The organism is Ignavibacteriales bacterium, assembly GCA_016700155.1.
In the GTDB taxonomy this organism is placed as follows: Bacteria; Bacteroidota; Ignavibacteria; order Ignavibacteriales; family Ignavibacteriaceae.
Map to the genome: position 1 here is coordinate 4,440,280 of CP065001.1, position 115,343 is coordinate 4,555,622.

A 115,343-nucleotide genomic window follows, 5' to 3' on the forward strand; every position below is an offset into this window, starting at 1 on the left:
AAGTAATGTAAATCCAATTATCGCTGAGTAATAACTTAGTTTCTCCAGTACATCAAGGCTCGGCAGCCTGTCGAATATCAAACCAAATTTATTAAGCTTTATATCTTTGTAGAGAGTAAGATATAGAAAGCCATAAACCGCTGAGATTGTTATTCCGGAATAACCCAATAACGCGCTGAAAACATGAGTTCCTAACAGATTACTTCTCAATACTTCCCTGACTTCCGTAAGGTCTTTTATAAAAACTGTTGAAATAAACTGGAAGAGCAGAGAAATTACCAGTATAAAAGGACCGGTTCCGCGAATGTCAGTGACAAGTTCAAGAACGAAATACGATATCGCAATTGAACAGGCAAGTACCGTAAATATTTCGAACACATTGGTTATTGGCGGATGATTAAATGCTATGGTCCTTAACAATAGATAAACAGAGTGCATCAAGAGGGTGAGAAAAAGGAAAAGTCTTTTTGAATGCGCAAAACTTTTTCCGCCTTTCATAAAATCGTAGGAGTATATTCCAAACGTCAATATATATAGTATAAGAATTACAATATTCAGGGTATCAACAGTTGCATTCATAACAATACTTTAAACAATGATGAGCAAAATTAAATATATATTTGACGGTTAGCAACTAACAAATGACCGAGTAGTCACACAATCCAAAGTTATTTGGAATTAGATAAAGAATAAGATTAAGCAAAATTCTATTTAAGTTTAAAAGCTAATTACCGCCAAGTATTAAGGGTAAACCATCTTTGCCGGAACCAATCACAACAATTTTTGAGTTGGGAGAATTAGCCAGTTTTTCTGTTGCCTCAATTCCCTTCCATTTAAGTAACTGGTCGCTGATACCTTTAGATACTATTTCCTGGAAATCGGCAATACCTTTTGCTTCAATTCTTTTTCTTTCAGCTTCTTGTGTTTCTCTTTGAAGTACAAATTGCATTCTCTGGCTTTCCTGTTCTGCTTTCAGCTTTTCTTCAATCGATGCGGTCAACCCGGGGGGTAAAATAATTTGCCGCATTGGTGTGCTTTCAATCGTTATGCCTCTTGGCTGAATAAGTTTGTTGAGGTCAGTTTCAATTTTTTTAGCTAGCTGTTCTCTTTCTGCCGTATACAAAGCACGTGCTTCATATTGTGCTGTTACACCTCTCACCACGGAACGAAACTGAGGAACGATAATTCTTTGTACATAATCTTCGCCGACGGTTTTATAAATTTTGTTTGCATTTTCAAAACTAAGGCTGAACAACAAACTAATTTCAAGTTCTATCGGCAAACCTTCTTTTGATGGTACGTTCATGGTTTCTTTTAGTTCCTGTGTTCTTGCATCAAACTTAACAACAGTAGCCATTGGATTGACAAAGTTAACGCCGGGATAAAGAGTATTATCACTTACATTTCCAAAAAAATCTATAACGCCAACATGACCGGCGGGAATAACCGTCCAGCATTGCATAAGTGCGATTAACACAGCAACAATAAATCCCATTAATGCAAAGGTTGATTCAGGTTTGCTGAATCTTTTCTTTGCGTTAACATAAACAAAAGCAGCCACGACAGCTGCCAATAAAGCAACTACAAATAACATGATAATTCCTTTGGATGACTTTATTAATTATTTTTTAGTTGAAATAAATATAGTGAAAAGATAGGTGGGATATGATGTAAATGGGACGGACAAACTCCGTCCCACTAAATACCGTAGGGAATTATTTTTTATACTCTTTCAAATAACCCTGAAATTCTATCATATGTGATTCTTCCATTCCAAGCAGCCTTATGCAAAGATCCTGGGTTACATAATCGGTTCCATCACACATCTTGATGATTTTGTTGTACTGTGCGCAGGCGCCTTTTTCAGCTTCAATAACACCTTCAATAACTGATGCGACATCAGTTGTATCTTTCAATGTCTGTAATTTTTTTTGATGTGCTTTAAAATTCATAGAACCGGGAACTGTTCCGCCGAGTTCTTTTATTCTTTTGGCGAGTGATTGTGCGTGACCTATCTCTTCAGTTATATCAACAGCGAGAGATTTTTTTATTTCTTCTGCACGGACTCCGTCAAGGTTTACAGAGTTGGAGATGTAATTCATTACAGTTTCCATTTCCATCCAGTAACTTGTCGTAAGCTCATTTATGATTTCCTTCTTTGTTGCCATAGTGCCTCCTAAGTAATTATTCTTTTAATAAGTTTTGGTTTATTCACTTTTGATTTTGAATACGTTACAGATTCAACAATTTTTTTCGCTGCAAGTTCCGCCTTTGATTTTGAGTTGGAGTGTATCACAGCAATCGCTTCACCACTTTTTATTTTATCTCCGATCTTAACATTAAAAATAATTCCCGCAACTGGATCAATAACGTCTTCTTTCTTGAATCGTCCTGCACCAAGTTCAAGTGCTGCCATACCTATTGAATACGTGTTTATCTCTTTTATATAACCCTCTTTTGGTAAACTGACATCAATCACAAATTTTGGTTTGGGATATTTTTCAGGATGAAGTATGTAGCTAACATCTCCGCCCTGCAGTTTTACAATCTCAACAAATTTATCAAATGCTTTTCCGTTTTTGACAAATGATTCAGAAAGTTTTACGCCTTCTTTAATTGAGGAAACTTTTCCGCCGAGATAAATCATTGTTCCGGATAATTGAATACATAAATCATAAAGGTCGCCCTCAGTAATTTCACCTTTAAGAATTTTTATAGATTCATAAACTTCAAGCCAGTTGCCAATATAATTGCCAAGCGGCTGATTCATATCAGTTATAAAAGCAACCACTTTTTTATTAAATGATTTTGCTGTGTTAATTAAGGAGTCAGCAAGTTCAACTGATGCTTTTGTAGTACGCATAAACGCGCCGCTTCCGGTTTTTACGTCAAGTACAAGTCCGTCAATTCCTTCTGCAAGTTTTTTACTCATTATACTTGCTGTAATTAGCGGAATTGATTCAACTGTTCCCGTTACATCACGTAAAGCGTAGATAAGTTTATCGGCGGGAGCGATATCTTTTGTCTGCCCGATTAACACTGCGCCGCATTTTTTAATAACATTTTTATATTGATTTAAGTTAAGATCGGTTTTAAATCCTGGTATTGATTCAAGTTTATCGAGTGTACCACCAGTGTGTCCTAATCCTCTACCGGAAATCATAGGAACATTAACATCTGCAGCAGCAACTATCGGTGCAATAATTAGTGATGTTTTATCTCCAACTCCGCCCGTTGAGTGTTTATCAATTTTCTTTCCTTTTATTTCATTTAGGTTGATAACAATTCCGCTGTTAAGCATAGCATTTGTTAACGCTGAGGTTTCATCAGCATTCATTCCTATTAAATAAGCCGCCATAAGGAATGAAGAAAATTGATAGTCAGGTATTGTTCCTTTTGTATAAGATGAAATTAAAAATTCAATTTCACTTTTTGTTAAGGAATTACCGTCTCTTTTTTTGCGTATCAGTTCGATGACATTCATAATGCAAACTTAATAAATCCGGTAATGATTATAACGGTAATTTTATATCTGGATGGAAGAAAAAAGTTACACGGAGAACCACAGAGAAGGCACGGAGTACCACAGAGAAAATCCAATAATGTCTTAATCTTTATCTTAGTCTTTATCTGTTAACCCGTTTGTTTGACCTTCCTTTATTGATTATTTTATCCGCCTGAATTTCAAAAAGGAGAACCGGAACTAAATGTTATTTAAAGATAGAACGCATACCTGTGGTGATTTAAGAGAATCAAACATCGGAGAAAATGTTGTACTTAATGGTTGGGTTGATACAAGACGCGATCTTGGTGGATTAATTTTTATTGAACTAAGAGATCGTTATGGAATTACCCAGGTTGTTTTTGAACCGGGATTTAATGAATCTGCTCACACAAAAGCAAAGGATCTGCGTAACGAATTTGTTATATCTATAGAAGGTACGGTAAGAAAAAGACCTGCTGATACCGAAAATCCCAACTTGCCTACAGGTTTGGTTGATGTGATGGTTAATAATCTTATAATATTGAATGAAGCGAAAACAACTCCTTTTCAAATAAGAGATAATATAGATGTAAGTGAAGATAACAGGCTTAAATACAGGTACCTTGATTTAAGAAGACCTATAGTTCAGAAGAACATGATACTTCGTCATAAAATGTATCAGCTTGTAAGAAAATATTTTGATGAAAATAATTTTATTGAAATTGAAACTCCCGTTTTAATGAAAAGCACTCCTGAAGGTGCAAGAGATTATCTCGTTCCGAGCAGGGTTCATAAAGGTAAATTTTATGCTCTGCCGCAATCACCGCAGCAGTACAAACAGTTACTAATGGTATCCGGTTTTGATCGTTATTTTCAAATCGTCAAATGTTTCCGCGATGAAGATTTGCGTGCTGACCGTCAGCCAGAGTTCACACAGATAGATGTTGAAATGTCATTCGTTGACCAGGAAAATATCTTTTCGATAGTTGAAGGACTAATGAAAATCTTATTTAAGGAGGTTTGGGGAAAAGAACTTCAAATACCGCTACCGAGATTATCCTTTGAAAATGCAATGGAGAAGTATGGCAGTGATAAACCTGACCTGAGATTTGACCTTGAAATGACTACTCTGAATAAAGTTTTTGAGCAAACTACATTTAAAGTTTTTTCAGACCCTATTCAAAATAATGGAATAATTACCGGTATTATAGCTCCCGGCTGTGGTAATTACACCCGAAACCAACTGGATGTACTAACTGATTTTGTGAAAAAACTCGGGGCTTCCGGTCTGATATGGATGCGCGTTAAAGAAGAAGAATTAGAAGCTCCCATTCTTAAATTCCTTACAAAAAAGGAACAGGATGATTTGATTTTAAGTTTAAATGCAAAGCCAGGTGATTTGATTTTTATTCTTTCCGGACAAAAATTGAAAACGCTTTCAATCATGGGGCAGTTAAGATTAGAAATGGCTAAAAGGCTGAATTTAATAGATGAAAACACTCCGCCAAAATTACTCTGGGTTACAGAATTTCCACTTTTAGAGTGGGATGAACAAACTAAAAGATTCTATGCTATGCATCATCCATTCACCTCCCCGAGAGTTGAAGATATTGAACTATTAGATAAAAACCCTGTAGAAGTAAAAGCAAGAGCTTATGATTTAGTGCTTAACGGAAGTGAAATTGCGGGCGGCAGTATTAGAATTCATAACTCTGAACTTCAATCCAAAATGTTTTCTGTACTGGGTATCTCCAAAGAGGATGCAGAGTATAAATTTGGATTTTTGATGAATGCATTCAAATATGGAGCTCCGCCGCATGGCGGTATAGCTTTTGGTTTTGATAGACTCGTTATGATTTTTGCAGGGGAAGATTCAATTCGCGAAGTAATTGCTTTTCCCAAAACAGCAAGCGCAGTTTCTTTAATGGATGATTCACCATCAACAGTAAGTGAAGAACAATTGAAAGAACTGCATTTAAAGATTCGTTGAGTCTTTACTATTAGTTGTGAGTTATAATAAAAACCAATTGTAGAATATTGGATGATTTTAAAGATCATCGGGAATCTATACAGGAAAAAATGTAAGGTTCCCGGTAAAGACTACCAAATTTAAAAAATTCAACAGTAAAACTTTCTACCGATCACCGGTAATTTCCTGTCTCTCCAATTCTTCATCACGTAATATCTCATCAAAATTTCACCAAATCGGATGGCACGTTTTTTTATAATGTCTATGCAGTTGTTCTTTTTGGAAATGCTTGAGTTACAAATGATTTTACCAGGTCGGTGAAAGGGTAATAATTACAAAACAGGAATTTATTACTGAAAGTTGATTTCAAAATTACCGATGCAAGTAGAAAAGTTTAATAAATGAATTCAATCGTAAATAAAAATTTTGAATTAGAAAATAGAAAGGTTAACAAGTCGTGGGACAACAACAATTATTATTAGTAGTGTTAGGAGTAATAGTTGTGGGGCTTGCTGTAACTATTGGAATTTTTGTTTTCAGACAAAACGCAGTTGATCAAAAACGTGATTTAGTAATGAATGAATGCAACAACCTCGGCAATCTTGCACTAAAGTATTATAAGAAACCTGCTGTGTATGGCGGCGGTGGAAGTACCAGCTTTGCAGGATTTACCGTTCCGAGTGAACTTGCGGTAACTCCTACCGGTACTTATACTGCAAGCGCTGTAGGAGATAGCCTCATAATCATTGGCACAGGAAATGACGTAGTAAATGGTAGTGACTCCGTGAAAATAATGACGGTAGTAAATTCAAGAGAACATTACTCAAGAGTTATTAATTAAAAAGTAAGCAGATAACTAATTAAAAATAATCAAACACAAATAACTTCAACAACCAAATAAAGGAGATCTAAAATGGGTCAACAACAGCTTCTCTTAATCGTTCTCGGCGTTATCGTAGTTGGTATCGCAGTAGTCGTTGGTATAAACTTATTCAATGCAAATGCAGAAGAATCAGCTAAAGACGGCGTAGTTTCTGATTGTACAAATCTTGGTGCAATGGCACAGCAGTTCTATAAGAAACCTCTTTCAATGGGTGGTGGCGGAAATACATTCAACACCGGTGGACCTAGTGGTGCTGGTTTCGAAATTCCTGCTAGCTTAGTTAATACAGCTAACGGTACATATGCAGCTACACCTTCAGGTACAAACTGTGTTATAGTTGGTACCCCAATTGAAACAAGTTATGCATGGACTGTTACTACTACAGTTACCCCTGACTCAATTCAGTCAGTTGTTAACTAATTAGAACTTAGAATATTTTTCTTAAAGGCTGTATGTATTACAGCCTTTTTTATTTTTAAAAGTCATCACCTCTTCTTCGATCAAACCAAAATTCTTTTCTTAACAAACATCCAGCATAAAACCACTGAGTATCTTTTAACTTTTCTTTTTAAACCTCACTCCAGGAAACAATAACAAGTTAAATTGGTGATCCAATAATTGGATAATATTTTTTTATTAATCATTAGTGAAAGTTGGAAGATATTAATAAAGTTGCTTCTCATTTTTTCATCCTAAAACAAAATAAAAATTTGACTTCATTCAATAGCTTTAACCCAACACGTAAATTTTTATTACTTCTTACCTGATTAGATTTTACAACCTGTAAATTTTGACAATCCAACTTTTGATAAAATGAATAATTCATCATTACTTAGTTTTATCAAAGTTAAATTCAGAGGCACAGTTTTTGACTAAACAGGCAAAAGCGGAAAAATGCTCAAAAATATTTTTGTTCATTTTTCAAATTTAATTGTTAAATTGTAACCAGTATTGAGTCACAAACATGACAGAATTAAAATTCACTGCTGAAAAGCTTAATGGGCAAACCATAAGTGGTGCCCTGTCGGCGAATACCTACGGCGAAGGTAAAAGAAAAATTCACCGTCTTGCCGAAAAAAACCAGCTCAAGATTAAAAAAATTGAGCAGAAGGTAACCTTTCTCTATCGCGTCAGAAGAGGAAAAGATAAACCCATCAGAGGCGAACAAAAAGCATTCACTAAAAAAGAAGTAGTTGATGCTTTAACCAGGCTGGGCTTTGAAGTTCTGTCTGTCAATAAAAAACTTCTCGATTTCCAGCGCAAACCACCCCAGACTGACATCGTTACATTTGTAAAAATCAGTGCTGAACTACTCGACCAGAAACTGCAGTACAGTGAAATACTCACTTTGTTGATTAACGATACACCAAATAAAACACTTAAAGACACCCTTAAAGAAATTAATAATGATCTTAAAAAAGGTGCCGATAGTGAAGCTACATTTTTAAAATATCAATCCGTATTTGGAAAGTTTACTGCATACATGCTTGGACTGGCTTCCAAAAGCGGTAACATGACTGAGATCTATAAAGCAACAGCAAAGTTCCTTGAAAGAAGAATGGAATTTAAAAAGAACTTAAGGAGTGCATTAATAACACCAGCAGTTACTCTTTTCGTTCTGTTCCTTGCTGTACTTTTTTATGTGGGTTATATATTTCCCGAAACCGCAAAGTTGTTTGTGCGTTTCAAAATTGAATTACCACCGATGACAGCTTTCACTTTAAAGATGAGTGATTTTTTACTTGAGAACACTTTACTGGTTGCAGCAGTAGTTTTCATTCCACCCATTGCGTTATGGCAATTTGCCAAATCAAAAAAAGGCGGAATGTTATTCGACCAGTACATATTAAAGCTTCCTGTAATTGGTCCGTTAATGCATAAAACAGTTATCGAAGTTTACTGCCGTGTATTTTATACTTTGTACAGCGGCTCTGCTGAAAGTATAGAACCGATAAGAATTGCAAGTGAAGCGGCGGGTAATAAATATTTTGAAGATAAAATAAAAAACATTGCAATACCTTTAATGATAAAGAAAGGTATTGGCATGACTGATGCCTTTACCGCAAGCGGAGTTTTTACTGAAACAGCATTATCACGATTACATTCCGGCGAAGAGTCAGGAACGATAAAAAATACAGCACTTCAGCTTGCTAACTATTATGAGAGTGAAACTGTCTATAAGCTTAAAAATCTTATCGAAATAATTCAGGTATTCATTGCTATGGTTATTATGGTTGTAATGATTGCTCTAACACTTGTATCTGCTGAAACAGCAACCGTTAGACCTAAAACACCCGGAACAGTAAGTAATCATCAAGTTGAGAGAAATATTGCATGATTGATACTAATCTGGAGATGACCGACAAAATCGGTTACCTGCTCTTTAAAAAAGGAATTATCGATACGTCAATGCTTGAAAAAGCATTGAATGCGAAGGCAAACGATAAGAGTAAAATCAAACGCAATCTTGCTCAGATTCTCGTTCAGGATTTTAATTATGATCATGATCAGATATTCAGAGAAGTTGCAATACTTTACGCCTTTAGAGAGCTTGATACTCGTCCGGATGAAATACCGCCGCAGCGTTTAGAAAATATTAAACAGACTATACTGAACGCGGGTGATGCATTAAAGAGTCAGATGTTAGGGCATTGCGTAATTCCGTTTATGTATGATGAAAGGATTAAAGACAAATTAATTCTTGCAGCCATTGATCCAACAGACAGAAACATACCTAAGATAGCTTTCGGACTTAATGCAAAAAAATATGAAGTAATCTTCATAAGAAAAAAAGATTATGATAAACTGATTCAGACAATCCTTCCCCCGGAAAATGTTTACCTCAAAATGATGGAGGAAGCTGACTCTGAAATGGCAGTTGAGAACGAAGAAGGTTCACTTGATGAAGACGTTCTTAACGCAGAAATAAATAAAAGTGCATTAATAAATCTTGTTGAAGGCGCACTTGTAGAAGGAGTTAGAAAAGGTGCGAGCGACATTCACTTCGTACCCAAAACAGGAAACAAAACAGAAATAGTTTTACGTGTTGACGGCAATCTTCAATTGTGGCATATGCAGGAAAGCACATTACCTGAAGCGGTTGTTGCAGTTGTTAAAGACCGTTCAAAAGGCATGGACAGGTTTGAACGTGAAATGGCGCAGGATGGATTTATACAAAGAGAAATTGACGGACACGTTATCAGATTCAGAGTCTCCGTACTTCCAATGGTTGGTACCGAACTAAAAAATAAATTTGAAAGTGTTGTAATAAGAATTCTTGATGACAGAAAAGTAATTAAAGATCTTAGCAAACTTGGGTTGATGGGTTACACCAAAGAAGCTTTTGAAAAAGCAATACGTCAGCCGCAGGGAATGGTTATCCTTACCGGCCCGACGGGAAGCGGTAAAAGCACAACACTTGTCGCAGCTTTACACCAGGTGATTGATCCCACCGTTAATGTTCTTACAGTTGAAGATCCTGTTGAGTATGTAATATCCGGTGCAAGACAGTTAAAGATCGGATATAAAATGAATTTTGAACAAGCGATAAGATCTATACTTCGTCACGACCCTGATATTGTACTGGTTGGTGAGATGCGCGATAAAGAAACTGCCGAAGTTGCAATCAAACTTGCAAACACAGGTCACTTAACATTTTCAACATTACATACTAATGATGCGCCGAGTGCTGTTGCGCGTTTATATAAAATGGGCATAGAACCATTTCTAATTGCATATGCAATTAACATTATAGTGGCACAGAGATTGTTGAGAAGGCTTTGCAATGACTGTAAAAAGAAAGTTACAAATTTTGATGAAGCATTAATGTCAGCAGCAGGTTTAAATAGTGAAGATTGGGCTAACGAAACTGTATATGAAGCCGTGGGTTGCGACAAATGCGGTAACACCGGCTACAAAGGCAGAATGGCAATTCACGAAGCATTATACTTTACAAAAGAAATTAGACAAATAATAGTTAGATCAGGCGTCGAAGTAGATGAAGAAAAGATAAGAATACAAGCTAAAAAAGATGGCTCTCTCACGCTTCGCGATTCAGGTCTTGAAAAAGTTAAACATGGTTTAACATCAATTGAAGAGGTATTAGCATCAACATCGGATGAGTAAATTTTCCCGTAATTCAAGTAAAATTTACTCTGATTTTTTTGTACAACGAATAAACATATAGGCAACAGGTAGTAATTGTGAGTTTCACCGAAGAAAAAAATATTGTAAGCAATTTTGCAAAAACAATTCCCCAATCATTGTTTGGACCAGACAGGGTTCATTATCTGCTTGAGAACATTGAAACAATGCAGGCAGAATCAAAACTTGTATTGAGAAATCTTTTTAATAAACTTCTTACAAGTATGATCGAACGCGATGCATCCGATATTGAAATTGGCGGTGCAGGATGCGGTGATTTTATATGGATGAGAATTTTTGGTAAGAAAGAAAGAGTTAAAGACCTTCCTCAGTTTACTGCAGATGAAGCTGCAGTCCTGATTATTAATCTTTTAAATGGTAATCAAAGAAAGTTTTTGTGGGAAAATAAAAATCTCGATTTCAGTTATACTTATTTTTATGAGCGTAAAAAAGCTTTCGTAAGGTTCAGAGCTGATGCATATTTTGATCTCGACACATTAGCATTGAATATGAGAGCCATCAATGCAGTGATAAGACCTATGGACTCACTGGGCTTTCATCCTAACGCTGTAAAAGTAATGAGTCATGCTTATATAAAATTCGGTTTGTCATTAGTTACGGGAATCACAGGTTCCGGTAAATCCACAACACTTGATACATTCATTGATCACCATAACAAATTTGATCCCGCGCATATAATCATCATTGCCTCTCCTGTTGAGTACGTTCATACTTCTAACGTATCGATCATTAAACACAGGGAGATAGGTCGTGATGTAATGTCTTTTAAAGAAGGTGTTATTCAGTCATTGCGTCAGGATCCTGATATTATAGTCGTAGGAGAAATGAGAGATCCGGAAACCATAATGGCAACACTTGAAGTAACTGATACCGGACATAAAGTTTTCTCAACTCTTCACACATCATCAGCATCAGAATCACTTGATCGTATAATAGCTGAAGTGCATCCTAATGAACAGGAACGTGTTCGTAACAGGCTTGCTGATGTATTAACATCTGTGGTATCGCAAAAATTGGTTCCAAGCCTGGATGGTAAACGAGTGATGGCAAAAGAAGTCCTTATAGTAAATCCGAATGTTAAGGCTGCTATAAAGAATAATAATATCAGTGAAATTTATATGATGATTAATCAGGGCGGTCCCAGCGGTATGATAACTATGGAACAGGATTTAAAACGCCTTTATATGGAAAAGAAAATTTCACTTGAGAACTGCATTGCTTATGCAAATAATAAAACAAGAATTCAACAACTATTAACGGCTGCTTAAATGAAACCTCTTGTATGTGTATACTGCGAAGGAAACGACACTAAAATAGCTGTCATCAATAAGGAGAATGAGAAGATGAAAGTTCTCCGGACAGTTACGGTCGACGGACTCAATCCCAACATCGAAGTTGATGAAGGATTGTCTACCTTAAACATTGAAGGCGACGAATTTAAGCTTGATGGTATTAACAAACCCGGAACAGATACAAAGGTTGCTGCAACAAGTTTCAGTACTTTGAATGATTCACTTCGCGGGTTTAATCTTAGTAAAAGCATGTTTATTCCTGCTCTTACTGAACCGGCTATATACTATCATGTCTTTGAAGGTTCGAAACAACCCAAGTCTGCCAAGATAACCCAGGAGATCATTAATGACATTCAGGAAACAAAGAATGTAACCGTTGATAAAGAAAACCTTGGGTATATTGAACTTGCGGACAAATCGCTTCTCTCGGTATTTCTTGGCGGTGAAGTTGGCTGCATTCAGCTTATCAATTCGTTGGCAAGACATAACGGACAAAGACATTATAAAATTCCTACTGTCAAAAGTGCTGAGCTATCCCTGGCATATTACGTTGCAAAAAGGAAAAAGTTTTTCCCTGATGACTATTCATTAATCGTTTACATCGGGAAAGAATACAGCAAACTTATCTTCTTACATGGAAGAAAATTAAGACATATTGGAACCACGCTTGATATAGGTACGCTTAATCTTCACACCTATGATGTTTACTTTTCAAAAATATTACTTGAAATGGAAAACGGCGGTATCTCTTCACTCGATAATATTATTGTGTGCGGTGAAGATGATTCTGAAAATCTTATTCTTTCATTCTACGGAACATTTCCTGAAGCGAACGTATCAAGACTTGAGTTTGATGATCTGGATATTTCTGCACTTGACGCGGATACAAAAGAAAAATTTTCTGCATTCAGTATTCCAATAGCAGTAGCTGTAGATTACTTTGATGAGTTGAAGGAAGAGCATAAAGGAATCAACCTTCTGCCGAAGTATGTTAAAGAAGAACAGAAGTTTTTCCAGTTTGCATGGCACGGTTATGCAATGCTGCCGTTGTTGTTTGCGGCAACATTTTTTATTACTACCCAGGTATTAAAAAACACACAGGAACTTTCCGATCTGGATGGCCAGATTGCGGAACAGAGAATTTTAGTGCAGCAGAACAAGGAAATACTTAATAAGATACAGGAACTTGAAACAAAGATAAGCGGTTTCGACCAGACGCAGGCTATACTTGATTCAGTATCAGTCGGCACCGGTGTCTGGAAGGATGTTATGAATAATATCTCGCAGTTCTTTGGTGTAAAGCAAAACATATGGTTAACAAAATTAACTAAAGGTGAAGGCGATCAGGTAGTACTCGAAGGTTATGCACTTTCAAAAAATGTAATGACAGATTTTGCATACTCTATTGAGTCAGCGGTTCTTAACAAAGTTGTTTACGAAGCTTTGCGTGAGAGCAATGCATACAAATTCACACTAACTTTTAATTTATCAAGCTATCATAAAAATGAATAGAAAATTAAAAAGTACGCTTGGTCTCGTCGGCTTACTGATATTTATTCTCCTTCTTGGCGGTATATATCTTTTCATTATTCAGGGCGGTGAACTAACCGAGAAAAGAAATCAACTGGAGGAGCTGAAAGCCAACGATTATAATACAGAACAGTTGACAATGCAGTACCAGGATCTGGTAAGACGTGCTGCAGTGCTTGATTCAGTTCTGGCGGCAAGAAAGTTCAATATCCCGATGAATCTTTCTTCCATAAAATTCTTCACCTTCGTAAATGATGTGAGTACGGCGTATTCGCCATTCACTCATATAGATATAGAGTTTACGGAACGAAAGCAGGAGAAAGAATTTTTCTACTATCAGTATAAATTGAGCGGAGCCGGAAGTTACAGTGATGTGTACCGTTTTATTTATGCAATAGAACAAAGCAAAGAGTTAAAAAAGATAAGCCAGGTTTCGTTGGCTAATCTTGTTACAACTGATCTGGATGATATTCCGCATTTTCTTGTAAGTTTTAGTTTTACAGTTAATGTGTACTTTGCTAACAATAACCGCTTTGCTACAGCCGACCTGGTAGAAAATAATCTGAGCACAGGAGGAATTTACGATTCATTCTTCCCGCTTATACGTAATGAAATTCCGCCTAATATTGATGGATTACTCGATGTACAAGGAGCAAAACTGCTTGCATTAATTCCTGAAGGGGCATTCCTTGCAGACAGTAAAGGCAATACCTACTTAGTTTGGGAAGGAGAACAGGTTTACCTCGGTTACTTAACTAAGATCGATTACGCAAATAACCGGGTTAGCTTTATCCTTAACAAAGGTGGTATAATAGAAAAAGTTGATCTCGAATTACAAAAAGAAGTAGTTTCAAAAAAAACTAAATAGAGAGTATTCAAATGAAAACAATAACTAAAGCACTTTTAATATCTCTGTTCCTGGCTGCACTGGTATTTCCACAGCAATACCTTGAAAAACAATTTAAAGGCTACACCAGCCCGGAAGAGATTGTTACACTTTCGGAAAACCTGACTTTTAACCAGGCTATTCAGCTTCTGAGTAAAGTCAGTGAAAATTCCAGAGGTAAAAAAATAGTCTCTACGGTAAGCATGGATACTCCTATCGGAATTGAAATTAAGAACATACCTTACGACAAAGCACTTGTTGTTCTCGTTCAATACGTGGGACTTGTCTTTGAAGAAAAAGAAGACGTTATAATTGTTAAGAAAAAGATTGAAACAGTTGATAACCGAACCCCGGAAACATATGCTTCAGTAGATTCGCGTGAAGTTAAAATATCAGCAGTATTTTTTGAACTGGATGTTGCCGAATCACGACAGAGAGGAATTGACTGGAAAGTGCTGCTCTCTAAAAAAGGATTGGATCTTGGCGGACAATTGGGAATGAATCAAACTGAAGAAACCGCGGAACAAAGAAGCTTTGAGCTTAGCGCTTCCAGTGATTTTGAAGTTGGAGATTTTCTCGGCGAAGCAACAGCGATATTTAAATTCTTTGAAGAAGAAAATCTTGGTGAAATTATAGCCAGCCCTAACATCGTAGTTAGAGATAGGAACGTCGGAAGAATACAGGTTGGTTCTGATTTCTCTGTTAAGCAGCGTGACTTTGCTGGTAACGTTGTTGAAAGTTTCTTCCCTACAGGTACAATCATCGAAGTAACACCTTATGTATATAAAGAAGATGAAATTAATTATATGCTTCTGGACCTGAAAGTTGAAAGAAGCTCATTCAACCAGACCGAAACAACAACTGAGATTAGAAAAACACAGGCAACTACTGAAATAGTATTACTTAATAATGAAGAAACTGTTTTAGGAGGTTTGTTTGTAACTGATCAGCAGAAAGTAAGAAATGGTATTCCATTCTTTAAGGATCTACCATGGTGGGTATTCGGTATAAGATATCTGACAGGAAGTGATGAAACAGTTGATACAAAAAAAGAGCTCGTAATTCTTATAAAAGCTGAACTGGTTCCAACACTAAAAGAAAGACTTGCAAGCCCGAATAATGATACTCTTCTTAAAGATGAGATTAAAAAGAACACAGAAAAAATAAAATATCTTCAGCTTAACGGTACGGAAAGTCGTATAAACTAAAAGTAACATGGAATCAATTCTTATTGTTGATGATGATTTAAGCCTTTGTTCGGTATTAAAAGAAGAATTGGCTGAGGTCGGCTACGAAGCTGAGTTTGTAAATTCAGGTGATGCAGCATTTAATTACCTGAATCAGAATAAAGTCGATCTCCTTCTTCTTGATCTTAAAATGCCGGAGAAGGATGGCTTTGACGTTCTGAAAGAACTATCACAAAAACACTTGAACACAAAAATAATTGTACTTACAGCTTATGCTGATGTTAAAAGTGCAATTGATTCGGCAAAAATGGGGGCGAGTGATTTTATCAGTAAGCCGTATGATTTTGATGAATTGTTAATTACGATAAGAAAAGTTTTGCAAAGAGATACATGAGTAATGAAATTAAGTTACCGGATTATCTTTATAAACTTCGCAATTGTGGTATTGGTAATTGCCAGCTCTGCTGTTGGCTTTTACTCAATAATGTATAATGCTTTAACCTCTCAGCAATCCCGCCATTTATTAAACGCCGCAAATAATTTTATCTATACTTACCGTGAATTTCTTGAAGATGTTCAGGGTGAATACTATCTGATAAAGAAAGATCTTATCTCTGATTATACTTTTACTGAGGACAGACTCGGCAAGAACCTTGACTTTGTTTTACAGGTTCATAATGATGAGAGTAATCTGCTTTATGACAGAGTGCACAAAGATTTTATTATTATACCTTCAGGCAAGTTTAGTATAGAAGATTTTATACTCAATAATCCTTATGCAATAGTACAGATAGACACTCTCGAAAAAGGAAATACTTTTTACTACGGAAAATTATTCTCATCGGAAATAATTCATTTGTTTGCAAGAAGAATAAATGTTGAACTGGCATTAGTATGGAACGGAATCCCTTCGGAAATTTCCAACCCGGCAGTTAATCAGCGGTATTTTTATGCTTTGAATGAAGCATCAATAGCTCTTCAGAACAAAAAAAATTATGATCTGTTTGCCAGTGAAACTGAATCAACAGATATACTCGCAACCATTTATAAACCTTCTTACGAATTTGTGAATGAAAACAATTTTAAGTTTCTGTTGTTTTCAACACTTAATGAAGCGGCTGATCTTCGGTCAAACCTGAAGGATATTCTTATCATAATTGGTCTCGCTTCAGTTACTATTTCACTGATCCTTACATATATATTCACCAGCCGTATTCGTAAACAGGTAGGACTGTTAAGCAAGGCAACCGAAATTACCAGCGAAGGACATTTCAAAAGTAAGATAACATTAAAGAGTAATGATGAGATAGGTCAGCTTGCCGATGCATTCAATACAATGATTGATGAGATCGAAAAAAATCAGAAAGCCAAAAAAGAATATGCGGAGTTCATTGCTTTAATAAATCAAAACCCGACTTTAAAAGAAATAGGCGAAGCGACTCTGAGTAAGATCATAAAAATTTGCGGGTTCACAGTCGGTGCTCTGTATCTTGTTGAAAGCGAATCAGTATCACTCATAAGCTCTTTCGGTTTAAATGAAAATATTTCTTTGGGTGAGAAGAGTGAGTTTTACCAATCAGTTATAAAAAAGAAAGAAACGCTGGAAATAATTTCAGGAGGTAACCTTCCGGTTATTTCTACAGGACTCGTAGCAATAGAAATAAAATATCTTCTGCTCGTTCCGGTTCTTTATAACAACAGGGTCATAGCATTGCTTGAGCTTGCATCAATTGACAAACCGACACCGGAAGCCAGGGAGTATCTTGTAAAAATACAGGACCAACTTGCAGTTGGATTAATGAACGCGACAACGCTTAGACAGTTGGAAGATCTCGTTAAGGAATTAAAGCAACTGAATGAAGATTATCAGAAACAAAACCTGCAGGTTAAAAAACAGAATGACGCTCTGCTTGAACTGCATACACAGTTAAAAGAAAAAGCCGATGAACTTGAAATACAGAAGGAACGTGCTGAAGAATCGACAAGAGTTAAATCGCAATTCCTCGCAAGTATGTCTCACGAGTTAAGAACCCCGATGAATTCAATTCTTGGGCTTACTGAATTAATACTTCAAAAAGGTATACTTAGAGATAATGATAAAGAACGCCTTGAAGTTGTTTTTAAAAACGGCAAAAGGCTGATGAATCTCATCAACGATATTCTTGATCTGTCAAAGATTGAAGCAGGCAAAATGGAACTTCACTTTGAAGATGTAGTTCTTGATGATATGATAAATGATATTGAAGTGTATATAAAACCTTTGCTGCTGAATAAATCAATTGAGTTTAAAACAGTTAAAGAAATAAACACAAGCATTCTAATTAAAACAGACAGATCTAAAGTTACCCAGGTGATGGTTAATCTTTTAAGTAATGCTATAAAGTTTACCGAGAGAGGATTTGTTGAATTCAAAATTTCAACTGATGAAAAACAGCAACTTGAATTTATGGTTTCCGATTCAGGAATAGGTATATCGGAAGAAGATCAGAAAATTATTTTTGAGGAATTCAGACAGATTGATGGCACTACAACACGCAAATACAGCGGCACAGGATTAGGACTTAATATCTCAAGGAAAATTGCAGCACTGCTTTCAGGCTCAATATCTGTCAAAAGCCAGCCATCAATTGGTTCATCATTTATATTTTCTATCCCGTTTACATTGATTAAAGAACTGCCAAGAGTTGAAGTCGCGAAAGTAAATCCGGCAGTTCTAAAGCAGAATCGTCTCAACCCTGTGCTTGTAATTGATGATGATGCTGAAGTTCGTTATACAATTGGTCAATATCTTTCAACAAGAGGTTACGAAGTAATTTACGCGGAAGATGGACAAAGAGGTATTGAAAAGGCTGTAAGGTTTCAGCCATTTGCCATTACATTGGATATTATGCTTCCCGGGAAAGACGGTTGGAATATTCTGAAAGCACTTAAAGAAAACTCTCAAACAAAGGATATCCCTGTGATCATGGTATCAATTCTTGCTGACCAGAATCTTGGTTACGGGCTTGGTGCTTTTGATTACTTTGTCAAGCCTGTATCCGCAAACCAGCTTCTCTCAGCTTTCGATAAGCTTGAAGGAATGACCGACAGGAGAATAGAAAAAATAGTTTTAGTCGATGATGAAGAGTTTGAGTTTGATTTGATCAAGAATGCGTTCAAAGATCAGAACATCAGGATACATTATATAAAAGATAGTGAGATTGCATTCAGCAAAATCAGAGAGATTCAACCCGACCTTGCAATCATTGATTTGTTTATGCCTAAAATAGATGGGATAAATCTTTCACAAAAACTGAAGTCTCACAAGGAAACAAAACACATCCCTATCATTATCAATACAGAGCGCGACTTAACTGAGGATGAAGAAATAAAATTACAGGCGATAGTAGAAGATATTACCATCAAAACACGAAGTCATCCTCTTGATGTGCTGAAAATCGTAAGAGATAGAATCAATCAGCAGGAAGAATACTATCATCACATCGGCATTGATATTGATAGTAATTCAAATGAAGTTGTTAAGTCACCTGATACGGAAATAAATGAAGAATATTTAGGTGATGTTTTTATTATTGATGATGATCCGGACACTCTGTTCACGTTGAATGAAATTGTTCAGGAATGCGGATGTAAAACTATCCTCGGGAAAAGTGGTAAAGATTGTTTATCACTGCTTCAGCAAAAAATACCTGATCTTATTTTACTCGATATTATGATGCCAGAGATGGATGGATTTCAAACTATAACCAAAATTCGTGAAAACCCGGAATGGAAGGACATACCGGTTTTCGCAGTGACGGCAAAAGCAATGGCTGGTGATAAAGAGATCATCCTTAAACATGGATTTGATGACTATATAAATAAGCCGGTCGACGCTAATGCAATGGCATTTAAAATTGAAAGAACTATTAAGCAAAAAAACAGCTAAGAGCATGGAAAAAATTTTAGTAATAGATGACCTTCCGGAAAATGTTTTTCTGTTACAGGACAGATTAGAACATGAAGGTTATGAAGTATTAACTGCATACGACGGTAAAACAGGAATCAACAAAGCAATAACAGATCTGCCTGACCTTGTTTTACTCGACGTTATTATGCCCGATATGTCAGGCTTTGAAGTATGCAGAACACTTACAAACTATCCGGCAACATCCAAAATTCCGGTTATACTTGTAACGGCAAAAGCAGGTGCCGATGATACAAAAGAAGGGCTGGAGGCTGGTGCATTTGATTACATAAAAAAACCATTCGATAAGGTGGAGCTCCTGGCGCGTGTCCGTTCAGCACTAAAACTATCAGAGGCACATAAAATGGTACTTGAAGCCGAACAGAGAAATACATTCGCGGCAACTGTTGTAACCGCAAATCATAAAATCAAACAACCGCTCACGTTAATGAGCCTTTCTCTTGCTGCTATAAAACGTGAATTGAATAAGGAAGAAATTTCAAAAGAAGCACTTCTTAAACGACTTGAATATATTGATACCGCAATCAGTGAAATAACAAGTGTGTTAAATCAGCTGAACGCGATGAAAAGTCCTATCTTTTCTGACTATGTTAAAAATATAAAGATGATTGAATTCGATAAGGGAAGTGCTGCCGCGGAATAATCAGATCAGTTTTTTTATTGTGGTTAACATCGTATCAAATTCATAAGGCTTGGGAAGCATATTACTAATTCCCATCTTGTTCACATCAAAATCTTCATCGAATAAAAGACTGCCTGTTGACAGAATAATCGGCATATCAAGATTCAGCTCTCTTATTCTTGCAACACAGTCAAGTCCGTTCATTCCGCCCGGCATGTTATAGTCAATAATAACCATATCAACTTTTATTTCTTCCGTAAGTACTTTTAACACTTCAGCACTTGATGAAACACGTATTACATTATATCCGTTCGATTCAAGTAGTTCTGCTAAAAGGTCACGAAGCATAATCTCATCATCTGCTAGAAGTATAATCTTATCTGACGGATAACCACTTTCAATTGCAGCTGGTTCGTAAGCAGGAATATAAACATTGAAAGTAGTCCCATTTTCTTTTGAACTTTCAACATCAATGTATCCTTTATGCGCTTTAATTATTCCATAAGTAACATATAGTCCAAGCCCTGACCCGGTTTCCTTTTCCTTAGTTGAAAAATACGGATCAAAAATCTTCTGTACATTTTCTTCACTTATACCTGAACCAGTATCATTGACCGAGAAACAAACATAGTTCCCTTTCTCAAACAAGGGGAATCTGATAATGTTTTTTTCATTGATGGTGATATTCCTGGAAGTTAAAGTGATTACTCCGCTGCCTTCAATTGCTTCTTTAGCATTTACACAAAGATTTAAAAGCACCTGGTATATTTCTGTCCCGTTACCAAGGATATCATAAAGTGATTCATCAATCGAGGATTTAAACACAATATTCTTTGGGAAAGTTTGTGTTATTACTTTTTCAATTTCACTTAAAAGAGTTAAAGGTTTTACAAGCTCTTTTCTTTTAGGAGTCGGTTTGCCGTATGATAATAATCCTTTCGTCAAGTCTTTAGCACGGATAGAACAGTTCTCTATATTATCAAGCAGTCGTAATATATTATCATTCTCCGGTACTCTTTTTTTAAGAAGGTTTAAACTTCCGAAGATACTTGATAACAGGTTACTGAAGTCATGTGCCATTCCACTTGAGAGTTTACCTATAGTTTCAAGTTTTTGAGATTGAAGAAGTCTGCTCTCAAGCGCTGTATTAAGTTCGCGTGATCTTATACTGCCCGTTCCAAATGCCAGTAATGAAGCATATTGTTCAAGGATATTTATTTCAAGTGCAGAGTAACTTGTGTTTTTTTTACCGACTATAATTACCGCAAGCAACGATCCATCAAAAAAACAAGGGGAAATAATCAGCGACTCACATTGTAATACTCGTGCAAGGTTAAAACCTATATTGTTTCTCTGGTTTAGTGCTGAAAGTGAACGATGATTTATCGACAACCATTTGTTAATAAATGAAAGACTGGATAAAACTTCTTTTTCCGCATCCGGGGATAATCCTGTTTTTTCTACAGGAGATGGATAAACGAAATCATATTTTTTTGATTCATTATAAAAAACCATTAAACCGATATTACTATTACTGATTTTAATACTTCGTTGTAAAATTTCTTCGGCGATGGTATTCAGTGATTTTTCTTTTGCAAGCATATTAAGAATATCATGCAATTCCTTCTGGAACTGAAGGTTCAATTGCAGTAATTCATTCTGCTCATTTTGTGTCGCTGCTGAATCACCAACAGAAATGAACTTAATAAAATAACCATCAATTGATTTTGTCGATTTAAGAACAGTCAGGTTTAGCGTCTGACTATTTGCAGGATTCTGTATTATAAGTGATTTTGATTTGGTAAGTTCTTTCAGAGTTTCCTGCGGAATAAAACCAAACACAGATGTGATTGATTTCCCTTTTAACCTGTCAGCAGATACTCTTTCCTTAAAACTTTTATTGAACCAGATAAACTTCTGATTTTTATCAGCCAAAGCTATAGGAAGAGAATCAATTTCTAAAAGCTCTTTGAGAGCATATTTAGAAATCAGTTTATCAAGCATGTGATCTTAGTCCTGTCTGATTGCGTACTTCTTAATTTTTGTATAAAGTGTTTTGGGGCTTATACCTAACTGGCTGGCGGTTTGGGTTCTGTCCCAACGGTTAACTTTTAGTACCCGTTCAATATGCCATCGCTCCAGGTCATCCATACTTAAGATGTTTTCAGGAGGAGATGAATAATCTGGTTGTGACTTGAACTTACCCTGTACGGTAAAATTTGGAAGATTTAAATCTTCTGGTCTGATATATTCCCCCTCAGAAAAAATTATTGCTCTCTCAATTATATGATCAAGCTCTCTGATATTTCCTGTAAAATTATAATTCTGTAATAAATCTTCCGCCTGCTGTGAAAGTTTCTTTGGGGCACGTACAGGAGATTTACTTTCAAGAAAATGAGTTGCAAGCAGAATAATATCTTCCTTACGGTCACGCAAAGGAGGTATAGTAAGTGTGATAACATTTAACCTGAACAATAGATCTTTTCTAAAATTTTTATTGTCCGCTTCTTCAAGCAGATTACGGTTTGTAGCACCGATCACTCTTACATTAGATGTTAGATTTGTTACTCCGCCAATTCGACGGTATTCACCATTCTCCAAAAATCTTAAAAGTTTAGGTTGTAAGGCAAGACTCAATTCTCCAATTTCATCAAGAAACAAAGTGCCGCCATGTGCTATTTCAACTAATCCCTGTTTGGTTGATTTTGCATCCGTAAATGCTCCTTTTTCATGCCCGAATAATTCACTCTCTATTAATTGATCAGGTAAAGAAGCACAGTTAATTACGACGAATGGATTCTCCGCGCGCGATGAATGTTTATGAATATATTCAGCCAGTAATTCTTTTCCTGTACCGGTTTCACCTTCAATCAGGATGTTAGAGTCAGAAGTAGCAGATTTGTTTGCAAGATTAATTACTCTTTGTAATTCAATACTTTTTCCAATTATGCTATTTGATTGTTTCTTATTTACCTGGTTTGCAAGGATGGTTGTTTTTACGACTAACTCTTTATGTTCCAAAGCTCTTTGAATTGTAAGTAACAGTTCATCAAAAATGTAAGGTTTGGTAATGAAATCATAAGCCCCTAGTTTAATGCACTCAATAGCTTTTTTAATTTCTGATTGTGCTGATAAAATTATCACCTGAGTTGATGAATTATACTCAGCGGCGAATTTCAAAACCTCTTCACCTGAAACTTCTTTCATATTCAGATCAAGAAGCAAAGTATCATAATTTTTTCTTTTTAATGCTTCAATTGCAAAACCGCCGTCATAAACAGTATCGACTGAAAATCCTTCCTCCAGGAGTTGTTCTTTTAAAAGATAACAAAGGGTTTCGTCGTCGTCACAAACAAGAATTTTTGAATTTTTTATCATAAAATTTGGCAAATAGTTAAGTTCAATGTGATTGGTAATTTGGAATAAAAACAACCATTAATTATATTTCCGCTTCTAATTTTTGAGGGCGCGTAGCTCAGGGGTAGAGCATCTGCCTTTTAAGCAGAGGGTCGGTGGTTCGAGCCCACCCGCGCTCACAAAAGTCCTTCATTTTCTCCTTTTCCCACGGACATGTAAAAATTACATATCTAAATCACTCAATAATAATACTTTATTTATCTAACAGCAAGTTGAGATTTCGTTAGTAAAACACTTCAAACTTGTATTTAATGGCAGAGATATACGGAAATTTTCACAGGACGGAAATGTTTTTATGTTCAGTAAAAAGTCTGTAATTTCAAATCAATTTTTATGATCGGAAATATATGGGTGGAATAATATACTGGGCATTAATCAGAACAGCGATTGTTATTCCTTTGCTATGGTTCTTAACGGGCTATATAGATTACCGGTTTTGGTGGATAATATTTTGCTTCCTCGTTTATGGTGTTATCATCCATCCGGCGATAGTTCGCTACAGATCTTTTGAAGAACAAAACAAACAAATTGTTGAAGCTTCATTATGTTCAAGCTGCAGACATTTTGATAAATCAGCTGTTCTGTGTATGAAATATGATAAACATCCCTCCGTTGACTTCCTGCCATGCGATGGTAAGGATTGGGAACCTGGATCTGAGCACGGCGTATTAACTGATTCTGATTAATAGAAGGTGTCACTAATTTCAATTTACAACTACTACTTCATTTGAATCCAATCATATAACTCATAATCAAAGAGGTCGTAATGGCAAAAGGTTACTCTAAACCCGTGCTTCCATTCACAGTTCTGCTTCTCATACTTAGTTCTACGTTTTTGTTATATGCTTACTCTACAGGAGTTACCGGGGAGACCAGGAAAAATGGTAATGGATGTTTTTGTCATGCAGTTGATCCAACTTTAAGTGTCAATGTTGTTATAAGTGGTCCAACGCAGGTTCAAATAAATAGTGTTAATACGTACACTGTGACAATAAGCGGCGGACCATTAGTGCGAGGCGGTACAAACATTGCCGCATTGACAGGCTCGCTTGCAAACATCAATTCCGATCTGCAAATCATAGGTGATGAACTAACACATGTTTCGCCTAAATCACCTTCCGGCGGATCAGTTACTTTTCAGTTTCAATACACCGCACCCGGTACACAAGGTTTCGATACATTATTCGCTAACGGAAACAGTGTAAACTTTAATGGATTTAATGATGGCGATCAGTGGAACTTTGCTGATAATTTTGCTGTGCAGGTGATGACAATTGTTCCGGTTGAATTGACAAATTTTTCTGCCTCGATAAACGGAAGATCAATTTTGTTGAGATGGACTACCGGCAGTGAAATTAATAACAAAGGATTTGAAGTAGAAAGACAAATTGTATCTTCAGGTGAAATCGAAAGTGATTGGATAAATATTGCTTTGATTGAAGGTGCCGGAAATTCAACATCAGAAAACCGGTACACATTTGAAGATAAAAATTTGAATACAGCGACTTACAGGTACAGGTTAAAGCAAACCGATTTTGATGGTTCATTTACTTACTATAATCTTGCCGGTGAATATGAGGTTAAAGGACCTGAGTCATTTGTTCTGGATCAGAATTTCCCGAATCCATTTAATCCTTCAACAACAATTGGCTACTACATTGATTCACCGGGATTTGTAGAGTTAAAAATATTCAACACTCTTGGTAAGGAAGTTGGAGTTCTGAAAAGCGGTTATGTTAGTGAAGGTTATCAGTCACTTGCGTTTGATGGTTCAGCACTTTCAAGCGGTGTGTATTACTATCAATTAAAAATTCAAAAAGAATCCGGATCACAGCCGGTACTTTCTGAAGTGAAAAAAATGGTGTTGATGAAATAGTTTCTTAAATGCGGAAACAGGGATAAGAAAAAATAGTTCCGCCCGAAACGATGATTTAAAATTTGCGCGATGAAATTTTATAACCTTGTTTCCGCAATGTCTAATTGATGATTCATTAGAATAAAAGCTGCTTATAGTCGATATAAGACATAATTTGTGTTGGCAAACATCGGGTGATAATGACGTGGTAAAATTGTTATTAAGTTCCGGTTAAAATTGGAATTGATTTTATCTGAATAAAAAATAATTATAAGTATCAGTTGAAATCACAGGTTTTTTATTAAAGATTTCTGGCGTGAAAAGTGTAAACCAAAACAACACAATTCTATTAAAAAGCCTTAAGTAAAAAAATCCTGATTTATTTCTTTATCTGATTTAGGATTTACCGTAAAGAAAATTAGTATGTAAAATAATATGTATTGGAGGAACCAATAAATGATCTCAAATAAAAAACCAGTTACAATTACAGTCCTGTTAATAATAATTTCGTCAACGATTTTAATGTACGCTTTCTCTACCGGGATAACCGGCCGAACGATGAAAAACACGACTGACCCGGGTTGCAATTGTCACAGTACTACTCCATCGGGAAATGTAAGTGTTGTGATAGATGGTCCATCAATTATGGAAACCGGTGCAACAGAAAATTTTACTGTTACAATTACAGGCGGTCCTTTAACAGCGGCGGGAACTAATATCGCTGCTTCATCAGGGACGCTTAATGTTTTGGAAGGTTTACAAAAGATAGGGCAAGAGCTTACTCATACAAGTCCAAGAGCTGCAACCGGCGGATCGGTGGTGTTTGAGTTTTCTTATACTGCCCCCGCAACTGCAGGAGATATAATTTTATATGCGAACGGTAACAGTGTAAATCTTAACGGAAATAATACCGGCGACCAGTGGAATTTTGCATCGAATAAAACTATTACTGTGCAAACACCTACCGGTGTTGATGATGAAAATATTCTTAACGCATTCAAGCTTGAACAGAATTACCCGAATCCTTTTAATCCGACAACAAGGATTGATTATAAGGTTGGCGGGGCAACGAATGTATCACTTGTAGTTTATTCATCATCCGGTGAAGAGGTGACGACTCTTGTTAATGAGTTTAAGTCTGCCGGCTCTTATTCAGTTAACTTTGATGGAACAGGATTGTCATCGGGAGTTTATTATTACAGGTTGACAGCGAATAATTTTATCGAGACGAGGAAGTTTGTTTTGATGAAGTAGGGTGGGGCAATGTATAATTTACAATGTACAATGTATAATTGAAATTGAGGCGATCAGGAATGGTCGCCTTTTTTGTTGCGCGGAGAAATTTTTTTTACCACTCAGGCACTAAGAACACTCAGAAGCACTAAGGAGGAATTGAACGAAGATAGTTACTAGTTACTAACTGCTTGTTACCTGATACTGGTGACGAGACGGGTATACCTGATCTCAAATATATTTTTGTAAAGCGTGATTGCTTAATCTTTTTATTCAGTCAGTCATTGAATCAATCAGCCATTCATCTTTCCGGACTCAGCCCTCTCCTTTACTTTATAACACACTGATCAAAAAATTGCAGACTGCCGACTGTTGACTGAGGATTTGCACACTGTCTATTGCCTGCGGTTTATTTCTAACTTTTCCCTTCCCAATTAAACACTTAACACTAAATATTTAACATTTGAAATTGGTTTTCCGTTACGCTAAGTTACTATTGTATTTGTGCGCCCCTTTTTCTTATCTAAAATCCCGGGGCAGTGCTTTGTGGCAGTTGTACAGGTTTGGCTTGTATGTGGAAAGCGGTTCGGGAGAAAATAATTTTATTTACAGGATGATTTATGGTAAAATATTCTTTGGCTTTCATCTTATTCTTTTTTCAAATTCAATACGCACAGAAGATTTCAAACGAAACGGATTCGTTTTCCAATAATTATTTATTATTTAATTATATAGAATCTTTAAGTGCTGATGATTATGATTTATATCGTGATAGTATAAAGAATGGTTTATCGGATGATTATTTTTCTCAGTTATAAACCAGAGTTGCTAACGGGTAATTTGGTATGAGTAATAATTATATGCTTGTGATTTTTATTGATAACGAAAATATTACACTGCTAAACACAGAATTGTGGATCATACCCATTCTAATTTTAGTTTGCCTCCTTTTCATCTCAAGAAAGAATAAATATAGAAAAACAATACTGGTTATTTCAGTTCTTTACACATTGTTTTTGTTTTTTAAGTTATACCTCATCTTTTACCCGTTATTTATGATAGAAGATACACTGTCTTATTTTATCGAGTATCCTTATGGGTTTGTTTTTTTAGGTCTCACTTTATTTCTAATGCTAAATATCTTTTTACCAAATAAATATTCGTCATACATCGCACTTTCTTTGCTATCCATAGTTATTCTTAACCAGGTATATCTTAGAGTTCAAACAAATAAAATAAATAATGAGTATAAAAACATTTTAGAAAATAATGGAATAGGAAATGTTTTAACTGTCAATATTGATACTACTAATATTAGTTATTCAAATTTTTTTGCAGGCGATCCTGGTTTTCTGTATAGTTTTGAAGTTCGTAAAAACATTACTTTTACACCCTATTTTGCATTGAAGGATGAACACTTTTTATATTTTAATTTTCCGAATTATTATTGGACCAGATACAGAACAGTAGATAGACAGTCGAAAGTTGCGCCAATAACGGGTGTTTTTGTTCCGCCTAAAATCATCGAGAAATATACATTAAGAACTAAATCGATGATTGATAAGTTTGATGTTTTATATAGAATTGACAAAAATGGAAAACTACTAAGCAAAGCACATATTTTCCCTGATACAATAAGTTTCATAAATGCGGAAGAATATTTTAATTCAATTAAAATTATTCCAGCATCTTTAAATGGTAAATCAGTAGAATCAACTTATATAAAAGAATATACTCAATAAAATTTAACCTCTCTAATCCGTCAAAGACGGATAAGTAAGTAAAGAGTTTGTAGCGTGAAAAAATAGTTTGGGGACGTTTGTTGTAAGGGAGACATTTAATAATGAGAAACAAAAAATATTGGGCAAAAGCCTTTAGCATTTTCTTTATAGTATTGCTAAATGTAAATGAACTTCCCGCGCAAAGAAAAGGTGATGTTGTATTTGGGTTTAGTTTCGGGTTGGTGTCTAAAGGTATTTTTTCAATAAAGTATTTTCCTGTTAATGGTTTTGCTATTGAACTTCACGGGGGAGTACTTCCCGGATTTTATAATTATGGTTTTGCATTACATAATTATTTTGATTTAGAAAGACCAAACACATTTATTGAATTGGGTATATCAAATTTTGGCGGGATGCCGGAAGGTGTCGATATGGATTCTGCTTCAGCAGATTCAGTTGTTTCATTAGGGGCTTCAAATTGGGGAATAAATATGGGACTCGGAAGGGAGTTCGTTTCAGGAGGGGATATTTATTTTTTTGCCGGTGGTCCAACTTATATATTTGACAGATCAGTAAGTTATTTAAACACAAGAACCAGAGAACATTTTGAAGAAGAAGAGGAAATGAGATGGTTTGGGTTTGTGGAGTTTGGCATAAGTTATTATGCTAAAAAGAAAGAACAATAAAAAAATAAGTAGAAAAAATAGAGAAGAGTTTCGCTTCCCCGCCATTCATCACTTTCTAAACACTGTTCCGGTAATATGAATTTTTTTTTATTCGGGATAGTTTTATGTTGATACCGCTTTTTATATAAATAGAGCGATTAACTATTTCGGATTATGTAATGACAATCAAATCTCTCACTTCAGTGCTTTACCGCAATCCCGTGCTGGATGTTATCAAATCTTCTTCAGAAAAAATTGACAGCAAACTTGTTCACTTAAACATTCCGCCGTTCTTAAAAAGCTCTAAACTGCTTGGCGGAATAATTATTGGTATCATCATCATTGTGCTGATACTGAATTCGGTTTTTGCATCGCCGGACAGCAGCGTGCCGGTTTATAAAGTTGTTAAGGATAATTTTCTTGTTTCTGTAACTGAAAGCGGTGAGTTAAGGGCAAAGAACAGTATTTCAATTTCATCGCCGAGAATAAGAGGCAACCTTAAAATTGTTTATCTCATTCCCGAAGGTACTTATGTGAATGCTGGCGACACTGTTGTAAGGTTTGATCCTACCGAAGCGATTACAAACTTAAAAGACGCGGAAGCTAAACTTGAAATTGCAATTTCGGATAAAGCAAAACTTGTCGCCAATCAGAAATCGGGAATGACGCGGCTTGAGTCCGATCTTAAGAGTGCTGAGCTATCTTTTGAATTATCAAAACTTAATGTTGAGCAAATGAAGTTTGAGGCTTCGGTTAAACAGCAGGAGGCACAGCTTAATCACAAAAGAAATGAACTGAGTTTTTTGAAAAGCAAACAGGATCTTGAATCGCAGAAAATTATTGATCAGTCTGAAATGAATAAAACGGACATTGAGGTTCAGCAGAAACGTTCAGACCTTGAACGTGCTAAGAGGGATCTTGAGATGCTTACATTAACCGCACCGACTGAGGGTCTTGTTGTGTATGAAAACAACTGGGCGACGGGAAGGAAGGTTGCGATTGGCGATACACCGTGGAGCGGAATGACGCTTGTTTCTCTTCCAGATCTTTCCGCGATGGAAAGTATAACGTATGTGAATGAGGTTGATGTAAGCCGTGTGAAGAAAGGTCTGCCTGTTGTTGTTAAGCTTGATGCTTTCAGGGACAGTTCATTTAATGCTGATATCAGTTCGGTTGCATCGCTCGGCAAGACGAAGGATAATAATTCCAACATAAAAGTTTTTGAGATTGCTGTGTTCATAAAAAGTCAGTCTGAAATTTTAAAACCGGGAATGACTACAAGCAACAAGATCGTCATAAATGAAATACCGGGAGTGTTGTTTGTTCCGCAGGAGGCTGTATTTGAAATGGACGGAAAGAAAATAGTTTATGTAAAGAACGGTTCCGGTTTTGATGTTCAGTTTGTTGAAGTAGGCGAGAAGAGTGAAAATTATATTGTGATAACAAAAGGTCTTGAAGAAAACCAGGAAGTAGCGTTACGTGATCCGACGATAGTTCCTGAAGAAACAGGCACTGGTGAAACGGAATCGAATTCTGTGAGTATGCCGGGAAGCTGATTGATGAACAATCTTGAATCATTTAAAATCGGGTTAAAGGGATTACAGTCCAATAAACTCCGTGCGGCTTTAACAATGCTTGGAATTATTTTCGGTGTAGCCGCTGTAATTGCGATGATGTCGATAGGTGAAGGCGCAAAGCAGGAAACACTTCAGCAGATTGAACTGATGGGCACAAACAATATTATCATTAATAAAGTTACACCGGAAAAAAACAGTTCGGGGTCTAAGGCGTCGTTTTCAACAGGGCTTACACTTAATGATGCCAATTCAATTAAAGAATTAAACCCGTTAGTTGAATACATCACACCGATAAGAGAAATTAAAACACAGGTGAGTTATAAATCGAATATGAGTGAATCAGAAGTTATCGGCACAACTGCCGATTATCCTGAAACGTTCAATTCAAAAATTGCTTCGGGTTCTTTCTTTAAGTCATTTCACTTAGAAGGATATTCAAACGTTTGTGTTATTGGTCCGGGTGTGAAAGAAAAACTTTTTAAGTTTGAAGATCCCATCAACAAAAAAATAAAGATAGGTGATCTTTGGTTTAATATAATCGGGCTTACATCTTCAAAAAATGTTTCCGGTTCACAAGGACTTGGACTGAGAAATTTTAATGATGATATATACGTCCCCATTACAACGATGATGTATAAGATGGAAAAGTTTGAAGAAGAGCAGAATAACATGTCAGGTATGTTCATACGAATCGGTAATGACCAGGAACAGGCAAAGGTCGTTGATCGCAATTCAGTTGACCAGCTAACAATAAAAGTAAATAATTCGGATCATCTTAGTGAAGCGGCACATCTTGTAAGACGAATACTTGACAGGCGTCATTACGGGGTTAAAGATTTTGAAGTGGTTCTTCCTGAACAGCTACTTGAACAGAAACAAAAAACACAGCGCATATTTAATATTGTGATGGGAGCTATTGCGGGAATATCATTACTCGTCGGCGGTATTGGTATAATGAATATAATGCTCGCGAACATTCTTGAGCGAACAAGGGAGATTGGTGTAAGAAGAGCAGTCGGCGCAACAAGGACTGATGTACTGAGGCAGTTTTTGTATGAAGCGCTTACAATAAGTGTTGCCGGCGGAGTGCTTGGAATAATATTAGGATTTATTCTTACATCACTTATATCAACGTATGCGGAATGGAAGACCATCATATCTCCGTTTTCGGTTATACTTGCTTTTGTTGTTTCAGTTACGACGGGACTTCTGTTTGGTATATATCCCGCAAAACAAGCCGCTGATAAAAACCCGATTGAATCTTTACGTTATGAATAATTCATTTCAAAAAACTTCAACTTAATTCTGATAAAATGAAATCGTTATTAAAACCATTTGTGATACTATTTTTCTTTTCAGTGAATTTGTACAGCCAGACACAGCTTACATTAGAAGATGCGTTATCAATAGCGCTTAAAGAAAGCTACGGGATAAAGTCGGCACAGTATTCATTACTCAGTTCACAAAAAACACTTGAAGCCGCAAAACTTGGATTGATGACATCTATTAATATGGAGTTTGATTTACCGCGTTACTCGCAAACATTGTCAAGCCAGTTCAACCCGGTTACAGGAACGGAACAGTTTTTTGAGATAGGTTACACTACTTATGAGAGCAGGTTATTTTTTAGTCAGCCGATTGTTTTTACTAACGGAACTTTTTCGCTTGTCGGTTCGATGTGGCGGAGAGATCAGTTCAATGAACAGCAGGATATACCGGTTGATTATTACAGCAACCTGAGTTTAAGATTAAGTCAGCCGTTGTTTACGTTTAATAATCTTAGTGCAAATCTTACGCGTGCGGAAATCAATCTTGAAAAATCAAAAAGAAATTATACGCGCGCCGAATATGATGTGATATACAATGTTACGGCAGGGTTCTACCAGTTGTATCAATCAAAAATGGAAGTAGAGATCGCTAAAGAAAAAGTAAGCCAGACAGAAACATCCTACCAGACAGCCATGAATAAATTTAAAGCAGGGCTTATCGCTGAAGTTGAAGCACTTCAGTTAGAGATTGATCTTGCTTCAAGCAAAAACGATCTGTTGAATAAGGAACGTACATTCAAAGAATCAAAGGACGATTTTAAATTGTTGATCGGTTTACAGTTGTCTGAAGATATCGATGTCTCGGCGGTGCTTGAGTATTTACCCATCAATGTTGATATGGAAGAAGCTGTAGCTCATGCTTTGGAGAACAGATCGGAAATAAAAAACAGTGAAGCGGATATTGAATTAAGAAATCTAAACGTTGATGAAGTGGATTCACGCGGAAATATAAGCGGTCAGCTTACAGCTAATTACGGAATTAACAAGAACGATGATAAGTTCAATAATATATTCAGGGATTTTTCTAAAGACAGGGGAGTTGTGTTCACGCTTTCTGTTCCTGTGCTTGACTGGGGAAGAAACAACCGTGAAGTTGAATCAACGCAGGCTGATCTTGATCTGACAAAGTTAACTTACAACAATCAGAAGCAGCAGATTGAGAAGGAAATAATTTCGATTTTAAATAAAATTGAATCAGCAAAAGCGCGTGTGGAGGTGTTGAGCAAAAGTGTTGAGCTTGCAGAGAAGAGTTACAATATAAGTAAGTCACGTTTTGATGCAGGCACAATTACAAGTTTTGACCTGTCACAGATGCAGTTGAGATTGACTGACGCGAGAACAAACAGTCTTTACGCGTTGATAGATTATAAACTTGCTGTTGCGGATCTTACAAGGAAAACTTTATTCGATTTTGAGAAGCAGTGATTTTGAATTAAGTTTTGTTATCAATGTTGCAATCTTAATTATTATTGTGTCACCCTGAATTTATTTCAGGGTCTTCTTTTGAGTATCATACAGACTCATAAATCAGACTCAGATGCTGAAACGAGTTCAGCATGACAGCAAGGAGAAGATACTGAAACGAGCCCGCCTGCCGGTCGGGCAGGTTCAGCATAACGACAAGGCAGATTCCTCGCGAGATAATATCATTGTCATTCCGAACTAGTTTCGGAATCTGGCATGCAGAAAGAAGATGCTGAAACAAGTTCAGCATGACAGAATGGTAGAAGATGCTGAAAGGCATTGCCATCAGCTTGACGTTGTTCAAGTCGTCCTGACGAAATTGTAAGTTTCTTTTTTAGATTTCAGAATTCAACTACTATCAAAACTTAATGGCGGAAAAGAAAAGATATATCTTTGTTGATATTGTCAGAGGGCTTGCACTTCTTGTAATGATAGAAGTGCATGTGTTTAACGCATTTCTTGATCCTTCAATAAAAGCTCAGTCATGGTTTTCTGTTTTAAATTATATAAACGGGTTGGTAGCGCCGTCGTTTCTTTTTGTTTCCGGATTTGCGTTTATACTTTCGACAAACACAAATGACAGAATAAAACTATTCAGTCCAGCTATAACTAAAAGGCTTTCACGTATAGGGCTAATATTTCTTGTCGGTTATTCACTTCATCTCCCGCGCTATTCATTCAGTCAAATGATTAAGATAAGTGAAGCTGAGATGATCTCATTTTATAATGTGGATGTGCTTCAGTGCATTGCAAGCGGTCTTCTGCTTTTATTAGTGATGAAACTTATCACTTCAAATGAAAAACAATTTAATTTTGTTTTACTTGGAAGCACAATTGCTGTAATCGGGTTAGCCCCATTTGCCTGGCAGTATGATTTTACGAATATATTCCCGGTATGGTTTGCGAATTACTTCAATCAGAAGAATGGCTCGCTGTTTCCATTACTTCCGTGGCTGGGATTTATGTTCACGGGTGCAATTGCCGCAAAATATTTTCTGACTCTAAAAGATGACGCAGAACAAAAAAGATTTATATCAAGACTTGCAATAACCGGAATCATACTTGTTGTTATAACTCATCTTGTTCTTACTGAACTTACACCGGTTGAGATAAGATCAATACGTCCCAATCCGTTTTTCTTTTTGCAAAGGCTTGGTTATGTGTTTCTGCTGCTTGTACTCTGCTGGCATTATGATCAAAAAAGGAAAATCACAAAATCATTTATACTTGATTTCAGCCGCGAGTCGCTGATTGTTTACTGGTTTCATCTTACAGTTTTGTTTGCGGTTGTATTCGGCGGTAAAAGTCTGACGATGATTGTAAATCATAGTTATAATGTAATTGAAGCAATCATTTCAACGATCATTCTTGTCATATTAATGATAATCGCTGCTAAGATCTGGGGCGGTGTAAAATCCAAATACAGGAAGGCATCGAAAATTATTACAATCGTTATAATTACTTCATCAATAATTGTATTCTTTGTCACTTAGTTCTTTGCTGTTTGGCAAGTAATATTTTCACTCCGCGATTTTTATCTCGACATTCAAAAAAAATGTTTCTAAGTTTGAATACAATTTTATGAGGTCATTATGAAACGGGTCAGCATTTTGGTCTTGGTACTTTTTACCTGCCTTGTTAAAGGGCAAGACTTTGAAATCAAACAAATCACTTCAGGAAATTTTGATGCGCGGAATCCTGTTACCGGCAGATACTATTTCTGGGATGCCAATAAAATCTTTTATGAAGTACACACCGGCAATTCAATAAATATTTACTCTTCAGATTACAATCCTGAAACGGATTCATTCTCGGATACAATCGCTGTAACAACCGGAAATTTCCAGAATATTAATCCGGTTCCTGACTATAATGATGGACTGATCTTTCTCACAAATCAAAATGGCAACTGGGATATAGCACATAAAAAGTATGAGAATGGGGTATGGAGTGAAACTCAATTTTTAACAAACACTCCTGAAGATGAAACTAATCTAAGAGAGATTTTTTCGGAGCCATATTCCTGGGAGCTTGAAACTCATCTGATTTTTGAAAGAGATGGATCAGTATTTTACTTATATGTCGATTCTTCAGAAGTATTTGAGGAAACCGTTTTTCAGAAATCCAGCGAACTTTCATATGATCAATCAGCCGGAGCTTATAATTTGTGGTCATTCGCTCAGCAAGAGGGTCTTCATATTGCAGCGGTAGAAACAGATCAGAACCAGATTAAAAGAATTGTAAGCAGGCACAGGAACCTGGGAGGAAACTGGGCTCCTTTAGATATTGTGTTAGACACATGCTCGTGCTCAAACCTGATTTTTCAACCGGTTGATTATTATCCATCTCTTGTGTTTGAGGATACTTCAGATACAACACGAAAGTTAATGGGGATACCGGAATGGCAGACAAATAAAATTGTTTATCCCTTAATTGCTGAGAACGATGATGATCAGTCAGCTTTCAAAAGTGCCGTCTCATATATTGTAACTGAACCACCTTCAGGCAAAACAGATTTCTATTTTTATCACCCGCACGCTTATTTGCTAAAGAATTCGGAATCAACAAGGATCAGATTAAATCTTTTTGATGTCGACAATCCAAGTGTTGATTCTATCTATTCATTAAAGGTTACTTCAAGCAATACTGATGTTGGGTCGGTAGGATTCTATTTTGGTTATGAAGTCTTTTATACTTTATTTGAAGATAGCATTGATGGAAATGTTCATTTGTTCGGAAGAAAATTTCTTAACCCCGTTGGTGCCGTTGATGATGATGTTACACTTACTGATTTCACATTATATCAAAACTATCCGAACCCGTTTAATCCTGTTACTAAAATAAAATGGAGTACACAAAAGGGAAGCCGGCAATCACTCAGGATTTATGATGTGCTTGGTAATGAAGTCGCAACTTTGGTTAATGAATACAAACCAATAGGAGATTATCAAGTTGAATTCGATGCTTCAGACTTATCAAGCGGAATTTATTTTTACAGGCTGCAGGTTGGGGATAGATCATTCTCAAGAAAAATGATCCTGCTTAAATAACTTTCATTATTAATCGGGTTCATCATGAATTTTTTCTTGATGAACCTGAATCCTAAAACTTCCAGAATACTGAGATGAGCAATACAGCTATCACTCCGATTACTATGGTTAAAGGTAAACCAAGTTTAACATAATCGGAAAACCTGTAACCTCCGGGACCCATAATAAGAATATTTGCCGGGTGTGATATAGGGCTGATAAAACTTGCGGATGACGATACTGCAAGTGTCATCATTAATGACTGGGGAGAAATTCCTGTATTGGCTGCTATTGACAGAGTAAGCGGTGCCATCATTACAACAAGTGCGGATGTTGGTATAACAGAGGCAGCAGCAGTAATGAATAAATAAATTCCGATTACTATTCCCCAGCTTCCGAATTGTCCGGCATATTTAATTACCTGCTCTGCGATAATTTCAGTAGTTCCTGTTGACTGCATCGCTATACTTAATGGGAACATTCCCGCAATCACAAAGACGGATTTCCAGTCTATCGATTTATACATTTCATCCATTGACAGACATCCTGTAAGCACCATAAGCGCTGCACCGCCCAACGCAGCAATTGAAATTGGAATTATTCCAATCATCACCGGAATTAATACTGCCGCCATTATTAAAGCTGCTAAAGGTGCTTTCCCTGAAAGGGGTATATCCGGAAGTCCATGTGTTAACACGATAAAATCGGGATCAGACGTAAGTATTTTTATTTTATCTCTTTTCCCAAGAATTAAAAGTGCGTCCCCGAATTTCAATTCAAAGTCGCGAAGGTTTGTACGGTAAGCTCTGCCTTCTCTCCATAAAGCAATTACCTGCAGTCCGTATTTACCCCTGAAGTGGATTTGTCTTAGTGATTTTCCAGCAAGGTTGGACCTTGGTGAAAGAGTTGCTTCAATTAATCCAACCTGTTCTGACTCAAGCGGTATGGAAAGTTTTTTATCTTCATCAACTAATTCAAGTTCCTGCAAGCCTCGCAGTATATCAAGATCATCTTTCTTTCCGCTGATGACAAGTTTATCATTCAGATGAATTGTTTCTTCAGGGTCAGGCATTACAACTGTTTTATTTTCTCTTATTAAAGCCAGCACTCTTACCCCGAATGATGCGCCCATCCGGCTTTTTGATAAAGATTTATTTATCAGTTCAGAATTCTCAGGAACACTTACAGTAAAAACTCTTTCCTCTAAATTATACTTTGTGATCAATTCAACAGGATTTATTTTTTTGAAAAGATTAAAATCAGATTTAACCTTTAAGATATTCAGCTTTTCTTTTGAACCCTGAACCAGCAGTATGTCTTTTTCCTTTAAAACAAATGAATGGAGATTACTATGTTTGATTTCCCCGCTTCTGTCAACAGCTAGAACGTTTACACAGAATTTTTTTCTGAAATTTATTTCATGCAATGCATGATCAATTAATTCAGATTTAGGCGGGATTGAAATTTCCACAATCTCAAATTCATCAGAAATAATTTTATCAATTCCTGAATGCTCCTCTGCGGCTATTAGTTTTTGCCATCCGCGGAATTCATTAAATCTTTCCAGCGCCCCGCCGATCATCAGTTTGTCATCTGCTCTGAGAACTTCAGAAGGATCGGGCGCTAATTGAGTATTCCCATTCCGGATTATCGCAAGAACAGTTAGCCCTGCTGCTGAACCCAGGTTTGCTTCTGCAATTGTTTTTCCATTTAAATACGAGTTTAATGGGATTCTCATTACACAGGTTCGCTCTTGCAGGGCATATTGCTTGCGTAACTCTGCTTCTGAACCGAGAATATCTTTTACTTTATCTTTTTTAGGGAGAAAGTATTTTCCGACAAGAACTATGAAAAGCACTCCCGCAATAAACACCGGTCCGCCGACGGGAAGAAAATCAAACAGTCCGAATGAGTTTAATCCTGCTGATCTTAATGAATCGCTGACTATGAGATTAACAGTTGTTAACAAAGTTGTAATCCCACCAAGCAGAACACCAAAAACCATAGGCATCAAAAGTCTTGATGGTGAAATAGAAGTACTTTTTGAAAGGCTCATTACAACAGGGAGCAATAACGCCGCGACACCGATATTGTTCATAATAAATGACAGTAGTCCTGAAACCAGCATCAGTATCAGAAGTATTTTTGTTTCACTGCTGCCCGAAATTTTCAGCATGGATTTGCCGATAATGTTGGCAACATTAGTACGCGCTAATGCCGCACTCAATACAAACATTGACCAGATTGTTATAACAGCCGGATTACTGAATCCTGAAAGTGCTTCACCCGGAGTAACTATTCCGGAAACTGCCAATGCAGATACTACTAGCAAAGCAACAAGATCAATACGTATTTGTCCGGACACAAATAAGATAACCGCGGCAAGTAAAAGCGTTAGTACACCAATGGATTCGGCAGACATTTAATGAGGGATTCCTTACAAGATTTTTAATAGGAAATTTTATACAAATATTCTAAATAATTCATATAATGTAAATGGTTTATAGGATCTATCTTTTTCAGTTCGAAGTTTTTTTTCATCTTTAATAAAACTAAGTACTCATCCCGGATAATTATATTTTATGAACGTTGAGATGATAATTGTTTTTGCTGTAATTGCCGGAGCTATAATTCTGTTTGTAACAGAAAAACTGCCCGTTGATATGACGGCATTGATTGTCATGGCGGTTCTTCTGCTTACCGGGATAATTAGCGCCGAGGAGGGAATTTCCGGATTCAGCAATCAGGCAACGATTACAGTCGGAGCGATGTTTGTTGTCAGTGAGGCTTTAAAGAAAACCGGCGCGGTAAATTTCCTCGGAACAATTTCATCTAAGTTGTTTAAAAATAATTTCTGGCTGGGGCTTTCGGTTACTATGATAGCGGTTGGGCTTATTTCAGCTTTTATAAACAACACTCCTGTGGTCGCGGTATTTATTCCTATACTGCTGAATGTAGCACGAGAGAATAAAATAAGTCATTCAAAACTACTTATGCCTCTTTCCTTTGCATCACTGTTTGGCGGAGTATGTACTCTTGTAGGGACCTCTACAAATATTCTTGTCAGTTCAATTGCGAAAGAACATAACCAGGCTCCTTTCAGTATGTTTGAATTCACGGGACTCGGAGTAGTATTTTTTGTCTTCGGTATGATCTATATGGTTTTCTTCGGAGTTAAGTTGATTCCGCAGCGGACGCTTGCTGAAGATCTTACTCAAAAGTTCAGAATGAGTGATTACCTTACTGATATAGTTTTGCTTCCCAATGCAAAATCTGTCGGAACGAGTTTGAAAGCTTCACCGCTGATCAGAGAACTTGAAATAGATGTGCTGGAAGTAATAAGGAACGGGCAGCGGCTGCTTAGACCTTTACCTGAAATAATTCTTGAAGCAAACGATGTTTTAAGAGTAAGGTGTGATGTAAGTATAATTCAGAAAATAAAGGACAGGGTCGGGGTTGTTCTTAAATCTGATATGAAACTATCTCAAAAAGATTTTACCGCTGAAAATCTATTACTAGTTGAAGCGATCATCGCACCAAATTCCACCTTGATCGCCAAGACTATTAAAACTTCAAACTTCAGAAATAAATTTAAAGCAAATGCTTTAGCATTGAGGCACAGGGGTCAGCTTCTTCAAACAGGTTTTGTTGATACATTGTTAAATGCAGGAGATTCTGTTCTTATTGAAGTAAGGAAAGAAAATTATAACGATATAAAAAATGATCCGAACTTTGTTATTGTTTCTAATATCGAATATATAAAATTCAGAAAACGAAAAATCATTCCGGCACTATTGATTATAGCAGGGATTATTACATCAGCAACACTTGGATGGCTGCCAATAATGATAAGTGCTATAATTGGTTGCATTCTTCTTGTTCTTACTAAAAGTCTTACTCTTGAAGAAGCTTATAAATCCATTGAATGGAATGTTATTTTTTTATTGGGAGGAATACTATCACTCGGCATTGCTCTTGAAAAAACTGGTACTGCATCTTTTATTTCAGGGCAGATCATCGAGGTTTTGGGTTCACTTGGACCTGTCGCCATTCTTGCAGCTTTATATTTGCTCACATCATTTTTAACCGAAACAATGTCAAATAACGCAACTGCTATTTTGGTTGCCCCAATTGCTATCGGAATCGCTGAATCATTGGGAGTAAGCGCAAGACCCTTTTTAATAGCAGTTATGTTCGCTGCTTCAGCAAGTTTTATGACGCCGGTCGGTTACCAGACTAATACAATGATATTTGGTGTGGGGCAATACAAGTTTGCGGATTTCTTAAGAGTGGGAACTCCGCTCAATATTTTATTCTGGATACTGGCTTCCATTCTCATTCCAATTTTCTTTCCGTTCTGATTAAGAAGAAATTTTAATAAGTTTAAATACACATCCAGGATTTTTTATGAAAGCAAAGATCATCACACTTCTGATTGTTCTTCTCATTCTCATAATTTTTATTTCGCTTAATACACATCTGGTTGAGATTAATTTTCTGTTCGGTAAGTTTCAGATGTCAGCAATAATACTTATATCAATTTCATTACTCATTGGACTTATTATCGGATTCATACTTAACAAAATAATTGAGAAACCCCGGGTGAGGCAGGAAAATATCCGGAAGGATAACAATAGTGATTTAAAATAGCCGGTTCAGGTAATTCAGATTTGATAATTGCTCAGAAAACATGGGCTTGAAACAAGCTAAAACAGGGGATAATTCAACAATTGGTAAGGTAAACTTTTCTTGCTTATTCAATTAATTAACATTAAGTTTGAGTCAGTTATTTCGCCCTTAAAGGGCGATTTTAGTTTATATGAATATTTCAGAAGAAAATATTAAAAGTGTTTTTTCATCAGTCATTGAGACTAATGGTTTTTTTCTAATTGATCTTGTTTTCAGAGGTAATGCCGGTCAAAAAATTATTGAAGTTTATATTGATGGAGAAAAAAATATTTCGGCTGATGATTGCGCGTTAATAAGCCGGGAACTTAATTCTGAAATAGAAAATAAAAACCTGATTGAAAATTCTTACAGACTTGATGTGTCATCCCCGGGAGTTGACAGACCGCTAAAATATCTTAAACAATTTCCCAAACACGTAAACAGGATTTTTGATATTGAGTTTAATCAGGGTGATGAAATAAAAAAAGTAACCGGAAAGTTGAACTCAGTCTCCGGTGAAGAATTAAATTTTATTTCCAAAGATGGTTCGGAATATTTTATTAATTTTAAAAACATAAAAAAAGCAGTAGTATCAATCGGCTTATTTAGTGGAGGAAAGAAGAGATGAATTTCGATATTGTTGAATCCTTTGCCCAGATGGTAAGGGAAAAGGGGATTGACAAAGATGTTCTTGCCGGCATACTGGAAGAAATATTCGGTTTGCTTGTTAGAAAGAAATATGGTGAAGAAGCAAAGTATGATGTTGTTGTGAACATGGACAGGGGCGATATCGAAATATTCCTTGAAAGAGAAATAGTTGATGCTGTTGAAAACCCGAATCTGCAGGTAAGCATTGAAGAAGTTAACCGGCGCGGTAATGACGAAGAACTGGAAGTCGGTGATGATTATGTGGAAAAAATTGAACTGGCTTCTCTTGGCAGACGATTAATTACTCTTGCTAAACAAAGTCTTAACCAGAAGATCAGAGAAATCGAAAAAGAAATAGTTTATAACGAATACAAAGAACTGCTTGGTGAAATTGTAGTCGGCGATATTTACCAGATAAGAAAAAATGATATTCTGGTAAACCACAATAAAAACGAATTACTTTTACCTCGTCCTGAACAAATTCCTTACGAGAGATACAAAAAAGGCGAAACAATAAGAGCAATTGTTAAAGAAGTTAAGAAGGGAGCGAGTGGTCCGCTGATCATAATTTCAAGAGCTGACAATATGTTCTTACGCCGGCTTTTTGAAATTGAAATTCCCGAAATCTATGATGGAATAATCGAGATCAAAGGCATTGCCCGCGAACCCGGTGAAAGAGCAAAGATTGCAGTTGAATCACAGGACAACAGAATAGATGCCGTTGGTGCCTGCGTCGGTATGAAAGGCGTAAGGATTCACGCAATTGTAAGAGAGTTGAATAATGAAAATATAGATGTTGTAAACTTCAGCGATGAACCGTTAGTGTTTATACAAAGAGCACTGGCACCAGCCAAATTGAAAAAGATTGAACTGGATACTGATGCAAGGAAAGCAGTTGTAACCGCTGACAGCGACCAGGTATCACTTATTGTTGGAAGGAACGGAGTTAATATAAGGCTCGCTATGAGGTTAACAGGTTATGAAATAGAAATTCTGCGTGAAGAAAAACCATTTGAAGAATATGAAGAAGATATCGAACTAATTGACCTTAAAGAAGAACTCGGCGCAGAGATCTATGAACTGCTTATTAACCATCGTTATGATACTGCAATAGAAGTTCTTACGGCTGGTCCGGAAAAACTGAAAGAAATAGAAGGACTTGATGAAGAAAAGATAAACGAAATTCTTGAAATCATTAAAGCCCAGTTTGAGGAAGAAGAGTAAATCAGAAAGAAATATGTCCGAAACCAAAGAGAAAAAACTTAGAGTGTATAAACTTGCATCTGAAATAAATCTTTCAGCAGAAAATCTTGTTGAATTCCTTCAGAAAAAAGGACACGATGTTAAGTCTCATATGTCAATGCTTACTGAAGCAATGATAAATGATATCAATGATCATTTTAAAAAAGATATAGAGAAAGCAGAAAAACATTACAAGAAGATTGCGGAGTTTAATAAAAAGAGGACGGAAAAATCCCAGGCGGAAGAACCAAAGGTAACGGAATCCGTAGCGATAGAACAGGAAAAGGAGCCGGAACTTCCTGAAGTAAAAATTGAAACCATTGAGCCTGAAGTTGAAAAAGCTCCGGATATTCCTGAAACTCCTGAAATAAAAGAAGAGCAGGAAGAAGAACACATTCAGGCAAAGACAGAAATTCCTGAAGATGTAAAAACGGATCAGGTTGCTTCAGAGTCTGAACAGAAACAATTTGTTACTCCCAAAGAAACAGAGGCTAATAAAAAACGCGGACTAACGGTTGTAGGAAAAATCGATCTGGAACCGAAAGAGAAAAAAACCGAAGTAAAGACTGCTCAGAAAGAAGAAACATCTTCTTCGCAGGAAGAAGTTGTAAAGAAAAAGAAAAAACCGAAGACGAGAAAAAAACCAACCGAAAATGTAGTTGAAGAACTGCCTGCAGCAAAAAAGAAAAAGAAAATAAAAAGATTTGAAATAGATCAGAACGAAGTAAAAGAAGCAATACGTAAAACACTTCTCAGTATGGATGACACGGCTGCATCGGGACGCGCAATTCAGAGAAAGAAAAAACGTAAAGAACGTGAAGCTGAAGAAGAGAGAAGACTGGAACAGAAAACTCTTGATCAGACGAAGATCAGGGTTACTGAGTATATAGCTGTTAATGAACTTGCAAATTTGATGGGAGTTCCGGTTGGTGATGTAATTTCCAAATGTATCGGGCTCGGATTGATGGTTTCTATTAATCAAAGGTTGGATCTTGAGACAATAACATTAGTCGCCGATGAATTTGGTTTCCAGATAGAACTTCAGGAAGAATATACTGCACAGGCTCTTGAAGATACACCAGATGAACCGGAAAATTTGAAATTCCGTCCACCGGTTGTTACAATAATGGGTCACGTTGATCATGGAAAAACTTCATTACTTGATTATATAAGAAGAACAAATGTTGTAGCTGGTGAAGCTGGTGGAATTACACAGCACATAGGCGCATACAGGGTTAATGTTGGCAATGATAAATTTATAACTTTCCTAGACACTCCCGGTCACGAAGCATTTACTGCAATGCGTGCACGCGGTGCACAACTCACAGATATAGTAGTGCTTGTGGTTGCTGCAGATGATGCTGTAATGCCGCAGACAGTCGAAGCAATCAATCACGCACAGGCAGCCAATGTTCCAATCGTTATAGCGATAAATAAAGTAGATAAACCCGGCTCCAACATCGACAGGATTAAACAGCAGTTAGCAGAACGCAAAGTGCTTGTTGAAGAATGGGGCGGAAAATATCAGTGTGTTGAACTATCAGCTAAGACCGGACTTAACGTTGATAAACTTCTTGAAACAATTTTACTTGAAGCGGAAATACTTGAACTGAAAGCAAATCCTGACAGGTATGCACGCGGTGCAGTTGTTGAATCAGAACTTGATAAAGGGAGAGGAATAACCGGAACTATTCTTGTTCAGAAAGGAACACTTAAAATTGGTGATCCATTTGTTGCCGGAATTTACCAGGGTAAAGTAAGAGCTATGTTTGATGAACGAGGCAACAAAGTGTTTATTGCGCCTCCTTCAACACCTGTACTTGTACTTGGATTTGAAGGCGCACCACAAGCCGGCGATACATTTGTAGTTGTGGAATCCGAAAGAGTCGCTCGTGAAGTTGGAATCAAACGTCAGCAATTAAAACGTGAACAGGATCAGAAGCAGGTACACCACATTACACTTGATGAAATTTCAAAACAGATCAGCATCGGCGGTGTAAAAGAACTGGCACTTATAGTAAAAGGTGACGTTGACGGTTCTGTTGAAGCACTATCCGATTCTTTAATGCGGCTTTCTAATGAAGAAGTCATAGTGCGCGTAATTCATAAAGGCGTTGGTGGAATATCTGAAAGTGATGTTCTTTTAGCTTCAGCTTCAAACGCAATTATTATTGGTTTCCACGTTCGTCCAAATCTTAACGCCAGGAAACTTGCGGAAACACAAAAGGTCGATATAAGACTTTACAGTGTTATCTATGATGCAATCAATGAAGTTAAATCAGCTCTTGAAGGTTTATTATCCCCGGTACTTTCTGAAGAAGTTGTTGCAACACTTGAAATTCGTGATACTTTCAAAGTCCCGAAATTCGGAACGGTTGCAGGATGTTATGTACAGGAAGGAAAGATTACCAGGAACAGCAAAGTGCGTATTATCCGCGATGGTATTGTAATACACGAAGGTGAGATAGGAACACTTAAGCGATTCAAGGATGATGTACGTGAAGTTGATGCCGGCTACGAGTGCGGATTAAATGTTGCCAATTATAATGATGTTAAAGTCGGCGACATAATAGAAGCATTTAAAATTGTGGAGACTAAAAAGAAACTTACATAACCTGTTTGGTAATCGCTAAACATTGTTGGTATGCAAAGGAAAAGAAAATGTCTCACAGAATTGATAAAGTAGAAAATCTCATCAAAGAAGAAATCAGCCTGATATTTTTATATAAACTGCAGGATCCTGATTTCGGCTTTTTAACAATTACAAATGTGAAAGTAAGCCCTGACCTGAAGATCGCAAAAGTTTACATCTCGGTTTTTGAAAAGGAAAAACGGGAAGCAGCACTTGAAAAAGTAAGATCAAAAGCAGGATTTATCAGATCGGAACTTGCATCACGTCTGACAATAAAATTCACGCCCGAACTAAAATTCTTTATGGATGAATCGCTGGACTATGTTGAAAAAATCGAAGGTCTTATAAAAAAGATACACGAAGAAGATGATAACAAAGGAAACGGTGGACCAGTACAGTCCTGATTTTACTTCCGGAGAAATAATACTAATCGATAAACCCTTAAGATGGACTTCATTCAAAGTTGTTCATAAAATCCGCAAAGCAGCAGGAGTAAAAAAAGTCGGACACGCGGGAACACTTGATCCCCTTGCAACAGGTCTGCTTATAGTCTGCACCGGAAGAAAAACAAAAGAGATAATTTCATTCCAGGATCTGGAAAAAAAATACACCGGAACAATTACACTTGGTAAAACCTCACCATCTATGGACCTTGAAACAGAAGTAACCGACCACATAGGTTTGGACGGCATTGAGGCAGAGAAAATCATTAAGGTCAAAGAAAATTTTGTCGGAAGAATCATGCAAAAACCCCCTATGTATTCGGCTTTGAAGGTGGGTGGTAAAACACTTTACAAAATGGCTCGTAAAGGAAAGACAGTTGAAAGAGATGAGAGAGAAGTAGTAGTATCAGAGTTTAACGTTACCGGTATTAATCTACCTGATATAAATTTTGAGATAAGATGTTCCAAAGGTACATACATAAGAGTCATTGCTAATGATCTTGGTGAAAGACTTGGATGCGGCGGAATTTTAAGTTCATTGAGAAGAACTGAAATTGGTGACTTCTCGGTCAATTCTGCTTTAACTATGGAAGAGTTTAACAAACATTTTTTAACCATTAATGCCTGAAGATGAATTCCTTCCATTGCCGCAAGCGTCTGTTAAAATTTCATTTTAGGCATAATTAACTTATATTTGCACCCTATTGTACTCACAATTAGATATGAAAATATATGAGGATTTGTCCCGGGTTACTAAAGACAAGAAAACAGTAATTACTTTAGGAACTTTTGATGGAATACATTGCGGGCATAGAAAAATTCTTGAAACTGTTAAGAGTAAAGCCGTATCAATTAACGGAAGAAGTTTTCTGATCACATTTAATCCTCATCCAAGATATGTTCTTTCAGGTAATAACAGACCGGGACTTTTAACAACACACCGGGAAAAGATAGACCTTCTGAAATCGTCCGGCATCGAAAACATACTTGTAATTAATTTTACTCCTGAGTTTTCCCAGCTTTCACCCGAATCCTTTGTTAAAGATTTTATGGTTGAAGGATTAGGCTTATCAGAAATTATAATCGGAACCGATCATCATTTCGGCAAAGGTAGAGGCGGTGATATCCAGACTCTGAAGGAAATGGGAAATCATTACGGTTTTGTTGTCGATTCAGTTGAGCCTTTAAGTATTGATGGAGAAATTGTTAGCAGCACTAAAATAAGAAAAGCTATTTCTGAAGGCGATATTTTGAAGGCGAATAAATTTCTCGGCAGAAAATATTCTTTCAGCGGAAGAGTTGTTGAAGGAGATAAAAGAGGAAGGAAACTTGGATTTCCTACTGCGAATATAAAAATGGAATCAAGCGAGAAACTTCTTCCGGCACTCGGTATCTATGTTGTTGAATTCATACTTTCTGATATTAAATATTATGGATTGTTGAGTGTTGGAAAAAGACCAACGTTTTATGCTTCAGGCGAAACAATTCCTGAAGTTTATGTTTTTGATTTTGACCATGAAATTTACGGTAGTTTCGTTACCGTAAATCTTATTGAAAGACTGAGGGGTGAAGAAAAATTTTCTTCTGCGGAGGAACTAATCAGTCAGATGAATAAGGATAAAGAAAACGGATTAAAAATTTTAGAAAGCTTAGTTAATTAATCCCGGGTGGTTCTGGGGTTATATTGTATAATCAAATAAAGGATAAATAAAATGACCAAAGAGGAAAAAGTACAGTTAATCAAAAAGTTTGGAAAGAATGAGAAAGACTCCGGCAAACCGGAAGTGCAGATAGCATTAATTACCAAGCATATTAATGATCTTACAGAGCATTTCAGCACACACAAAAAAGATCATCACTCAAGAAGAGGTTTGATGATGATGGTTGGTAAAAGAAGAAGATTGCTCGATTATCTTATGAAAAAAGACATTGAACGTTACAGAGCTATTATTAAAGAATTAAATATCAGGAAATAAAGGTTTATAAATGATTGTTAAGAAAGAGATAGAAATAGGCGGTAAAATATTTTCAATTGAAACCGGACGTTTTGCACGGCAGGCAAACGGTGCAGTAATGGTTAGATATGCAGATACGATGGTGCTTGTTACTGCAGTTGCCGCAGAAGAAGCCAAAGAAGATCAGGATTTCTTTCCCCTCCAGGTTGAATACAGGGAAAAAACTTCAGCAGCAGGAAAATTTCCCGGCGGTTATATTAAAAGGGAAGGAAGACCATCCGAAAAGGAAATTTTAAGTGCAAGATTAGTAGACCGTCCTATCAGACCGCTCTTTCCTGATTCATTTAAAAACGAAACACAGGTGATTGCATTTGTGTTGTCGCATGACGGAGAAAATGATGCAGATGTTCTCGGTGCAGTTGGGGCATCTGCCGCTTTAACTATTTCGGATATACCTTTTGATGGTCCGATGGCTGAAGTAAGAGTCGGAAGAATAAACGGTGAGTTTGTTATTAACCCCACACATCCTGAAATAAAACTGAGTGATGTTGAACTTGTAGTTGCAGGAACTTCAGACTCAATTATGATGGTTGAAGGCGAATCAAAAGAAGTTAGTGAAGTTGAACTGCTTGACGCTCTGAAGTTCGCGCACGATGCGATTAAAAAAATAATTGCTATTCAGTTAGAACTTAGAAATGAAATTGGCAAACCCAAAAAAATTGTAACTGCTAAAGAGATTGATCCGGAACTTAAAAAAGCAGTGTATGATTTTGCATCCGAAAAATTTAAGAGCATAGTTTACTCTGTTCTTACAAAAGAAGAAAGAAGTTCTGCTAATAAAGAACTGCTTCTTTCAACAAAAGAATCACTCGCTGAAAAATTCCCTGAACAGGAAAAAGTTATAGAAGAAATTCTTCACGATATGGAAAAAGAATTAATGCGCGGCAGAATTCTGAGTGAAGGAATAAGATTGGACGGAAGAAATACAAAACAAATAAGACCAATTAATATTGAACTCGGTTTACTTCCGAGAACTCATGGTTCTGCTTTGTTTACAAGAGGCGAAACACAAAGTTTGACAACGGTTACACTCGGAACAAAAAACGACGAGCAAACTGTTGATGGACTTACTGATGAGTACACAAAAAAATTCATGCTTCATTATAACTTCCCTCCATTCAGTGTTGGTGAAGTCGGTAGGATGAGCGGGGTTGGCAGAAGAGAAATTGGTCATGGAAATCTCGCTGAGCGCGCGTTAAAAATGATGTTCCCTTCAGAAGAACAATTCCCTTATACAGTAAGAATTATTTCAGATATACTTGAATCAAACGGCTCATCTTCAATGGCAACGGTTTGCGCCGGATCACTTGCTATGATGGATGGCGGTGTTCCGATTCAAAAAGCAGTTGCAGGCATTGCAATGGGACTTGTTAAAGAGAATGATAAATTTGCTGTTCTCTCCGACATACTTGGTAATGAAGATCATCTTGGTGATATGGACTTTAAAGTTGCCGGAACAAGAGATGGAATTACAGCTTTCCAGATGGATATAAAGATTCAGGGAATTTCATTTGAAATTATGGAAACAGCACTTTACCAGGCAAAAGAAGGAAGATTCCATATACTCGGAATAATGGATGAAGCAATCAGCAAACCAAACGAATCATTATCTCAATACGCACCAAGATTAATCACAATGAAGATAGACCAGGATCAAATAGGTCTTGTCATTGGTCCCGGCGGAAAAACTATACAGGGAATGCAAAGGTTATTCGGTGTTGATATTAATATTGATGATGACGGAACTGTTAACATCGCTTCACCAAATAAAGAAAGCGCCACAAAGTGCAAGGAGTATATTAAAAAGTTAACGGCGACTCCGGAAGTTGGAGAAATCTACGATGGCGTTGTTACGAAGTTAATGGACTTTGGCGCCTTTGTTGAAATTCTTCCCGGTAAAGAGGGATTGCTGCACATTTCACAAATTGATAACAAACGTGTTGAAAAAGTTTCTGATTTTTTCAAACCTGGAGATAAAGTAACAGTTAAGCTTTTAAAGATTGAAAACGGAAAGTATTCATTAAGCAGAAAAGAACTGCTTAAAGAGAATAAAGCAGAGAATACGCCGTCTTCACAAAACTGATTTTCGAGCCGGAATTATTCCGGTTAATTGTAGAATCATTTTAAAGATAAGTTCTGTACAAAGTTTTTCATTTTATAATTACATAAAGTAAAACAGTTCAATGCTTTTAAACTTATTCAATAACTTGGTTGCGTTATTGCTGCCTCTTTTCATTTTAAAGACGGTGAAAAGAGAAGAACAATACATTGCAGTGAACTGTTCATCGTATACAATTTTAGAGATGGAATATTTTATTCCATCAGAAGAGTTTGGTCGTTATGACAAAAGAAATTATTATAAACTCATCCGCGCAGCAAACGCGTGTTGCAATAACAGAAGATGGAAATTTAGTCGACTTCTTCGTCGATTATCCTGAAAACCGGAGAATGGTCGGGGATATTTACCTCGGCAAAGTTGCAAGAGTACTTCCCGGTATAAGAGCCGCCTTCATTGATATTGGAATGAAACACGATGCCTTCCTGCATTTTTCAGATATCGGCGAACGAACACATCAGTTCCAGGAAATGCTTGGTGAAGAAGTTGATGACGATGATGAAGAGAATGGTTCAAACGGAACTCCGCAGCAGCAGAACAGATCCAACCGGGACTCTCAGCAGTCAGTACCCAAGCTTCACAAAGGACAGGAAATACTTGTCCAGATAACAAAAGAACCAGTTAACAATAAAGGTGTAAGAGTAACTTCTTCGGTTTCACTGCCAGGGCGTTTTTGTGTTCTTCTTCCTTTCGATAATAAAATTGGAATATCAAAACGGATTTCTGACTTTAAAGAAAGAAGAAGATTAAGAAGTCTTGCAAGAAGTATGCTTCCTCAAAACTGCGGACTGATAATAAGAACAGTCGCTAAGAACCAGACTGAAGACGCAGTAAGAGATGATCTTAATAATCTTATGAAAACCTGGAATACAATTGAAGCGGCAGTGAAAACTGAAGACCCTCCTTCACTTATTCACCAGGATCTATCAACTACTTCGAGTGTTATAAGGGATTTATTTTCTTCTGATATTTCCAAAGTTTTTATTGATTCAAAAAAATTATACAAGCAGATTAAAAATTATGTTCAGCTTGTTCACCCCGATCTTGTTGATAAAATAGAACCGTTCAAATCTTCAAACTCAATTTTTGATTCATTTAAAATTGAAGAACAGGTAAAAACTCTGATGGGAAGAAAAGTTCCGCTTCCCAGCGGGGGCTATCTCATCATCGAGCATACTGAGGCAATGGTTGTTATTGACGTTAACAGCGGACGTTATGCAAAGAGTAAAGAACAGGAACTCAATTCACTCAAAACAGATCTTGAAGCATCCAGAGAAATTGCACGACAGATGCGGCTTCGTGATATAGGCGGAATAATTGTTATCGACTTTATTGATCTTGAAGAAGATAAGAACAGAAAAAAAGTTTACGACGAATTGAAAAAAGAATTCAGGAAAGACCGCGCGAAAGTTTCTGTACTGCCTATGTCTGACTTCGGCTTGATACAAATAACCCGTCAGCGCATCCGCCAGAATATTATGCAGGCTTTGAAAGAAGTATGCCCTTATTGCATGGGTACCGGACAACTTACAAAACATTCGCATATGGTTTATGACCTGGAAGAATGGTTAAGAAAATTCAGACGAAACTCGAAAGAAAGATCGATACTTATAAAGTGTCACACTTCAGTCGCAGCAAAATTAAGAGAGACAAAAGGCAAATCTCTTATCGGGCTGCAGTTAAAATATTTTACCCGAATAACAATGACGGAAGATGAAAATATGCCCGCGGGACAGTTCAAAATATTTTCACAAAAAACTCAAAAAGATATTACAGATGACTTCAATTAATTTTTTTAATAAATAATCCTCAGTATTCATAATGAAAAAAACTACTTTTTATAACATACACAAAAATGCCGGTGCCAAATTAGTGGAGTTTGCCGGTTATGAAATGCCTATTCAATATTCTTCAATCATGGCAGAACATAAATCAGTCAGGAATTCTGTAGGAGTGTTTGATGTATCACACATGGGCGAAGTATTTGTTAAAGGAGATAGAGCTTTAGACTTTGTCCAGCACATAACTGTCAATGATGCATCAAAATTGTTCCCCGGCAGAGTTCAATACTCAGCAATGTGTTATCCTGATGGCGGAATTGTCGACGATCTTTTAGTATATATGATTTCTGAAAAAGAATTTATGCTTGTAATCAATGCTTCAAATATCGATAAAGATTTTAATTGGATGAATGATAATAACTCATTCGGTGTTGAACTTAAAAATGAAAGTGATGAATACTCACTGCTTGCGGTACAGGGACCAAACTCCCAAAAGACAGTTCAAAAAATCAGCGATAAAAATCTTGATCTTGAATATTATCACTTCTTTAATGCAAAAATTTGCGGCGTTGAAATGACTGTCTCAAGAACAGGATATACAGGTGAACTCGGTTACGAACTTTATTTTAAAGGCGATGATAAAACTTCCGAGATGATCTGGCAAAAACTATTTGAAGCCGGAAAAGAATTCAATATTCAGCCGGTGGGACTTGCTGCAAGAGATTCCCTAAGACTCGAAATGGGTTTTTGTTTATATGGAAACGATATTGACCAAACAACTCATCCACTTGAAGCCGGACTAAGCTGGATTACTAAACTCAATAAAAAAGAATTTATCGGCAGGGACGCACTTTTAAAATATAAAGCCGAAGGTTTGAAACGAAAATTAGTTCCTATGATTGTTGATGATAAAGCATTCCCACGACATGGTTATGAAATTACATATTCAGGAAAAAAAGTCGGGAATGTTACAAGCGGTACTTTAAGTCCGGTTCTGGAAAAATCAATAGCATTAGGTTATGTTGAAGCATCAAATTCAAATTTGGGAGGACAAATAAATATTGTTATACGTGGAAAAGATGTTCCCGCAAAGATTGTTAAGCTGCCGTTTATCGAGCATAAGTAATTTTCGAAACCGAATAAACTGAATGATTTAATATGAAGGCAAATGTACTTCTTTCACCGGTTGGATTAGACGAACTTTATTTTACCGGGAAAACTACGATCATCATTGACATATTAAGAGCTTCATCAACCATTGTTACGGCACTTCAAAACGGTGCTAAGGAAATTGTGCCGGTTGCATCTGTTGAATTTGCGGTTAAAGTATCCGGCGGAATGTTCGGCGGGCAAACACTTCTTGGCGGTGAAAGAAACACAAAAAAGATTGAAGGTTTTGCGCTCGGTAATTCACCGCTCGAATACTCGCCGGAAGTTGTTACGGGTAAATCAATAATATTTTATACGACCAACGGTTCAAAGGCAATAGTTAAGGCAAAGTTTTCGCAGCATCTTTTTATTTGCTCATTTATGAATCTGGGAGCTGTTGCAGAGAAACTTGTTCAGATGAAAACCGATTTTGAAATACTTTGTTCAGGCAGAAATAATTTATATTCAATGGAAGATACGGTGTGTGCAGGTAAATTAATTTCTGAAATAGCTAAACTTGATGAGAGCCTTTTGCTCACTGATTCTGCCAAAGCAAGTGTTGCGCTTAGCAAATCGTTTGGTAAAAATATTCTTAAGATGATGAAAGAAGCTGAGCACGGTAAAATTCTTGTCGAGAATGGATTTGAAGAAGATCTCAAATACTGCAGTAAGTTAAACACAACCAGCGCAATACCTTTTTATTCTGGAAATGTTCTTAAATTATTATCGAACGATAAAAATTCTTCCAGGTAGATTTTAAATAATGGCAATCAGACGTAAGAAGACGACCAGAACGAACAAGCAGACCGATACTTCCAAACAAAGTGTTGTTAGTATAGATAAGAAAAAAAAGATAATCGGGATTTTTGTTCTGTTGTTTTCGATCCTCCTGTTATTCAGCCTGCTGTCCTACTCACGCTTCGATAAAGCAAACCTCGATTATTCTTTTTTTGATTTGTTCAAAATATTCAGCGGTGACCAGGAGTTTCTGCGCAAAGCAGAAAGCATACGAAACTGGCTTGGTATATTCGGCGCATATATTTCCGATTTCTTTATCAATGCAACACTTGGAATCTTCTCTGTTATTTTTCCTGTGATGTTCTTTTACTGGGGATTAAACTTTTTCAGCAAGTCACGGCTTCGCACAACTATATACATATCAAATTTCCTGATAGTGACAGGACTTCTGCTTTCATCATTTTTTGGAGTTCTTCGTGCCCAAAATATTTTTTATGATGTATATGAACTTTCTGGCTCAATAGGTTTTTATCTTGGAGATATTTTTGTAAAACTGCTTGGCGGACTTGGAGCCGTCATTTTCCTTCTGGCGGCAATGGTTGTGTTCCTGGTTTTGGTATTCGATATAAAAATTGAAAGAATTTTTCATTTCATTAAAAATTTATTTACCGGCTCAGTTGAAAAAATTAAAGAAGGATTGCAGGAAGAGGAAGATGATAAAAAAGATAATTCCTCAAGTGAAAATATATCTAAACTAAAATCCCTGCGTAATGAGAAAAAGAAAAAAGCCGCATTGCCAGTCGAAGATTTATCTGCGCAGGAATTGATGGATGAAGAAGGACAGTCTGAAACTAAGATCAGGATAATCAGAAAGGATGAGCCTACTGTACAGGAAGAGAATAAAGTACTGGAAGAAGAAGTAAAAAAAGTTGATCTCGAAAAGACAGGAGAAATCCCTGAAAAGAAAATTAATAAAGAGATTGAATCAAATTTACCTGACCCGTGGGAAGAAAGTATAAACTATAAAAAACCGGGACTTGATCTATTAGAGCCTGTACCTGAAGAAAATTTTAAAGTTGCTGAAGAAGAATTAAAACGCAACGCGGAATTGCTCAAGGAAAAGTTAAAACTCTTTGATATTGATATTCAGGATATTTCCGTTACTCCGGGACCTGTAGTAACATTGTATGAAATTGTTCCGGCTCCTGGCGTAAAGATAAGCAAGATTGTAGGGCTTGAAAATGATATTGCTCTGGCGCTAGCGGCAAGAGGGATAAGAATCATAGCTCCAATACCAGGGAAAAGCGCTATTGGAGTTGAGATACCAAACGCAGAAGCATCACTTGTTAATGCGCGGTCAGTATTAAATAAAATTGCAGAATCAAAAACTGAACTGCCAATGGCGCTTGGTAAAACAATTAATGGTGATGTTTACATTACCGATCTTTCAAAAATGCCTCACTTATTAATTGCCGGATCCACAGGTTCAGGTAAAAGTGTGGGTATCAATATGATCATCAGCAGTTTACTTTATAGTAAACACCCTTCTGAAGTTAAGCTGATTATGATCGATCCCAAAAAGATAGAGCTTTCATTTTATAATAAATTAAGAAGACACTACCTGGCGGTATCACCTGATCTTGATGAAGAGATAATTACAAATCCGCAAAATGCAATTCTGCTTTTAAAGTCAGTTGAATATGAAATGGAAAAGCGCTACGATAAACTAGCCAAAGCCGGAGTGAGAAATATTGTTGACTACAATAAAAAAGTTACTGACCTGACTAAACGACCTAAAGACACAGAAGATGTTAAACATCATCCGATACCGTATTTAATTGTAGTTGTTGATGAACTGGCTGACTTAATGATAACCGCCGGAAAAGAGGTTGAAGAACCCATTACACGACTTGCACAATTAGCTCGTGCTGTTGGAATACATCTGGTTCTTGCGACGCAGCGCCCATCAGTAAATGTTATTACTGGTGTGATCAAAGCAAACTTCAGCGCGAGGATTGCATACCAGGTTGCTACAAAAATAGATTCAAGAACAATACTTGATATGAACGGCGCTGAGCAATTGTTAGGAAAAGGTGATATGCTTTTTCTTCCTACGGGTTCGCCAAAACCGATACGGATTCAGAACGCATTTATTTCAACTGATGAAGTAGAAAAAATAACCAATCATATTTATTCACAGCCTGCTTATTCAAAGCCATATTTTCTTCCATCGTTATATGATAAACAAAAAGAATCCGGGAAAGGATTATTAACTGATCTTGATCCGATGTTTGAAGATGCGGCAAGAGTAATTGTCAGGCATCAGCAGGGTTCTGTTTCATTATTACAGAGAAGGCTGAAACTTGGTTATTCAAGAGCCGCCCGTATTGTTGATCAGCTTGAAGAAGCCGGAATTGTGGGACCGAACGATGGAAGCAAAGCACGCACGGTTATAGTTGAAAACGAAGAACAATTAGAAACTATTCTCCGTAACCTCGGCAATTAAAAAATCCTAATTAATTACGCTCCATTGGTAACCTATATCCCATAGGACCGCAGATTGTGAACTACCGCCTGTAATCATTAATGATTCGTCTTCACTAATAGAGACAAACGTCGTAACCTCTGCCAAAATAGAATTTACACTCATTAATCCGCCTGTCGATGAATCCCAGAATTTTATGTGTGAATCTGCGCTGCATGTCGCAAGTGCTTTACCACTTGATGTATAAGCAACGGAATAAATTACATTACTGTGTGCCGGAATTGATTTGATAATTGAATTGGTATTTAAATTCCACAGTTTTAATGATCGGTCATTACTTACAGTTGCCAGTTGCTGACCATCTGAACTAATATCCATTCCAAATATTCCTCCAAGATGCCCCGTTAAATTTGCCAGTTGATTTCCACTTGCAGCATCCCAAACTTTAATAAATCTATCGTAGCTGGCGCTGTAAATCTTCTGATCGTCTGGTGAATATTTTACACTATAAATAAAAGATGAATGTCCAATCATCGAATCAATTAAGGAACCATCCTGGAGATTCCATTGAATAACTTTTGCGTCTTTGCCACCGGACACCAACTTACTTCCATCATGACTGAAACTAAGAGATAAAACCCCTAATTCATGACCTTCAAGAGTCCTGAGAAGTGTTCCATCTGAAATTCGCCAAAGTTTAATTTTTTTATCATCACTGGCACTTGCGATTGTATTACCATCGGGCGACAAAGCAAGTTTGTAAATGGTAAGATCATGTGCGTCAATAGATCTTACAAGACTGCCAGTTTCAGTACTGAAAATTTTTATAGTTTTATCATCTGCGCTGGTAATTGCAAATTGATCATCGTGAGTAATCACTCCTGATCTAAGTGTTCCTGTATGTGCAAGTAAAAATTTTCTAAAAACTCCTGACAAAAGAAAATCTGAATTTATGACCTCGGAATAAACTGAAACATTATGCGAAGTTTTGGTCCTAACCCGATACTTGTAAGTGAATGCTGTATCCAAACCACTAACAATGAAAGTTGACTGACTAATTCCCGTTTCGCCAATTTCAATAAATGGTTGATTGTTTAAGCTCCGTTCAATTTGATATCCGGTTTCGAAATTGCAGTTATCATTCCATGATAACAAAATTGAATGACTGGTCTGCGATTTGAGCTTGATATTATTGGGTACTGGAACTACAAGTTTAGCAGTATCAATATCTGAGTATGTACTGGTTGTATTGCTGTTGAACGACCTGATTCTAAATGAATAAACTTCAGACGTTAAATATATTCCTGGTACTGCTAATGTCGTAATATTAGAATCTGCAAATGTCAAATGAGCCCAATTACCGCTCTGTGTTTTTTGTTCGATCTCAAAACCCGACTCAACATTACTGTTATCTCTCCATCTTAATGTTACAGATGTGTCGGATGTTAAAGTGGCAATAAGATTTGTTGGTTGAAATTGAAAAGTGTTTATCGATATTTCCTCTGAACTCGTCACATTCTGATCCCCATCATAGGCTTTGGCTATAATTGTGTGAGGTGTCGATGGATCGTAGTATTCTGCATTGATGATTGCCCGGTAAGGTTTTATTGTCATCGTTAAAGCTTCATAATTTATATTATCTATAAATATCTCAATCTTTGTAACTCCTTTGTCATCCGTAGCATCAATTGTAAGGTATGTAGTATCTAAAACATTTGAACCATTCGGCGGCCAGACAATTTTAACTTCAGGTGCAATTGATGTATCCGGTTCAACGGGTGGATCCTCTTTGCATCCCCAAATAAAAATGAATATTACAATAATCAGGTAGTGGTAAATTCGCATCTTAATTCCATTTTTAGAATTTCTCAATTTAACAGCATCAAAAATAGTTGAAAAAGATTTCTTTAACTAAATTATTTATGATCATTTTTCACTTTCAAATCTTTCAAAAGGCAGTATGAAAATCAACATATTATTCAAGTGTTAAAATTTCAGTATGGGGTTCATTCATAAATTTTATCTGTACTGAATTATTCTTAAATTTAATCAGCATTTTAATCAATTAGGCTTATTTAATGAAGATATTTGGAATTCTATTAATAACCTCTTGTTTTATTCTTCCGGTTTTTACGCAGGAGAGCGGCGAAAACATACTTAAAACTGTTCAGGAAAAGTATAACACTATTAGCGATGTTAGCGCGGATTTTACTCAGGTTATTTCAGGAGGTAAATCAGCAAAGGGTAAATTCTTTTTTAAAAAAGAGCAGAAACTCAGGATTGAATTCAATAATCTTACTATTATCACTGACGGCCAAACAACCTGGAACTTTAATAAACGGGAGAATAAAGTTATTATCAGCAGTTATGATGATTCAGATCCATTTGCATTGTCATTGAATAAACTTATATATGATTACCCCGAAAATTCTATTGTTAAGGACATTAGTAAACCCGACCAGAAAATACTCAGCCTCACTCCCAAAAGTGCAACAAGCAATTTTAAAAATATTTCAATATGGATTGATAAAAACAATCTGATAACCCGTGTAATATTTGAAGATCTCACTTCAAATAAAACTGATGTTACAATTTCGGGATATAAACTAAATTCAAACCTCACCGATTCAAAATTTTCTTTTACTGCTCCGGAAGGAAGCACCGTTATTGACCTCAGGTAACGATAAAAAATCTATCCACCTGGTGCGGATACTGCGATTAATCCTTTCACTTCTTTTAACAGGTGTATTTCTCTATATCGCATTTTATGGTGTCGACTTTAGTGAGGTTATAAACATTTCATCACGTGCCTCGGTGTTATGGGTAGGAGTATTTATCTTACTGCAGTATCTGTCCCATTTTCTAAGAGCTTTTCGCTGGCAAATCATTCTTAAGTCAGTTAAACCGGATACAAAATTAAAAAATCTTTTTGGCGCGATGATGGTTGGGTATGGTGTTAATTGTGTAATACCAAGATTGGGTGAAGTTACCCGCGCAGTGCTCATAGGTAAGTGGGAGGGACTTTCCAGATCATCAATGTTTGGGACTGTAATTGTTGAGCGAGTGATAGACATAGTTTTTCTTTGTCTTACTGTTATGGTGTCAGTACTTATATGGAGCGGTAATCTTTATGAGAGTTTTCCATGGTTAAAATCCTCACTTATAATTACAGCGGTTATTATGGCTGCAGTAATTATAATTTTATATCTGATTATTTTCCTAAAAGAAAAATTTTATAACCTGATAATCCGGATCATTGGATTATTCTCCGCAACGGCAGCACAAAAATCCGCACACATATTCAGTTTATTAACCGAAGGGTTTGCAAGTTTAAAAGGTGCGCGAAATTATTTACTTACTTTCGGCATCAGCGTGGTTATGATGCTGGTTTACGCACTCAATGCTTATGTCGGTTTTTTTACACTTGGAATGGAAAATATTAAGACTGTTTCATTTGAAATGGGATGGATACTAATGAGCATCAGCGCTATTGGCGTGGTTATTCCTACACCAGGCGGAACAGGTTCATATCATACACTTGCAAAAACAGCTTTAGTAGTTCTGTTTGGTTTTGAAGAAACAATCAGTCTTGCTTATGCTTTCCTTACACACATTATTTCATATTCTATTTTCATTTTGACCGCATTGATTGTCTTCTTCATTTTAAATAAACAGCATGAAAATATTTTCAAAGTAGTAGACGCAAAACTGGAAGAAACATGAAAAATATATTTTTAATATTGTTAATAATTTTATTTGTAAGAGATGCTGCATCCCAGGTGGAATTGAGTGCTGGTATGGGAATTACGTTTAATAACACTCCTTCAGTTGCAGATTATATAAACCAGAATTTCGCTCCCGATGATGATCAGTATGCTGATTTTAGTTCAGCAGTTTTATTTTTTGTAGAAGGAGCCTATGCAGTTTCAGAAACTTATGATGTGGGAATTGAAATCGGTTATTCGTTAAGTTCGACAAATTATGATAATCTATCAGGAAAATTTGAACTTGCCCATTCAATTATTAAACCTTCCGTAGTCAACTACTACGTAATACGTGGCGAAGGTTATAATGTTAAACTTGGCGGTGGAGCCGGATTGAGAATTGTTCTTGTTGATGAAACTCTTCCGTTAACTAATACTACATTCGACTATTCATCACTTGGTTTTGGATTTTTACTAAAAGCAGAAGGAAATACCTCACTCGGTGGAAACCTTTTTGCCAATATCGGGCTGGAAGCGAGATATGATTTAAATGGTGAGCCCGAGAGAAACGGCACTCCGATCTATAATCCTATTCAAAAAGAAAATGTAAACTTTAATTCACTTTCATTCGGCATCAGGCTCGGAGTGATGTACAGAATTTAGGAGATTTGTTGAATTTATTTGAAGCAATTTTACTGGGAATTATCCAGGGAATAACTGAGTTCCTTCCAATAAGCAGTACCGGTCACTTGACAATCGCGGGGAATCTGATGAGCCTGATATCAAATGAAAACCCTGAACGATGGACTTCATTTATCGCAGTAATTCAACTGGGAACTCTTGCGGCAATACTTATTTATTTTTATAAAGATATACTGCATATACTGATCGAGTTTTTCAGGGATAACCTGGTTTCAAGAAAACCTTTCAAATCCCAGAGTGAAAATTCTAAACTTGGCTGGTTAATACTCATTGGTACTATTCCTATTGTTATACTGGGTTTTTCTTTTAAAGAAATAATAGAAGGTGCGCTTACAAAAAATCTTTATGTAATTGCGGTTAGCCTGATTGTACTCGCTGTAATACTTGCCGCAGCAGAAAAACTTGGCAGGTTCAAAAAAAATATGGAAGAGATTACAGTTTTCGATTCAATAATGATTGGGATTGCGCAATCTGTTTCACTCATTCCGGGTTCTTCCCGTTCGGGGACTACAATAACAGGCGGACTGTTTATGGGTCTTAAAAGAGAAACGGCGGCAAGATTTTCATTCCTGTTAAGTATACCTGCAATATTTGGAAGCGGTCTTTTACAACTAAATGAATCACTGGAATATATTGATCCGCAGCTTGCAATAAATCTTATCGTATCAACTCTTTTTTCTGCAATAAGTGGTTATCTTGCAATTGATTTTCTGCTGAAATATTTAAAGAAGCATTCAACATTTCTTTTTGTTTATTACAGAATTGGTTTAGGGATTTTAATAATTATTTTAATAAGCTTTAACATCATTAATTCATAGGAGGTAAAATGAAAAAATTTGCTTTTTCGTTTCTTGTAATTCTCTTACTCATCGGATGCAAGGATTCAAAATCATCAAACAATAATGATCAAACAATTAAACCAAATGAAAGCGAAATAATGAACACACAGGAAAAAATGTCTGATTCAGTTTCCGTTGCAGTTATGAAAACAAATATGGGTACAATTGAAATTGAATTATTTGAGGAACAAACTCCGAAAACGGTTGCAAACTTTGTTGGTTTGGCAAATAAAGGCTATTACAACGGCGTAATATTCCACCGAGTAATTGATAACTTCATGATTCAAGGTGGCGATCCGACAGGTACCGGACGTGGTGGAGAATCTATATATGGCGCAAAATTCGACGACGAAATTGTTACAACTTTAAAACACGATAGTTCAGGAATTCTATCAATGGCTAATGCGGGACCAAATACAAACGGCAGTCAGTTTTTTATAACTCTCGTTCCTACCGCCTGGCTTGATGGAAAGCATACAGTTTTTGGTAAAGTGATCGGCGGGATGGATGTTGTGCGTGCTATAGGCAAAGTGCAAACTTCAAAGCCGGGCGACAAACCACTGAAAGATGTAGTGATGGAAAATGTCGCAATCGAAAAAAGAAAAAGATAATTAATCAACTTTCATTTCTGAATATTAAGATGCTGATACTCACTACCTGAATGTATCAGCATCTTTAAACCAAACACATTCCGCTTATGAAACAGCAGGAATTTTTCTCTTCAAGATGGACGCTAATTATAGCTACGATTGGAATAGCGGTAGGCACCGGTAACATCTGGAGATTTTCAAGAGTTGTTGCACAGAATGGCGGCGGATCTTTTCTTATCCCCTGGGTTATCTTCCTTCTAATTTGGTCTGTCCCACTTATAATTGCGGAGTTCGCACTCGGTAAATCCACCAGGTATGGACCTATTGGAGCTATTGCTAAAACGGGAGGTAAAAAATTTGGCTGGATGGGCGCCTTTATTGTTTTCGTTGCCACTGCGATAATGTTCTATTATTCAGTTGTTACAGGCTGGTGTTTAAAATATTTTTTAAGTGCGGCTTCGGGTGAACTATTTGCCGTTAATGATCATCTCTCTTACTGGAATAATTTTTCATCTGGTTATCAGCCATTAATCTTTCATATGATTTCAATGCTTTTGGTTGGCTTCGTTGTATTCAATGGGATTACAAAGGGAGTTGAAAAAGTTACCAAGTGGCTTGTCCCATCATTACTGATAATTGTAATCATACTCTTTTTCAGAAGTATTTCTTTACCGGGCGCAGTTGAAGGACTTAAATATTTTTTTACACCTGATCTATCAACAATTCTTGATTATAAAGTCTGGCTTAATGCATTAACACAAAATGCCTGGGATACCGGAGCCGGATGGGGACTGATTCTGACTTACGCAATCTATATGAGAAAGCGGGAGGATATTCCTCTTAATGCTGCGTTAATAGGATTTGGAAACAACTCAGTTTCACTGATTGCCGGTATAACAATTTTTTCATCAGTGTTTGCATTAAGTGGTAGTGACGCCATGAACCAGATCACTCAATCGGGACCGGCAAATACAGGTTTAACTTTTATTTATCTGCCCCTGTTGTTTACAAAAATGTCATCAAGCTATACGTTAAATGTTATTTTTGCGTCTCTTTTTTTTATAGCACTTTTTTTTGCTGCAGTAACATCATTGATCTCAATGGTTGAATTATCTACCCGGACGTTAATAGACTTTGGATTGAAAAGAAGTAAAGCTCTTATCATTGTAGCAGTATCGGGATTAGTGCTTGGCGTTCCATCCGCACTTGATCTCAAATTTTTTGCTAACCAGGATTGGGTCTGGGGTGTTGGACTTATTTTAAGCGGGGCGTTTATTTCTTTTGCAATAATAAAATTTGGAGTTGAAAAATTCAGAACAGAAATAATAAACGGCTCCGGCACAGATGTTAAAATTGGGAAGTGGTATAATGTAGCCATTAAATATTTGATACCAATCCAGGTTATCATTCTAATTTTGTGGTGGCTGATATCTTCTGTCTCCTGGGATACAGAATGGTGGAATCCTTTTCATGCAGAAAACACCGGAACAGTTTTGTTTCAGTGGTTTATTGTAATCACTGTATTTATTCTGTTAAATAAAAAACTTGTCAAAGCAACACTTAAAGATGAAGATAATCCGTAAAATAATTTTATGAGTATTTCAACTGTAGTTACTGCAATAATAGTTATTGGAATTGTATGGGGCGGGTTAACGCTTTTTTTAATAAAAGCATCTTCCTATGAAAAAAAGAAAAGATTAAATGGCGAAGAAAAAAATTAATTGTCCCCCCGTTTCAGAAATTCCAAAGCAGCTTAAGAAAGGGAATATCCTCCCGTTTTATTATTTATTTGGTGAAGATCTTTTTTCCCTTACACAAACAGCTGAATTGATTATCAAAGCATCCGAAAAATTTATCACCAGTGATTTTGATAAAGAATTAATTTACGGTAATGACAGAACAGCCGCCGAGATAACAACACTCGCATCATCATTCCCGTTCGGATCAGAAAAAAAAATAGTTTACGTAAAAGAAGCAGAAAAACTTAAAGAAAGAAAATCGCTTTCATCATATGCAAATTCGCCTGCAGAGTTTACGGTGCTGATATTAGTTCATAACGGTTCAATTACCGGGGCGGAGACTGAACCAATTAAATCAATATTGAAAAATAATTTTCTGTTTGAGGCTGCAGAACTTAAAGGAAAATATCTGATAAGCTGGCTGATCAATAACTGTGAATCAAACGGAAAAACTATTTCTCCTGTTAACGCCGAATATTTTGTTGAACTAATTGGCGAAGATAAATTTCTGCTCGAGAATCAGCTTGAAAAGATATTTACGTTTATGGGAGATAAGGATGAAATTACTTTTGAGATTATAAGAACCATAGCATCATCTGTTAAAGTTTATTCAATATTCGATTTGCAGGAAGCCATCGGGAAAAAAGATAAAGAAACTTCGTTAAAGATTGCTTTCAATCTTTTACAAAACGGAATTGAAGTGCCTCAAATCGTAGGAATGTTAACCAAGTATTTTACAACTTTAAGCAAACTTGGTTCTTTGATGAACTCGGGTCTGCAGAGAAATGAGATAGCATCGCGTGCCGGGATTTATCCATATTTCTTTGACAATTATATAAGAGCGAAAAATCAGTTTACGGTTGATGATTTATATAACTCAGTAAATGCTCTGTATAAGGCTGATCTATCATCCAAAACAACCTCAAAGGATAAAAAGACCATAGTCACTGAATTAATTGCAGAAATCCTTAACTAATGATTTTAGTACGAATAAAATTGAAATCGTTCAAAATTGATTAGAATTTCGCTAATTTATTGACACAAAATGGAAACAAATCACTAAAAATGAAGTATAACAAAAGTTGACGGAGAAAAATCTAAGCGAATTATCTGATGAAGAATTGATAATCGAATTCCAACAGAACAACACTACCCGGGCATTCGAAATATTGGTTCATCGATATAAAAATCCGTTAACAAATTTTGTCTTCCGGTTTTTAGGCGATTATGAAGCCTGCACTGATGTTGTGCAGGATACGATGATCAAAGTTTTCCGGTACAAAGATTCTTATAGTTCTGTAGCTAAATTCTCCACCTGGATTTATACTATTGCCGGTAACCTTGCCCGCACCGAATACCAGAGACGAAAGCGGAGAAAAATTTTTTCTATTAATTCATACGGAACTGAAGAACAGGAAACTTTTGATATTCCTGATGAACGTTACAGACCAGATGTAATGACAGACAGTGGAATAAAAGAAGAAATTATTCAGAAAGCATTAATGAAAATTTCCGCTGTGTACAGGGAAATGGTGATATTAAGAGATATACAGGAATTGTCGTACGAAGAAATCGCTGAGATAACCGGCATAACAGTCGGAACTGTCAAATCACGCATAAACAGGGGACGTGCTCAGTTGCAGAAGCTGTTAAAGGACATACACAGGGAATAGAGGTGAGATAATGAACAACGATGAATTAAAATACAAAGATGTGATTGATGGGTTAAAGAATCTAAAAAAAGTTGAAACCCCGAAAGATTTTGAAACCACTCTGATGAGGAAACTCAATCAGCCTGAAAAAATAAAGAAGGAAAGTATCTTTAAAAGATTATTTATTCCTTCGCGGCTTGTACCATCAATGGCTCTAGCTGTGACAGCCGTCATTTTAGTTTTTGTGATAGATCTTTCTCCCGATGAACTTGAAAATCCTTTGTTGCTGGAACCAAGACTTCGGCAGGATATTGTAATGGTTACTTCTGAAGAACCTGTCACTGTTGAAAAACAGGTTGAGAAAAAATCAAAAGATGCACCTAAAAAAGAAGAAGCCCCGGTAAATACTTTACCATCTGTGCAGGAGATGATGAAGGACGAAGTGGTTATACAAAACCAGGCTGTTATGAGAAATGAAGCTGATTTATCCGCAACGCGGACAGACAGTTTTGCTAATTCGCCGGCAGTAACCGGTTCTGTAGAAGCTATACAGCAACCTGTTCAGACATCAATTCAAAATGAAATTGATAAAAGTGGGCTGGATTACCGCCAGATCAACCTGAATGTGGAAGACAGGCAGAATGTTCAGAAGTTAAAGGAAAGAATGCAAAATTCAGTGAAAAAGGGCGATAAGTAGCATTATATACAATTATTAGGCTAATTTTAGATTGGAATTAAACCCTGCCGTCATTATATTTGCATCAAAATTTTTACGAATAATTTAACCGGATTACACTAAATGAAAAAAGGAATTCATCCAGAATACAGACCAGTTGTATTTCAGGACGCATCTTGTGACTTTGCAATTTTAACAAGATCAACTATTAAAACCAGTGACAGTATTGAATGGAACGATGGAAAAACTTATCCGTTAGTAAAACTGGAAATTTCAAGCGGTTCACATCCTTTCTTTACCGGAAAACAAAAATTACTTGATACTGCGGGAAGAGTAGAGAAGTTCAAAAAGAAATACGCAAAGAAATAAAGTTCAAATTTTTATTGAATTGAAAAAGCCAGCATGACTGGCTTTTTTCGTTTACAATAGTGTGTCATCATTTTTCTGTTTGAAGAATTATTTTTTTTACAGACCTTAAGGCTGAAATAAAACCGGAATTAATACCTCAATACATCAAATCCTAAAATGAAGAAAAACATTCGAATAATTTTAATATCAATAATTCTACTAATAATCCTTGCCGCAGTAATTATTCCAAAGCTTGGCGGTAATGAAGAAAGCCCTGCGACTGTGCAGAGAAACACCGGACTTTTACAGGTGAAAGCAATGATTCTTCATCCTGAAACAATCGACAATAATATTCTGGTAAGTGGTACTATAATTGCCGATGAAGAAGTCGAACTTAAGAGTGAAATATCAGGAAAAATAATTTCAATATTTTTTGATGAAGGAAGATTTGTAAGTAAAGGTGATTCGCTTGTAAAGATAAACGACTCTGAACTGCGTGCGCAATTGCAAAGACTTAAATTCAGGCAGGAGTTATTGAGCGATATTGAATTCAGGCAGAAAAAACTTCTAGAGAAAAATGCTATAAGCCAGGAAGAATATGATACTGCACTCAACGAATTAAATGTGAACAAAGCCGAGATACAAGTACTTCAGGCGCAACTTGATAAAACGATAATCAGAGCTTCGTTCAATGGAATAATCGGTTTGAGAAATGTAAGTGAAGGCAGTTACGTTACAAATAATAATGTTATAGCGAGCTTACAAAGTTTAAGTTTTGTGAAAGTGGATTTTGCAATTCCTGAACGTTACAGTTCAGATATAAAAACAGGAGACCAGGTTAACTTTAAAATTTCCGGTATCGATGTTAAATACACCGCAACCGTGTATGCAATCGAACCCAAAATTGATCCTGTTACAAGAACATTAAAAATAAGAGCGAAGTGTTCCAATCCGGGTATGAAACTGCTTCCCGGTTCATTCGCCGATGTTGAAGTACTCTTAAAAAAAATCAGCAATACTATTATGGTTCCGACTGAATCGGTTGTGCCTGAATTAAAGGGTCAAAAAGTTTTTCTATATAAAGACGGAAAAGTTTTTCCGCAAAGTATTCAAACTGGTATAAGAACAGACAAGAGAGTGCAGGTTATAAACGGATTAATGCCTAACGACACTTTGATAACAACCGGCATACTTCAGGTAAAACCAGATATGCCCGTAAAAATATCAGAAATAAACTGACAGGATAATATGAGCCTTTCCTCGCTTAGTATAAGAAGACCTGTACTTGCAATCGTTATGTCGATTGTTATTGTTGTATTCGGGATACTTGGTTATACATTTCTCGGTGTAAGAGAATACCCGGCAGTAGATCCTCCCGTCATCACAGTCAGCACAGCCTACACGGGTGCTAATGCGGATGTTATAGAATCCCAGATTACAGAACCGCTTGAAGAATCAATTAATGGTATAGCCGGCATACGTTCACTCACTTCAACAAGTCGTGACGGAAGAAGTACAATTACTGTTGAGTTTGATATTGATGTTGATCTTGAAGCTGCGGCTAATGATGTTCGCGACCGTGTATCACGCGCAATCCGTCAGCTTCCTCCCGATGTTGAAAATCCTATTGTATCAAAGGCTGATGCAGATGCCACCCCGATTGTTTTTTTAAGTGTTCAAAGCGATACGAGAAATCTTCTTGAACTTTCAGAGATAGCAAATAATATTTTTAAGGAAAGACTTCAAACAATTCCAGGTGTAAGTGAAGTAAGGATTTGGGGTGAAAAAAAATATTCAATGCGTATCTGGCTCGACCCCATTAAGCTTGCGGCATATCGTTTAACACCGATTGATGTTCGTAATGCAATCAACAGGGATAACATAGAACTTCCGACAGGACTAATTGAGGGGAACAACACCGAACTTTCTATAAGAACAATCGGAAGATTACATAATCCTGAAGAGTTTAATGATCTGATTGTAAAAGAATCCGAAGGCGGAATTGTAAGATTAAGAGATGTAGGAAGGGCTGAACTCGGGGCTGAAAATGAAAGGACAGTTCTTAAGCGTGATGGAATACCAATGGTTGGTGTTGTTCTGATTGCACAGCCCGGGGCTAATAACATCGCAATCACTGATGAGTTTTATAACCGTCTGGATCACATCAAAAAAAATCTGCCTGAAGATATAAGAACCGGAATCGGTTTTGATGTAACAACGTATATCAAATCATCCATCTCAGAAGTACAGGAAACAATATTGCTTGCGTTTGCTCTTGTTGTGTTGATAATCTTTTTATTTCTGCGTGACTGGAGAACAACAGTAATACCTGTTATCGCAATTCCTATCTCACTAATCGGCGCATTCTTTATAATGTATGCTGCTGATTTTTCAATTAATGTTTTAACATTGCTCGGTATTGTATTGGCGATCGGTATTGTTGTTGACGACGCTATCGTAGTACTTGAAAATATTTATACAAAAATTGAAAACAAGATGTCCCCCTATGAAGCAGGCAGAAAAGGCTCGGCGGAAATATTTTTTGCGGTAGTATCAACAACAGTTGCGCTTGCCTCGGTATTTCTTCCGGTGATTTTCTTATCAGGGTTAACAGGAAGACTTTTCAGAGAGTTTGGAATTGTGATCGCCGGCTCAGTTATTATTTCCTCATTTGTTGCTCTTACATTAACACCGATGTTATCGACTAGGATTTTAAAACGCAGAGAAACCCACACCTGGTTCTATAACAAAACCGAACCATTTTTTGTTTCGATGAATAACGGCTACAGAAGCATGCTTTCATCTTTTATGAAAAAAAGATCGGCGGCGCTTGTTATAATGAGTTTATCAATGTTGATGATATATGTTTTCTTTTCATCAATTTCATCAGAGCTTGCACCGCTTGAAGACAGATCGCGGTTAAGCATTTCGGTTACAGCACCGGAAGGCACTTCATTTGATTACATGGAAAATTTTATGGATCAGCTTGTTCAGGTGGTAGCTGATTCAGTTAAAGAAAGTGATGGGATAATTTCCATAACATCGCCGGGTTTTGGTGCATCAAGTTCTGTTAATAGCGGTTTCGTTACTTTGATCCTGACTGATCCGGAACAAAGGGAAAGAACACAACAGCAGGTATCTGATAAATTAAGTAAGGATGTAAGTTCACTTACTGAAGCAAGAATATTTGTATCACAGCAGCAGACAATTGGCGGAAGCAGACGAGGCGGACTGCCTGTTCAGTATGTGATTGAAGCACCCAACTTTGAAAGACTTAGAGAAGTGCTTCCTGTTTTTTTAGAAGAAGCATCAAACCACCCGATATTCCAGATTGTGGATGTTAATTTAAAATTCAACAAACCTGAACTTCAACTTACAATTGACAGGCAGCGTGCACGCGCACTTGGTGTTTCAACAATTGACATTGCACAGACTATACAGGCGGCTTTCAGCGGGCAGCGTTTCGGGTATTTTATCATGAACGGAAAACAGTACCAGATAATAGGACAGGTATCACGGGAAAACCGCGACGCTCCGATAGATTTAAAATCTCTCTACATAAAAAATAACAGGGATGAACTGATACAATTAGATAATCTAATCTCGACTACAGAACTAAGCAGTCCGCCGCAGTTGTTCAGGTTTAACAGGTATGTATCCGCGACTGTATCTGCGGGATTAGCACCCGGCAAAACAATCGGTGATGGAATTAAAGCCATGGACGAAGTTGCCGGAAAAGTATTGGATGAAACATTCGCAACCGCGCTTGATGGTCCTTCAAAAGATTTTGCGGAAAGTTCATCAAGTTTAATTTTTGCTTTTATACTCGCGCTTGGACTGATCTATCTCGTTCTCGCTGCACAGTTTGAAAGTTTCCGCGATCCGTTTATAATTTTATTTACCGTACCGCTAGCGTTAGCGGGTGCCTTGTTATCGTTATGGGTATTCGGACAAACACTCAACATCTTTTCTGAAATTGGTTTGATAATGCTAATAGGACTTGTAACCAAAAACGGAATTCTTATTGTTGAATTTGCCAACCAGAGAAAAGCTGCCGGACTTACAAAGATGGAAGCGATACTTGATGCATCAGTCTCACGACTGCGCCCGATATTAATGACAAGCATATCAACCATACTCGGTATTTTGCCGATTGCGTTAGCACTTGGCGCAGGCTCTGAAAGTCGTGTGTCTATGGGTATTGCTGTTATCGGCGGACTTATCTTCTCAACATTTTTGACATTGTTTATTGTGCCCGCAATTTATTCTTACCTGTCAAGAAAAACTGCGTCGGTGTCTAATGTTACGGAGGAGTATGGGGAAAATTCAGAAAAAGAATTTGTGGTTGTTCAGGAATAGTTATTTGACTATTTGATGATAATAGTTTTTCCGGCTGTCACGAATCACTTCGTGACAGAAGTGCTGGGGCCGGATCATTTTTTATTACTGATCATAGATTATGATTAATTTGATTGAACTCACAAATAATTATAAGTTAGTATAAGAATAATTTAATTTATTCATGGGGTTAATATGATTAGTAAAACTTTTTTAAATAAATCCTTTCAAAGCTCGCACTTCAATTATCTTACAAATTTCTCAAATCTTTATTTGAACAGGTATTCGCTTACATTTTGTTTATTAGTATTCCTTATAAATGCAAGTTGCGATAAAAATCCAACCGGAACTGGTGATAATATCGGACCCGGAAGCAGAAACTATACATGGTTTATTGATACGATTAGCTCAAACAGCATTCAGAACTTTTTGTCTCATATTTGGGGGAACTCACCAAATGATATTTGGATTTGTGGTTTTGATGCTAATAATGTTACATCGATATACCGTTTTAATGGAGTAAATTGGTATCCGGAATTAAGTGTTCCGCCCACTCATTTTTTGAAAACTTATAATGGGGTTTCAGGAATAGATTCAAATAGTATAATTTTTGCCGGCGGGGCAGAATATATTAATACTAACCCACCCCCTGATTTCCTGGATAGTGCACTTATTGTTAAGTCAGTAAACCAAAATTGGGAGATCACTGTAATTTCAGAAACATTTAGCCTTTATTCATTGTGCGTTATTTCTCCTTCAGATATCTGGGCGGGAGATCGAAAAGGTAATATGATCCATTATAATGGGGTGGACTGGAGTAAAATCAGCCTTACTGGTGAAAATGTTTTTTTAAATCAAATTGAAGCATTAAGTGATAATGATATTTATTGTAATGGTCACCTGGAAAGAAAAATAGGACAAAACGATTTCTATAGTGTCGATTTCCTATTTCACTACGATGGAAATAATTGGACAGTAGTTGACTCAAATGTTACTTCAGCTAATTTTAATCGGGAATCATATCCAACCTTTATCAAAAACATAGATGGGAAATTGTATGGCAGTATGGAAAATTCCATAGTTAAAAAAGTAGGTGATGTGTGGGAACCTATAGGGCTAGGTTTTTTTGGTCAAATTAATGGAACTGACGACAACAATATTTTTCTGGGCAATCAATATTTTGGAGTTTTGCATTACAACGGAAAAGATTGGTTTACATTTTATGAACTCCCGAAATTATATTATTCAGGGATTGTTGTTTTTGATCGATATGTATTTCTGATCGCATCTGATGGTTATAAATCAATTGTTGTTAGAGGAATCTTAAACGGAGGATAATAGAAATTTGTTTAAGATATTCTCAATATCTAAGATCAATTCAATTGGAATAACTTTTTTACTGATTTCAAATTCTTTATTTGCATTTACATCCTCAGAATTTAGATATTCAGACTCCACAGCTATTGATAGTTCCATTTGGGGACTTCAGATAGGTTACTTCCCGAACTACAATAAGTTTTTTGCTTCGGCTGGAATTTCTGTGTTCGCCTTTAATGAACTTATTTTGCCCGATGAAATTCACACTACTTACTACTATAACGTAATGTGGGCTCCGGGCAAACCGACAGATTACACCGATTTGGGAGGAGGTGGATCAATAGGTATTTGTAAAAACTACTGCCTCAAAAATAACTCTGATAAAATCATCATCAGGGCTGGGGCAGGATATGCTACTTATGGTATCTCTGGTTTATTGATGATTGATTATTCCACTTCGATCGGTGAACTACTCTCCCTGACATTCTCTTTGAGTCAACAAATCGCCGGGTTCAGAAAATTTCTTCCGGTATACATAAGTATAGGAATTAGTTACTGATCATAATTCTGATATTGATGACTTCTTTCATCATCTGCAACAAACTACTTTGTCATAGAATTCTAAGCCTGTTATAGTCCCAAAGTCTGTCCTAATACTGTCATTCCGATGGCGCTGCCATTCGGAATCTGGGCTTGCGGTTTAGTGTTAAATCAGATGCTGAAATAAATTCAGCATGACAGTTTGATATTACTTGCACTGGCTCCCTAACAATGACAGCACGTAACCCCTTATTTCCCCTAAGATTCTTTACTCAAAAAATATTAAATTGTCTCAAAGAAATAATAAAAGAATAATTCATTGCAGATTTGTTTATTTGAGGACAAACTCACCGATAATTTTTATCCGCTAGCTTTATCAAGACCGGTTTATGATTTAGTCTGCGGTACAAAAACTATTCGTGAAAAAATCTTTTCAATATTTTCGGGACACAAACTTTTGCTTCATTGCAGGGAGTATCTGAAGCCTTTAGTGTCGACGCAAAATTCCTCTGTCCCTGTTAATCAAATAGTTGATGATGAATGCCTTTTCATAAATGGTCGATTGATAAATGCCAAAGGGTTTTTTGATAGTGAAGTATTGAAACAGAAAGAAGATATAATCTTCACGTCAAAAGGGAATATAGCCGGGGCAAAACTTTCAGGTAAAAATCTTGAATCAATAAAATCTCAGTTTAATGATGTGCTTAACTTTGATTTGTTGAACAACATAAAAACTATCGAAGTTGATGTTCTTCTCGCACAGTATCTCTGGGATTTGATCCGTTTCAACAAAGATGAAATCGAAAATGACTTTGCAGTTCTTTATGATGAAAAGAAAAAATCCGGGGAAGAAAAAATAAAAGGAAAAGTTTATAACGGAGTTCATCTTCTTTCCCCCGATAATATAATCATAGAAGAAGGCGCAATAATAAAACCGGGATGCGTGATTGATGCTTCAATTGGTCCGGTTATAATTGATAAAAATGCTTATCTGTATCCTAATGTTGTCATCGAGGGTCCCGTTTACATCGGTGAGAATTCAAAAATTAAAGCCGGCGCATTTATTTACGATGGTGTAAGCATCTGCAGTGTATGCAAAGTCGGCGGCGAAGTAGAGGCATCCATCATTATGTCATTCTCAAACAAACAGCACGCTGGATTTTTAGGACACGCATTCATCGGCAGTTGGTGTAATCTCGGCGCTGATACAAATAACAGTGATTTGAAAAACAATTACAGCAACGTAAAAGTAAATCTTAACGGAAAAGAAATTGACAGCGGAATGCAGTTCCTCGGTTTGATAATGGGTGATCACTCAAAAACAGCTATCAATACAATGTTCAACACGGGAACAGTTACCGGATTTTCGTGTAATATTTTTGATTCGGGATTTCCTCCGAAATTAATTCCATCGTTTATGTGGGGCGGTTCACAATCACTATCAACTTACGATCTTAATAAAAGTATTGAAGTCGCGAAAAAAGTTTTCGCAAGAAGGACAAAAGAATTTTCAATTGAAGATGAAAAACTATTCAGAATAATTTTTGATAAAACAGCAGAGTTAAGGAACAGGTTAAAAAAATAATGTCGCAGTTTGAAGAACACACAGTTAAAGATTTATACGAAGGCGTCAGAGGTCTTGCAGTAAAAATATTAAACCGGGTTGAACGTACAGACGCTTACCTTGAAAAATTATTGGACAATGAATTAAGAAATTCCGAACTGAACGGTCAGGATAAAGCATTACTTTATGAAATAGTTCACGGTGTCGTAAGATGGATGGGACGGCTTGACTGGATACTCAACGGTTTTTATAAGGGACAATTTTCAAAAGCAATCCCTAATCTTAAAAACGGGTTGCGCGTTGCTTTGTACCAGATATTGTTCCTTGATAAAATCCCCGATCACGCAGCCGTTAATGAAGCAGTTGAGTTTGTAAAAAAACTCCAGGGACAAAAACCCGCTGATCTTACTAACGCAATTTTACGCAACATAATACGCAGTAAAAACGGGATACGTTATCCTGATCCGCAGGAAGATCTGCCCGGTTATATATGTGCATTTTACTCTCATCCTTCGTGGATGGTTAAAAGATACATTGAAAGATTCGGAAGGGAGAATACTGAAAAACTCCTCGCGGCTAATAATGAAAAACCATATCTGACGCTTAGAGTGAACCAACTTAAAGTCAGACCGGAAGAGTTCGGTGCATTATTAAATTCTGTTAATTTAAAATATCACCAGGGAAAATATCTCCCTGAATTTTTTAAACTCCAGAATCTTACCAACATAACCGCGTGGGATGTTTTCACAAAAGGTTACTTTAATATTCAGGATGAAAGTGCTGGTTTAGCCTGCAGACTTCTCGACGTACAACCAGGCATGCGTGTACTGGATATGTGCACAGCCCCTGGCGGAAAGGTTGCATACCTTGCAAACCTTATGCAGGATAAAGGCGAGATAGTCGCTATAGACCGTTATCAGAGCAGGATGGATCTTGTTCAAAAAAATCTTGACAGGCTGGAAGTAAGATGCGTCAGCGCTTTAGAAATGAATGCACTTGATTACGAAGGCGAATTATTTGACCGCATACTTGCAGATGTGCCCTGCTCAGGAACCGGAACACTTTCCAAAAAACCAGATATCAAATGGAAAAAAGATCTGCTTGATCTTCGGAAGATGAAAGAACTGCAGATGCAACTGCTTGAGAAAGCTGCCTCGTTAGTTAAAACAGGAGGTTGTGTTGTTTACAGTACCTGCTCTATCGAGCCGGAAGAAAATTTTGAAATCGTAAAAGAATTTCTTTCGAAACATCCTGAGTTTAAATTTGAATCTGCTGCCGGTAAATTTGCGCCCGAATTAATTGATGACAATGGATGTATTCAAACTCTTCCGCATTTGCATCAGATGGACGGAGCCTTTGCAGCAAAGCTTATACGCGTTGAATAATAAATTTTATTTTATCTATTTAATAAAAACTTATATTTTTACTGCAGGCAAGTATTAAACTAAATCATAAATAAAAAGTATTGGTATCATGCTTGATAAATTTGCTGAAGAGCTGAGAAACTCCAGACAATCAGCCGATATTTCACTGCAGCAAATGGCTGCAAAAACACGTATCGATATAAAATTCCTTGAAGCACTTGATGCGGGAGATTTTTCATTCCTTCCTGAACTTTATGTAAAAGCTTTTTTAAAAGAGTACGCCGCTGTTGTCGGACTCGATGCGGGTGAAACTATCAGGAAATATGAGCTGGCAAAACAGGGAATCGATTTTGATGCCGCCGTACAACCCGTAAAAGAAGAACAGCAGGCTGTCAAAAACACTATTACGTTAGAGCAGCCGAAACCAAAACCCGTACAATCATTTGATGGTGTTCAAAAGCCAGAATCACCAGCCGATAAAGAAAAACAAGCGAGACAAAAAAATATTATTCTTCTTTCAGTGGTAGGCGGAGCTGTAGTAATTCTTATTTTACTTTTCCTTTTTGTTTTCAGATCTTCTGATGAAATAATTGTCCCTGAAAAACCTTTTGAAGAAGTGATTGATTCAGGAACTTCACGTTACGAAGAAGTGCCGACTGGAACCGTACTTGACAGCGCTGGTAATCTGATCACCGCGCAAGACAGTTTATCATTGCAGATATTGACGACAGATACTTCCTGGGTTAAAATTATTTATGATGATAAACGAGCGGAAGATTTTATTCTATTCCCCAACTCTCAAAAGAACCTGGTTACCGGAAATAATTTTAAAATCACTTTAGGTAATGCAGGCGGGATACAATTCAAACTTAATAATGAACTATTAAACTTTTCCGGAAAAGCAAAAACCGTTGCACATGTTATGATCGATTCTGAAGGATTAAAAACTTTATCTTCACCTCCTGAGCTGGATTAATCTTCATGCAGAAAAAAGCTGAACAGAGGATAAAAGAACTTCGTGACCAGATTTCGGCACACGACTACAAATACTATATCTTAGCCGAACCGGTTATCAGCGATCAGGAGTACGATTTTCTTTATAAAGAGCTTGAAAAACTTGAATCGGAAAATCCGCAGTATGTTACTGCGGATTCTCCCACGCAGAGAGTAGGAAAAGATCTTACAAAAGAATTTAAACCGGTTACACATAAAGTTCCGATGTTAAGTCTGGCGAATACTTACAGTGAAGAGGAACTTTTTGATTTTGACAGAAGGGTAAAAGAAGGTCTGCCCGCTTCAGAAAAAGTTGAGTATGTAGTTGAATTAAAAATAGACGGCGCCTCAGTCAGTATTAATTATAAGGACGGTATGCTGAACACCGCTGCGACACGTGGTGATGGAACTGTTGGTGAAGAAATTACGGTTAACGCTAAAACAATACGTTCCATTCCAATCAGGCTAAATAAACCTTCATCAATAAAGTACAGACTGAATGATTTTGAAGTACGCGGCGAAATATTTATGAGGCTTTCTGACTTTCAGAAGCTGAACGAACGACAGCAGGAAAAAGGCGAAAAGTTATTTGCCAATCCGCGTAACTCAACCGCCGGTTCTCTTAAATTACAGGACCCCAGAATTGTTGCTCAAAGAAAGCTGAACATATTTTGTTATTCAATGATAAGTATTGAAGAAGAATTTAAATCACAATCTGAAAATCTTGAAATACTGAAGCAGCTTGGTTTTAATGTCAACCCTGAATTCAAAGTTTGCAAATCGATGAATGAAGTGCTCGAAGTTTGTAAAGCGTTTGAAGAAAAACGTGAATCACTTCGGTATGAAATTGATGGTGCGGTTATAAAAGTAAATTCTGTAAAGCAGCAGAAGGTGCTTGGCAGTATTGCCAAATCACCGCGCTGGGCAGTTGCGTTCAAGTTTAAAGCACGCCAGGCATTTACTACAATCAATAAAATTACATGGCAGGTTGGCAGGACAGGAGCCGTTACTCCTGTTGCGGAACTTGAACCGGTATTTTTATCAGGCTCAACAATAAGCAGGGCAACACTTCATAACTTTGATGAGATTACCAGAAAAGATATTCGTGAAGGAGATACGGTTGTAATTGAAAAAGGCGGCGATGTAATTCCAAAAGTTGTTTCAGTTGTTTTGGAGAAAAGGAAAAAGAACAGTAAGCCAACACAGCCTCCTCAAAAATGTCCGGTGTGCAGTTCAGCATTATTCAAACCCGAAAATGAAGTTGCTTACTACTGTGATAATTCAGGCTGTTCAGCACAGGTTAAAGGAAAGATCGCACATTTTGCTGCACGCGGGGCAATGGATATCGAAGGACTTGGTGAAGCACTGATAAATCTTTTTGTTGATATGGGAATTCTTTCTACTTATGCGGATATATATGACTTAAAAAAGAAACGAAATGAATTAATCAACATTGAACGGCTTGGTGAAAAAAGTGTGGATAATCTTTTAGAAGCAATTGAAGAAAGTAAGAAACAGCCATACTCCAAAACTCTTTTTGCTCTCGGCATAAGGTATGTCGGCTCAGGTGCTGCAAAAAAACTTACAGATCATTTTCTATCGATACATGAACTAATGAATGCAACGGAAGAAGAGGTATCATCCGTTCACGAGATAGGACCAAGCATAAGCAGCAGCATTAAAGATTTTTTCTCAAACAAAAAAAATGCTGAACTGGTTAAACGATTGAGTGAACATGGACTTATATTTAAGTCGGAAAAGAAAAAAATTGAGGATAATTTCTTTAAAGGGAAATCATTTGTGCTTACAGGAACACTGGAAAAATTTTCACGTGAAGAAGCGGGAGATAAGATTCTTCTTTTAGGAGGGAAAACATCATCCGGTGTAAGTAAAAAAACAGACTACCTGATTGCCGGCGAGAGCGCGGGCTCAAAACTGACTAAAGCAAATGAACTTGGTGTAAAAATTCTCAATGAAAAAGAATTCCTTAAATTGCTTGAGGAAGCAGGCGGATAATGATAGAGATTATTAAAGATAAAATAGCCGGGTTTGTAGTTTCAGGAAAACTTAAAGAGCATGAGAACAATCTGCAGTCGTTCTTTAATGTGTTCTCAAAGTCATTTACATATTTTGTTGTTATGCCGGAAGATGAAAGTGATTTTAATCATTCGTTTGAAGTTTTAAACTATCTTGACTCAAATCGCAAAACCCCGATCGCATTTACTTATGAATTCAAGGTAAGTCTGCTGCCTCAAAAATTCAGAGCGCGTGCAGTTGGATATAAAATATCTGATATGAACAAACTTAAACTTCCGTCTCATTCTCTTATAAAGAAACTTAAAGACTTAAACTTTAATGTTGTGCTCGATCTTAACAGGAAAGAAAGCATATTTAACAGCTATGCGGCAAATCTGGTCAAATCTCCGGTTAGAATCGGGTACAGGAAGAATAATTCGGATAAATACTATAACCTGCAGTTTAACATAGAAGAAACCGATCCTCAAATTTCTTATAAAAAATTGTTAAATTGCCTTCAAATGTTTTAAAGGTTAACTAATGAATTTTGAAATAAAACGGATAGACGACATAACAATATTCAAGCTGAACGAAAAACGTTTGGATACAAATATCTCGGGGCTTGTTAAAGGAGAATTCACACTGCTTTTAAAAGTTGAAGGGATCAATAAATTAGTACTTGATCTGAGTGAAGTGGAAACCTGCGACAGTTCCGGGTTAAGCGCTATACTTGTTGCCAACAGAATAATCAACACCACCGGCGGAAGTATGCGAATAGCTTCACCATCCGAAAAAGTTTATTCACTTATTAAGATAACACAGCTTGATAGGGTACTTCCGGTTTGTGAAACTGTTGAAGAAGCGTTCCAGGAATTAAATAAAGAATAATTTATTTTTTTGGAAGACCGCACCGTTGACTATATTATCATTATAGCCTACTTAACGGGCATTGCTTTCTACGGAATCAAATCAGGCGGCAGACAAAAATCAGTAAAAGAATATTTCCTTGGTGCTGAAAAAATTCCCTGGTGGGTAATTTGTTTTTCAATTGTCGCCGCTGAAACAAGTACCTTGACGTTCATTTCAATTCCCGGTCTTGCATATCTGACAAACCTTAATTTCCTACAGCTTACTTTCGGATATTTATTGGGACGAATAATCATCTCGATATTTTTTCTTCCTGCATTTTATAAAGGCGAGCTTAAAACAGCTTATACATTTCTTGAAACCAGGTTCGGGAGTAAAGCAAGATCTACTGCCTCCATCACTTTTATGTTCACCCGAATTGCTGCTGACGGTGTGAGACTTTTTGCCACAGCAATTCCTTTAAAACTTATGCTTGATATAAGTTATCCGGTTGCGATTGTTATCATTGCCATAGTCGCATTGATATACACTTACACCGGCGGGATAAGAAGTATTATCTGGGTCGATGCGGTTCAAATGCTGATCTATCTGGGCGGTGCTATAACAGCATGCATTTATCTGGTAAATCTTATTCCGGGAAACATTTCAGAAATTATTGTTAGAAATGATGTCGCATCAAAGCTGAACTTTATCGAATGGGGTTTTGGGGATTCTATTGCTTCCTTCTTTTCAAAACCTTATACATTTATCGGAGGTATTATTGGCGGGGCTTTTTTATCTATGGCTTCACACGGAACAGATCAATTAATAGTTCAAAGAGTTTTAGCTGCAAATAAATTATCCAGCAGCCGGAAAGCTTTGGTTGGCAGCGGTGTAATTGTCATCATACAGTTTTTTATTTTTCTTGTCACGGGAGTTTTGTTGTACGCGTTATTCGGTGTGACGTCAATGAAGTCAGATGAAGTGTTCCCTCATTTCATTTTGACAAGTCTTCCATCCGGGATAAGCGGGATCATAATCGCCGGATTATTTGCAGCAGCTATGTCAACGCTTGCGGGATCTATGTCTTCTCTTTCATCATCATTTATGATGGATATTTTTTTACCGCTGAAAAAATCACTGATAGATGAGGACAAGAAATTATCTTTATCACGGGTTGCAACAATTCTGTTTGGATGTCTGCTTATACTGTCCGCCCTGATCTTTATGGGATCATCAAAAGCGGTTGTGGAAATAGCATTAAGTATTGCTTCTTTCACGTATGGCGGACTGCTTGGCTTGTTTCTATTGGGCTTATTCAACAAAAAAATTAATCAGGATGCAGCACTCGTTGCATTTTTTACTGCACTTGGAGTAATGATTTTTATAATAACTGGAAAATACGTTGCCTGGACATGGTTCACATTCATCGGGGTAGTTATTACATTGTCTGTCGGATATGTTCTTTCTTTATTTCAATCAACTCAAAATCAAACTAATAAATAAGAGGAACCAATGAGTACAAAAGTTGAAACCGGTTCTGTTACATGGAACGATCTTACTGTTGAAAATGCAGAGGAAGTCCGTGAGTTTTATTCGAAAGTGGTTGGATGGAAATATGAAGAAGTAAAGATGGGAAACTACAGCGACTTTAGTATGCTTACTCCATCAGAAGGAAAAGCTGTTGCGGGAATTTGTCATGCACGTGGAGTAAATGCAGGACTGCCGCCACAATGGCTGATTTATATAACAGTTGATGATATAGAGAAATCAATAAAAAACTGTATTGAGCTTGGCGGTTCATTAATTGCAGGACCTAAGAATATGGGTGAGCAGGGACGTTATTGTGTCATCAAAGATCCGGCAGGCGCTGTTGCTGCGCTGTTCCAGTTTTTATAAAAAGAAATAGTCGGAGTTTTATGGAGATCATCGATTACCTTATCCTGATAATTTATTTTATTCTGTCAATCAGTATTGCTCTGTATTATTCCAAAAGATCCGGAAAGAGTACAGATGAATTTTTTCTCTCCGGCAGAAAATTACCCTGGTACCTTGCCGGGTTATCTATGGTTGCAACCACTTTTGCCGCCGATACTCCATTAGCTGTTACGGAACTTGTCGCAAAAAACGGAATTGCGGGTAACTGGCTCTGGTGGAATTTTGCTTTCGGAGGATTGCTTACCGTTTTCTTTTTTGCCAGGCTTTGGCGGAGAGCCGGAATTATGACTGAAGCGGAGTTTGCTGAGATAAGGTATTCAGGAAAACCCGGAAGATTTTTAAGAGGATTCCGCGCGCTTTATCTCGGTTTGTTCATCAACCTTGTAATAATGGGTTGGGTTAATAAAGCTATGGCATCAATACTTCATGGAATGTTCGGGGTTCCGGAATCTGAAGTTCTTTTTTATGTATTCGGATGTATGCTTCTTGTCGCGGTCTATTCTGCTTTATCAGGATTATGGGGAGTTGTTGTAACCGATTCTATCCAGTTTTTTATTGCGATGACTGGATGTATAATATTAGCGGTGATAGTTGTGTCGTCAGATCAGGTTGGCGGGATTAGCGGTCTGCAGCAAAAACTCGCCCCGGAAGTTTTTAATTTTTTTCCTGTGATAAGCGTTGAGAATATCAGTGGAACATTCGCATTGACTGCTGCATCATTTCTTGCTTATGTAGGAATAATCTGGTGGGCATCGTGGTATCCCGGTGCTGAACCTGGCGGCGGAGGATATGTTGCACAAAGAATGATGTCTGCTAAAAATGAAAAGCATTCGCTTATGGCTACGTTGTTATTTCAGGTTGCACATTATGCTGTTCGTCCCTGGCCTTGGATCTTGGTTGGAATTTCAAGCCTGGTACTTTATCCAGAATTAAGTGGTGATCAAAAAGGTCTTGGTTTTATATATGCGATGAAAGATTTTTTACCAGCCGGGTTAAAGGGTCTGCTTGTCGCCGCGTTCTTTGCTGCTTATATGAGCACGATAGCCACGCAGCTAAACTGGGGAACTTCATACATAATAAATGATTTTTACAGAAGATTCATTAACAGGAATTCTGAAGAAAAAAAATATGTTGGTGCCGCACGAATCGTTACTGTGTTATTGATGGCACTTTCAATTATAGTAACATTGTTCATAAAAGAGATTTCAGGAGCCTGGCAGTTTTTAATGGAATGCGGTGCCGGACTTGGACTGGTTTTAATTCTCCGCTGGTACTGGTGGCGTATAAATGCTTGGTCAGAAATTTCAGCGATGATAACTCCGTTCATTGTTTATTATATACTTCAGGTAAGCGGCGTACAATTTCCGTATACACTTTTTTATCTGGTTATCATTACAACAATAGTATGGATTGCAGTAACCTTCCTGACAAAACCTGTTGATAGTGAAGTGTTATTTTCTTTTTACAGAAAAATTCATCCCGGTGGAATTTTATGGAAGAAAATATCAGATCAACTTCCTGATGTTAAGAGCGATCAAGGTATCAGCAGATCATTTGTAAACTGGATTTTAGGAGTAATCCTTGTTTATTCAATTTTGTTTGGAACAGGTTATCTCATACTTGGAAACATTAATTCGCTACTGATAAGTGTAGCTGCTGCTCTTTTGTGCGGAGCAGTAATCTACAGGAACATAATGAAATTAGAAGCCTGACTTACAATATCAATAATTACTTTATGACAAATATTCTGACTGAAACTAAGAATAAAAAAAAGTAAATTGTGCAGGGAAGTATTGCAAACAATAGGAAGTATGTTAAATAATTCCAGGTTTATAATCGAACAACAATGACACACGAAAAACCATCACGATTCAGAGAGAGCCTAAGGATAAAACTGCTTATCGGACTTAGTGCAGTTGTTATCATGGTTTTATTGTTTCCTAAAGGTGAATCAATTGAATTTGAAGTCACCGAAGGAACTATCTGGATACACGATGATCTTATTGCCCCTTTCAGTTTTGCAATACTTAAAGATCCGAATCTTTACCGCAGTGAACTTAATGAAGCTGCCCAAAGTGTTTATCCAATTTATGTAGATGACCAGCAGATATATACAGACATTATTGATTCACTTCATTCCTACAATGAATATTTATTAAAAGTTGTTGACAGCGGTTTAATTAGTGATTCGCTTGAGAACCCGACATTTCTCAGCTCGGAGTCTTTCAGGAAACTAAAAGAAATGAGAATAGCGGAGCGCGGTCTTTTGCAGCGACGCGAATTAAGTATTTCAAATCTTCTTGAAACACTCGAGACCATTCTAAAAAATCTTTATGATGAGGGAGTACTCAACTCGACAAATAATCTTAATGGCACTGACAGCATTGCAGTACGGAGCGGCAACATCGACAGGATTGAGCCGGTCTCGAAATTTCATACTCTCGAAAATGTTCGTGGTTTAATTGAAGTAAGAATAAACAGAAGAAATTATCCTTCAGATGTGGAAGCACTATTAATCGAATACGCAGTACATTTTATAGTTCCTAATATTGTGTTCAATGAACAGCTAACTAACGAAGAAATTGAACAGGCAAAAGCGAATGTTTCGCAGTACAGCGGTATCGTAAATGAAAATGAAAGAATAGTTGCAAAACATGACCGCGTTACAAAAGATACTCGTCTTAAAATTGAATCGTACAAAAGAGCAAAAGGTGAAAAGATAGGGGAGGAAGGATTTGTACTTCAGTTAGTTGGTAAGTTCATTCATGTTTCATTTCTTATATCACTGCTTACTATATATTTATTCCTTTTCAGGAAGAAAATATTCTATGATAATCAGAAGATAATTCTCATCTCAATAATTTTTGTATTCCTTTCTTTCATAACATATCTGACTAACCAGATTAATGTAAAAGCTCCTGTACAACTATTGATATTCATACCGGCAGCATCTATGCTGCTTACAATTATTTTTGATTCAAGAGTTGGTTTTTATTCAACCGTAATATTAGCATTGATAACCGGTGCGTTAAGAGGAAATGATTATACATTTACAGTTATGAATTTGTTTGCAGGAGCGTTATCGGTTTATACAGTCCGGGATATAAAGAACAGATCGCAAATCTTCAGATCACTATTATTTATACTTGTCGGGTACGTTATATCAATTCTTGCTTTTGGCTTTGAAAGGTTTGCTTCCGCAGAAACTTTGCTGATTGAAATAGCATTTGCCGCTTCAAACGCGTTGATAAGTCCTGTGCTTACTTACGGTTTATTAATTTTCTTTGAGCGGTCATTCAGAATCACAACTGACCTTACACTGCTTGAACTTTCAAATTTTGACAGACCCCTTCTTAAAGAACTTGCCCGAAAAGCCCCCGGTACTTTTAATCATTCTATGACTATGGGAACTATTGCAGAAACTGCGGCAGAAAAAGTCGGCGCAAACCCGCTGCTGACACGTGTCGGTGCATACTATCATGACATCGGAAAAACTATCACGCCGCAAAATTTTGTTGAGAATCAGTTGAACAATCAAAATGTGCATGAAAACCTTACTCCGGAGGAAAGTGTAAAGCTGATTATCCGCCATGTTGAAGAAGGTATGGCGCTTGCAAAGGAAAATAATCTTCCAAAAGAAATAATCGATTTCATACCTATGCACCATGGAACAACTACAATCTCTTTTTTCTATGACAAAGCAAGAAAGATGTATGGCGATGAGAAGGTTAATATAAATAACTATAAGTATCCGGGTCCTAAACCGTCATCAAAAGAAACTGCGATAATAATGCTTGCTGATGGTTGTGAATCTGCTGTACGTTCTATTGATAATCCTGATCCTGTAAGAGTGGAGAATGTGATTGACAATATTATTAATTCAAGAATTGAAGAAGGTCAGCTTGACGATTCACCCATTACTTTCAGTGATATAACAAAATTAAAGGAAGCGTTTAAAAGTATTTTGCTTGGTCAGCATCACCGCCGTATACGCTACCCAAAACAGGATGAGATTGAAAAAGGAACAGAAGCCGACAAAGAGAATACATGACCATCTTTTTAAAAGAATATCTTTCTGTACTAAGACTTGAAAAGAATCTTTCAGAAAATACAGTTACCTCCTACTCAAATGATATCACCACACTATTAAATTATCTTGATGAAAAAAGAGTAACTGACCTTTCAGAAATAACGGATAAACATCTCAGGCAGTTTTTTGAATTATTATACGATATCGGTTTAAGCAGTACTTCTGCCGCAAGATACTATTCATCAATAAAAGGATTTCTGAAATATTTATTCAACAGCGGTTATATAAAACAAAATCCAATAGAAAAAATCACTCCTCCAAAACTCGCAAAGAATTTACCTCAGGTACTGACGGTTGCCGAGGTTGAATCAGTTTTATCAAAACCCGATACAGGTGAAAAGCTCGGGCTAAGAGATAAAGCAGTATTGGAGTTGCTGTATGCCTGCGGGCTTCGTGTTTCAGAACTTATCAATATTAAAATTTCCGATTTATTTTTTAATGACGAAATCATACGTGTATTGGGCAAAGGCTCAAAAGAAAGACTTGTGCCCATCGGAAGCAGTGCGGTAAACTGGATAAATGAGTATATGAAAACAAGCCGTCCGCAGCTTTCAAAAAAATCTTTAAGCGGAAATTTCCTTTTCCTTAATTCGCGCGGCACAAAATTATCCAGGATGGGAATATGGAAAATTGTCGACAGGTATCTGAATGAAGCCGCTATTCATAAAGATGTACATCCGCATACATTCAGACATAGTTTTGCTACGCATTTACTGGAAGGCGGAGCAGATCTGAGAGCCGTTCAGGAAATGCTCGGACATTCTGATATCTCAACTACACAAATTTATACTCACATTGATCGTGAGTATATCAAACAGGTTCATAAACAATTTCATCCAAGAGGTTAAAACTTGCCATCAATTGAAGTAAGTGAAAAGTTAATTTCTTTTTTGACATTCCTCCCTGTGTTTTTTATTTCTATTGCTGTACATGAATATGCCCATGCGTTTGCTGCGCACAAATACGGAGACAATACCGCAAAGGATTCCGGCAGGCTGACGCTTAATCCATTCAAACATCTTGATATAGTCGGTTCAGTAATTATGCCGCTCGCTTCATTTGCTACGGGAATTGCTTTAATCGGCTGGGCAAAGCCAGTTCCCGTCAACAGGAATAATTTTAAAAATATTTTGAGAGATGATGCTGTTGTTTCATTCGCAGGTCCTTTAAGCAATTTTATTCTTGCTGTTATTTTATTTGGAGTTTTTCTGATTGTATTCAATTCAACTGTTGCGGGAGTTTATGTTATTAACTTTTTGTGGTACGGTGTATTCCTGAATATTTTTTTGTGTTTGTTCAACCTGCTTCCAATACCGCCGCTTGATGGCTCACATATCCTGTTTGATCTGTTCCCTAATAAAATAACTGCGGGGCTTCTTAATCTTGGGCTATATGGTTCAATAATACTTTTGATTTTTATTTACAGTCCATTGTGGAATTATTTTTTTTCTGTTGTTAACTGGGTATTAAATGGTTTCCTCTCTGTTGGAGGAATACGTTGACTTCTAAACTTATAAATAGTTTAGCTTTTCTGTTCTTGATAATATTTTCTTCCTGTGAAAAGAGCCCTGATACAAATGAGTTTGTTAATGACCCGGATTCAATCGGACTGAGCAGTTTTCTTTTTGTCGGGATAATTGGTGAGACTCCTTCTCTTTACAAATACGATTTTGAAACCGGTAAGTATAAAAAGTTCTGGTACAAACCAAGAGAGAATGTGATTGAGTATTCGGTTTCACCGGATTTTAAAAAAGCGTTTTTCTTTTCTGCCCTTTCAATTGAAGAAGGAGGCTCGCTGCCTTTAATACGTAAGGTAAAATTATATCTTGCTGACCTGACAACATTTGAAGTTAAACACATAAAAAACTATGGCAACGTAGGCCAGGTAATTACAAGCTGGGAAGATGAAAATACCTTTAAGGTTATCCTGAATTCATTTGATATAATTGTTGCAACTGAGTTAAATCAAACCACTCAGCTTTATAATAGTTTTGGAAAACTCCTGATTGATGAATCAAAAACATTTGATATTATTAAAGACGGATTTCCATCACCGCTAAAAAATAAAAAATATTTTGAATCGCCCTCGGGTAGGTTTAAGGTTACTCCTGATGATAATAAAATGACTTTAGTTCTTAATGACTTAAAAACAAACCAGGTGGATGAATTCGGCAGCGATTCACTTTTCAATCATCAGGTAAGTTTTAATCCAAATGAAAAATTTTTAATTGCAAACTTTTTTTCAGAAAGCGATTTGATGTTAAGCAGAAGTCCCGAACCAGTTGATACATCATCAATAATTGTCTACTCACTTTCAAATAAAAAATTACAAAGAGAGTGGAAAGGCAGCGGTCCCAAAAATTTTTTTGCTGCGGGTGATTATCTCGTTTTTGATGATGGCATAAAAAATACATCATCAATAATAATTTATAATCTGGGTGAAGATAAAATTGTAACCACCATTAAAGTCAACAGCGGCTGTGGTATAAAAAATATTCCCGGGGTTACTATTTATGATGTTGTGGATTAATCTTTGATGAATCTGCCGAATGTTTTACATAATAATTTATAGTAGTTTTACCCTGTAATTTTATGAAAACTTATTTCAGAATATTAAAATATGTTAAGCCTTACTGGAAACACCTAGCGGTTTCGATTGTATGCTCTCTATTATTTGCGTTGATGAACGGCGTTTCTGTTTATCTCACAATCCCGCTTCTTGACACTCTTTTCCAGGAATCCAACAGACAGACTGAGATTCAATCAACACCAGTAGAGGAAAGTTACAATATACTTCCCGGGTGGATTAATGACATTAAGGATGGTATTTCTCAGACATTTAATGAATACGTATTCAGCGGGGATAAACTTGATGCATTATTCAGGATATGCCTGATAGTTCTTTTCGCATTCCTTGCAAAAAATATTTTTGGATATGTGCAAGCATACTTTCTTGCGTTTGTTGAACAAGGCGCAATGAAGGATCTGCGTGACGAAGCCTATGAACACCTGCATGAACTGCCAATGAGTTATTTCAAACAGGAGCGTGTCGGCAATTTAATATCCAGGATCACAAACGATGTGAACATTGTACAGGGCAGTATATCCGCGGCTTTTCTGAATATGATAAGAGAGCCATTTACGATTTTTGTTTTCCTTGCAATAGCAATCAGTATAAGCTGGCAGCTATTGTTGATGGCACTTGTGGTACTCCCATTTACAATGCTGATTATAACCTGGATCGGATTAAAGCTGCATAAATACAGCGCAATCATTCAGGCAAAAATGGCTGACATTACAAGTATACTTCAGGAGACTATTTCAGGAGTAAAAATTGTTAAAGCTTTTGGAATGGAAAAGTATGAGAACAAAAAATTTAAAGATGAAACGCAGAACTATTTCAAACTGCTTTTAAAAATTACACGTGTAAGAAATCTTTCATCACCAATCACAGAGGCGCTTAGTGTAGTCGTCGGCGTTTTTATAATTTATTACGGCGGGACACTTGTTCTTGAGAACAATTCAATTACGGCAAGTGAATTTCTTGGTTTCTTGTTCGCAATATTTCAGTTGATGCCGCCTATTAAAGAATTGAGCAGCATCAATAACAGGATTCAGGAAACCAGTGCGGCGGGAGAAAGAGTCTTTGAGATAATTGATCTTGAACCAGCCATTAAAAATAAACCCGGCGCAATTGAACTTACTGACTTTAAAGATTCGATTGAGTTTTCCAGCGTATCATTTCATTATGAAGATTCAGATGAATTAATAATTGACGGTGTATCATTCAAAGTAAAGAAAGGCGAAGTTCTGGCTCTTGTTGGACCAAGCGGAGGCGGGAAATCAACACTCGTTGATTTGATTCCCCGTTTTTATCTGCCGTCATCAGGCAGAATACTTATTGATGGAAACGACATAAACGATTTGACGATTAATTCATTAAGAAGTCTGATGGGAATTGTTACTCAGGAAACATTTCTATTTAATGAGACTGTTAAGAATAACATTGCTTACGGCGATAACCAGTATCCATTTGATAAAATTATTGAAGCAGCAAAGACCGCCAACGCTCACAATTTTATTCTTGAGATGCCTAATGGTTATGAAACAATTATAGGCGAACGGGGAATCAAATTATCCGGCGGTCAGCGGCAAAGACTATCTATCGCAAGAGCAATATTAAAAAATCCATCGATCATGATTTTTGATGAAGCTACTTCCGCGCTTGATAATGAATCTGAAATGCTTGTGCAGGAAGCAATTGAACGAATGATGATCAACCGGACAACATTCGTGATCGCACATCGTCTGAGTACAATAAGGAATGCTACAAGAATAATTGTTCTGGATAAGGGAAGAATAGTTCAGATCGGAAAACATGAAGAACTTATAAATGATACAAACGGTTTGTACAGAAAGTTCTATGAAATGCAATTCAGAGACAAGGAATGAGAATTACTCCGGGTTCATTAGTTAAAAATATTGACCGGCTCATTTTTATTTTTTTTCTGTTGTTTCTTGTCAGTCTTACCAACTCAATCTTTGTAAACCAGGTTGGATACTTTGGTGCATTACTCCTGGTTCTGTTCCGTTTTATTATTACAAAAGAAAATCAATTCAACAGAACAGGTTTAGAACTTGCCTTTGTATTGTTCATTGCGGTTGAAATCATCTCCGCTGCATTTTCAGAATACCCCGCGCAGGCATTTACAAACGCGTTCAAAAGAAGTCTGCTGCTGCCGATTGTATACACCACCGCAATTGCTGCCGTTGATCTGAAAAAGGCAAAAATATTTTTTAAAGTTTATATCGGCGCTTCACTAATCTCCGTACTCATTTATCTCTATTTCGCTTACCGGCATTTCATTGAAAACTTATATGGTCTTACTCAATCCGGTCCGTCAATCTTTCAATACCCGATTACTGCAAGTGAGATAATCAGTTTTACAGTTGTATTTCTTTTTGCATTCTCTCTAAATGAAAAGACAAAGTTTCAAACTAAACTTCTTTTAATTGCCGGCTTCGTTCTTTCTACAGTCGCATTACTATCGACTTATAAGCGAACCGGATGGACGGGCGCGGCATTTGGAATCTTTGTTATTCTTCTGATGAGAAAGCAATGGAAAATAATTTTAGGCGGGTTATTAATTTTTATGGTGTTATTACTGATTGAAAAGAATGAGAGCCTTGTAACCGTTCTGGACTATAATGATGAATCAACAAAAATTATTTCACAGTTAGCGACAGAAGGAAGAGCGTCGGATGTTTATCCTTTGGGGAATGACAATTTTATTTTAAGCGATTATCAAAATGGGTTGGTTGAAATTAAGGATTCGACAATAGTAGGAAAAATCGAAACTCCTTCCCCGGCGATTGCATTCACTCATTGGAAGGATAGCTTTTATATCGCTCAGTTAATTGATACAAGATTTTTAGTCTTAAAAAAGAAATCAGAAAAATTCGAGATAGTAAATGAAGTTGTTTCCCCGGGGTTTACAACGGATTATAAGATCTCAAATGGGTATTTATACATTCAGGATAGAGACAGCGGACTAACAGTTTTCAGGGATCCTGATAATCCTGCTGACAGCTTACGTTTTCCGGGACTCAACAAGTATTTTAGTATTTGTCCGGATAGCAGCGGAATGATTCTGCGTTCAACTAATGGAGAATTACACTTCATCAGGTTCGAAAATTTTCTCCCGGTTAATAATTCTATTTCAATTATTGATTCCGGTTCATATGATGTTATTCATTCTTACAGCCATAAAATTCTCGCATCGAATAAAAATGGATTGAAAGTCTTCAATGTGACTGAGCAAGGGGTAAAACTAAGTAATGAGTTGAAAGAACTTAATAAGGTATACCGGATATATTCAGCCGGCGAAAAAGTTTTTATCCTTACAACTGACCAGAAAATTGTTGAACTAAAAATTGAATCCCATAACCAGCTATCGGTTGTAAATGAAATTTCGATAGGATATATACCAAACAGCTTAGCATACGATGATGGGAAATTATATCTGACAAAAGTTAAATCAAGCCGGCTGCTAAGCATCTTCGACCCATATAACGTTACAAATATTACAAGGTTAGCTCTATGGCGGGGAGGTATTGAAATATTTAAGAATTATCCGCTGTTTGGAGTTGGTGATATAGGCATTGAAAACTATTACCGAAAATATAAACAACCTTATGACAAAGAAATTCAGGGGCATCTGCACAATAATTTTTTCCATATACTTGCCACGCTTGGAATCATCGGTTTATCTGTTGTCTGTTTTCTGTTTTACAAAATAATCAAGATAAATCTTCACATCTATTCTTCTGTGAAGAACGAAAAATTTTTATCCTCGTATGCACTTGGTGCAATGGGCTCGTTTTCTGCTTTTCTTGTTTCCGGTTTGACTGAATTAAATTTCGGAGATCAGGAGATTATCACGCTTGTATGGTTTATAACCGGATTAAACATTGCGTTTTACAAATTATATTCTGCTGAAGTATCTTCACTAGATCAGAAATAAAATCTTGCGCCTAATCCTGCATTCATATTAAATGATGTGCCGGGAATTATATTCAGTATTGGAACCACTTCAAGAAAAATATCAACGGGCGCATTTCTTGGGATCCATGCAAGACCAATAACACCTCTTATACCCAGAATGCTGTCATCATTTTGTCTTGATTTAATCCTTACGCCGGGACCATAGTAGAGCAAAAATTTTTCCGAAGAATCAAACGGACGCATTGAATGGAATAAATAATCAACGTGTAAATGTATTCTGCTGTTCTTTGGCGAAAATGAATATCCCAGAGCAAAATCAACTGCATTAAGTGAAGATGTCCAGGCTTTGCCGCTTATACCAGTCGGTTCACCCAGAATTATTCCAAGTCCGAATCCTTTTTCCTGTGCTTTGGTTTCAAAAATAAATGATGTAATCAACAGTGCTATCAATAATGCTATTCTTTTCAACTTAACTCCTTCTTCATTTATGATTCTCAAACGGAAAGATAAAATTTTGCACTGATAATAAAAATGCACTATTTGGAAATGGAAAGTTCAATGGTTAATTTTTTATCATATAAAAAGCAGTATTGAAATTCGGAAAGCAAAATGGAATCAAATAACAAAGAAGAAATAGTTGAGTTAGTAAATAAACTCTCCTCAAAATTAAATTCATCAGTACCGGAAGTTGCCATTATACTCGCTGCGGGGCATGGAAAGAGGATCAAATCGCACCGCTCAAAAATGCTTCATAAAATTTGGGAAGTGCCAACAGTTGAGCGTGTGTACAATGCCTGTAAACAGGGGTTAAAGGATGTGAACATACTTCTTGTTGTAGGTATAAAAGCAAAAGATGTAATGGAAGTTATCGGACAAAGGGAATCAACTTCCTTTGCATACCAGGAAACTCAGAACGGAACTGGTCATGCAGTCCAGGTTGCGTTGGATAGGGTCAACGGAAGTTTCAAAGATGGGATTGTATATGTTCTTCCGGGCGACATGGGATTAATTGACAGTGACACAATCTCTATGTTCCGCACTGAATTTTTGAAATCGGGAACAGATATGCTTGTATTAACCGGAATATATGAAGGCAATCCGTCAGAAAATACTTATGGCAGAATACTTCGTGTAAAGGCAAAAGATGATGAAGGAAAATACTCAGGCAATGATCAGGGAAAGGTTATTGAAATCCTGGAGAATAAAGATATTCACTCGCTTCAGGAGGACAAGTTATACACGGTGACTTTTAATAAAAGAAAATACAGTTATTCTAAAAGGGAACTGATAGAGAATACAGAATTCAATTCAGGGGTGTATGCGTTCCGTTATAATAAACTTGTTGAATTGATATACTCAATTACATCGGATAATGCTCAAAAAGAAATTTATATAACTGACCTTATTTCTTTATTCAATAAAAAAAATTATTCAGTTAATGCTATAAGTCCTGTTAACCAGTACACAGTAATGGGTTTTAATAATAAGTCTGTATTAAAAGAAATGGAAGAAGTTGCAAGGAAACAGGTTTATGAAAAATTAAAAGATATTATTGAAATAAAAGACCCCGATGATTTTTTCATACATGAAAGTGTGGTCGATGAGATTGTGAACCAGGATAATAAAAATATCCCTCTTGATATTTCCATAGGCAAAGGCGTATACATAGGCAAAGGAGTAAAACTTAATTATAATCTTGATCTGAAGAATAATGTATTTATAGATGGCGTTGTAGATATAGGCAAGAATGTAACTGTTTGGCAAAATGTTCATCTCTCATGTTTCCCGGGACAAACTTTTAAAATCGGGGAAGGAGTTGAGATACTTAGCGGAAATATTATCAAAGGTAATATAGAAATTGGAAGTAACTCAAGAATTGAATCAAGTGTTAATATGACCGGCAGTGATGAGTTCCCGTTACGAATAGGAAACAACGTACTCATAAAAGGCACGAGCTATATATTCGGTTCTGTTATTGAAGACGACGTGCACATTGAACATTCAGTGATAATCAAAAAGAGAGTTGAAAAGCTGATTAAGCGGGATGGTTCAGTTCAACCGATAAGATTTTATTTGCCTATGCCTGAAGGATTGGATGCAGTGGAGGATCTGTAACAGTGATTTAAAATTCAAAAGGGCTGTCTGATAAGACAGCCCTTTACATTTTAAACTTAAATTTATTTTGCTGTTTTCAGCTTATTAAAATTCTTTGTCAGTGCAGCTTTTTTTCTGGCAGCAGTATTCCTGTGGATTTTACCTTTAGTAGTACTTCTGTCAAGAATTGCCACAGCTTGTTTATAAAGTTTTTCAGCTTCATTCGGATCACTATTAGTCAAAGCCTTTTTTACATGTGTCTTCATTTTAGATTCTGAGATCTTATTCACCATTCTTTTCTTTGCACTTGTCCTGATTCTTTTCTTGGCTGATTTGTGGCTTGCCATTATTTAAAAACCTTATTTTTGTTAAAAATTGCCCGTAAATATAGGCATTAACCAGTTTGATGTCAAATTATACTTTCTTAATTTATTTCGCTTTTTATTACAATTAAGGTGATTTACACAGGAATAAATGCTAAAAATTAACGAAATATACTACTCAATACAGGGGGAGAGCAGTTTTGCTGGGCTGCCCTGCATCTTCATACGGCTTACATATTGTAACCTGAGATGTACTTATTGTGATACGGAATACGCATTTTATGCCGGGAAAGATAGGACCATTCAGGAAATATTAGATGAAATCAGCAGCTATGATTGTAAACTTGTTGAGCTTACCGGAGGGGAACCGCTTGTTCAGGAAGAATCTTTGATATTAATGCAGACATTATGCAACAACGGTTACGAAGTTCTGATTGAAACCGGAGGGAGTCTTCCAATTAAAGACATTGACAGTCGAGTTAAAATAATTATGGACCTAAAATGTCCTTCAAGCGGAATGATGAAAAAAAATTTGTATGAGAATATCCATCACCTGAAAAAACAAGACGAGGTAAAATTTGTAATTGGCTCGCGTGAAGATTATGAATGGACAAAGCAAATTCTTAAACAATATGATCTTACTGAAAAAGTATCTGTTCTTTTCTCCGTAGTTTTTGGAAAATTAGAACCGGTTGATTTAGTTAACTGGATACTCGAAGATAATCTGAAGGTCAGATTCCAGCTTCAGATGCACAAGTTTATCTGGGATCCTGCAATGAAAGGGGTATAATGAAAATAGCTAAAGAGTTTAAATGGGAAATGGGTCACAGACTGCCTGAACATTTCGGACAGTGTAAAAATATACATGGACATTCCTACAAGATGAGAATTGAACTTGAAGGTGAGCCCGATGAATCGGGAATGGTTATGGATTATTATATTCTTGAAAAAATTATACAGCCGGTGATTGAAAAACTTGATCATGCTTTTCTGGTTTATAGAGAGGATAAAGAAGTGATTGCATTTCTTGATAACCTGAATTCAAAAAAAGTGGTCGTGGATTTTCAATCAACAGTTGAAAATCTGGTAAGTTACTTTCTTGCGGAATTAAGTAATTCAAAATTTCCTGAGAATGTAAAAGCTGTTTCCGTAAGAGTGCATGAAACAGCAGATGATTTTGCTGAAGACTCAATCAAACTTTAGTTGAGTAAAAGAATGTCAATGATCCCTCAAAAAAATTCCGCAAAGAATTCCAGGAAATTCAAACTTTATATTGAATATGATGGAACACGTTACAGCGGCTGGCAAAAACAGCAAAACGCGAGAACGGTTCAGGGGGAATTATTAAAATCCGCAACGAAAGTATTTGGTAAAGAACGGGTAGATATCCAGGGTTCAGGAAGAACTGACAGCGGTGTGCATGCAATTTGTCAGGTCGCACATCTGGAAGTGAAAACAATGCTTGCACCAGAAATTATCAGGATGAAAATGAATGATAATCTTCCTTACGATATTAATATCCTTGAAATTGAAAAAGCAAACCCAAATTTTCACGCACGCCATGATGCAGTAAGCAGGGTATATCTTTACCAGGTTTCAACAAGAAGAACCGCCTTTGGAAAGAATTATGTCTGGTGGATAAAAGATAAATTAAATTTAAAGGCAATGGAATCAGCGGCTGCATTATTTCAGGGTATGCATGATTTCTATTCATTTTGTGAAAAGGATCCGGAAGAAAAATCAACCAAGGTATTGATAGAAGGTATTGAACTAATAACTGAAGGAGATCTTATACTCTTCCGGATTACAGGCTCACACTTTCTTTGGAAAATGGTAAGAAGAATTATTGGAGTTCTTATTGAAGTTGGAAGAGGGAAATTGAACGAATCAAAGATTCACGATTTCCTAAACCGGCAAAGTAATGAACCAGCTAAATACACAGCTCCTCCTTCAGGACTTTTCCTTTATAGAGTAGACTACAGTAAATCATCGATAAAAGAAAATTTACAATCAGTACTCCCTGCTAAACCATTTCAAACCCAGCTGCATTCCGGCAAATAAAAACTGCTTGACTTTCATTCCTTCTACGCTTAATTATTAATCAGTATTTTCATGAAAATAGGAGGCAGCAATGAAGTACTTGATTTTGACCATTGTCCTATTGTTATCATCCTCAATTCCTGCACAGAAATCATCACAAAAAATTACAGCTAACGACCACTATAATTATATCTCAATTAATAATATCAAGATGTGGGTATCCAACAACGGAGATGGCTCCCACGATCCATATACAGACGGCAACGGGTTCTACTGGCCTGGCGGAGAGAATGCATTGAAGAGCGCAGTATTTGAAGATGGTTTGGTTTGGGGAGGAAAAATAAACGGAGAAATATATTTTAACGGGAACACACATCGTCAGGGATTACAGGCTGGGAAAATAGTTAGCCACGGAATTGCAGATGAACCGGCACAATCCAGGTACAGAGTTTATAAAATCAGGAAGGATTGGAATGAACTACCCTTAGCTTTAAGAGAATCCTACAGAAAAGATTTTGAAGAATGGCCTGTTGAAGATGGCGCACTTTACTATGATTACAACAATGACGGAAAGTTCAGCAAAACTATTGATCAACCATTATTTGAGGGTGATGAAGTCTTATGGTACGTCGCAAATGATCTTGATCCTGCAAGAGCAACATTTACATTTGGAACACTTCCAATAGGACTTGAATTTCAAACGACAGTCTACGCTTTTAAGAATGCGGGAGTGTTAAATGATGTTGTGTTCAAAAAGTATAGAATTATTAATAAGGGAAATAATTTAGTTGATAGTATGTACTTCGGTTACTGGTCAGATCCCGATCTTGGTGACGCAAATGATGACTATATCGGATGTGATACAATTCTTAACCTTGGATATTGTTACAATGGAGATAGTGAAGATGGTGATGGCACTGGAAATTCATATGGCAATCAACCTCCGTCAGTGGGATATAGATTAGTTCAAGGACCAATAATTGAAAGTTTAGGAACTGATAGCGCAAGATTTAAACGTGGATGGATAAATGGATTCAAAAATATAGATATGTCGTCATTTACATTTCAAGTTAATCCCCCAATCGGACCATTCCCAGGTCCAGGTGCAATTGAATGGTATAATTATTTGAAAGGTTATGTGTGGGATGGCACTCCTTTTATTGATCCAAACACCGGAATAGCAACTCACTTTTGTCTATCAGGAGATCCCGTTGCAGGTACAGGTTGGTATGAAGGCCCTGGATGGCAAATGGGTCCAGCTCCAGGTGAGCGTCGTCTGTTAATGGGTTTCGGCCCAATAACTTTTGCCCCGGGAGATACACAGGAAGTTGTAATTGCGATAATTATAGCTCGAGGTTCAGACAATATTCAAAGTGTGGCAGAGTTAAAGAAAAAAGCCATTACAGTTCAAAAGTTCTTTGATCTGTACCAGCCGGAATTGGTCAATATCCACTATGAGTATCCAAAGCCGGAATATTATTACATCGGTCAGAATTATCCAAACCCGTTCAACCCAAGCACAAAGATAAAGTATGAGCTGCCGGTTTCGGGACTTGTTACACTTAAAGTCTATGACATTCTCGGTAATGTAGTAGAAACTCTTGTTAATCAGGAACAAACTGCGGGAGAGTATGAAGTCGAGTTCAAATCAGAAGGACTGGCTTCGGGTATCTATTTTTATCAGATCAGTTCACGAGAATTCACCCGAACAAAGAAGATGATCCTGCAAAGATGAAGAATGAGTTGCGATACGATTCAGGTTTTCGACTTTAAAGCCATTAAGGTCGAATATTTGAAACATCTGATACCTTAGGCGGCACCCTCTGCCCGGATTGTTTGTTCAGAACACCACCCTTAAATTTGAGGTGTCAAATTCAAACAATAATTAGAGAGGTATTTATTGAAATCATTAACGAAGATGTTCTTAATCTTGGTTATGATATCACTGGTCGGATTCACAATTGTTAAGTCAGAAAAGACGGTCTCAGCAGAACCGGTGATGGATACAGAAACAATTCCAGTTAATGAAGAAGAGAACTTACCCAATACATCATTGATCGACTTTACCAGCATAGGCGACATGAAAGCTTCTTGGTACGGACCTGGATTTCACGGTAAAATAACTGCAAATGGTGAAATTTATGATCAAATGGCGTATACAGCAGCACACAAAAAACTAAAATTTGGCACTTTATTGAAGATTACTAATCCGAAAAATGAAAAATCGGTTATAGTAAGAATCAATGACCGCGGACCTTACATTCACGGCAGACAGCTTGATCTATCCAAAGCAGCTGCAATTGAACTAGGGATACTCCGTAAAGGTGTTGCCAAATTAAAAGTCGAGGAGATCACACTAAAGGGAGTCAATTTCCCTGTTATAACATTAAATTGAGTTAAGTAGATTAACTGTCTAACCCGGTCAATAGCCGGGTTTTTTTATTTTAAAGTTAAAACAAGATTTCAGTAGTCAGTTTTATTCAATCTCTAAAAAGTGTAATTTAAGGCAAGTTGAATCAGAAAGGGAACTAACTATGAAAAAATCCATTTTTACTATCCTGATCACAATTGTTTTCTCGTCGTTAACTTTTTCCCAATTGTCAGTCAAAGTCGGAGGCGGTTTAGGTTACGTAACACCTTCAGGGGATTATAGCGGGAATACAACGGAATTTTATAATGGTACCAAGTACGGGTTAAGTTCCGGTTTCAATCTTCACCTGAAGGCAAAAGTTGAAGTCTTATCAATCTCATTAAAGGGAGAGCTGGATTATTCAAGCTTCTCAAATGACGGTAATGCGACATCCACACAGGATAAGGTTGAACTTTCACATAAGATTTTGTCTTTGAGAGTCGGACCTGAATTCAAAATAAATATTCCAATGGTTCCAATAACTCCATACGTTGACGCAAATGTGGCATTTAACACAATTTCCGGGGAAGTTTCATTCCAGGGAGTTCAAAGAGTGCCGAGCAGAACCTACGAGATTCCATCCGAATCCCGGATCGGGTTTGGTTTCGGTGGAGGTGTCGAAATCTCCTTAGGCCCGGTTATGACTCTTGATGCAGGTATCCACTATAACCTGGTTAACCCGATTGGCAAAGAATATAAAAGCGTACCCTCATTTGACAGAGTTGATGCCTATACTTCTTTAAACGATGAAAAAGATCCGCTCTACAATTCTTCAGATGATAAAACTGTGGTTGCGAATGCGAGAAGCATTAATAACCTTCAGTTTACGCTTTCTGTATTATTCGGGTTCTAATATTAATGTTGTGTCTGAAAAATTCTACTAATGATGAATGGATAAGGACTGCGATATCAAACATTGATGCAGTCATTATGGATCATGCGCATTGTGAGAAGAAAGCTGCAGGAACAGGAATGAGTCTTTTGTCCAGCTATCCTGAGTATACTGAGATCTCGTTAACAATGTCAGATCTGATTGAAGAAGAAATCGGGCATTACCGGTCAGTAATTCAGATTCTGAATTCAAAGGGAATCACTCTCGGCAAGGATAAAGGCGATCCTTATGTAAAAGAATTGATGACACACCTTAGGACAAGTGAACCAGGACGAATGCTTGACAGGCTGATTGTATCGGGTCTTATAGAAGCAAGATCATGTGAACGGCTGCAACTGCTGGGGGAAAACATCCCTGATGATGAACTTAAAGAATTTTATAAAGACCTCGCAGCATCGGAGGCGGGCCACTATGTTACATTTATTAAATTAGCAAAGCTTTATTTTGATGATAAGGAAGTTCAGGTTAGACTTGATGAACTCTCTACTATTGAAGCAAAAATCGTCAAACGACTTCCGAATCATCCTTCTATTCACGGATAAATTCTACTGGAAAAATTTTGAGTAAAAAACTAAATCTCGGCTGCGGAAAGGATATTAAAGAAGGTTACATCAATATTGATATTGTTGATTATGGCGGCAATATGATCCACGACATCAACACATTCCCGTACCCTTTTGAAGCGAACACATTTGATGAAATCTATGCGTCGCATGTTCTTGAGCATATAGATAACTTTAATAAAACTCTTACAGAACTTTACAGGATTCTAAAACCAAACGGGTTGCTGATAGTCTATGCGCCATTTTTTCTTAATACAAAATATTTTGGTGACCCGGACCATAAGATTCCATTTTCAATAAGAACGTTTGATAACTATGAATATATAGGAAACAAGAAACTTAAGTTTTATGAGAAATGGAAATTAAATCACCGCACAAACTATGAAACCGGTGCGCAATTTGAAGTGCTGGAGAAAAAATTTATCACATCTCATTTCTCAGCTTTAAAGTGGATGGATATTATCGTAAACATTGAACCTGTTATGTATGAAAGATTTTTCTCCGGAATTTTTTCGCCTGAAGAAGTTTATTTTAAACTTAGAGCAGTTAAAAATGGTTAACTAATAGTTTTATTATGAACGGCTTTAATGATTATCAGAAGCCAGCCAACAAGAAATGATACTCCGCCAACCGGAGTAATCATTGCAATTATTTTAACTCCCGACAAAGTATAAGCATAAAGTGAAAACGAAAACAAAATAATACCCACGCTCATAAATATTGCAGCAACGTTAAACTCTTTTCTGCCGGATAAGCCAATCGCTAGAATTACAACTGAGTGAATTAGTTGATACAATACACCAGTCCTGAAAACTTCCAGAAGTTCAGGAGTCAGGAGATTCTTTAATCCGTGAGCGCCAAAGGCACCTAATGCAACTCCGAAAAATCCAAATACTCCCCCTGTAAAAATTATTTTTTTATCTGTATTCATATTCTTTCCAAAAGCTGATTATTACTACGACAATTCCATTGAATAGTTACAACAAAAATTACTAAATTGAAAACAATTTTTATTAACAACTCAAAAACTAAAATGAAAAAAATTCAAAAGTTAATTTTACCATTACTGCTTATTGCAGGAGCCTATCTTATATATTCAGTATACTTTACAAAATCGAAAGGGTTGGGATCGTTTTCAGACTTTGACCCTAACAACAATGCGGTTAAAGATATTCGTGTTGTGCTGGTAATTGACAGAGGCATCACCAGCACACCTGATGGGGGTGCAGTTTTTTTTGCTGAAGACCGGAACAAATCTGTTGTTCAGGTGAATGCCGATAAAATTCCATCAGGTTTAAATGGTGCATCAATAGTTGTTCTAAAAGGTCACCTGACCCAAAGCGGATTTCATGCCCACGCAGTTGAGATTGAATAATGTCAGAAAAGTTTGAACTCGTTTCACATTACAAACCTTCCGGCGATCAACCTGAAGCAATTAAACAGCTTGAACAGGGAATCAGGAGAGGGGATAAGTTTCAGACGTTGCTTGGTGTAACAGGCAGCGGAAAAACATTCACAATCTCAAATGTCATCGCTGAAATTAATAAACCGACCCTGATAATCTCACATAATAAAACTCTTGCCGCTCAGTTGTACTCCGAGTTTAAAGGATTCTTTCCCAAAAATGCCGTGGAGTTTTTTATAAGCTACTATGACTATTATCAGCCGGAAGCTTATGTTGTATCGAGTGATCTTTATATAGAAAAAGATTTTTCAGTCAACGAAGAAATTGACAGGCTCAGACTCAAAGCAACAACCTCATTAATTGAAGGGCGCAACGATGTGCTTATTGTTGCGAGTGTAAGTTGTATTTATGGCATCGGTGCGCCTCAGGAATACGCAAATCAGATTATCTTTTTGAAAAAAAGTCAGCAGATTCAAAGGAAAAAACTTTTAAGAGAATTGATAGATATTCACTATGTCCGTAATGATTCAGACTTTAACCGCGGAACGTTCAGAGCCAGAGGTGATGTTGTTGAAATAATACCAGCTTATCAATATGATGAAGCAATAAGAATTGAATTCTGGGATGATGAAATTGAAAAACTTTCAATCATTGATTCAATCACAGGAGATGTGCTGAAAGAAGTTGATTCAACCCCGATCTATCCCGCAAAATATTTCGTTACAAACCGCGAGCAGACTCAAAAAGCTATTTATACCATTGAGGAAGAACTTGATGAACGATTAAAATATTTTCGTTCACAGGAAAAATATCTTGAAGCACAGCGTCTTGAACAGCGTACAAAATTTGATATAGAAATGATGAAAGAGATAGGATATTGTTCAGGTATAGAAAATTATTCACGACACATGGATGGACGTGCGGCTGGCTCAAGACCGTATAATCTTTTTGATTATTTCCCTAAAGACTTTTTATTGATAATTGATGAATCTCATGTAACCGTTCCGCAATTGCGTGCTATGTACAATGGCGACCGTGCAAGAAAAGAAACTCTTGTTGAACATGGTTTCCGTCTTCCATCAGCACTTGATAACAGACCGATGAAGTATGATGAGTTTATGAGCATGCTTAACCAGGTTATTTTTGTCAGCGCGACACCCTCTGATTATGAACTTGAAAAAAGCGGCGGTATAATTGTTGAACAGATTATTCGTCCTACAGGTCTTCTTGATCCTGAAATTGAAGTCCGCCCGATCAAAGGACAGATCGATGATCTTATAAAAGAAATAAGAGACCGTGCGGCAAGACAGGAAAGAGTTCTTGTTACGACTCTTACAAAAAAAATGGCAGAAGATCTTTCCGATTATCTTGATAAAATAAATATCCGGGTGCGTTACATTCATAGTGATATTGATGCGCTTGAACGCGTTGAAATACTCCGTGATCTTCGTCTGGGTGAATTTGATGTGCTCGTTGGTGTTAACCTGTTAAGAGAAGGACTTGATCTTCCTGAAGTTTCACTTGTTGCAATTATCGATGCCGACAAAGAAGGGTTTTTAAGAAGTGAAAGATCATTAATGCAGACCGCAGGAAGAACAGCAAGGAATGTGAACGGCAAAGTGATTATGTACGCTGATATAATTACTAATTCCATGAAAAAAACAATTGATGAGACTAACAGAAGAAGAATCCTTCAGATTGAATACAACGAAGTGAATAAGATTACACCGCAAACGGTTTATAAAAGTATGGAAGAAATTCTTTCTTCAACTTCAATTGCTGATGTAAGAAAGAAGGAAGAAAAAGAGAGCTTCAGTTTTTCAAAGGTAGCTGAGCCTGTTTTAAAGTATATGAGTATTGACCAGAAAAAAGATTTGATTGAACAACTGACCGAACAAATGTACCAGGCGGCAAAAGAACTTGAGTTTGAAAGAGCGGCAGCATTAAAAGATGAAATTTCCCGTTTGAAAAAACAACTGGGTTGATTTTTTGCAGTTAAATTTTTATAAACTTGAAGTAGTAAATATTAAAGATTATTTTTGTCCTAAATTCTACTAAGGAGATATTATATGTTAATGGTAGAAGACGTTGATTTAACCCCAAACCCGCATGCATTAAAATTTATTCTGAATGAAAAATTATTAACTGCTGAAACAAGACAATTCCCTGATAAACAATCCGCACAGGATGACCCTTTCGCAAATGGTATTTTTGAAATTGACGGAGTTGTTTCTGTTTTTTATATGGACAAATTTGTTACGATTGAAAAATCCAAACAGCATAACTGGGGACAAATACAAAGACCTTTTATCGAGTTCATTAAAAATTTTGATAAAGCACAAATACCTGCTGAGAAGGAAATAAAGTCTCTCGACGAAAATGCAAGTGAGTTATTAAAACAAATAAATCAATTGCTTGATCAGAGAGTTCGTCCCGCACTGGCTGGTGATGGCGGCGGACTTGAAGTATTAGGTTTAAATGGATTTACAGTCACGATTCGTTACCAGGGTGCTTGCGGAAGCTGCCCGAGTTCAATTAGCGGAACGCTTAATGCAATTGAAGGATTACTTAAACGAGATGTTAACCCTGCACTCGAAGTTGTTGCAGGCTAATTAGTCATAGTTCTGATCCATAGTTTTTATTGAGGGAAGCAGTGGTTGAATCATTGCTTCCTTTTTTTATCTTAATAAAAAATGTTAAGTAAATTATGATCACAAATACTTATCAATCGTCTTTTGTCATTCAGGGAATTCCCTTCACTGCTTTAACATCCCACAGAGGATTAAAAAAAATATTTATTGGTAATTATGATAAATTGATTTCAAATGATGCGATAAAACTTCAACAGGATGATCCTTATATGCTGGGTGTTTACAATCAGGTTAAAGAATATTTTAACAGGGAAAGAAAAGAGTTTGATATACCACTTGATATTGAAGGCACGGAATTTCAAATAAAAGTGTGGGATGAATTAATTAAAATTCCGTATGGCGTAACAATATCATATAAACAATTAGCTGAACGAACCGGTGATGTTTATGCAGTAAGGGCTGTCGGTAAAGCTAATGGATCAAACCCTATCCCCGTAATAATTCCTTGTCACAGAGTGATTGAAGCAAATGGAAAACTTGGTGGTTATTCTGCAGGGATTAATATTAAAGACAGGTTACTAAAACTTGAAGGAAGTCTGAGTCTTGAATTGTTTGAAGTCGCTTAATTTTTATTTTAGAAATTCAAACTTCCTTCAAAAAAATACTACGCTACTAATCCAGCCGATACAGGTTCGGTTTGTTTATCAAAATAAATCTGACCTACTCCTCTTCTGACAATTTCATTCATCTCATCCTGGTAGAAGAACTTTTCAGCACCGAAAGCCGGTTTTAGATCAGTCAGCCACGCAGCGCGTTTATCATACTTTGCAAAGAAGGGGCGTTTAACCCAATCAGGATTTCTTCCCTGCAATAATGTAAGCACAAAAACTTTTTCACCGTTTACTTCTGAAATTCCTTCGATAGCAACTTTACCCGGTAATGCAGACATCGATGGACCTCTTACTGTTCTGCTTAATCCCGATACTTTTGAATATGCTTCTCTGAAAATGTTGTAAGCTTTATGAAGCGGAATTGAGAAATACGCTTTAGCTCCGGTATTTCTTTCAATGAAAAAATAATATGGAATACATCCAAGCTTTACCTGATCTTTCCACATCTTTGCCCATACATCAGGATCATCGTTAATATGTTTTATCAAAGGGGATTGTGTTCTTATTTGCGCCCCGGTATTTCTTATTCTTTTAATAGCTTCTCTTGCGATATCTGTGGATAGTTCAACCCAGTGATTGTAATGCCCCATAATTGCAAGATGTTTACCTGATTTAACAATTCGTTCAAATAGTTTTAGAATGATATCCGCATCCTTATCAGTTACAAACTTGTAAGGCCAGTAAGCAACGGATTTAGTCCCGATACGTATTGATCTTACATGTTCGAATTCCGGATTAAGTAACGGTTCAAGATATGCTTTAAGATTTGCCGCACTCATTATCATCGGATCACCACCGGTAACAAGTATATCTGAAATTTCTTTATGCTCTCTGATATAATTCTGGAATTTATTTGATTCATCAGTCGCGAACTTTAAATCATTCATTCCAACAAACTGAGCCCATCTGAAACAGAATGTGCAGTAAGCATGACATGTCTGCGCGGTTGAAGGAAATATTAAACAGGTTTCTTTGTATTTATGTTGAACGCCGGGTACAGGTTCATCTTCCATTGAGGGTACGTTGATGGTCATTTGACCGCTGGGGTGAGGATTGAGTTCTAATCTGATCTCATCAGCCAATTCTTTTATTTTCCCTGGCGGCGCCTTCTCCCTTAACGCATCAGCCATACGATTGAATTGATTCTCGGTGAGCATTTCTTTCTGCATAAACGTCAGCTGGTATATTGGGTCGGCAGGTATGTTACTCCAATCAATAAGTTCTTCAACTACATAATTGTTTGTTCTGAATGGTAAGACATTAGCAACAACTTCCAGTGCAAAACGTTCATCATTACTCAGATATTTTATTTGAGGGACCTGATCAATATTCCTCAGATTGTAAAACTTCATTTTTCTTGGGCTAATCATAAAAATTTTCTCCTTATCATTCGCATATTATTTTAACAATTACATTTTGATAACCTGATTAAACCTTTTCATTACGGGCGGTTATCTTATGTCAGCCTGTGAAAAACAATTTATAATTTTTAAGGTAGAAAGCAAGATGGGGACAATTAATTCTGGGGCGGGATACAAAAAAAGCGGTAAATACCGCTTAATTTGAAGTTTATTTTAACTCAGTAACCTTACTGATATCATCCAGCTTTACAAATTTTTCATTGAATTTATAAGTGCCTTTACCGGTTTTTACGGTTTTAATGAACTTGACACTTATACCTTCTGCTTTTTTCTTTGATTTAGCTTTATCGGCAAATGTCTGTGTTTTAGCCATTTTTTACTCCTGCAATTTTGTGTGCAAATATAGCTAATACTGCCTATAAAAAAAACAGGTTTCTAAGGTATAATTTTCTCCGCAGTATACTATATATAGTATATTCTGGTTTGCCGAAACGTAATTCGCAGATCATCATCTAAATAATTGAAAAAAATTTTCGATAATATGTTGAAATAATCCGCATTGTGTAATAATTGCTCTTTATAAAATATTATTGAAAGTAATTAGTTTAATAGTTAGTTTTGACTCACGCTGAAATTAAAGGTATTTGAATGTTTCTATTAGCAACAATAATTATCCTCTCATATTTAATTGGTTCCATACCTACAAGTATAATCGTATCAAAAGCAGTTAAAGGAATTGATATCCGTGAACATGGAAGCGGTAATGCGGGCGGAACAAATGTTATGCGGGTGCTTGGCTGGAAACATGGAATTTTTGTAATAATGCTTGACGCACTTAAAGGTGTACTTGCAGTTGTTATTGTTGCAAGACTTCATTACGGTTCAATGCCTTTTGAAAACGCAACACCGTTTGATGATTTTACATTGGTTCAGATAATTGCCGGTATCGCCGCTGTTATCGGACATATATGGACAGTCTTTGCAGGATTTAAAGGCGGGAAAGGAATTGCAACCGCACTCGGCATGTTACTGATGATCATAACTGTTGATATGCTTATTGCTGTTGGTGTATTTGTTCTTGTTGTTACAATTTCAAGATATGTTTCTCTTGGTTCTATACTCGGAGCTATTACTGTTCCTGTTGCGCTTGTAGTAAGGGAAAATATTTTCAATGTAGATATTCCCGGATATCACACACTTCTTCCTTTTGTAATTGCTGTTTCACTTCTTGTTATCTTTACACACAAAAAAAATATAACAAGACTTTTAAATGGCAGCGAAAGCAAACTTAGCTTTGCTAAAAAGAAATAATCAAATTTAACTGATGAAAATTTCTGTGCTTGGTGCAGGAGGATGGGGAACTACTCTTGCAGTTCTTCTTCATTATAACGGACATAATGTTACTCTGTGGGAGTATAAAAAGAACTACGCAAAAACTCTCGATAAAAAAAGAGTAAACGATCTTTATCTTCCCGGCATTCAAATCCCTGATGAAATAAATATAAATCATGATCTTGAGGAATCAACTTCTGATAAGAACATGATCGTGCTTGCAGTGCCTTCCCAGTTTTTAAGAAGTGTTGTTGAAAAAACAAAACTATCTAACATTAAAAACTCTTTACTTGTTAGTGTTGCAAAAGGAATTGAAAAAAAATCTCTGCTCACAATGTCGCAAATGTTAAAAGATGTTTTCCCTTCACTTGATGAACAGCAGATAGGAGTTTTATCAGGACCAAGTCACGCCGAAGAAGTAAGCAGAAGAATTCCAACTGCGGTTGTTGCTGCATCAAATAGTGCGGAGACGTCCAAATCAATACAGGCGGCGTTTATTACTTCGTACTTCAGGGTGTATGCATCAACTGATATACTTGGTGTTGAACTTGGAGGCGCATTTAAAAATGTGATCGCGATTGGAGCGGGAATTATCGACGGCGCAAAATTCGGAGATAATACTAAAGCCGCTATAATGACAAGAGGCATTGCAGAAATTTCCCGGCTCGGTGTTGCAATGGGTTCGCAGCCGGAAACATTTGCCGGACTTTCAGGAATGGGCGATCTTATTGTTACATGCATGAGCCGCCACAGCAGGAACAGGTATGTAGGTGAACAAATCGGCGCGGGCAAAAAACTAAAAGAAGTTTTAAAAACAATGACAATGGTTGCTGAAGGAGTTGAAACAAGCAGATCAGCATCACAGCTTTCAAAATCTTACGAAGTTGAAACACCGATCACAGATGAAGTTTATAAAATTCTTTTTGAAGATAAAGATCCAGTCAAAGCCACAACTGATCTTATGACCCGCGATATGAAGATGGAGTGAGATTAGTTTCGGGTTCCAATAATTATTCTTGCCTGGTTGCCAAAGGAACCAACAGCGAATAGTTTATTATTAGTTAAATACACCGATTCTATTGGTGTATACTGAGTAAGTGAAAACTGAAATTCTTTCCACGTGCTTCCATTGAAGTGATACAAAGTACTAAAGTGACCAGCTATTGCTATTTCACCGGTTTCTTTATTACCTCTTATCGTCAGCATCACCGAGCTGTTTGATAATATATTTGTCCACTGTCCGTTCCGGTATCTCATTACTTCTTGTCCAACGACATAGTATTCAGTAGGATTTGTTATATAAACCGAATACATAAGCCGGTTAGTATTTAGTGCTGCAATCTGGGTCCAGTAACCGGAAGAATATTTTATTGCGACACCAGGTGGTGCTAATAAACTACCACACCCGATTATGAATTCAGAATTATATCCATATAGGTCAGTGAGTGCAACACTTGTTTGATCGTAAACAACACTCGCCTTACTGCCATCCCAATGAATTATTTTTCCCCATTCATTTCCAAGATACAGGTTGCTGCTACTTGTACCCCAGACGGAGGTATAATTTTGATTATCATGCAGAACACGATCTCTATTGGTATAATCTTCCCAAATTGTTCCATTAAAATGAAACACAGAACCACCGACAACCCAAATGTCCTCGGGCGAGAATCCATAGATTGCATAACCAGCAACAGTGCTATCTGGTATCCATTCTATACCATTCCAGTGTAATGCCCCATAGAACTTTCCACCTATCATTAATCCTCCAACAGCCCAAACATTATTTTCATCTGTACCCCACACATCATAAAGCGCATTGCTATAGCCAGCATCGCCTATGATAATTTCCTGCCACGTGTAGTTGTGGCTGGTGGTATCAGGTGTTACTGCTTCAACAAGGTTGCTGCTGTCTTTTCTTTCACCAAGTGTGTCTATCCTTACAGCGTAGTAAAAGTAATTTGTGTTTAGCAGTAAACCAGTTCCATTGTTATCATCTATTATGGTTGTATCGTGCACTGTTATCGGGAATTCAGATACGAGAGTTTCATTGCTGTTAAACAATCTGTATAACCTCACCAGTGAATGTACATTGTTCATTGTACATTGTACATTAAGCGAAGCGCTTCTGTGCGTGACATCGATGACGGCAACTGTAAGTGTATCCTTGAGAACTGGCGGCGGTGGCGGCGGCGGTATAACCGGTGGGTCTTCTTTGCAGGAATTGCTGATAAAGATTAAGAGTAAGAATAAGATAAAGAAAACTGTTCTGCTATAATTTTTAATCATTAGTTGCCCAAGGTTAAAATTATTTAGCTTCAAGTTAGATAATTGTAATGTGATATTCAGTAAATTAATTCTTGGGTAGTGACCCGGCTTCACAATTTGTCATCCCGATGGCACTGCCATTCGGGATCTGTTAAACTGAAGAAGATTTTAAATTTATTTGGGCATTTTGCAAAAAAGACCCTGAGATAAATTCAGCGTGACATCTTTTGAAATTAGAACTTGAGAATCCTTTTGAATTATTGTATTTACATCTCAGTTGATTTAATTTACAATCAATGAATTCAACAAAACCTGATATACTTAATCAATCGATACAGTATTTAAAATCTGTCGGACCCAAACGCACAGAAGCATTTAAAAAAATCGGGATAGTAACCATTTACGATTTGCTTCAGTACTTCCCTTCAAAACATCTTGACAGAACAACAACATTAACAGCAGCAAAAGCTTATGGCTATGTGATGAACGGTTTTGCCGGTGAGCTTACTGTAATTGGAAAAGTAGTTGATAAAGAAAAAAGAAGGTTCGGCAAAAAAGAAATCCTGAAAATACAGATGAGAGATTCTTCAGGGTATTTTGAATGTGTGTGGTTCCAGGGTGTAAAATATTTTCAGGATGTTTTTAAAGAGGGAGATATCTTTGCGGTGTCCGGCAAACCGGCTATTTCAAAATACAGCGGACTTCAGTTTACTCACCCCGACTATGACAGAATATCCGAAGAAGAATCACAGAATTTATTGAACACAGGAAAGATCATTCCGTTTTACAGAATCCCAAAAGAATTGCGAAGCGGGAATCTTGGCGACCTAAGTATGCGGAAAATTTTAAGTAACGCCGTTGAACAGTATGCTGATCATATTTCAGAAAGCCTCACTTCGGAAATTATTTCAGAGCACAAATTGCTTAACCTCAAAGAAGCAATAAAGAACTATCACTTCCCTGAAAGTCTTAAGAAATTATCCGATGCAAAGCACAGGCTGAAGTTTGAAGAATTATTCTTTATCGAAATATTGGTCGCACTAAAAAAATATAACTATAAAACCAAACAGACCGGTAATTCATTAAAGATAAAATCCAACCTTATAAAAATTTTTTTGGAACTACTGCCATTCAAACTGACAGATGCGCAGCTTCACGCTCTGACTGATATAAAAAACGACATGGCAAGTAACGAACCAATGAACCGGCTTCTTCAGGGTGATGTCGGAAGCGGAAAAACAATTGTTGCATTGATCTCAATGTTAATAGCCGTTGATAATGGTTATCAATCAATACTTATGGCTCCAACTGAAATATTAGCTGATCAGCATGCAAAAAATATCGCTTCAATGATGTTGAGGTTGAATGAGAAATATCCTGAACACAAGATCAAAGTGAGCCTTCTTCTCGGCGGGCAGATGAAAAATCAAAAAGAAATTAAACAGATGAGAACGGAGTTATCTGAAGCTGATATAATCATCGGCACTCACGCATTGTTTGAAGAAAAGGTTGAATTCCGTAATCCCGGGTTAATTGTAGTTGATGAACAACATCGCTTCGGTGTGGAGCAACGGGCAAAAATAGTCGCCAAAGGAAAAACTCCTGATGTAATTGTCATGAGCGCCACACCAATCCCCAGAACTTTATCAATGACAGTTTATGGTGATCTTGATCTCTCAATCATAAATGAACTGCCGAAAGGAAGAAAACCTGTTAAGACGTTGCTTCGTGATGAAGGCAAGCTGCCGGACATTTATAAATCCATTATTGATAAAAGTAAAGAGGGAGTGCAGTCATTCATTGTTTATCCTTTAGTTGAAGAATCCGAAAAGTTGGAACTTAAAGCGGCACAAAAATATTATGACGAATTATCGGCGACTGTATTTAAAGATATTAAAGTCGGGTTAATTCACGGACGCATGAACTGGAAAGAAAAAGAAGAGCAGATGATTTTATTTCAATTAAAAAAGTACGATGTGCTCATATCAACCACAGTGATTGAAGTAGGGATTGATATTCCCGGCGCTAATATCATTCTTATAAATGATGCTCACCGTTTCGGATTATCTCAGTTACATCAGCTAAGAGGGCGTGTCGGCAGAAGCACTGCGGATGCTTATTGTATCCTTGTCACTAAGGAAGAATTTATCGGAAGCGGTATTAAGCAAAAGGACATTGAGTATCTGTCTTCATCACAAATCGAAAAGATGAAAACATCTATCAGGCTCAATACGATGGTAAAGTGTTCGGATGGATTTAAAATTGCTGAAGTTGATATGAAACTCAGAGGACCGGGAGATATCTTCGGTAAGAAGCAGACAGGTTTTCCCGAACTCATACATGCAACGCTGCCTGATGACATTGAACTTTTAAGTAAAGCTAAATCATCGGCGTTCAGTAAAATCGAATCTGATCCCCATCTTGAGAAAGATGAAAATAAAATTCTCCGTGAGTCACTCATTCAACATCACAAAGAAAATCTTAAGTACGCCCGGATTGCCTGATGAAGACCGGAAAAATTTATTTTTCATGTTCCGTCACAGTTCTTGATTAATAAAATATTTTCATTAAAATTTCATGTAGAAATATTTTTAAAATATTTCCGTGAGCAAAAATATTTTTCACTCACATCAAAACTTGTTGACTTATATTTTTTAATAGTTATATTTGCTAAAAAAATTTTAAAGGAAAATTTATTTTATCTCCCTCGTTTAGTTTAAGACTGAATGTTGCATTAATCTTCAATGTCAAACCCGAAAGTGAAACTTTCCCTGAAAATTTATCCCCTGTTTTAAAAGATGACGGAACACAACCGCAAAAAGCTGTTGACACATACGCTGAGTGGGATACGTGGGAGACTATCAATGCTGTTAAAGCCGCAATCGAAGCTCATCATAACGTAACAATGATTGAAGCGAATGAAAATGCGTACAATAAATTTCTTCAAACCAGACCTGACATCGTCTTCAACATTGCCGAAGGATTTTATGGAGTGAGCAGGGAAGCTCAGATCCCTTCAATGCTTGAGATGTTAAACATTCCTTACACCGGCTCCGATACACTTACACTTGCAACATGTCTTGACAAGGCACGGACAAAAGAAATTTTATCCTACCACAAAATTCCGAATTCAAAATTTGTGGTCGCGTCTACCATTGCCGAGGTTGAGAAAGCAAATCTTTCATTTCCGCTTATAGTCAAACCGCTTTGGGAAGGATCCAGTAAAGGTATTTTCTCCACATCCTTTGTTAAGGACAACAGCGGGCTTGACCGTGAAATTAACAGGATCAACACTGAGTATAACCAGCCCGCATTAGTTGAAGAGTTTTTACCCGGAAGAGAATTTACAGTTGCCGTAGTTGGTAACGGAAGCAATGCTCAGGTGCTTCCTATAGTCGAAATTAATTTTAATGAATTTCCGGATGACTTCGTTCCTATATATTCTTATGAAGCAAAGTGGATACTGGATACGAAAGAAAATCCTCTTGATGTTTTTAGTTGCCCTGCAAAAATCAGCACTGAGCTTGAAAATAAAATTAAAGAAAATGTTTTGCGCACTTACAATGTTCTTCGATGCAGGGATTGGAGCCGCATAGATGTAAGGCTCGATAAATCAGGTGAACCGAATATTATTGAAGTAAATCCTTTGCCGGGAATACTTCCTAACCCGGAAGAAAATTCATGTTTTCCAAAAGCAGCCCGGACCGCCGGATTAAATTACACTGATATGATTAATAAAGTGCTGCATTCAGCCGCAATGAGATATAAGCTGATATGAAAGTAAACGCAAAAATTCTGATCTGTTACAATTCGCCGGTGAGCATTTTTTCTGTATACAACGGCAAACCGAAAAAGCACGGCATTGAGCAGGATGATCTTTCAGAAAAAAGTTTTTCAAGAGAAATGGCTTTGATTAAAAAAAGCCTCTCGATGAATTATTCGACAGTTGAATCGCTCGCGGTTGATAAAAATATTTCCAGGGTGATAAACAGGATAAACCAGAATGATCCTGATATAATTTTTAATTTTGTCGAGTCGGTAGAAGGAATTGCGACTTATGAATACTGTATGGCAGGAGTTTATGAACTGCTTGGTTATTCATATACAGGAAATCCTCCTTCAACCCTGGCAAATTGTTTGAATAAGGACAGAGCAAAAAAAATTTTACAATCGTTCAATATACCTACTCCGGCATATCTCACCATAAAATATCCTGAAAAGGTCCTTCCTAAAAATTTCAAACTGAAATTTCCTGTAATCTTAAAACTTCTTAATGAAGATGCCAGCATAGGTATATCTGAATTTTCTGTAGTCAACAATTTTAATTCACTGAAAAAGCAATTGAAGTTTCTCTTTGACACATATAAGCAAGATGTCATAGTTGAAGAATACATCGTGGGAAGAGAATTGAACGTTGCAGTTCTTGGAAGCAGTGTTCTTCCGGTTTCTGAAATTGAGTTTAAAGGATTGCCTGATGGTATGCCGAAGATAGTTACTTACGATGGTAAGTGGATATCAGACAGCGTGTATTACGATAATACCAAACCAAAATGTCCGGCAAAATTAAATTCAAGAGTAAGAAAGTTAGTTGAAGAAACCGCGCTTGCTTCATTCGAAGCATTGAACTGCAGGGATTATGCAAGAGTGGATTTAAGATTAAGTGAAAGTGGAACGCCTTTTGTTATCGAAGTTAATCCGAATCCCGACATATCAACTGATTCGGGATTTGCCAGAGCAGCTTCGGCAGCAGGATTACAATATCATGAACTGCTGAATACAATTGCGAACTTTGCTCTGTTAAGAAAAAAGAATGATACGAAAAATAAAGCAGGATGATGCAGTAAGAATAGAAAGACTGCTCAGCACGATTCCAAATTTTACCGATAATGAGGTAAATGTTGCGATGGAGTTAGTCAATATTGCTGCATCAAATGAGTTTCAGACCGATTACAACATATATGTTTACGATTTTAATGATGAAGTGCTTGGATATCATTGCACTGGAAGAAGACCACTTACTGATGGAGTCTATGATTTATACTGGATCGTCTCTGATCAGAAGGCAACTGTAAAAGGAATCGGCAGAGAATTACTTGAACATGCAGAAAAGTTTGTAGTTGATAACAATGGAAGATGGCTGCTTGCTGAAACTTCATCCAAAGAAAGCTATCAGGCGACAAGAAATTTTTATCTGAGAAATAATTACTCGATAGTAGCGCAGATCAATGATTTTTATAGTAAAGGTGATAACCTGATCGTATTCGGAAAGTTTTTCAGTTTATAAAAAACAATCATAAGGATTAGTCATGGAACTGTGGCAACAAATGGTAAGAGATAGTGTACACACTGTCGATCAGCTTGTGGAAAAATTCAATATTGACAGAAAGACAGCAGAAGATCTGGATGAATTTTTTCAGGCAAGAATCAATCCTTACTACTTAA

100 protein-coding genes and 1 tRNA gene (2 of these 101 only partly in view) are annotated in these 115,343 nt (G+C 36.8%); 87 read left to right on the top strand and 14 right to left on the bottom strand.

The features are described from left to right. The 4 genes from ccsA to IPM56_18755 form a co-directional block, all read right to left on the bottom strand. Positions 1-579, bottom strand: the 5' portion of a protein-coding gene (ccsA, locus tag IPM56_18740) for a cytochrome c biogenesis protein CcsA (protein ID QQS36249.1). Its footprint begins 246 nt before the window's first position; the window shows 579 of its 825 coding nt (coding positions 1-579); it begins with the start codon at positions 577-579; its stop codon lies beyond the left edge, outside the window. Between the two features lie 145 nt (positions 580-724). Further along, entirely contained in the window at positions 725-1,594 is an 870-nt protein-coding gene (locus tag IPM56_18745) for a prohibitin family protein (protein QQS36250.1), read from the bottom strand. Between the two features lie 121 nt (positions 1,595-1,715). After that, positions 1,716-2,168 (bottom strand): rubrerythrin, encoded by a 453-nt coding sequence (locus tag IPM56_18750; GenBank protein QQS36251.1) that lies wholly within the window; start codon positions 2,166-2,168, stop codon positions 1,716-1,718. 8 nt (positions 2,169-2,176) lie between these two features. After that, entirely contained in the window at positions 2,177-3,484 is a 1,308-nt protein-coding gene (locus tag IPM56_18755; GenBank protein QQS36252.1) for a thymidine phosphorylase, read from the bottom strand. A 223-nt stretch (positions 3,485-3,707) separates the two neighbouring features. Between IPM56_18755 and aspS the strand changes: the two genes are divergently transcribed. The 12 genes from aspS (at position 3,708) to IPM56_18815 (ending at position 20,005) form a co-directional block, all read left to right on the top strand. Continuing rightward, complete coding sequence (gene aspS, locus IPM56_18760; protein QQS36253.1) at positions 3,708-5,474, top strand: aspartate--tRNA ligase; 1,767 nt, start codon at positions 3,708-3,710, stop codon at positions 5,472-5,474. Between the two features lie 436 nt (positions 5,475-5,910). Further along, positions 5,911-6,294: a hypothetical protein gene (locus IPM56_18765; protein ID QQS36254.1), complete on the top strand. Its 384-nt coding sequence runs from the start codon at positions 5,911-5,913 to the stop codon at positions 6,292-6,294. Between the two features lie 72 nt (positions 6,295-6,366). Continuing rightward, complete coding sequence (locus IPM56_18770) at positions 6,367-6,756, top strand: hypothetical protein (protein ID QQS36255.1); 390 nt, start codon at positions 6,367-6,369, stop codon at positions 6,754-6,756. Between the two features lie 544 nt (positions 6,757-7,300). Then, the gene (locus IPM56_18775; protein QQS36256.1) at positions 7,301-8,674 is read left to right on the top strand and encodes a type II secretion system F family protein; all 1,374 of its coding nucleotides are present in this window, start codon (positions 7,301-7,303) and stop codon (positions 8,672-8,674) included. Then, complete coding sequence (locus tag IPM56_18780; protein ID QQS36257.1) at positions 8,671-10,461, top strand: type II/IV secretion system protein; 1,791 nt, start codon at positions 8,671-8,673, stop codon at positions 10,459-10,461. Before IPM56_18775 ends, IPM56_18780 begins: the two co-directional genes overlap by 4 nt. A gap of 77 nt (positions 10,462-10,538) precedes the next feature. After that, entirely contained in the window at positions 10,539-11,768 is a 1,230-nt protein-coding gene (gene tadA, locus IPM56_18785) for a Flp pilus assembly complex ATPase component TadA (GenBank protein QQS36258.1), read from the top strand. After that, positions 11,769-13,304, top strand: a complete 1,536-nt coding sequence (locus IPM56_18790) for a hypothetical protein (GenBank protein QQS36259.1) — start codon at positions 11,769-11,771, stop codon at positions 13,302-13,304. It abuts the gene before it with no gap. Further along, positions 13,297-14,190: a hypothetical protein gene (locus IPM56_18795; protein ID QQS36260.1), complete on the top strand. Its 894-nt coding sequence runs from the start codon at positions 13,297-13,299 to the stop codon at positions 14,188-14,190. Before IPM56_18790 ends, IPM56_18795 begins: the two co-directional genes overlap by 8 nt. A gap of 11 nt (positions 14,191-14,201) precedes the next feature. After that, positions 14,202-15,416: a hypothetical protein gene (locus IPM56_18800; GenBank protein QQS36261.1), complete on the top strand. Its 1,215-nt coding sequence runs from the start codon at positions 14,202-14,204 to the stop codon at positions 15,414-15,416. Positions 15,417-15,423: 7 nt separating this feature from the next. Continuing rightward, on the top strand, positions 15,424-15,789 hold the full coding sequence (locus IPM56_18805) for a response regulator (GenBank protein ID QQS36262.1): 366 nt from the start codon (positions 15,424-15,426) through the stop codon (positions 15,787-15,789). A gap of 3 nt (positions 15,790-15,792) precedes the next feature. Further along, complete coding sequence (locus IPM56_18810) at positions 15,793-19,323, top strand: response regulator (protein ID QQS36263.1); 3,531 nt, start codon at positions 15,793-15,795, stop codon at positions 19,321-19,323. Between the two features lie 4 nt (positions 19,324-19,327). Beyond that, complete coding sequence (locus tag IPM56_18815; GenBank protein QQS36264.1) at positions 19,328-20,005, top strand: response regulator; 678 nt, start codon at positions 19,328-19,330, stop codon at positions 20,003-20,005. Here IPM56_18815 and IPM56_18820 read toward each other — a convergent pair whose 3' ends face one another. Both IPM56_18820 and IPM56_18825 read right to left on the bottom strand, forming a co-directional pair. Continuing rightward, complete coding sequence (locus IPM56_18820; GenBank protein QQS36265.1) at positions 20,006-21,988, bottom strand: response regulator; 1,983 nt, start codon at positions 21,986-21,988, stop codon at positions 20,006-20,008. Positions 21,989-21,994: 6 nt separating this feature from the next. Next, positions 21,995-23,362, bottom strand: coding sequence for a sigma-54-dependent Fis family transcriptional regulator (locus tag IPM56_18825; protein QQS36266.1), 1,368 nt, complete (start codon positions 23,360-23,362; stop codon positions 21,995-21,997). 86 nt (positions 23,363-23,448) lie between these two features. Here IPM56_18825 and IPM56_18830 point away from each other — a divergent pair. The 12 genes from IPM56_18830 (at position 23,449) to IPM56_18885 (ending at position 36,294) form a co-directional block, all read left to right on the top strand. Further along, positions 23,449-23,520 (top strand) — tRNA-Lys (locus IPM56_18830). Positions 23,521-23,748: 228 nt separating this feature from the next. Beyond that, positions 23,749-24,087: a hypothetical protein gene (locus tag IPM56_18835; protein ID QQS36267.1), complete on the top strand. Its 339-nt coding sequence runs from the start codon at positions 23,749-23,751 to the stop codon at positions 24,085-24,087. 80 nt (positions 24,088-24,167) lie between these two features. Further along, positions 24,168-25,277, top strand: coding sequence for a T9SS type A sorting domain-containing protein (locus IPM56_18840; GenBank protein ID QQS36268.1), 1,110 nt, complete (start codon positions 24,168-24,170; stop codon positions 25,275-25,277). A gap of 624 nt (positions 25,278-25,901) precedes the next feature. Further along, positions 25,902-26,510 (top strand): T9SS type A sorting domain-containing protein, encoded by a 609-nt coding sequence (locus tag IPM56_18845; GenBank protein QQS38356.1) that lies wholly within the window; start codon positions 25,902-25,904, stop codon positions 26,508-26,510. Between the two features lie 523 nt (positions 26,511-27,033). Continuing rightward, positions 27,034-27,201, top strand: coding sequence for a hypothetical protein (locus IPM56_18850; protein QQS36269.1), 168 nt, complete (start codon positions 27,034-27,036; stop codon positions 27,199-27,201). Positions 27,202-27,334: 133 nt separating this feature from the next. Then, a complete protein-coding gene (locus IPM56_18855) occupies positions 27,335-28,231 on the top strand; it encodes a hypothetical protein (GenBank protein QQS36270.1) in 897 nt (298 codons plus the stop codon). Between the two features lie 101 nt (positions 28,232-28,332). Further along, positions 28,333-28,896: a hypothetical protein gene (locus IPM56_18860; GenBank protein ID QQS36271.1), complete on the top strand. Its 564-nt coding sequence runs from the start codon at positions 28,333-28,335 to the stop codon at positions 28,894-28,896. Positions 28,897-29,054: 158 nt separating this feature from the next. Continuing rightward, the gene (locus IPM56_18865; protein ID QQS36272.1) at positions 29,055-30,431 is read left to right on the top strand and encodes an efflux RND transporter periplasmic adaptor subunit; all 1,377 of its coding nucleotides are present in this window, start codon (positions 29,055-29,057) and stop codon (positions 30,429-30,431) included. A gap of 3 nt (positions 30,432-30,434) precedes the next feature. Further along, a complete protein-coding gene (locus tag IPM56_18870; GenBank protein ID QQS36273.1) occupies positions 30,435-31,730 on the top strand; it encodes an ABC transporter permease in 1,296 nt (431 codons plus the stop codon). A 35-nt stretch (positions 31,731-31,765) separates the two neighbouring features. Beyond that, a complete protein-coding gene (locus IPM56_18875) occupies positions 31,766-33,205 on the top strand; it encodes a TolC family protein (GenBank protein ID QQS36274.1) in 1,440 nt (479 codons plus the stop codon). Between the two features lie 407 nt (positions 33,206-33,612). After that, a complete protein-coding gene (locus IPM56_18880; protein QQS36275.1) occupies positions 33,613-34,737 on the top strand; it encodes a DUF1624 domain-containing protein in 1,125 nt (374 codons plus the stop codon). 99 nt (positions 34,738-34,836) lie between these two features. After that, complete coding sequence (locus tag IPM56_18885) at positions 34,837-36,294, top strand: T9SS type A sorting domain-containing protein (GenBank protein ID QQS36276.1); 1,458 nt, start codon at positions 34,837-34,839, stop codon at positions 36,292-36,294. 52 nt (positions 36,295-36,346) lie between these two features. Here IPM56_18885 and IPM56_18890 read toward each other — a convergent pair whose 3' ends face one another. Beyond that, positions 36,347-38,695 (bottom strand): anion permease, encoded by a 2,349-nt coding sequence (locus IPM56_18890; protein ID QQS36277.1) that lies wholly within the window; start codon positions 38,693-38,695, stop codon positions 36,347-36,349. A 160-nt stretch (positions 38,696-38,855) separates the two neighbouring features. Here IPM56_18890 and IPM56_18895 point away from each other — a divergent pair, with 160 nt between their 5' ends. From IPM56_18895 to IPM56_18960, 14 genes are all read left to right on the top strand, one after another. Then, positions 38,856-40,634 carry a sodium-coupled transporter gene (locus IPM56_18895; GenBank protein QQS36278.1) on the top strand — a complete coding sequence of 593 codons (1,779 nt, stop codon included), beginning with the start codon at positions 38,856-38,858 and terminating at the stop codon, positions 40,632-40,634. 46 nt (positions 40,635-40,680) lie between these two features. Further along, positions 40,681-40,923, top strand: coding sequence for a DUF1049 domain-containing protein (locus tag IPM56_18900; protein QQS36279.1), 243 nt, complete (start codon positions 40,681-40,683; stop codon positions 40,921-40,923). Positions 40,924-41,092: 169 nt separating this feature from the next. Further along, positions 41,093-41,569, top strand: a complete 477-nt coding sequence (locus IPM56_18905; protein ID QQS36280.1) for a hypothetical protein — start codon at positions 41,093-41,095, stop codon at positions 41,567-41,569. After that, a complete protein-coding gene (gene nusA, locus IPM56_18910) occupies positions 41,566-42,813 on the top strand; it encodes a transcription termination factor NusA (GenBank protein ID QQS36281.1) in 1,248 nt (415 codons plus the stop codon). The genes IPM56_18905 and nusA overlap by 4 nt, the downstream gene beginning before the upstream one ends. Before the next feature lie 13 nt (positions 42,814-42,826). Further along, a complete protein-coding gene (gene infB, locus IPM56_18915) occupies positions 42,827-45,445 on the top strand; it encodes a translation initiation factor IF-2 (GenBank protein ID QQS36282.1) in 2,619 nt (872 codons plus the stop codon). 47 nt (positions 45,446-45,492) lie between these two features. Next, entirely contained in the window at positions 45,493-45,867 is a 375-nt protein-coding gene (gene rbfA, locus IPM56_18920) for a 30S ribosome-binding factor RbfA (protein ID QQS36283.1), read from the top strand. Then, entirely contained in the window at positions 45,830-46,534 is a 705-nt protein-coding gene (gene truB / locus IPM56_18925) for a tRNA pseudouridine(55) synthase TruB (GenBank protein ID QQS36284.1), read from the top strand. The genes rbfA and truB overlap by 38 nt, the downstream gene beginning before the upstream one ends. A 94-nt stretch (positions 46,535-46,628) precedes the next feature. Then, positions 46,629-47,567, top strand: coding sequence for a bifunctional riboflavin kinase/FAD synthetase (locus tag IPM56_18930; protein QQS36285.1), 939 nt, complete (start codon positions 46,629-46,631; stop codon positions 47,565-47,567). Between the two features lie 51 nt (positions 47,568-47,618). Next, positions 47,619-47,882, top strand: coding sequence for a 30S ribosomal protein S15 (rpsO, locus tag IPM56_18935; protein ID QQS36286.1), 264 nt, complete (start codon positions 47,619-47,621; stop codon positions 47,880-47,882). 10 nt (positions 47,883-47,892) lie between these two features. After that, positions 47,893-50,004 (top strand): polyribonucleotide nucleotidyltransferase, encoded by a 2,112-nt coding sequence (pnp, locus tag IPM56_18940; protein QQS36287.1) that lies wholly within the window; start codon positions 47,893-47,895, stop codon positions 50,002-50,004. 257 nt (positions 50,005-50,261) lie between these two features. Beyond that, entirely contained in the window at positions 50,262-51,827 is a 1,566-nt protein-coding gene (locus tag IPM56_18945; protein QQS36288.1) for an Rne/Rng family ribonuclease, read from the top strand. Between the two features lie 31 nt (positions 51,828-51,858). After that, positions 51,859-52,944: a glycine cleavage system aminomethyltransferase GcvT gene (gene gcvT, locus IPM56_18950; GenBank protein ID QQS36289.1), complete on the top strand. Its 1,086-nt coding sequence runs from the start codon at positions 51,859-51,861 to the stop codon at positions 52,942-52,944. Between the two features lie 32 nt (positions 52,945-52,976). After that, on the top strand, positions 52,977-53,720 hold the full coding sequence (locus tag IPM56_18955) for a 2-phosphosulfolactate phosphatase (GenBank protein ID QQS36290.1): 744 nt from the start codon (positions 52,977-52,979) through the stop codon (positions 53,718-53,720). A 10-nt stretch (positions 53,721-53,730) separates the two neighbouring features. Further along, positions 53,731-56,211, top strand: a complete 2,481-nt coding sequence (locus IPM56_18960) for a DNA translocase FtsK (GenBank protein ID QQS36291.1) — start codon at positions 53,731-53,733, stop codon at positions 56,209-56,211. 6 nt (positions 56,212-56,217) lie between these two features. Here IPM56_18960 and IPM56_18965 read toward each other — a convergent pair whose 3' ends face one another. Further along, on the bottom strand, positions 56,218-58,035 hold the full coding sequence (locus IPM56_18965; GenBank protein ID QQS36292.1) for a hypothetical protein: 1,818 nt from the start codon (positions 58,033-58,035) through the stop codon (positions 56,218-56,220). Between the two features lie 233 nt (positions 58,036-58,268). Between IPM56_18965 and IPM56_18970 the strand changes: the two genes are divergently transcribed. The 29 genes from IPM56_18970 to IPM56_19110 all read left to right on the top strand — a co-directional run bounded on the left by IPM56_18970 (position 58,269) and on the right by IPM56_19110 (position 91,970). Further along, positions 58,269-58,871 (top strand): outer membrane lipoprotein carrier protein LolA, encoded by a 603-nt coding sequence (locus IPM56_18970; protein QQS36293.1) that lies wholly within the window; start codon positions 58,269-58,271, stop codon positions 58,869-58,871. Beyond that, entirely contained in the window at positions 58,858-59,913 is a 1,056-nt protein-coding gene (locus tag IPM56_18975; GenBank protein ID QQS36294.1) for a flippase-like domain-containing protein, read from the top strand. The genes IPM56_18970 and IPM56_18975 overlap by 14 nt, the downstream gene beginning before the upstream one ends. Further along, positions 59,910-60,557, top strand: a complete 648-nt coding sequence (locus IPM56_18980; protein QQS36295.1) for a hypothetical protein — start codon at positions 59,910-59,912, stop codon at positions 60,555-60,557. The genes IPM56_18975 and IPM56_18980 overlap by 4 nt, the downstream gene beginning before the upstream one ends. An 8-nt stretch (positions 60,558-60,565) precedes the next feature. Next, the gene (gene uppP, locus IPM56_18985) at positions 60,566-61,414 is read left to right on the top strand and encodes an undecaprenyl-diphosphatase UppP (protein ID QQS36296.1); all 849 of its coding nucleotides are present in this window, start codon (positions 60,566-60,568) and stop codon (positions 61,412-61,414) included. Positions 61,415-61,422: 8 nt separating this feature from the next. Continuing rightward, a complete protein-coding gene (locus IPM56_18990; protein ID QQS36297.1) occupies positions 61,423-62,046 on the top strand; it encodes a peptidylprolyl isomerase in 624 nt (207 codons plus the stop codon). Between the two features lie 86 nt (positions 62,047-62,132). Next, on the top strand, positions 62,133-63,608 hold the full coding sequence (locus IPM56_18995; GenBank protein QQS36298.1) for a sodium-dependent transporter: 1,476 nt from the start codon (positions 62,133-62,135) through the stop codon (positions 63,606-63,608). Between the two features lie 118 nt (positions 63,609-63,726). Further along, on the top strand, positions 63,727-64,740 hold the full coding sequence (gene holA, locus IPM56_19000) for a DNA polymerase III subunit delta (protein QQS36299.1): 1,014 nt from the start codon (positions 63,727-63,729) through the stop codon (positions 64,738-64,740). A gap of 106 nt (positions 64,741-64,846) precedes the next feature. Continuing rightward, the gene (locus IPM56_19005) at positions 64,847-65,437 is read left to right on the top strand and encodes a sigma-70 family RNA polymerase sigma factor (protein QQS36300.1); all 591 of its coding nucleotides are present in this window, start codon (positions 64,847-64,849) and stop codon (positions 65,435-65,437) included. A 10-nt stretch (positions 65,438-65,447) separates the two neighbouring features. Continuing rightward, entirely contained in the window at positions 65,448-66,113 is a 666-nt protein-coding gene (locus IPM56_19010; protein ID QQS36301.1) for a hypothetical protein, read from the top strand. Between the two features lie 102 nt (positions 66,114-66,215). After that, entirely contained in the window at positions 66,216-66,461 is a 246-nt protein-coding gene (locus IPM56_19015; protein ID QQS36302.1) for a type B 50S ribosomal protein L31, read from the top strand. Between the two features lie 156 nt (positions 66,462-66,617). Further along, positions 66,618-67,679: an efflux RND transporter periplasmic adaptor subunit gene (locus tag IPM56_19020; protein ID QQS36303.1), complete on the top strand. Its 1,062-nt coding sequence runs from the start codon at positions 66,618-66,620 to the stop codon at positions 67,677-67,679. A 9-nt stretch (positions 67,680-67,688) separates the two neighbouring features. Beyond that, the gene (locus tag IPM56_19025; GenBank protein QQS36304.1) at positions 67,689-70,799 is read left to right on the top strand and encodes an efflux RND transporter permease subunit; all 3,111 of its coding nucleotides are present in this window, start codon (positions 67,689-67,691) and stop codon (positions 70,797-70,799) included. A gap of 174 nt (positions 70,800-70,973) precedes the next feature. Next, complete coding sequence (locus IPM56_19030) at positions 70,974-72,116, top strand: hypothetical protein (GenBank protein ID QQS36305.1); 1,143 nt, start codon at positions 70,974-70,976, stop codon at positions 72,114-72,116. Positions 72,117-72,123: 7 nt separating this feature from the next. Further along, complete coding sequence (locus IPM56_19035) at positions 72,124-72,654, top strand: hypothetical protein (protein ID QQS36306.1); 531 nt, start codon at positions 72,124-72,126, stop codon at positions 72,652-72,654. A gap of 300 nt (positions 72,655-72,954) precedes the next feature. After that, complete coding sequence (locus IPM56_19040) at positions 72,955-74,220, top strand: transferase (GenBank protein ID QQS36307.1); 1,266 nt, start codon at positions 72,955-72,957, stop codon at positions 74,218-74,220. Continuing rightward, positions 74,220-75,584: a 16S rRNA (cytosine(967)-C(5))-methyltransferase RsmB gene (rsmB, locus tag IPM56_19045; protein ID QQS36308.1), complete on the top strand. Its 1,365-nt coding sequence runs from the start codon at positions 74,220-74,222 to the stop codon at positions 75,582-75,584. The genes IPM56_19040 and rsmB overlap by 1 nt, the downstream gene beginning before the upstream one ends. Positions 75,585-75,672: 88 nt before the next feature. After that, on the top strand, positions 75,673-76,539 hold the full coding sequence (locus tag IPM56_19050) for a DUF4115 domain-containing protein (protein QQS36309.1): 867 nt from the start codon (positions 75,673-75,675) through the stop codon (positions 76,537-76,539). Positions 76,540-76,544: 5 nt separating this feature from the next. After that, positions 76,545-78,572, top strand: coding sequence for an NAD-dependent DNA ligase LigA (gene ligA / locus IPM56_19055; GenBank protein ID QQS36310.1), 2,028 nt, complete (start codon positions 76,545-76,547; stop codon positions 78,570-78,572). Then, complete coding sequence (locus IPM56_19060; GenBank protein ID QQS36311.1) at positions 78,572-79,102, top strand: hypothetical protein; 531 nt, start codon at positions 78,572-78,574, stop codon at positions 79,100-79,102. The genes ligA and IPM56_19060 overlap by 1 nt, the downstream gene beginning before the upstream one ends. A gap of 10 nt (positions 79,103-79,112) precedes the next feature. Continuing rightward, on the top strand, positions 79,113-79,460 hold the full coding sequence (locus tag IPM56_19065; GenBank protein ID QQS36312.1) for an STAS domain-containing protein: 348 nt from the start codon (positions 79,113-79,115) through the stop codon (positions 79,458-79,460). Positions 79,461-79,469: 9 nt separating this feature from the next. Continuing rightward, positions 79,470-80,924 carry a sodium:solute symporter gene (locus tag IPM56_19070; GenBank protein QQS36313.1) on the top strand — a complete coding sequence of 485 codons (1,455 nt, stop codon included), beginning with the start codon at positions 79,470-79,472 and terminating at the stop codon, positions 80,922-80,924. 9 nt (positions 80,925-80,933) lie between these two features. Beyond that, a complete protein-coding gene (locus IPM56_19075) occupies positions 80,934-81,317 on the top strand; it encodes a VOC family protein (protein QQS36314.1) in 384 nt (127 codons plus the stop codon). 20 nt (positions 81,318-81,337) lie between these two features. After that, a complete protein-coding gene (locus tag IPM56_19080) occupies positions 81,338-83,068 on the top strand; it encodes a Na+:solute symporter (protein QQS36315.1) in 1,731 nt (576 codons plus the stop codon). 134 nt (positions 83,069-83,202) lie between these two features. Next, positions 83,203-85,407 carry an HDIG domain-containing protein gene (locus IPM56_19085; GenBank protein ID QQS36316.1) on the top strand — a complete coding sequence of 735 codons (2,205 nt, stop codon included), beginning with the start codon at positions 83,203-83,205 and terminating at the stop codon, positions 85,405-85,407. After that, a complete protein-coding gene (xerD, locus tag IPM56_19090; protein ID QQS36317.1) occupies positions 85,404-86,294 on the top strand; it encodes a site-specific tyrosine recombinase XerD in 891 nt (296 codons plus the stop codon). Before IPM56_19085 ends, xerD begins: the two co-directional genes overlap by 4 nt. A gap of 3 nt (positions 86,295-86,297) precedes the next feature. Next, positions 86,298-86,948, top strand: coding sequence for a site-2 protease family protein (locus tag IPM56_19095; GenBank protein ID QQS36318.1), 651 nt, complete (start codon positions 86,298-86,300; stop codon positions 86,946-86,948). After that, positions 86,945-87,976, top strand: coding sequence for a hypothetical protein (locus IPM56_19100; GenBank protein ID QQS36319.1), 1,032 nt, complete (start codon positions 86,945-86,947; stop codon positions 87,974-87,976). Before IPM56_19095 ends, IPM56_19100 begins: the two co-directional genes overlap by 4 nt. A 62-nt stretch (positions 87,977-88,038) precedes the next feature. Beyond that, positions 88,039-89,898: an ABC transporter ATP-binding protein gene (locus IPM56_19105; protein QQS36320.1), complete on the top strand. Its 1,860-nt coding sequence runs from the start codon at positions 88,039-88,041 to the stop codon at positions 89,896-89,898. Then, positions 89,895-91,970: an O-antigen ligase family protein gene (locus IPM56_19110; protein ID QQS36321.1), complete on the top strand. Its 2,076-nt coding sequence runs from the start codon at positions 89,895-89,897 to the stop codon at positions 91,968-91,970. The genes IPM56_19105 and IPM56_19110 overlap by 4 nt, the downstream gene beginning before the upstream one ends. Here IPM56_19110 and IPM56_19115 read toward each other — a convergent pair. Then, positions 91,961-92,419, bottom strand: coding sequence for a hypothetical protein (locus IPM56_19115; protein ID QQS36322.1), 459 nt, complete (start codon positions 92,417-92,419; stop codon positions 91,961-91,963). The genes IPM56_19110 and IPM56_19115 overlap by 10 nt on opposite strands. Positions 92,420-92,560: 141 nt before the next feature. On the opposite strand from IPM56_19115, the gene IPM56_19120 reads away from it, so the two are divergent. Beyond that, positions 92,561-94,066: an NTP transferase domain-containing protein gene (locus IPM56_19120; GenBank protein QQS36323.1), complete on the top strand. Its 1,506-nt coding sequence runs from the start codon at positions 92,561-92,563 to the stop codon at positions 94,064-94,066. Between the two features lie 62 nt (positions 94,067-94,128). Here the strand turns inward: IPM56_19120 and rpsT are convergent, their stop codons facing one another. Then, positions 94,129-94,392, bottom strand: a complete 264-nt coding sequence (gene rpsT, locus IPM56_19125; GenBank protein QQS36324.1) for a 30S ribosomal protein S20 — start codon at positions 94,390-94,392, stop codon at positions 94,129-94,131. A gap of 127 nt (positions 94,393-94,519) precedes the next feature. Between rpsT and IPM56_19130 the strand changes: the two genes are divergently transcribed. From IPM56_19130 to IPM56_19165, 8 genes are all read left to right on the top strand, one after another. Next, positions 94,520-95,158, top strand: coding sequence for a radical SAM protein (locus IPM56_19130; protein QQS36325.1), 639 nt, complete (start codon positions 94,520-94,522; stop codon positions 95,156-95,158). Then, positions 95,158-95,571, top strand: coding sequence for a 6-carboxytetrahydropterin synthase (locus tag IPM56_19135; GenBank protein QQS36326.1), 414 nt, complete (start codon positions 95,158-95,160; stop codon positions 95,569-95,571). The genes IPM56_19130 and IPM56_19135 overlap by 1 nt, the downstream gene beginning before the upstream one ends. Positions 95,572-95,589: 18 nt before the next feature. Further along, complete coding sequence (gene truA / locus IPM56_19140) at positions 95,590-96,429, top strand: tRNA pseudouridine(38-40) synthase TruA (protein QQS38357.1); 840 nt, start codon at positions 95,590-95,592, stop codon at positions 96,427-96,429. Positions 96,430-97,657: 1,228 nt separating this feature from the next. After that, positions 97,658-98,143 carry a T9SS type A sorting domain-containing protein gene (locus IPM56_19145; protein QQS38358.1) on the top strand — a complete coding sequence of 162 codons (486 nt, stop codon included), beginning with the start codon at positions 97,658-97,660 and terminating at the stop codon, positions 98,141-98,143. A 183-nt stretch (positions 98,144-98,326) separates the two neighbouring features. Continuing rightward, a complete protein-coding gene (locus IPM56_19150; GenBank protein ID QQS38359.1) occupies positions 98,327-98,803 on the top strand; it encodes a septal ring lytic transglycosylase RlpA family protein in 477 nt (158 codons plus the stop codon). A gap of 139 nt (positions 98,804-98,942) precedes the next feature. Further along, complete coding sequence (locus tag IPM56_19155) at positions 98,943-99,671, top strand: porin family protein (GenBank protein ID QQS36327.1); 729 nt, start codon at positions 98,943-98,945, stop codon at positions 99,669-99,671. Between the two features lie 5 nt (positions 99,672-99,676). Further along, positions 99,677-100,252: a tRNA-(ms[2]io[6]A)-hydroxylase gene (locus IPM56_19160; GenBank protein QQS36328.1), complete on the top strand. Its 576-nt coding sequence runs from the start codon at positions 99,677-99,679 to the stop codon at positions 100,250-100,252. A gap of 17 nt (positions 100,253-100,269) precedes the next feature. Then, positions 100,270-100,833, top strand: a complete 564-nt coding sequence (locus IPM56_19165) for a class I SAM-dependent methyltransferase (GenBank protein QQS36329.1) — start codon at positions 100,270-100,272, stop codon at positions 100,831-100,833. On the opposite strand, the gene IPM56_19170 is transcribed toward IPM56_19165, so the two are convergent. Continuing rightward, positions 100,830-101,204 carry a DUF423 domain-containing protein gene (locus tag IPM56_19170; GenBank protein QQS36330.1) on the bottom strand — a complete coding sequence of 125 codons (375 nt, stop codon included), beginning with the start codon at positions 101,202-101,204 and terminating at the stop codon, positions 100,830-100,832. The genes IPM56_19165 and IPM56_19170 overlap by 4 nt on opposite strands. 102 nt (positions 101,205-101,306) lie before the next feature. Here IPM56_19170 and IPM56_19175 point away from each other — a divergent pair, with 102 nt between their 5' ends. From IPM56_19175 to IPM56_19190, 4 genes are all read left to right on the top strand, one after another. Beyond that, positions 101,307-101,648: a hypothetical protein gene (locus IPM56_19175; protein QQS36331.1), complete on the top strand. Its 342-nt coding sequence runs from the start codon at positions 101,307-101,309 to the stop codon at positions 101,646-101,648. Next, the gene (gene uvrB, locus IPM56_19180) at positions 101,648-103,663 is read left to right on the top strand and encodes an excinuclease ABC subunit UvrB (protein QQS36332.1); all 2,016 of its coding nucleotides are present in this window, start codon (positions 101,648-101,650) and stop codon (positions 103,661-103,663) included. The genes IPM56_19175 and uvrB overlap by 1 nt, the downstream gene beginning before the upstream one ends. Positions 103,664-103,747: 84 nt before the next feature. After that, the gene (locus IPM56_19185) at positions 103,748-104,290 is read left to right on the top strand and encodes a NifU family protein (GenBank protein ID QQS36333.1); all 543 of its coding nucleotides are present in this window, start codon (positions 103,748-103,750) and stop codon (positions 104,288-104,290) included. Positions 104,291-104,385: 95 nt separating this feature from the next. After that, a complete protein-coding gene (locus IPM56_19190; protein ID QQS36334.1) occupies positions 104,386-104,895 on the top strand; it encodes a methylated-DNA--[protein]-cysteine S-methyltransferase in 510 nt (169 codons plus the stop codon). A gap of 38 nt (positions 104,896-104,933) precedes the next feature. Here the strand turns inward: IPM56_19190 and IPM56_19195 are convergent, their stop codons facing one another. Further along, a complete protein-coding gene (locus IPM56_19195; GenBank protein ID QQS36335.1) occupies positions 104,934-106,310 on the bottom strand; it encodes a lysine 2,3-aminomutase in 1,377 nt (458 codons plus the stop codon). Between the two features lie 199 nt (positions 106,311-106,509). Continuing rightward, positions 106,510-106,674 carry a hypothetical protein gene (locus IPM56_19200; GenBank protein QQS36336.1) on the bottom strand — a complete coding sequence of 55 codons (165 nt, stop codon included), beginning with the start codon at positions 106,672-106,674 and terminating at the stop codon, positions 106,510-106,512. A 275-nt stretch (positions 106,675-106,949) separates the two neighbouring features. Between IPM56_19200 and plsY the strand changes: the two genes are divergently transcribed. Together plsY and IPM56_19210 are read left to right on the top strand one after the other, a co-directional pair. Further along, on the top strand, positions 106,950-107,612 hold the full coding sequence (plsY, locus tag IPM56_19205; GenBank protein QQS36337.1) for a glycerol-3-phosphate 1-O-acyltransferase PlsY: 663 nt from the start codon (positions 106,950-106,952) through the stop codon (positions 107,610-107,612). Positions 107,613-107,625: 13 nt separating this feature from the next. Next, the gene (locus IPM56_19210; protein ID QQS36338.1) at positions 107,626-108,621 is read left to right on the top strand and encodes an NAD(P)H-dependent glycerol-3-phosphate dehydrogenase; all 996 of its coding nucleotides are present in this window, start codon (positions 107,626-107,628) and stop codon (positions 108,619-108,621) included. 2 nt (positions 108,622-108,623) lie between these two features. Here the strand turns inward: IPM56_19210 and IPM56_19215 are convergent, their stop codons facing one another. Next, positions 108,624-109,922: a hypothetical protein gene (locus tag IPM56_19215; GenBank protein QQS36339.1), complete on the bottom strand. Its 1,299-nt coding sequence runs from the start codon at positions 109,920-109,922 to the stop codon at positions 108,624-108,626. 275 nt (positions 109,923-110,197) lie between these two features. On the opposite strand from IPM56_19215, the gene recG reads away from it, so the two are divergent. From recG to IPM56_19240, 5 genes are all read left to right on the top strand, one after another. Beyond that, on the top strand, positions 110,198-112,405 hold the full coding sequence (recG, locus tag IPM56_19220; GenBank protein ID QQS36340.1) for an ATP-dependent DNA helicase RecG: 2,208 nt from the start codon (positions 110,198-110,200) through the stop codon (positions 112,403-112,405). Positions 112,406-112,623: 218 nt separating this feature from the next. Next, a complete protein-coding gene (locus tag IPM56_19225) occupies positions 112,624-113,679 on the top strand; it encodes an ATP-grasp domain-containing protein (protein QQS38360.1) in 1,056 nt (351 codons plus the stop codon). Then, positions 113,676-114,737, top strand: a complete 1,062-nt coding sequence (locus IPM56_19230; GenBank protein ID QQS36341.1) for an ATP-grasp domain-containing protein — start codon at positions 113,676-113,678, stop codon at positions 114,735-114,737. Before IPM56_19225 ends, IPM56_19230 begins: the two co-directional genes overlap by 4 nt. After that, complete coding sequence (locus tag IPM56_19235) at positions 114,712-115,185, top strand: GNAT family N-acetyltransferase (protein ID QQS36342.1); 474 nt, start codon at positions 114,712-114,714, stop codon at positions 115,183-115,185. The genes IPM56_19230 and IPM56_19235 overlap by 26 nt, the downstream gene beginning before the upstream one ends. 22 nt (positions 115,186-115,207) lie before the next feature. After that, on the top strand, positions 115,208-115,343 hold the 5' portion of the coding sequence (locus tag IPM56_19240; protein ID QQS36343.1) for a KamA family radical SAM protein. The gene runs 1,037 nt beyond the window's last position; only the first 136 of its 1,173 coding nucleotides appear in the window; it begins with the start codon at positions 115,208-115,210; its stop codon lies off the right edge, out of view.

Bases quoted from the DNA above. Each gene is read 5' to 3' on its own strand.
- IPM56_19190 (QQS36334.1), top strand. From the start codon at position 104,386: ATGATCACAAATACTTATCAATCGTCTTTTGTCATTCAGGGAATTCCC.
- IPM56_19110 (QQS36321.1), top strand. From the start codon at position 89,895: ATGAGAATTACTCCGGGTTCATTAGTTAAAAATATTGACCGGCTCATT.
- IPM56_18820 (QQS36265.1), bottom strand. From the start codon at position 21,988: ATGCTTGATAAACTGATTTCTAAATATGCTCTCAAAGAGCTTTTAGAA.
- IPM56_18880 (QQS36275.1), top strand. From the start codon at position 33,613: ATGGCGGAAAAGAAAAGATATATCTTTGTTGATATTGTCAGAGGGCTT.
- rsmB (QQS36308.1), top strand. From the start codon at position 74,220: ATGTCGCAGTTTGAAGAACACACAGTTAAAGATTTATACGAAGGCGTC.
- IPM56_18900 (QQS36279.1), top strand. From the start codon at position 40,681: ATGAAAGCAAAGATCATCACACTTCTGATTGTTCTTCTCATTCTCATA.
- IPM56_18840 (QQS36268.1), top strand. From the start codon at position 24,168: ATGGCAAAAGGTTACTCTAAACCCGTGCTTCCATTCACAGTTCTGCTT.
- IPM56_18790 (QQS36259.1), top strand. From the start codon at position 11,769: ATGAAACCTCTTGTATGTGTATACTGCGAAGGAAACGACACTAAAATA.
- IPM56_19030 (QQS36305.1), top strand. From the start codon at position 70,974: ATGATTAGTAAAACTTTTTTAAATAAATCCTTTCAAAGCTCGCACTTC.
- IPM56_19015 (QQS36302.1), top strand. From the start codon at position 66,216: ATGAAAAAAGGAATTCATCCAGAATACAGACCAGTTGTATTTCAGGAC.
- truB (QQS36284.1), top strand. From the start codon at position 45,830: ATGATAACAAAGGAAACGGTGGACCAGTACAGTCCTGATTTTACTTCC.
- IPM56_18970 (QQS36293.1), top strand. From the start codon at position 58,269: ATGAAGATATTTGGAATTCTATTAATAACCTCTTGTTTTATTCTTCCG.
- IPM56_18750 (QQS36251.1), bottom strand. From the start codon at position 2,168: ATGGCAACAAAGAAGGAAATCATAAATGAGCTTACGACAAGTTACTGG.
- aspS (QQS36253.1), top strand. From the start codon at position 3,708: ATGTTATTTAAAGATAGAACGCATACCTGTGGTGATTTAAGAGAATCA.
- IPM56_19025 (QQS36304.1), top strand. From the start codon at position 67,689: ATGAGCCTTTCCTCGCTTAGTATAAGAAGACCTGTACTTGCAATCGTT.
- IPM56_18780 (QQS36257.1), top strand. From the start codon at position 8,671: ATGATTGATACTAATCTGGAGATGACCGACAAAATCGGTTACCTGCTC.
- IPM56_19145 (QQS38358.1), top strand. From the start codon at position 97,658: ATGGGTCCAGCTCCAGGTGAGCGTCGTCTGTTAATGGGTTTCGGCCCA.
- IPM56_19175 (QQS36331.1), top strand. From the start codon at position 101,307: ATGAAAAAAATTCAAAAGTTAATTTTACCATTACTGCTTATTGCAGGA.
- IPM56_19135 (QQS36326.1), top strand. From the start codon at position 95,158: ATGAAAATAGCTAAAGAGTTTAAATGGGAAATGGGTCACAGACTGCCT.
- holA (QQS36299.1), top strand. From the start codon at position 63,727: ATGGCGAAGAAAAAAATTAATTGTCCCCCCGTTTCAGAAATTCCAAAG.
- IPM56_19195 (QQS36335.1), bottom strand. From the start codon at position 106,310: ATGATTAGCCCAAGAAAAATGAAGTTTTACAATCTGAGGAATATTGAT.
- IPM56_18930 (QQS36285.1), top strand. From the start codon at position 46,629: ATGAAAATATATGAGGATTTGTCCCGGGTTACTAAAGACAAGAAAACA.
- rpsO (QQS36286.1), top strand. From the start codon at position 47,619: ATGACCAAAGAGGAAAAAGTACAGTTAATCAAAAAGTTTGGAAAGAAT.
- IPM56_18965 (QQS36292.1), bottom strand. From the start codon at position 58,035: ATGCGAATTTACCACTACCTGATTATTGTAATATTCATTTTTATTTGG.
- IPM56_19170 (QQS36330.1), bottom strand. From the start codon at position 101,204: ATGAATACAGATAAAAAAATAATTTTTACAGGGGGAGTATTTGGATTT.
- IPM56_18755 (QQS36252.1), bottom strand. From the start codon at position 3,484: ATGAATGTCATCGAACTGATACGCAAAAAAAGAGACGGTAATTCCTTA.
- recG (QQS36340.1), top strand. From the start codon at position 110,198: ATGAATTCAACAAAACCTGATATACTTAATCAATCGATACAGTATTTA.
- IPM56_19050 (QQS36309.1), top strand. From the start codon at position 75,673: ATGCTTGATAAATTTGCTGAAGAGCTGAGAAACTCCAGACAATCAGCC.
- IPM56_19075 (QQS36314.1), top strand. From the start codon at position 80,934: ATGAGTACAAAAGTTGAAACCGGTTCTGTTACATGGAACGATCTTACT.
- IPM56_18845 (QQS38356.1), top strand. From the start codon at position 25,902: ATGGAAACCGGTGCAACAGAAAATTTTACTGTTACAATTACAGGCGGT.
- ligA (QQS36310.1), top strand. From the start codon at position 76,545: ATGCAGAAAAAAGCTGAACAGAGGATAAAAGAACTTCGTGACCAGATT.
- IPM56_18835 (QQS36267.1), top strand. From the start codon at position 23,749: ATGGGTGGAATAATATACTGGGCATTAATCAGAACAGCGATTGTTATT.
- IPM56_19235 (QQS36342.1), top strand. From the start codon at position 114,712: ATGATACGAAAAATAAAGCAGGATGATGCAGTAAGAATAGAAAGACTG.
- IPM56_18775 (QQS36256.1), top strand. From the start codon at position 7,301: ATGACAGAATTAAAATTCACTGCTGAAAAGCTTAATGGGCAAACCATA.
- IPM56_19130 (QQS36325.1), top strand. From the start codon at position 94,520: ATGCTAAAAATTAACGAAATATACTACTCAATACAGGGGGAGAGCAGT.
- IPM56_19200 (QQS36336.1), bottom strand. From the start codon at position 106,674: ATGGCTAAAACACAGACATTTGCCGATAAAGCTAAATCAAAGAAAAAA.
- xerD (QQS36317.1), top strand. From the start codon at position 85,404: ATGACCATCTTTTTAAAAGAATATCTTTCTGTACTAAGACTTGAAAAG.
- IPM56_19150 (QQS38359.1), top strand. From the start codon at position 98,327: ATGTTCTTAATCTTGGTTATGATATCACTGGTCGGATTCACAATTGTT.
- IPM56_18870 (QQS36273.1), top strand. From the start codon at position 30,435: ATGAACAATCTTGAATCATTTAAAATCGGGTTAAAGGGATTACAGTCC.
- plsY (QQS36337.1), top strand. From the start codon at position 106,950: ATGTTTCTATTAGCAACAATAATTATCCTCTCATATTTAATTGGTTCC.
- IPM56_18810 (QQS36263.1), top strand. From the start codon at position 15,793: ATGAAATTAAGTTACCGGATTATCTTTATAAACTTCGCAATTGTGGTA.
- gcvT (QQS36289.1), top strand. From the start codon at position 51,859: ATGAAAAAAACTACTTTTTATAACATACACAAAAATGCCGGTGCCAAA.
- IPM56_18855 (QQS36270.1), top strand. From the start codon at position 27,335: ATGAGTAATAATTATATGCTTGTGATTTTTATTGATAACGAAAATATT.
- IPM56_19215 (QQS36339.1), bottom strand. From the start codon at position 109,922: ATGATTAAAAATTATAGCAGAACAGTTTTCTTTATCTTATTCTTACTC.
- IPM56_19155 (QQS36327.1), top strand. From the start codon at position 98,943: ATGAAAAAATCCATTTTTACTATCCTGATCACAATTGTTTTCTCGTCG.
- IPM56_18770 (QQS36255.1), top strand. From the start codon at position 6,367: ATGGGTCAACAACAGCTTCTCTTAATCGTTCTCGGCGTTATCGTAGTT.
- IPM56_18995 (QQS36298.1), top strand. From the start codon at position 62,133: ATGAAACAGCAGGAATTTTTCTCTTCAAGATGGACGCTAATTATAGCT.
- IPM56_18980 (QQS36295.1), top strand. From the start codon at position 59,910: ATGAAAAATATATTTTTAATATTGTTAATAATTTTATTTGTAAGAGAT.
- IPM56_19010 (QQS36301.1), top strand. From the start codon at position 65,448: ATGAACAACGATGAATTAAAATACAAAGATGTGATTGATGGGTTAAAG.
- IPM56_18990 (QQS36297.1), top strand. From the start codon at position 61,423: ATGAAAAAATTTGCTTTTTCGTTTCTTGTAATTCTCTTACTCATCGGA.
- IPM56_19210 (QQS36338.1), top strand. From the start codon at position 107,626: ATGAAAATTTCTGTGCTTGGTGCAGGAGGATGGGGAACTACTCTTGCA.
- infB (QQS36282.1), top strand. From the start codon at position 42,827: ATGTCCGAAACCAAAGAGAAAAAACTTAGAGTGTATAAACTTGCATCT.
- IPM56_18745 (QQS36250.1), bottom strand. From the start codon at position 1,594: ATGTTATTTGTAGTTGCTTTATTGGCAGCTGTCGTGGCTGCTTTTGTT.
- IPM56_19105 (QQS36320.1), top strand. From the start codon at position 88,039: ATGAAAACTTATTTCAGAATATTAAAATATGTTAAGCCTTACTGGAAA.
- rpsT (QQS36324.1), bottom strand. From the start codon at position 94,392: ATGGCAAGCCACAAATCAGCCAAGAAAAGAATCAGGACAAGTGCAAAG.
- pnp (QQS36287.1), top strand. From the start codon at position 47,893: ATGATTGTTAAGAAAGAGATAGAAATAGGCGGTAAAATATTTTCAATT.
- IPM56_18955 (QQS36290.1), top strand. From the start codon at position 52,977: ATGAAGGCAAATGTACTTCTTTCACCGGTTGGATTAGACGAACTTTAT.
- rbfA (QQS36283.1), top strand. From the start codon at position 45,493: ATGTCTCACAGAATTGATAAAGTAGAAAATCTCATCAAAGAAGAAATC.
- IPM56_18805 (QQS36262.1), top strand. From the start codon at position 15,424: ATGGAATCAATTCTTATTGTTGATGATGATTTAAGCCTTTGTTCGGTA.
- IPM56_18865 (QQS36272.1), top strand. From the start codon at position 29,055: ATGACAATCAAATCTCTCACTTCAGTGCTTTACCGCAATCCCGTGCTG.
- IPM56_18800 (QQS36261.1), top strand. From the start codon at position 14,202: ATGAAAACAATAACTAAAGCACTTTTAATATCTCTGTTCCTGGCTGCA.
- IPM56_19120 (QQS36323.1), top strand. From the start codon at position 92,561: ATGGAATCAAATAACAAAGAAGAAATAGTTGAGTTAGTAAATAAACTC.
- truA (QQS38357.1), top strand. From the start codon at position 95,590: ATGATCCCTCAAAAAAATTCCGCAAAGAATTCCAGGAAATTCAAACTT.
- IPM56_18815 (QQS36264.1), top strand. From the start codon at position 19,328: ATGGAAAAAATTTTAGTAATAGATGACCTTCCGGAAAATGTTTTTCTG.
- IPM56_18825 (QQS36266.1), bottom strand. From the start codon at position 23,362: ATGATAAAAAATTCAAAAATTCTTGTTTGTGACGACGACGAAACCCTT.
- nusA (QQS36281.1), top strand. From the start codon at position 41,566: ATGAATTTCGATATTGTTGAATCCTTTGCCCAGATGGTAAGGGAAAAG.
- IPM56_19060 (QQS36311.1), top strand. From the start codon at position 78,572: ATGATAGAGATTATTAAAGATAAAATAGCCGGGTTTGTAGTTTCAGGA.
- IPM56_19020 (QQS36303.1), top strand. From the start codon at position 66,618: ATGAAGAAAAACATTCGAATAATTTTAATATCAATAATTCTACTAATA.
- IPM56_18960 (QQS36291.1), top strand. From the start codon at position 53,731: ATGGCAATCAGACGTAAGAAGACGACCAGAACGAACAAGCAGACCGAT.
- IPM56_18875 (QQS36274.1), top strand. From the start codon at position 31,766: ATGAAATCGTTATTAAAACCATTTGTGATACTATTTTTCTTTTCAGTG.
- IPM56_18895 (QQS36278.1), top strand. From the start codon at position 38,856: ATGAACGTTGAGATGATAATTGTTTTTGCTGTAATTGCCGGAGCTATA.
- IPM56_19185 (QQS36333.1), top strand. From the start codon at position 103,748: ATGTTAATGGTAGAAGACGTTGATTTAACCCCAAACCCGCATGCATTA.
- IPM56_18905 (QQS36280.1), top strand. From the start codon at position 41,093: ATGAATATTTCAGAAGAAAATATTAAAAGTGTTTTTTCATCAGTCATT.
- IPM56_18860 (QQS36271.1), top strand. From the start codon at position 28,333: ATGAGAAACAAAAAATATTGGGCAAAAGCCTTTAGCATTTTCTTTATA.
- IPM56_19160 (QQS36328.1), top strand. From the start codon at position 99,677: ATGTTGTGTCTGAAAAATTCTACTAATGATGAATGGATAAGGACTGCG.
- IPM56_19080 (QQS36315.1), top strand. From the start codon at position 81,338: ATGGAGATCATCGATTACCTTATCCTGATAATTTATTTTATTCTGTCA.
- IPM56_19065 (QQS36312.1), top strand. From the start codon at position 79,113: ATGAATTTTGAAATAAAACGGATAGACGACATAACAATATTCAAGCTG.
- IPM56_18885 (QQS36276.1), top strand. From the start codon at position 34,837: ATGAAACGGGTCAGCATTTTGGTCTTGGTACTTTTTACCTGCCTTGTT.
- IPM56_18795 (QQS36260.1), top strand. From the start codon at position 13,297: ATGAATAGAAAATTAAAAAGTACGCTTGGTCTCGTCGGCTTACTGATA.
- IPM56_19230 (QQS36341.1), top strand. From the start codon at position 113,676: ATGAAAGTAAACGCAAAAATTCTGATCTGTTACAATTCGCCGGTGAGC.
- IPM56_18945 (QQS36288.1), top strand. From the start codon at position 50,262: ATGACAAAAGAAATTATTATAAACTCATCCGCGCAGCAAACGCGTGTT.
- IPM56_18890 (QQS36277.1), bottom strand. From the start codon at position 38,695: ATGTCTGCCGAATCCATTGGTGTACTAACGCTTTTACTTGCCGCGGTT.
- IPM56_19085 (QQS36316.1), top strand. From the start codon at position 83,203: ATGACACACGAAAAACCATCACGATTCAGAGAGAGCCTAAGGATAAAA.
- uvrB (QQS36332.1), top strand. From the start codon at position 101,648: ATGTCAGAAAAGTTTGAACTCGTTTCACATTACAAACCTTCCGGCGAT.